Source organism: Bartonella sp. AP21QHHD (assembly GCF_042196205.1).
Taxonomy (GTDB): domain Bacteria; phylum Pseudomonadota; class Alphaproteobacteria; order Rhizobiales; family Rhizobiaceae; genus Bartonella.
The window spans coordinates 8,878-116,385 of the sequence record NZ_JBHIPT010000054.1; the positions used below are offsets into that span (position 1 = coordinate 8,878).

Sequence of the window (107,508 nt, forward strand, 5' to 3'; positions counted from 1 at the left end):
GCATCTCAAAGGGGAAAACGCATCTCAAAGGGGAACTAAAAAACTGTGAAACCGTTTAACAGTGAAGAAGCCCCTAGGCTGACAAATTGGAGTCCGCTCTGTCAACCTGTCATTTGGAAAATAATTGATGAATCCCCTTGTTTTTATCCTCTTATTAGTTTCATGTACAGATGATTTTAATAGTTGCTATTCGAACAATACAATGGTTAAAATCTATCCCACGGCTCAAGCTTGTGAACAGGCCATGGTCCCGTCCACAAAAAAGTTTGCACTTTATGGACAACAAATTTTTGCTCAATGTATAAACGTACAACCCAGTTTAGATCAACAAGAAGTAAACTTGATCTGGTCTGTAACAAACCATGGAAATTTCCTGCTTAAAAGCCAAAACGTAAAGGACAAGCTGTCTACAGTACACAAAGAAGATATTTTACCAACATCGCTTCCTCTTTTACATTCTTCTTCCACAAACCTCTTGCACAAAAAACTTTAAAAGCATAAACTCATCAGATCTCAAAAAAAATAATCAATGAAAGACATGATGGATAATAAGCGAATGCACCCTTCAAAAGACCATCACACAGAGCAAAATTCTCTGCCTCAAGATCTCCCTTTAGACCCTGCCGTAGAACGAGTGAGAAAAAAACTTATGGGTTTAATGATTATTTCCGTTTTAATAACGCTTTTCCTTATTCTAACCGTACTGTTTTTAATTGTTTATAAAGTGATAAAAACCGGATCAGCGCCAAAACAAACAGAGCTATCTTCCTCTCTCAGCAAAAACCCACACGTTATCCATCATACGCTCTCTCTACCGGAAAAAACACAGATTTTGTCGCAAAGCCTCTCAGAACACAATATTGTACTGAAAGTTTTAACCCCTGATGGACAAACAAAATTTATGATTTACAATTATCATACCGGTGCACTTGTCTCCATTCTTTCTGTTGAAACAACAAAAGAGAGAGCGAAGATAATGCCTCATTAAGAAAACTAACATCAATAAGCGCTGACATAGCATTCTGAAGGTTTAAACATTTTCTGCAAGCTGGCATTATCACACGCTTTACCAGCGCGTGGGTGTTGCCGACAATCCTTGGCGCTAGAGAGAGTTCATAAGAGCCATTTTATTCCTTTATTATAAAATTTATCCACACGGGCTCTCCCCGTTTGCAACGTGCAAGCGAATGGTTTTTGTTGATCCAACATGGAACAAATTTGGAAATGAGAGAATTCTAGGGGTTTAGGAGCTCTCACCTAACATTCAAAACAATGAATTATTATTATAAATTAATGTGATAAGTCTTAAATATCCACCACACGGGCGACGGCGCGTTTTTTACTGTATCCCCTCACTTAAATCTTGGAAAAGAAGAAACCTTTCTGTCAACGCATTCCCATTTTAAGAAAATGACATCACTTGGGAAAAGCTAATAAACGTGCAAGAAATACCTCTTCTTGAGTGCAAAAATTCAACATATTAATTTATAGTGATGATTTATTTTGCATGTCAAACGAGAATCTCAAATACTGTAAGATTCTCCCTTTCAAATCTGTTCGTAAGAAACTGAATCAAAATCATTTCTTTACATATCCCAGCAAGGAAATGGATGAATAAAAATACCTCTTATGAATGATCCGGTATCAAAAGAAGAACTGTTGCAACATTGAAAATTAAAGCAATAACGCCCAGTTTACCTCTTTTATTAAGCAAAGATAACCGATGGATTTCACATGATAGAATTCATGAACACCAGTGCGAAATGGGCATGAATACATTGAATAATATTAAATATAAGTGTGAATTAAATAAAACAACGACATTGCGTTCTTCATAAAAGAACTGCCTCTTAAAATACACGGATGCGGTTTTCTCTGTATTTCCTCACTTAAATCCCAGCAAAGAGGCAATCTTTTCTGTCAACACCCTTTGTTAAGTCTCAATACTGCCCGTGAAAATCCAAAGAAAGCGCAAGAGGCTTCTTGAGTATATACAATTTACTATCATGATACCAATAACATCACCACAAGCGCTTATACAGCACCTTTCAGGTTTAAACATTTCCCTCTGCTTCAAGATTGACCACTTGAGCGACGGCGTGGTTTTCTCTGTATCCGCTTACTTAAATCTCAGCAAAGAGGCAATCTTTTCTGTCAACAGCCTTCGTTAAGTCTCAATACAGCCCCGTGAAAACTCAAGGAAAGCGCAAGAAGCTTCTTGAGTATATTATAATTTATTATCATGATACCAATAACATCACCACACAAGCGCGCTTACACAGCACCCTTCAGGTTTAAACATTTTCCTCTGCCTCAAGATTGACCACTCGGCGACGGCGTGGTTTTCTCTGTATCCCCTCACCTAATCCAGGCAAAGAAGAATCCTCTTTTGTTGCTGTTTTTGTTGCTGTTGATGCATCTCCATTGCTAGAGCTTTCTGCTGTTGTAAGTGAAAGCTCAAGAGATGATTCATCTTGAGTCCGTACAGTACGTCGACGAGGAGAACGACGTATTTTTTTGACAGGTTCAACATTTTTCTCAGAGAGGCAGTGCTCTTGATCTGTTTTTTCATCCGATAGAGCCTCTAAAGCGTTTTCACGCGCATCCCCATTTTGCGCTTTATCATATTGGCCATTGCCATTTTTTTGCGACGACATTTGTAATACATCTGTATCACCCTCGACAGCATCCTTTTTTTCACCATCAAGATTTATTTCACCGCATTCTTGCCCATTGTTTTCATCACGATTTTCGTTTTCATCACCACGATTTTCATCACGCCGAACCGATTGAGACATTTGCCCAGCTGCTGCTAAAATAATACGCAAATAGTGCTCGGCATGTTGTAAATAATTTTCCGACATAACACGATCACCTGCACCTTGTGCATCACGCGCAAGGCTTATGTATTTATCGGCAATTTGCTGAGCATTCCCGCGAATTTTAACATCCGGACCGCTACTTTCATAATTGCGAGACAACGGATTAGGACCGCGACGATTATTATTGTTATTACCATTATTGTTATTATTGCGACCGCGTACCCGTCTATTTTGTTGTGGCCTCATCTTTATCCCTTTTTGGAGTGTTTGTCTTATGTGTGTCTTAATTGACGCTTCCTCATTACATTATCTTTTGATAATGCTGATCATGTTTAACATACGATTATCAAGCTATCCGCGTTTATTTCACTCAAACGAACCCTACTGATATTGATAAAAGCATATATTTTCTTGAAAATCACAAAACAGCAGGGAAATCGTAAATCAAAAATTCCCTTTTTCTCTGTCAAACAGCAGAAACCTAATGATGTTCACGTAAAATGCCAAGTGTTTTTTTTAAAATAAACCATATTTCACTAAAAAAAATAATTATCTTGTGGAAAACAAAAAGGAAAACACACATATAACACACCCGACAAAGAAAAAATTCCTGCCAGAGAATAGTAGAAGCTTCCTTTTTTGCTCTAAAACCACCGCTCCTAAAAACGCCGATATTCTCTACCCCCTCGTGCATTTAACTCACAAGCACTTCCATCCCAACGAGTCACTGCGCGAACCTCTTTATTTTATAAATATAGCCTCTCTTCATCGCTAAAGCAACCCCTTGCGAGCGATAATCCACGATCGCCTCACAAAACCTCTTAACTTTTATAGATAGATTAACACGAAGTATTATTCAAGCCCTATAATCACCAAGAGATCAATCTTCTTTCCCAAACAAGTCAATGATACTATCAATTTTTATTTTAACCCATAGAGTTTTTAAGTTAATCACAGTTTTTATTTATAACAAATTGAGCTTAAAAACAAAATATTTAAATACAAAAAAATATCAAATTATGAAAAAAACGACCAATATGTCACACTTTTTTAAAAATCAACTTCTTCTCAAAAAAATACCCTCCTCAAAGCCTATCAATAAGAATGGCCTAACGTATTTCCTTACTTATCTTTTCTGATAAAGAAAACTAGAATTATAAAACAAGCACATTTTTAAACCCAGCACAGCGCTTTACGCATGAAGAAGCCGTAAATGTTTATAAAAGGAATGTTTTTTTACTCATTTTTGTCATGTCTATTGACTTACACCCTCAAAGAATGAAGGTTCTCAAATCACACTGGTCTGTTAACAATGAAAATACTTATAAAATTCATACACTAAATTGATTTGTAATGATAATTCATATTTTTTGTGTTGAGTAAGAAAATTAATACCGTAGGATTTTTCATCCTCAATCTGTTTGCTGTTGAATCAATCTCTTTTTCTTGCATGTTACATGTGGGAAAACCTGCGTGGAGTAAAAACGATAAAAAGACTAAAAGTGCCTCTTATGAACCGTCTCTAAGGCTAAAGGGTTGTCGAGAGCACCATTGGGAGCGAGCAAAGTGTGAGATAGTACCGGCTTATTCTTTGTTTAAACCATAAAGATGAACTTGCTTTATAAATTTTATACATTTCATGATGGTTTTACCATTATACCATTCACCAAAACCATCACGAAATGGATTTCCCACACTCGTTATTTCCCTTAAAAAAGCGCAACAAATCCTCCTGAAACTCCACCACGCCCCCTTAAACATTTCAAGGAGGCCATCCATACCTTATGTCGCCACACCTTAAATAAGAAGTGCGATATAACAAGATAAATAAATCAAGCTGCTATTGGTCATGAGGCAGATAGTCATTTAAGAGGCTTTTATCTTTTTATCAAAATTCGCATCCTTTTAACTTTCCATATAAAAACTTAAAAGTAATTGCGCCTTTTGCCTGTTTTATTTTCTCTTTCATTCAGAAAACAGTCTCGTAAGAGAAAATAATTTCCATCCCCAGGACGGACCCTCGTCAAACATTGTTTTTTAGCACTATCAGAAAGCTTATCCCACATTTCACGAATAGCAAAATAGGCCTCACTTTCCAAATTAAGACAATGCTGATAAACCTCTCTTTTCATATCGGGCATAACGGAGGCAGAAATTTCCTTGCAATATACGCGTAGATCAAAAACAGGAATAACCAATTCAACGGGTGCTTGTTGTGTTACTTTTTTATGAGAAGAAAAATAACTAACCACCTTTGCAACAACAAAACACAAAAACACTATACAAAAAAGTATTATGCAAACAAAAGCAATCTTGCGATATAATCTTTTGAAATAAGCCTTTTGTCTTGCTCGGATTCTTTTTTCCATAAAGATTGTACCCTTTAATATCCCAAGAGAAGCTTTTACAGCAAAAAATGATAGAAGTATCTGTGTACACAATACAGGTTATAGCCGCAAACGATCAAGACTCTTATGTCAAAAGACTCTCTTTTTTACCGTATAATTCTTATCGTATATAATTCTTATGAAACACTTTTCTCATGCCCTTTATGAAAAAATAGGGCTGATGATTTTCTCTCACCACTTTTAAAGACGAAGATTCTTCATCCATGCGGATCTATAAACAATTCGTCTTTGTTAAAACACATCACATTGATTTACAAAGAGTATTTATTGTTTTGCACGTTGAATGAGAAACCCGAACACCATAGGATTCTCTCATTCCAAACCTGTTTATGTTAAATCAACCAAAACCATGTCGCTTACAAGTTACAAGCGGAACTGGCATGTGGATTAAAAACTGTACAAAAAAGGCATATGCCTCTTATGAATCGTCTCACGAACCAAGGCTTTCGTAACATTGGAAACTGGAAAAATATATGAGAGTACCAACCTGCACTTTTATGAAGCATAAAGATGAGGGAGATACCTTATAAGTTTTATACATTTCATAGGGGCTTTACCCCTATACCATTGACGAGTGTTCTTGTAAAAGGGACTTGGGAGTGGGATATCTCTTTAAAAACAAGTCCATGAATATGCAATAAATGTATATTCGGAGACAAATAATATTTTAATATTTGAGGCATTCTGTTTTTATGTGAGAGGCATGATCCCAAGAAGACACACGATACATAAAAGCATAAGGCATTATCTTCATTATTTAAATAATATTGCTATAGATAGTTTTGAAAATTATAAAGGAAAAAGATGATAGTCCGAAGAGTGATTGATATGCCTTTATATTTTTTCTCAATAAGGTTGTCTTCCTATTTCAGAAATCACTCAAATACAGCCCTCATCTGGCATATATAAAGTCTAGCTTACAAAAGCTGGAATCGCTCAGAGAGTTTTGCCCTTCTGAATCCGTAAGGCTATCATTCTTCTTTCTCTCAAACATGCTACAGCTTTGAAATTTGATGTTGATTGACAAGCAACAAAAAAAGCTCTGCACTCTCTTAAGAAAACAACGCCTTAAAGTTACACACATAATGGATTGGAAAGATGTCCTAGCTTTTTATCAAACGCGCTGTAAAACAACGAGTGTAACATATTAGCTTTGCTTATCCCAAAAATGTTCATCCCAATCTCTTGTATCCAAATCTCTTATATCTCAATCTCTTGCATCCAATTCCCTAGCCTTCAACTCCCTAGCCTTCAACTCCCTTGCATCCAATTCCCTTGTGTCCAATGCATAAAAATCAAGTTGAAGAAAATATATGGACACCCCTGAACTCGAAAATATGAAAGGAAGGCGTGACAGAGTTTCGCGTTCCTTTGTTATGCAAAAGCATTAGACATTCTGAAACAAGCACACTTACTGTCTCGTAATGATTCCTTTTTTCTGCTACCGGTCAAATCCCTTTATTTAGAGAATTGGCTATCACAAGTTATGCAACAAATAGCGCTATATGCAACAAACAGAACCTGATTTATATCCGCATGGAATTCGTTCCAGTTTACATGATTGGCTCGCAAAATCCACTTGACTTTCCCCTTTGTCTTTTCCCCTCATGGGATCTCTATCACCATAGAACAAAAAGCGATATTTTATGACGCTTTATGGACAAAATCCCCACCGCCCGAAGAGTTCATCACATGACGAAAAAAACACTCCCCATATTCACCACACACAAACACTTCAATATATAAAACTTACATGCCTTCTATCACCGCACTCTCAAAAAGCAGCACAACAACAAGATAAGAAATTATTGATGTAAAACTCCAAACAAAGAAAAAAACGGATTTTCTAATCGAGGTAAACAAATACTGTTAAATCAACGCTTCCATTTTTGATGATGTCACACCTATGCTTTATAGCACCCCTATCACACTTCATAATACCGAAAAATTTTCTCTGCCCTACGCACTATACGCATCAGAACCAATCAAATAAAACAGAAATGCACTATCTTCCTACTTTTTTGTTTTTGATTAAATAGCAAGATATAGCTGTAATTCTTTAAAGAGCTTCATACCATAGATTCATTTTATACATAATATCATCAACAGAATGTTTGTATGTGCTGCAGGAAGAATCCCCAGAACGCTCCATATGACCACTGGATGAAGAGCTGTTACAGGATTCTACAAGAAATGCCAGTGACATTGGAGATAACGCATCCTCGCTATCAGAATAATAAGCTGATAAAAAAGTGTAATCTTGTGAAGGAAGTGTCCCCGAATTTACTTGTGATGGAGCGGCAACAAAAAGAGAATTAAAGGTTCTAGGACCAATGACAATATCACCATTCGCTTGCCGCATAATACTTCTTGCAGAGTATATATGATTTGTATTGATTGCCCCCAGCGAAGCCCATTCATCCTGCCATAAATATGCATAATAAAGATCCATAACTTGTTCATGTTGAACAACGTTGTCAGCAGACATGGCTGTATCAAAGAGTGAGTTAGGAACATAATAAAAATTTATATCTGGAATAATTTCATATAGCCAGTACGTTTCATCAGGATTATTAGCAATCTGTTGCCGCGCCATTCTGTAAACTGCATCCATATTTGCAGTTGTAGACACAAATGCTGAAGTCTGTTGAGCAAGAGAGTGCCCAGTTACATGATGTATGATATCCTGATCATCCCCCCAAGGGGCAAAACCTCCTCCAAAGAATATAACAGATGGAGAGCGATCATCTATACGGAAAACCATATGGGGAGGATCAATAGCATATGACAGATTTACATCTGAAAAGAAAAAAAATAAAACTGTCACTAAAAATACTGAGAATGCTCTTTGAAACATTTTTATACCTTTGATATACACTCCATATTTTATACCTGTAACCTCTTGAAGCGTTACAGATATAAAAAGGGAGAAAAACCCCTATTGATCTTATTTTAAAGTGATGGCTAAAACCCTTTTTGCTGGCACATTACCCGCTTCAAAAATAACCATTACTTTTCTGTTCAAAATGACTGCGGTTTTTGCCAAATCCAAAATACTTTTTCCAACAATGTTATCACAGCCCCAAACACCTTTTTGAATGTCTGAAGTAGGGCTGATACCGTATCTGAGCTCTAGGAGACATTGTGCTCCTGCGCTAACGACTTGAACCGAATTAAGATAACCGTTTTGTTCATAAACTCCAGCATGAGAAACACCTGTTGTTAATGCTATTATCACCAAAACGATGGATATTTTTTTCAAAAAGCTTTTCATAATTTACCTCTTTTAAATTTATTGCAACGGACATGAAATGCATCCCCATGCAATCTAATGGATATTTTTAACCTCCTCGCCTCCTTAAAGACGAGAATTTTAACCAGCTTTAGCCCGTGATAAGACTGCCTCATCTCAGTCTATTCTTACCTCTATCCCCGCTGTTGCACGATTTATTTTACAGGCTCTACAGCAAAGCCTTCCCTTATTGATGCCGCGTGAATGATGACTCATGCACACAACAAAACACCGCATGCACAAGCTCTACCATTGGCGATATCTACCACTGACAATGTCTGCCATTGTTAATGTACGTGCATTCTACGGATTCAAAATGTGTCTATGATTTATTGCCTATCGCAAGCGGCATACTGTCAACAAAGACAATTAAGACACGTATTTACAGCCTCACTAAGCTTAAATCTGTCTAACACCAAACGCTAGAATGAAATTGCCATCTAAGCTCAAACGACGATTGATACAAAATCACTCAGTTTAAAATAGAATCAACTGTAGTTGAATATCTTAAGATAGATCCTCAATACCGATAACTCATGAATTCTGTAAAACATGAACGATTATACTCTGAGTAAAAACTGTAAATCAGAAAACTGCTAGGGTTAAAATAGCCTTAGTGTAGAAGATTGACCATTTTCCAAGCATCGCCTATTTAAGTCACAACGAATACAGATAATACGCTTAATTATCACGCACTCTCAGCCCTCGAATAACATTGATTGAATAGTTACTTCTGTAACAAATATCAACGAATTGCGATGTACTGTAAGCTCTATAGGCCAGCTCAACAATCTCAGGACTTTGAATATGAAATGTTCTTCCTACAATTTTTGACATTTCTGGCTCTTCTGTAGGCCTCGTTTCTAAAACAGAGAGAATATTTACCCCTTGCAAATTTTTATATGGAATGACAGAAATATTATTGATGATTTGTGAGCGAACCATTGTTCCGCCGATATCTGAACAATCATCTGAAATAGTCCACAAACGTGCAGAAGCTGGTCCAGTAAGACACAAAGCTAAAAATATTAAAATCAATTTTTTCATTATAGAATACCTCTTTTTCATTTTTGGTTGATCAAAAAAATAAATGCTCTATGGACAGGCAAATAACTATCCTGTTCACAACTATCTATCTCACTGCTTTAAAGGAGCTAAATCCCATAGAGACACAAATCGAGATGGTTAATCACCCATCGTTTTACTTTTATCCGCTTCTTCAGCGTCTTGTTTGTGTTTCACATCTTCAAGATCTTTGATAATCGTTTTCAATTGTTGTTCTAAAATATCCAAACGCTGTGTAAGTTGGAGAATATTTTGAGTCTGTATTTTATCAAAACATTGGAGATCTTGACGTGTTTGCTTCAACAGAGCATTCAAAGGAGCATGTCCCATTCTTCCGCTAGCATAAAGAACCACACGAATACATTCAGGATCATCAATATCAGCAATAGAAAATGGAAAAAGTGCCATTATATCCCCCTTTTTGATAAGCTAAACGCGTATTAAGCATTTGAATATCTTTTTCCGTTGTACGGCTCTTGCATTTCTCAGAAAACCTCTTGAAAAAATTTCCTCATCGAAAATTTTTACAAGACATTTTTTTAGATTATACCCTGTTTTCCACCTAAAATGTTGACTTTATCACCTGAAACCAAAGAAAAATGTTTGACCACCTTGCATGCTGTGTTAGCTTTCCCCAAAGGACAAAACTACACCGATCTTTAAATAATACCAATCAATAAACAATGGTTTGTCAACAATCTGGCTTCGTATCTAACAGATTTAACTTGGCTTACCTTCAAATGCATCCTTGTCATGCATCCCCTGTCCAGAGTTACTCTACAAACAACACTGCTTTAGGAATACGTACAGATGAAAAACACCCCATGCATAAAATTTTAACCGCATCTCAAACAATAGTATTTTACGACACAACAGGATAAACCATTGTCTTACAGATTTTCTCGTATCACTCTCATTCTGTTTCAAGAAGTTTCCTGACAAGTACAAAATGCATCTAAGAGAGTCAATTACTCACCATGTGTTAAACGCATCGCCAAAAGACTTCGCAAACCCAGCGCCCATTTTGAAAAAAAGAACGCTTTTTGCATACACGCTCTACCCAAAAGAGGGAGAGTACCATTTTGCCTTTTCTCGCTTTAAATAAACATATCCGTTGACCTCTTCCCGCCACCTCAAAAGACAAAGATTTTAGCCCCACATCGGTTTATAAAACAATCCAACTACTCTGAAGGGATTCCGTCTGCTGCTCACTTATATGATTCACTTGCATAAGGCTTAACCAAGCAAGCCCTCCACTGAATAGATGTCTCTTCAATACTTAAATGGATCAAGTATTGTATGTCTTATTTTCCTTATATCACCAGCTTCAATAATAGTGTTTTTATGACGGTGTTTGACGGCATAACATAATAGGATAAATTTTACCCATGGGCTTTTTGTCATCGCACAGCAGCGCTTTAAACCCAACGCTTTAATAATGTATCACGATACCACAAGAGAGAAGCATTTTGGATAAAGTCTTTATTCCTCAGCAAAAACTCTATGAATAAAGAAAGGGTTTTTGTTCTCCCCCTACCTTCAATAATCACTGTCTTGATCCTCTAACGAACAATAGGCAAACTTACCTTTAGACATCCAACAAAGGCAGCACAAAAAATAAAAAAATAAAGAGAGTTGAGTTTTTTTCTAAAGCGCCTCAAAACTTTCTACACAATATATTCTATAAGACTTTATATTCAATAAGACTTTTTTTCATAACAAATATTTTGTAAGTATTTTTATCTTTCTCTCAAAGCTTTCATTCTCAGGCTTTGACAGCATAAACCACCGCCATATTGACGGGGCGTGTTTCATCTCCCCCTGTTTTTTGCAACAAGACCTTATGTTCATGCTCTCCCGCAGCCTTCGTTAACCGATCTTTATTGTAGACTTGAGCCAGATGTCTATAATATTCACCGTGATTCATATCCCAAACTACCTCGTCAATCATTGGATAACTATGCTGGTGGTTACCTGTTGAATCTGTTTTTCCTTCATGGGTATGAGATTTAAAAGACTCTTCTTGTCGACTTCCCAAGCGACGTCCTTTATCAATTGCTTTTCCACTATCGAGCCCCCGTAAAAACATTCCACGCAAATCGGGAACATTGAATGTTGTTCTCCCATCTCCTTTTCCCCATGTTTCTCCCAAAACAGCAAAAAGATTGGCATAGTTCCTTCGCGAATATTCTTTACCATCACAGAGTAACCATCCAGAGGGTATTTTTTCTGTAGCAAAAGTCCCAATAAATCCAGAAGAAAAAGTTTCAGGCAAAGGAGGAAAGGGAGGGATTTCAGGAAGTTTTATAGTAGGATTGGTTAAAAACCAGCCATCAGCATTTTTTCCGGCAATATCACGCGTATAGACGACTTCATAAAGCCCCCCCTTTTGAATTTCTCCGCCCTTTAAAGGCATAATACCCTCTGGCGTTGCCATATAAGTTGGTCGTGGTAGCAATTGATTCAAAGAAATATTTGTTATTCCTCTGTTGACGCCTTGTGCTTTAAAGCGCACAACAATGCCATCCATATAAGTCTCAAAAAAAGACTTTGTTGCCAAACGAAGTGACGTTCTCTCGTTTTCCACATCGACAGTAAACTGTGTTTCAATCCCGCCCCCATTATCCAACAAATATTCTTTGATGCGTTGCATCATAGCGCGAGCACTATCATTGACTGTGCTTGGCGGTTGCCCTTCTGCCCAGTTTATATTCTCGTCGACATAAGCATTTTCTGATGCAATAATTGACCAATCATAAATCGAACTCATAAAAGATACTCTTTATTCAAAAAGGGAAAGCGAGCAAAAAATGAAGAAAAGAAAGCCGCAATTTTATTTTTAGATGCCGGTATTTTCTCCCCTTTCATTTTTTCCATTTTCAGTCCTATTTTGTCATAATCAACATGCAATAACTTTGTTTTCGCATTGACATAAACAGCTTCAGGGTTCACACGCAACACGTCTTGCGCCATAACGCCCTGATAACGTTGTGGATTTCCCTTATAATTAAAGGTATAAAGTGGATATCCCTTTTTCTGCCCCACAGGGATAATATTTTCTTTTGCTCTCACGTCACAAAGCCCTAAAATTCCTCCGACCAATCCAAGTACTTGCTGCGCATCACGCAATGGATCTTTTGTCACAGAAGGCATTGTCGTGGATTTTCCTGAAGTCGTTCCGTAATTTCCAGCAGCCTGTGTTCCTACCTGTAACAAACTTTGCAATCGGTTCCAATCTTGATTATCTTTTTCTGACCATTTTTGGCGTTCAGCATCTAAGACATTTTGGCGGTTTATATCTTGAATCATACCCCCTTTCAAAGCATTGCTTTGCACGTTACTCTGTCCTTGATAATAGCTATTTGCCGCATTAACTTGATCATTCTGAGAGCGATCAATCATCTGGTTTGCATTCATCATATTGTTAATATCTTGATTATATTGCTGTGCTGCAGCATTTGTTGCCAAGGCGCCTAACTCATCGGCCAGCACACCAGTATGAGCCCCAGAGCCATAACGTCCTGCTCCCGACATCGATTGATTAATTGCATCGGACGTTTTATTCAGAGCATTTTGCAATGCAGTATTAAATTTACTATTGCTTCCAATCCAGCTTCCCTTAGCCATACCGGAAAGATTTGTAGCGCTGTTGGTTGGTGCACTCAACCATTGCGTTACCGTTGGATTGTTATAGAGCCCTGCTGCTTGTTGTAAACCGGTCAGCGCATTTTTTGTCATATTGCTAAGACCAGCGACTCTGTCTCCCTGATAAACGTTTCCGCCAATTCCCTTATTATAAAGTCCAAGTGCATCAGCACTAGCTTGTTTAAGAATATCAGCCGCCCAAGCAGGTGGAGCATTTGTTTGTGTTGTTGTTTGCACTTGAGGTGTGGTTTTTCTACTCATGGGTTCAGAACCTTTCTATATTGAATAAGATTACGAGAATATCCGTGATGAGCGAGCTTTTTCGCCCATCCAGTTCTTCCAAACATGTGCATTTCTTCAGCATTAATTGTTCGCGCCCATTTTTCGACTTCATCAATCAACTTGACCAATTTCAGCCCTCCCTCTCCAGCAAGATCAGAGAGAACGACGCATTTTTTCCCCGTATGGGTTATTTCAACTTTGGTTATTGCAAAAGCACTAAATTGGATTTTATTTTTTAAGACAAGCCACAATTGTACTTGTCCTGTAGCGATTTCTTCAGCAATTTTTTCCAGACAAACATCATCCGGAAAGCGCTGAACATATTTTTTCAATGCAGTATTGAGAGCCTCTTGATAGGGAGCTATTTTTTCCCATGGCCACCGCTCTGTCAGATGAGCAGAATATAAATCTTGACTCTCTTGCATCATAATTTTAGCTCTTTTAGCTGTGTCACTCATCTCCCCTCAAATAACATCCCCCTACGAATTTCACGCATTCCATGCCCCCCGCACAATAAAAGAAAAAAGTCTCCATCATCCCTTTGTCACAACAAAGGAGGAACTTTCTTCTTTATAAAAATAAACCATGGTGCAGCCTATTTTTCCTTTATCGCAGAAAAGCATGAAACATAACGCACCACCTTGTTCCTTTGTTTATAAAGGTTTGGGAAGCCTATGGGGCATTTGTTCTTTAATAATAGAGGCTTGAGCCTATCGCATGGTATTACAAAAGGGCATGCCTATCGCATGCCGGCCCGCGTCAATTCCACATCAAATCCAGTGACATGAGTCCAATTCACCCCTTCAGGAATACGCAATTTAAAGCGATAAAACCGTGCCCTTGCGCGACAATGAATTTGTCCAGTATTATAAGAAGGCTGTTTTTCTGGTAACCAAACAGTTTCCTCTTCAAGAGATTGTCGAAAGCGCATTCCCACAGACAAATAAAACTTTCCACTATTGACTTGAGGCATAATATTTTTCACCCGTGTTATCATGCCATTTGTCTGCCCCATTTCTTGTGATGTCACAACACAAGCCATAGGACACCCAGAAAACGAACCCAGTCTTCCCTGTTGATCAAATGCCCCCAGAATAGGCGATTCATTTTTCCAAGCTTTACTATCAAGAGAAAAGGATAAATCGTCAATATTCTTAGTCACAAAATCAAGACCTTCCAGGGTTGTTCCGGCTAAGAAAATAGGCAATACCATTTTGATATCGACGAGAGCTTTTGTCCATTTTTGCAACCCCCAATCATAAATGAGCAAGATACGTTTATGAAGATTCTCATCAGAATCAACCATCCAATAAACACGATTATACACCCCATCGATAGCAGCAGATAGAGTGTACAGATTATCCTTCCTTGATTTTGCGGTCATCGTTCGATCGACTTTTTCGAACCCAATGGGTATAATCTGTCCCTCATTTGTTATTTGATAAAACCCGCCCTCATCGGCAAAGAATGCTAAATCGCCTCTACAAACAATTGATTCAGCATTTTTTGCGCCTCGTTTATCGTGGATTTTTTGGAAACTAAAAATAATCTTAGAGCCAGGGATAAAAGAACCGGCATAGATTGCAGAACGCATAAAGATAATTGGATTTGTTGTCTCCGTTGCCCCTTGGACGAATCCGCCATCAGGAAAATCTTGATAATCACAACTTTTTTTCCCCACGGTCCAAAATTCAGCATCATTTAATCCAGACCAATGAACCCTTCTTGGATGCTCGGTTAATTTCATCAAACAAACGAAATCTCCCCAGATTCGAACAACCCCTGCCTGTGGTGGATTTCCTCCTAAATTTCTAAATGTTTTATCATGGTTAATATCAATCACTTGTGGTTTATCATTGGCATTCACCGCAATGATAAAATCACCAAACAAAGCAAAAGACCACGGAGCATCAACATTAGCCAGATAAGATTTTCCTTTTTGGCTAATATCTTTCCAGTTCATTGTTGTATTATCAAGTAAGTAGATTTTATCTCTTGTCCCGACAATAATAGAAACCCCATTTTTTGTTTTAACCGCAAGAGTGCCTAAGATTGGCTCCGGACAAGGCTCTGATAAAGGTTCAAAACTTGGCATAGGGATATAGGAGCCATCCGCCGGGAGCACATTAACAAGTTCATCGGTAAAAATTCCATTGATATCCGCCACATCGGGTCGATAATCAGCGATTGGGAAAAAAGCCATCAAGACCCCCATAAAATCTTTGAAGAGCCCAGTGCCATTCAAAACACCAAGGCTTATTGATAATAAAAACCACAAAAGCCCTTAAAACTCTAAAGGCATAAAATTCAACAAAACAAACAACCTAAAGTTGTTTAACACACCGAAAAAACGATACCATAAATAATAGCCACCCCAGCGCCATCCACCAGCGCCAAACCAAAATCAACTGCCCGCAATCACATCCCCATACCCCACAATGACGGGGGAAAAAGCCATTAAGCCCCCCATAAAACCTTTGAAAAGCCCAGTGCCATTCAAAACACCAAGGCTTATGGATAAAAAACCACAAAAGCCCTTAGAACAAAACTCTAAAGGCATAAAATGCAACAAAACAAACAACCTCAAGTTGTTTAATTCATCGAAAAAACGATACCATCAATAATAGCCACCCCAACGCCATCCACCAGCCCTTCACCATCAACACCCAACGCGCATCCAACCATAAGCGACAAACCAGCCACCAGTGCCAAACCAACCTTCAACGCCAGCCATAAACGATTTGGAAAAAAGTCTTTTAAAAACGCATTGGGCGAATCTTTGAAAAACCTTTTCGGCGCGATGTTTCAATGCGCAAAGCTTGAAGCTGTTCTTGAAAATCTCTGAAAGAAACGGCGGCATATTCAGGATCTTTAAGAATATTTTTATAAAGTTCATATTTTGCCCGTGCTTTAATAAGATCAAAAGCATAAATCAACCAAGGATTATCGTCTTCTCTCAACTGTTCATCAGCAAAATGAACAGGAGCATAAGAAAGCTGTACAGTTTCCACATGTTCTGGTGTTGGAAAGAGTCCTATTTTTTGATCAAGGTACGTATAAAAGAATGGCGTTCCTAGCGCAGGATGCATACCATATTGTTGATGCAACACTTCCAAGGGCTTAAAGAACAACTTTGTTGGTGTTGCATCCTTTGTTACTAAAAAGACGCCCTCCAAACTCTTTTCTGATTCAATAAAAACCCCCTCTTCTTGCCCATACCATGTTTTACCACTTTGTGTTTTAAACGTCCTTTCTCTTTTTTCATTAAAGAAAAAGGGTTCGCGTTCACACAAACGCAAAGCCGTAAAAATTGAATCTTGAATTTGCAGGGAATATTCCGCTGTTGTATCGTCAATTTCATCTTGAATAAGCGCGACCATATAAGCAAAAGTTTTAGAATGATCTGAATGTGTAAGGTTTAGATTTTGGGGATCAGTGGATAAAGTGGTCATAAGCCTGTCCTTGTTTCTGGAAGCATTTTAAATTTTTCCCCCAACAGATCCCTCTTGTTGGGGGAAGAGAGCAAAAATTCGCTTTAAGCGGGTGCTCCATAAGTTGGGATGACAATAGTGCCAAAATCCTGAGCCCCTTGCGTACTTCCTGGCAAGGTAAAGCAAGTTTTTTTCATACCAATAATGGTTTTTGCTGCGACCCCGAATTCTCTTTCATAGTCGAAGAGTTCTTCCACCAATTTATAGCGTGTTGCTCCTCGATCTTTACCAAAAGCAATCACAGCACTCTGCGCACCAAGCAGAACAGCACGACGCACATTTGGCACAGCTTTATTTGCCGTCCCAGATTCAACCCCTTCGGTAATATGTTCAGCTTCGCGCAAAACCACACCATTATACATGCCCAACGATCCATCATAGAGCGGATTTTTGATACGACTTCCACTATAGATTGCCTTGGTAATGTCGAGCCATTGCCCCGCATCTGTATTGGTTCGCAATTGTGTCACTTGGGTTGGATGTAGATAAAGCACATAGACATTTTCCCCATCGAGCCGCACAGGTCTAATTTTAGGATTTGCCAATTTAGCCCGTTCAACTGCTTTATCAATCAAGCTGAGATCAAAAACATCGTCTTCTTTTAAGTCCTCATCTTTTGCTTTATCATTAGGACGTACCACGCGTTTATTGGTTGGTGCCGTTGGCGCATTAAACCCATAATGGACAGGTTTAAGAGTAATCGTACGTCCCTCAAAGTTAATTGTTTTTGCGGTATACCCGCAAACTTGAATGAAGAACATCATACTCAGACGATCTGCATACCAATCAACCAAACCATTTTTTGCCTCGGTGCGCAAATCATGAAGAATTCGTTGTTGATCAATCGTTCCCTCATTTTTGACACGCACAGCATGAACGAGTTCATTAATTGCCAAGCGATCATTGAGAAACTGTAAAGCTTCTTCATTGCCTTCCAATGTCTGCCCTTCGCTCACCCCATCGCCTAGCAACTGCACACGCAAATTAAAGCTAATAGCATCCCCACTTGCTTTCGTAGTTTCATCTTTTAATTGTACGATACTGTTTGAATCATTTCCAATCAACGGTGCAATTGGAAGTGCTTTTGAGACTTCTTGGTTTAGTAATTTAGACCATGTGCGCACTGCCATTGGGTCATTAAGTCCGATATAAGTTACAGTCATTTTGTCCTCTAAAAGTTTTATTGACATAAAAAACTCGGCAAAGCGCCGGTTGTTAAAACACCACATTTCATTTCAAATGGTGAATATGTTGTTCGTGAGTTTTATCTAATTTCTGTTAGCGTCTGCCTCCCCCTTATAAGAGCTCTCCTCTCCACATCCGTGTTTGAGAAATCCCCCCGCATTCTCCTGCGCCAAAAGCCTCTTAACATTCCCGCAAAAAACACTCCCGCATTCTCCTGCGCTAAAAGCCTCTTAACGTTCCCGCAAAAAACACCCCCCGCATTCTCCTGCACCAAAAGCCTCTTAACATTCCCGCAAAAAACACCCCCCGCATTCTCCTGCACCAAAAGCCTCTTAACATTCCCGCAAAAAACACCCCCCGCATTCTCCTGCACCAAAAGCCTCTTAACATTCCCCGCAAAAAACACCTGCCACATTCTTGTTTTTAAAATTCTCTTCCCCCCATTAAACGATTAAAAGCGGCTTTATTTTTAGGATCAGCAACCCAAGCGCTAAACTCTGCTTCTGACATTTTATCAAGCATATCCAAAGAAATCGGCCCATTTGGCGTCAAGCCGTTATAAGCAGCAAGAGTACGTGCAGAATTGTGTCTTTCCTGTAAATTTTCACCCATGTTATTGGGAACATTTGTGTAGCCAATTTTTTGTGCAATAGAGTAAATCACTTCAGCCGGATTTTGATTTTTTTGCGCACAATCGCGCAAGATCTGCTTCAACTCATCACCAATTATCGCATCAATATTTTGGGGATCTGCCATCTCAGGATAGAGCGAAGCACAAGCTGCCAACTGTTTAGCCCGCGTTTCATAAATAAAATCAGCTGCTTGATCAAAATCATGATGCTTTTGTTTAACACTGGCAACAGACTGCTGAAAAAATGCATGCAACTGTTCTGCTTCGCGAGCAAGAGAAGGCTGTTGTTTTTCATGTACAAGCCCTTGTTTTTGGAGTGTTTTTCCCAACCATTGCATATAGCCCATAAAGTCTTTTTGCGGATCTGGTGGAACATCTTCTCCCCCTTGAACCTCTTTTCCAGCCTTTTGCGAAGAGTACTGTTGTTGATGCACTTGCCCTTGAAAATTATCTTCAAGAGTTTTTTCTTCTCTTGCAATTTCACCATCTTCTCCCTCTTGTGTTGAGACCAGAAAATCTTGTTTCAATTGGTTTTGTTCTGCCGGCGTTAAGTGTTCTTGATCCATGACATTAGCCTTCTCTTTTTTTAAACAATAAAATAAAATTTTTCAGATAAAACAGCCCCATAAGCATTTATCCCCTCAATGCTCTCATCATTTAGCTCCAGCATTCTCCTCACATAGCTCCCCCACCATGACAGCAAAACACCTCCCACCATATCCCCGCCGTGACAGCAAGACTCTATTAAAGATGTTTCCCAACACCAACACTACGACTCAACACAACAGCTCTTCTGAGATAAAGAGAGGCGACATTGCACGACATAAGCAACATGGGTAACTATGGACATTGTTTAGATAAGCAACTTCTGATAGATGAAATTCATCCAAGAGAGCGCATCATAAAGCATCCTATTGTTGAGCCTTTACTGTCTGCAACATCTGCATTATCTGGTCTGCCCCCACATTATTCCCCATCTGCGCTGAGGCATTTTGCTCTTCTTGAAGAGAATTTTGCGCCTTTATCGCAATTTTATGAATGAGTGAGGCTGGTAAAGGTGAATAGCGTAAGAGATCAAGCATAATCTCAGGCGTTGCAAAATTTTGCATCAAAGGAAGCAGTTGCATGATCAGTGCAAAAGTACGCTCTTTTTCATTAAGACTTGTTGGTGCATCATCCACGACAATATCATATTCCAAACTTGTCACCATTTCGCGTGTCAGCGGCACATACTGGGCATTTTCATCACCAGCAATACGAACCAGCCGCCCATCGGACAGATAATTTTGAATAAGATAGAGAATAATTTTTCCCTGTCGTTGCCGATATCGACGCAACCCATCAAAAAAGGAAGCCAAAAGATTAAGTGACGATTGTCGCCGTTGTTGCTCAAGAATGCCAGGCTGATTGACAGCTCGCGTCCCAATAAATTCAGAAGACAACCCCGTCACCTGTTCAAGTGCGCTCTTTGCTTCATTAAACAATTGGAAAAACCCTTGCGGAAATTGTGCCACGGGTTTAGGCTGAATTCTTCCCCCAGACACAGCACCACTTTTCAACCAAGTAATACTATCAGCTCTAGCCCAACTCTCGACGGCTTGTCGATCATCATCAAAAGCATCGCGCTCTGCCATAATGCCGCCTTTTGATTGGCTATTGAGCAAATGCATCACTTGACTAAAATATTTGTTTGCCCACCGTTGAGGATCTTTTGTAGGGCGCACAATTCCATAAAATTGCCGGCTTAACTTATCAAAAGTACCGGTAATACACTCCCATCCCAATTGATTGGGTGGAACCAAGGGCTTATCAGGCGCTTCAAGCAGCTTTCTACCTAAAAATGCCCGTTTGACAATTTTTCTGTTCAACCTTGTTGCTTGAACATGAGGAAAGGTTTTGCTTAAATTTTGGAAATCCTGCTCTGAATAATCGACAAACTTTCCACTTAGAGGCTCAAGAACTTTATAAACCACCTCGCGTTCAAACCAGCGACATTCTACCAATGTCACCATTTTAGGACGTTGATAGCCGCTCCCCTCTTCTCCTTGATACCCCCTCTCGGACTGATAATTTTGTGTCATCCCATCGCTGGTTGAATGTAAAAAACTCTGATGTTTAACCCAATCAGCATTAAGGTCACTCCAATGAACATTGGGAAACATTTCCTGCGCCACAGCAAGGGGTTTTTCATCAATATACCATAAGCGTTGAGCATCAATAAGATTAGACTTAACAGCACTTGCATCCCACACCATTTTCATAGGATCCAGCCGCGCAATGATTGGTTTTCCTTGGGGATCTTGTTCATAATCAAGGCGTGTATCTGTCCAGCCCATACCGCAAATAATTGCATCTTGAAAGGCATCGGAATCTTCGTATTCGCCGTCGGCTTCATCGCGAAACCATTCGGCTGCTCCTGTCAAAATCTGGTTTGCAAAGGCAGCTCCTTCTTGTCGTGGAATAAATTGCACTTGCCTTTTATTATTGCGCTCAGCCCCAATCACGGCATTAATTAAAGGCGCAATACGGTTAAAAGTCATGACCGGTCTGTTTTGTTCGTGCAAGACAGCCAAGTCTTGCTCATTCCATTGCCGTCCATTATAAAAATCGTAATCTTCCTGGGCATTTTTTCGCCATTTTTCGACATGATCAATATCATCCTGATACCAACCCACGAGTTTTTTAAATAGTGCTTGATTTTCAAGCGTTTCGATTTGATTAAAAGAAGAATCTGTAGACATATTCATTAAAAAGCCATCCATGAAGTTTGAGAATGGTGAAACGAGCGATAAGGTTTTTTTCGCGCTTTAGCATTTGGCTGTTCATAAGCCACACACATCAGTCCAAAGGCATCGGCCCCATGGCTTGCCCAATCATGTTCAGCGCCTAGTCCGATATTGCGCTGTTCGTCGCGCTTTTCATGATACCAAGCAAGCGCTTTTCTGCCCGCACATGTCGTTTCACGATTAAACCATAGTGCAGGAAACAACCGCCTTACGGCTTCGATACGCATTTTCACAGCGCCTGTTCCTTGATTAGGAATTATTTTGGTTTGAAAACCGGCTTGTTGAAGGGCACTTTCAAAACTCACATTATAGACACGATCTTTTGTTGCGCCATCATGAGGCAAGACCATAAGAGCCTTTTCATATCCCCTTTGAAAGACCCAGCCCACATGCTCTGAGAGAGGTTGTCCTTGGGCTTCATAATAATCGAGCACTCGGATTTCCCGTCCAACAAATTGCGCCACCCACAATGCGGTAGCATCGGCCTTTGCTCCTGTTCCCCCGATATCCCAAAAGATTCTCACCTGCATCAAAGGATCACGTGGAACAGTTGTAATCCGCCCTTCCATTTCGGCTTCGAGAAGACATTTCTGATAATAAGCCCCTTGGACAGCTTGGAGATATTCGCCTTCCCAAATATGGTTATACTGCTCTGGTCTTTGCTGCAAATCGTCCATTCGATCACGATTGAGTTTTTCAGGAAATTGCGGATTATCACGCCAATTGATTTCCACCCCTTTGATATGAGGATTATCGACATTTCGGAAACGTTTTTCCACGGCTGCATTTTCATGGCATGGGTTCCATGTCACCCATAATTCTGCATTCCAATCTTTTCCTTCTTCGCGCAAAGTTGGAATAAGTGTTTGCCAAGCAGTTTCTGTAACGGGCTCGGCTTCATCGACCCAACAAAGGAAAACGCGCCCCATTGATTTAATACTTGCGATATTGCGATCAAGCCCAGCAAACACATAGACGATCCGTCCATCTTTTGACTTAATATATTTATCGCCGATTTCATAATAGTCTTGTAAAAAAGGATAAGATTCGATAGCGCGTTTAATTTCCTCCAAAGAACTTTCATTAAGAGAATTTTGAAATTGCCGTGCACAAAGAATAATCCCGCGTTCTCCAGCCATTCCATGGCGATATCCCACCACAGCCGACATCAAAGCAAAAGAACGTGTTTTTCCAGAGCCCCGTCCTCCCCAAGCGGCTCGCACATCGGCATTTCCAGTAAAGACAGGAATAAGCTTTGGAATAAGAGCCACTTGAGCCGTTTTCTGCTCAATTTTTTGAGAAATTTTCTGAACAGTTGTCATTATAAATTTTCATACTTTAGCAATAATTGCGCTGCACCCTTTTGCTTATCCCAAGTTTAATGATCCCAGAGCAATTGAACGAAAAGAGCAATTGAACGAAAAACGCCCTTCTCAAAAGCAGCGCTTTATCTTTTCTTCATCCTAATATTCAATAAATTTCACTTTTTTGCATGAGATCCCCTTGACCCCACCTATGCGCCCCAAGTCCCCAAGGCACAAAAGCCCCACCCCCTCAAACACCGCGCCTGTCATCCCCCAACCACAAGCAAGGTATCCCCCCAACCAAATCATAGCCTCAGCACATGGCTCTCAGGCATATCCAAAGCCCAACATCCTCCAATATCATGCCTCTCAAGCATCACCAATCCTCACACTTTATCCCCCAAGATACCCCCACCAAAACACATGCATCCCGCAAGCATAACACTTCTCTCAAGTTTCATGCCCCTCCCCCATCAAAACACTGTTCCATATCCACCACACAAATACCCTGCACCAAATTCCCTCCAGCACACGGGGGCCCTTACGGCATCATTCACCAAAGCCCCTTCCCAATATCACGAGCGCCTACAAGCACGATAGCCTCCGCTTCAATCCCCTCAAGATAGGCAATCACCAAAGCAGCCCCCTTGCAAGACATCACCCCACATCACCCACCCAAGCCTAACATTTTTCAATATCACAAGCCTCATTTATCGAGGTATCATGCTTCTCCAGTTCACTATTTTTTGCATTCACTGGTACAATCTCAATATGCGAAACTGTTTTTGATATCTCCACACCTTCAATAACGAGAAAAGCCCAAACCTTCACAAAAATCCAAAACAGTAGATAACATCACGCCCCCTAAGCATTGTACCTCTCGAGTATCACCTCTTCAGCACACGCCCCTCTGTCATCGCCCATAAAATCCGGCGTCTCCACGTAGGAAGCCCAAATATCTCCCACCGAAATATTCTGCTCTCCAGTAAACGCCCAAACATCACCGCTCCTTCTTCAAGCCTCAGTTATCGAGGTATTATGCTTCTCCGGTTCGCTATTTTTTGCATTCACTGGTACAATCTCGATACGCGAAACTGTTTTAACCTGCCCTTCTCCAGCCCCCTGAAGAGGCAACACTTTTGCAAGAAGCGAAAAAAACGGTACGGGATTATTGAGAGCATGATACTGAAGATAAGACACCAGCCCATCTTCACCATAGTGATATCCAGCCTGCTCCGCCGCTGTCAAAAGAGCTTCATTAAATCGCTTTGTTGTTTTATTTAAAGCCCCTTTTTTCCGCCCTCTTCGACGTAAGGGAAGACAATGTTCATCTACCATCATCATGTTCCTTCCAACTAAAGAGAAACCAAAACCTCAAACACAAAAAATGACATAAAAATCAGCAACAAAATTTGACAAGCATTCAACAATTAAAAAAAATGGGACACACCCAAAAAGATAAGAGCCCACATAAAGCCCAAATCCTCCGCATAATTTTACAGATTCACATTTTTACGCTTTTACATCATTACAGAACGCAGCCAAACGAAACTCAAAAACCGCCATCCCCACGCCCCTCTGTAAACACGGGTCTGCAACAAGCTGATTTCTCGTCTATCAAATTTCCCTGCTGATTATTTCATATGGCTATCCCACACTTCAAAGAATGGTGTTTCATCAAACACGCCAGATAAGCTCTGATCTACAATTCGACTTCAAAAAGCAAATTTTCCTCTGCTGAATAAAGCTTCCACCCCGCACCGATTTTAAACTATCATCCAACCTTTTACCCAATAAATTCCCCTACTAACATCAGATTACCGCCCCCAAACATCCCTATTTTACAATATAACAGACTAGAAAATCTTTTAATTTTCTTGCCAATCCCTTGAAATTACTTTATCATTCAAAGGATATTTTGATCGTCCACGCAACGATCAATAAGGGATAGTAAAGCCCTAAGCTCTAGCGTAAAAATGAACCCACTTTGTGGGTGTCTCGGGATTCCGGGAGTTTTTGCTATGTCCAGGTGTGATAAGCACTAAAAGCAAAAATGCTGACTAGAGCTCAGTACTTTACTACTCCCGGAATACCAATGCGAGGGCGCTCGCAACCGGAGGGGAGCTTGAAGTGCAAACTAAAAATTCACATTTCAATGATATTTCAATAGGTAAAAGAATCCGTCACAGACGCATTTCAATGGGACTTTCTCAAAAGGAATTAGGAAGCCATTTAGGTGTCAGTTTCCAACAAATCCAGAAATATGAAAAAGGTTTAAATCGTGTAAGCGCGGGGTGTTTGCTCGAAATTGCTAAAAAACTAGCAGTTCCTATGAACTTTTTTTATGCGGACCTTTTAACAGCAGATATTCCCACAAAAGAACATGCCTTACACCACGATCAAGATACCACCAGCGAAAAAGAATACGCCCTTTTAAAAAACTTTAGAGAGCTCCAGCCGAAAAAACAAAAAGCAATTTTGTGGTTAATTTCTGATTAGACAAAAGCACACCCATCAACATCCCTCGCCAATATATCCAACACCCTTAAAATATAAGCTTCAGATCACGACACCTCAAAGAAGGCAATTTTATCAGACACGACAGATAAGCGCTGCCCTAAAATATTCCCTCACACACTTTTCTCCAGTCAACGCGATTTATACCCCTCTTCATCCCAGCTTTCCCCGCTCCATTCACAAATGCGTCCCCTAGTTCTCCGACCACATTCTATGTCAAGACAAAAACATACAACGCATAAATTCTTCACTTCACTTTTACAGATTCACGTTTTTACGCTTTTACATCTTTACAGAAAGCAACCAAATGAAACTTTTCCACCAGCGTCTTTCACTGCTCTGTCAAGAATCCGACATCTTGTAGCAGTTTCCTCCTACCAACCACTCAGACAGATTAGCACACCATACCCCTCAAGCAACGGTATTTCACCACATTCAACAAGCAAGGCTTTTCTGAATATTCTTACACCCATCCCTCTTCAACACAAAGAGCGAAAGCTCCTACAAATACCGATCAATTCCGCTTCGAAGCAAAGACCCCACCCAAAAGACAAAACTTCACACACACCAAAAAGCTTCTCCCACAGCGCCAATTTTCACATTCTGCATCCTAGCTTTCGACTTCATTTGCAGACTCGTTCCCCAGTCCTTTCCCCCCATTCCATGCCAAGACAAAAGCATACAACGCATAAATTCTTCACTTCACTTTTACGTATTCACGTTTTTACGCTCTTCTATCTTTACAAAAGGCAGCCAAACAAAATTTCCAAACTAACCCACCACTCAATAAACAAGAGTCTGTTAACAATCCCACTTTTTATCGAGCACATTGCATTTGGGCAACCACCTCTCACCCCCCCTCAAAGAATACTGTTTCACCAGACACGGACAGATAACCCCTACCCTCCAATATCCAGACACTCTCACAAAAAGCACCGTATAAATTGATATGCTTGAAGGTCCCTCGACGGCATATCATTGCCTCTAATGCCTCCATCTCACCCTACCTCAAATGACAATATTTTACTGCATAAGGCATAAGAATATAATGAGATAATTTTTAAGATACAAAAAAATGCTCTCATTTTCCAAATCTTTTAATTGTTCTTGCCAATCCCTTGAAATTACTTTATCACTCAAAAGGTGCCTTGATCGTCTACGCAGCGATCAATAGGGAGTTGAAGCCCGAAAACTCAAACGTTAATTTACCCCACTTTGTGGGTATCCCGGAGTTCTGGGAGTTTTTGCTATGTCCAAGTGCTTGTCAGCACTAAAAGCAAAAAGCTGATTTGAGTTCAGTGCTTTCAACCTCCCGGAATACTCATGCGAGGGCGCTTGCAACTGGAGGGGAGCTTGAAGTGCAAACTAAAAATCCAGATTTCGCACTTTTTTAAAAAGTACCCAATCTTATAGTCTTTGAAATTATTTTGATTTTTCTTGCCAATCTTCTGAAATTGCCTTATGAATTGATCTGTGTTTTTGATCGTCCACGCAACGGTCAAATAGGGATTTGAAAGCCCGAACGCTCAGTACATAAATTTATCCCGCTTTGCGGGTATCCCGGAATTCCGGGAGCTTTTGCTATGTCCAAGTGCTTGTCAGCACTAAAAGCAAAAGGCTGGCTGAGCTCAGTGCTTTCAAACTCCCGGAATACTCATGCGAGGGCGCTCGCAACCGGAGGGGAGCTTGAAGTGCAAACAAAAAATCCACATTTTAATGACATTTCAATAGGTAAAAGAATCCGTCACAGACGCATTTCAATGGGGCTTTCTCAAAAGGAATTAGGAAGCTATTTAGGTGTCAGTTTTCAACAAATCCAGAAATACGAAAAAGGATCTAATCGTGTAAGCGCGGGGTGTTTGCTCGAAATTGCTAAAAAACTAGAGGTTCCTATGAACTTTTTTTATGCGGACCTTTTAACAGCAGATATTCCCACAAAAGAACATGCCTTACACCACGATCAAGACACATACAGCGAAAAAGAACACGCACTTTTGAAAAACTTTAGAGAGCTCGAAGCGAAAAAACAAAAAGCAATCTTGTGGTTAATTTCTGATTAGGCAAAAGCGCATCAATCGACATCCTTTGCCAATATTCCCCTCTGCCTAAAGCCTTGCCCGCCTGATATCACCACATCTCAAAAAACGGTTTACGACATCATAGGATAACAAACTTCAAAATAGGATAAAAACACCAAAACCTTGGAAAAACATCCCCACCCCTCTCACAGAATCTTATCAAAAGACTCTTCTGATTTAAACGCACAATTCCGATTGTATCATTATGATACCTTTTTACATTTACCTTGTCAAGTTTTTATATTTTTCTTTTGATATTTTTGTGTTTTTCTTTAAGGAAGCCACATCCCTCAAAACACCCTTCCCTGCAAAATTCCCCTCATACAAAACACAATGTCTAAAACAACAAGAGCTAAAATAGGATTTTTCCTAAATAGCCTTCCCCCTCTAAATGGGCTTCCCCCTAAATAGGCTTTCATTGTATTGCTCATTCACCCACTTATTAAAAAAAACACTTCTCAATGCTTCTCACACCCATTTCACGGATATCCCCATACAAATATAGATGCAACTATAATTGTTAAGCTCCGCATAGAATATAAACGCCAACCACAATTTTTCTCTCTTCACATCTCTTTACACATCAACTCTGCAATCTGTTCACAGCCATTCCCCACACACTCTTCTCCAGAAAACGCACTTCAACAGCACTCTTCATCCCAACTTTCTCCTCCATTCACGAAGACACTTCCCCCAATCCTCGCACCACATTCCATGCCATGATAAAAGCCCACACAAAGCACAAATCCTCCGCTTCATTTTACAGATTCACATTTCTACGCTTTTACATCATTACAGAACGCAGCCAAAGGAAACTCCCAAACCACCACGCGATAATTTGATAAAAACAAAACACCTTTACAACAATCTCAAACAACAGATTTCTGTAAAGAGCTCATATGAATTTAATTGATCAGATCTGACTATTAGATTGGCATATAGAGCCGTAGAACAGAAAGTAATTTTCTATAAGACAGAAACGATAAAAGCGCTATATAACTGAGACAGAACATGAAGAAATGCAAACAGATAAAACGACATCTTTCTTCGTTACAACACTGAAATTGTAAACGAGACGATGAATAACTATCGTCTGAATATGCAATTTTCACATCTGCAAATTTTTATTGATTAATTCAATCCCAACACTTCCCCTGAAACACATTTCTTCATTATCTACTTTTTTGAGACAAACCGGTAAAGGGGTTTCATCGATTATAAGTGCGGATATAATAACGCGTTACTCCAACCTCATCATAAGAAACCATAGACATGATACCTGTCTTTATTGGCGTTATTTGATAAGTCAAGATTACACCATTTTGCTGTTTGTTTGGTTGATCTGTATAGATCACGTTATATCCATTCCGTCGCAAAAGATCAATAAATACAGGAGTAAAGTTGTCTTCTGTTTTATTTTTTTTCACAATAAGTGTTGTTGTAGCGGGCAGTAAAGGTTTTTTAAGATTACGAACAAAATCGTTAGCAATTAATTTTACATCATCTTTCGTAATATTTGGACCGACATAACTTGATGAATAATTACTGATAGATGCACAACCAGCCACCAATACAAGCGGTAACGGAAATAAATATTTTGACATCTTAACTCCCCTATTAATTGCATTCTCTCCTGAAAAGCTCCTACACCAGAAATAAGAGCCTCCTTTCAAAGAATAGCCTTAACAACATATTTCTTTACTATCAAGCATTAGTTAATCACTTTCTCGCTTGTTTAAAAAAACGACCACCATCTCTCATAGTACTCAAAGCTTATGTTTAAGACACAAAATATATATGTTAAAAGTACGAAAAAACACATGTAAAGCATATAGTATATGTATACTTACTTTCATGGTGTGTTGCATTACATAAACCAACGCACAGCACCCTTCATTTCCCCTCCATTCACAAAAACACTTCCCCCCAATCCTTCTCACCACATTCCGCGCCCCCAAAAGCCCAAAGTGACCAAAAACACGCACAATATATAAACCACAAATCCCCCACTTCACTTTTACAGATTCACATTTTTACGCTTTTACATCATTACAGAACGAAGCCAAGGAAAGGTTCACCGCCCCGTACCACTCTATAAACAACGGTCTGTAAAGAATTCAAATGCTTGCCTAGCAAGTTTCTACCACTGACCACTCATTCGTTTCAGATCACCCCCTTCAAAGAGCGGTGTTTTTACCTCATGAATAAGATAATGAGCGAACCGTCTTTAGAAAAAAGAAACGGCATGGAGATATCAAATATATCAATGGTCGTCATCGACTGTCGTGTTAAGAGGTGTTAACTCTTTATTTTTCTTAATTTTTACAACGCCAATAATTCCGGTGGAAATAATTAATGCGGACATAGCTAAAAAAGAGCTTAACAATCCTACGAGTACCAAAAGTCCCGCAATAAAGCCAGACATTGCTTCGGCAGAGTTCGCTAAAGTTGAAAAGGTTCCAAAACTCTTACCAAAATCTTCACGACGAGAATATAATTGAATAGCTGAGACTAAACCAATATCCACAAAGGCACCAATAAATCCCAGAACAAATGCTAACACGAGAAGGAATTTTAAATAAATTTCTGCAGCTAAGGGCATAACAAACAGGATAACCCCATAAAGAAGCCAAAATATCATGAGCTTCAACGATGTAATATTTAATATAATTTTACTATAGAACAAACCACCAACAATAGTTCCAACAGCCATGAGAGAAAAAATATAACTCACAAGGCTCTCCTCTCCCCCCACAAAAAGAACAAAAGCTGGAATTAAAAATCTTAAAATAGCACCCGTAAAGAGAATAGCAAACGACGATCCAACGAGCGTAATAAATAAATTATTATTTTCTGTAGAAATATATTTAAGATATGAAGCTGTTTCTCGATAAATTTTTATAAAATTGAATGATTTACTCTCGCTTGAATTTAAATTCATGAGATTAAATAACATGATAATAGATATAAAATAGGTAAAAAAATCAAAAATGAGTACTGCCGATTTATTTGCTAAAAAAAGCAGTATGGAACAAACCAAAGGGCCAATGACGGCTGCCGTTTCCATGATAATTTGAGCAATGCTATTGGCCTTTGTAAGATCTTTTATTGAAAACATTCTGGGAATAGCAGCTTGAAAACTTGGTTGGAAAATACTTCTTCCTATCGTTGTACATATTGCTGCAAAAATAAGAACAATGATATGTGCCGTACCTGTTATATAAGTTATAAAAACAAACAATGAAGCTAATAATCTAACAACTTCACTTAAGATCATATTTTTCTTCAAAGAAAAATTATCCGCTAACCAACCTCCTATAGGGCCAAAAAAGAGAAAAGGGATAAATCGAAAAAAATACACAAGACCTGTAAAAAAGGTGTTATCTGTTAATTCTAAGACCAGTAAAATAAAAACAACTTCATAAGCATAATCTCCAACTTTAGAAATAAAGAGAGAGCAAAAAAGAGCTAATGGACTCTTTTTTAAAAACAAATTCATACCAACCATCCGATATTAAACTTTTCTACACTTAAAGTTACACTTCCTTCGATACAATTGGTGATATGAACTTCAGAAGAGTCTTTTATTCTAATAAATCGCTTAATAAGTTAAGTGAAAACTTTTAAAGAAATACTCCTCTTGATATAAGCATTTACTCTAATATCAAGTAATATCTTAAAAAAAAGAAAGAATGTAAAAATTATGAGATCACAATCTTCCATATTATTACATTGACCTCCGCCCCACGTTTCAAAGAATGAAAATTCCCAACCAGCACTAGTCTACAATCCCACAATAAAAAGCAACTTTCCCCACAAAATAAAGCTTACACCCAACCACTTCTCAAACGACAGCACGTCATCAGGCTCAACACAAATCAAGCCCTATCTCCAAAACCGCCATCCTTCACGCATCTCTTTGCACCACCGCCTTACCCACACTCTCCTCCTATCCATGCGCACTCTCTTCATCCTCCATTCCCCTTTTTCTCTCCCGTCACACACTTAACAACTTAACAGCACTCTTCCTCTAAACTTCCATTCACGAAGACACTTCCCCCCAATTCTCGCACCACATTCCACGCCCCCAAAAGCCCAAAGTGACCAAAAACACGCACAATATATAATCCACAAATCCCCCCACTTCACTTTTACAGATTCACATTTTTACGTTTTTACATCTTTACAGAACAAAGCCAACGAAAAGTTCACCACCCCGCACAGCTCTATAAACAATAGTCTATAAACGAATCCAGCTTTTTGCCTAGTACCCTTACAGTCTTCAGACCCGCCCCTCAAAAGAAAATGTTTCATCAGACCAGACAAGATAAGCCCAGCCAAAAATATTCACCACACACTCTAAAAAACACCTAAATGTGGAAATTGATATACTTGATATCATCCCCCCTCCAAATAACGCCGTTTTATAGCACATTGATTTTTCTTGCCAATCTTCTGAAATTACTTTATTACTTAAAGTGTGATTTTGATCGTCCACGCAACGATCAATAGGGAACTGAAAGCCCGAAACCTCGATACATAAGAATGAACCCACTTTTGTGGGTGTCCCGGAATTCCGGGAGTTTTTGCTATGTCCAGGTGCGATGAGCACTAAAAGCAAAAAGCTGATTTAGGTTCAGTATTTTTGACTCCCGGAATACCAATGCGAGGGCGCTCGCAACCGGAGGGGGGCTTGAAGTGCCAACTAGAAATCCACATTTTATCGACATTTTGATAGGCAAAAGAATCCGTCATAGACGCATTTCAATAGGGCTTTCCCAAAAAGAATTAGGAAGCCATTTAGGTGTCAGTTTCCAACAAATCCAAAAATACGAAAAAGGCTTCAATCGTGTAAGCGCAAAATGTTTACTGGAAATCGCTCAAAAACTAGAAGTTCCTATGAACTTTTTTTATGCAGACATTGCCACAAAAGAAGATCTCTCAACAAAAGAAACTCTCTTACACCATAATCAAGAAACCTATAGCGAAAAAGAACACACCCTTTTGAAAAATTTTAGAGAACTCCAGCCGAAAAAACAAAAAGCAATCTTGTGGCTAATTTCTGATTAAGCAACAGCACAACGATCAACATTATTCCATTCATATCCCCCCTTAAGTCAAATTCAAACCAGCTTCCCCTCAAACAACAGCACTTCATCAGGCTCAATAACTCAAACCCTGCCCTCAAATATTCTAGCACACCACACCCCTTCAAAGAGCAATGTTTTACGGCAGACTAGGATAATCAGCTGCATTTTTGTTGTCACTTATAATTTTCCAATGACTTTTGAATGCCTCAATTAGTCTTTTTATAGCACTTTCACTCTTTTTAAAGCTTCTTTCTCTGCTTCTTCTTTTAACTTCATGTCATTGGTGCCTTCATACCTTTTTATTGTTTTTTCAATCTGATCATCAGTCCCTGCTTTAAAAACAATCATTGTTTCAAACGGACGAAATAATGACGATTGCGAAATATGAAAAAAGATATTCGTGCGCAAATTGTTTGGATCAAACTCGCTATACCTTTTTATTTTTAAGTCATCGATAGATATCGCTTTTTTTGACATAGCAAGACCAATAACATCGCTATTTTTCTCACCAAAATCTTTTACTTTTAAAAGGTTATTTTTAGCGTCACAAACTGTCGATATATTCATGACTTCGTTAAGAACTAGAGCATTTATATCAAATTGAGCACCTATGCCAAAAATGAATACAAGATCACGCAAAGAAAAAGCTTTTTGAAAATAACAAGCATTGTACAAACGTGAGGGAACCCCAAGACATCTGACTGCTCGTCGAATGATTTTTATAGCGAGCTCATATGATTTTTCATCTAAACGATGATCACGAATGTCTGGAATGTAGATTTCTTGTGTTTCTTGTAACGGTGCAACTTCACTGTTTACTGCACGATCAATAAGCTTTTCTAACCAATTGTAACTCTCAACATTATCCTGCTCTCGGACAGACGATCTAATCTCTTCTAAAAGATTGTCCAGCCCACACTCTTCTCTAAAAGCACGCTCTCTTCGATCACACGTCATCGTAAATGTATGGGTATTTTCTCGTTTGTCCGGTATAGATGATGCGTCAATTTTTGGATCATTCACTTTAAATGGATCAACGCTTTCTCCACTTTTAACAGATATCGAATGCTCACCTCTAATAGTATCAAAAACTCTCGCCCCTTGCTCCTCCCTAAAAGAAATGCCTTGTTCAAGAAACATCTTTAATGGATTGGAATCATCCGGTGTTAACGATATACGCTGTATTAAAGAGTCCAAAATTTCCTGTTGAAGCTTATCATCACTTATTAACGAATCTTTCCTATCCTCGTAGAAATCCTTTAAGCCTTCTGGAATACGCCGATTGTAACTCTTAACCTCCTTTGCAAACCAGCTGTTAATTAATTCCTTGTTTGTGGCTAAGTTTGTAGCTAATTTCATGAGATTATACCCCCCATTTAAATTTCAAATGACCCTTTTTATCAATAAACTCCAATACAGTTCTTATTAAAGTTCTTGAAAAAAGTTCATTATCTGTTTATTTTACTTAATATTTACCATATTATAGTTTATTGGTAAATAAGTAAAGTAAACTAAATTAAGATATAGATGATATTTTTAATATACACCTCCACTTAAACTTGTCTTTGTAACACGAATAGCGAAAATTTTAACCAAAACAGGTTAGGGAGCTTTTTTTAAGTCTTTATCTTGATTAAAAAACTGCAAAGGAGCAAACTTGATTGTGCAGATAATCATGCTTCATTATCTACGAGCCACTAACAAGAGTGCAATCAATCAAACAGTTAAAAAAAACTTTTAGCAAAATTTTAAAGCAAAAAAACGCACATCACCGAAAAAATGAGAGAGCAGTGCATTTTACGCATCCTCCACCTTTTTCTTAAACAGCAAAACTCCAATCCATCATCAAAATATCTTCGTCTAAAATCCCCCACACCCCCTCAAAGAGCAATGTTTTACGGCGGATAAACGGCATTTCTCTCTAACGTTTTTACGCACAAAGCAATAAAGCAATCCCGCTTGTGACTTCACTTATAACATTGCAAGAAAATAGTTTTCACGACAAACAGAAGTAAAAGAATCCTACGATATTCGAAAACGCTGATTTAACATGCAAAAACACCAGCCACTCCCTTTACTTTGCAATAAAATACCGCTTGTCTCATCGTGATCTTTCTAAATCAGCACGCTTCAAAGAGCGGTGTTTTATCGCATAATAGGATTATCACCGCCCTTTATAGCGTGAATTTTTCCACACTTAATCTTCAGGCAAAAATTCCAACCGATCTCCTTGTTTTGTAATTTTCACCGTTGTCTCATCGTGAATTTTTCCAAATAAGATATTTTCCGCCAATGGATCTTGAATTTCCTTTTGGATAATCCGTTTAAGCGGTCGTGCACCATAAAGGGGATCATAGCCTTTATCGGCAAGAAATTTTCTCACCTCTGGCTCGATTTGCAAAGTTATTTTGCGTTCATTGAGCAAATTTTGCAAATGTTCTATCTGAATATCGACGATAGCTTCCATATCGTGACGTTGCAGCCTTTGAAAGAGAATAATCTCATCAATACGGTTTAAAAATTCAGGACGGAAAGCCGCTTTAACGACATTCATAACATCATTTTTTGCCTGATCGGTTGTTTGCCCTTCAGGCAAAGCAGTTAAAAACTCAGCACCAAGATTAGAAGTCATAATCAACAAAGTGTTACGAAAGTCGACAGTTCTGCCCTGGCTATCCGTCAAGCGTCCCTCATCCAACACTTGCAACAAGAGATTAAAAATATCAGGGTGTGCTTTTTCAATTTCATCGAATAAAATGACTTGGTAAGGTCTTCTACGTACAGCTTCGGTCAGCACTCCCCCTTCTTCATATCCGACATATCCGGGTGGAGCCCCAATCAGCCGCGCCCCAGCATGTTTTTCCATATATTCTGACATATCAATACGCAACATGGCATTGGGGTCTTGGAAAAGAAAAGCGGCCAGTGCTTTGGTTAATTCGGTTTTCCCCACACCAGTAGGACCCAAAAACATGAAAGAGCCAAGGGGACGATTGGGATCTTGCAACCCTGCACGCGCACGACGTACAGCACGAGAAACAGCTTGCACAGCCTCTCCCTGCCCCACGACACGGGTTGTAATTTCATCTTCCATCCGCAACAGCGCCTCCCGTTCTGCCTCCAGCATTCGATCAACAGGAATACCGGTCCAGCGCGAAACAATCCGCGCCACATGTTCAGCAGTAACCGTCTCTTCAACGAGATGATTTTGTTGGTCATCATTTTCAGCTAAAGTCAATTGTTTTTCGAGTTCAGGAATGACACTATAAGCGAGCTCTCCAGCGCGTTGGAATTGTCCATCACGTTGTGCAATAGCCAAAGCATTACGGGCTTCTTCGAGTTGTTTTTTCAAATCAGCAGCATGCCCTAATTTTTGTTTCTCAGCCTGCCAAGCACTTGTCATCTCAGCGGACTGTTGTTCCAATGTTTTGAGTTCCTCCTGCACATTTTCCAAACGTTCTTTTGCTGTTGGCTCGACATCTGTTTTCAAAGCTTCCCGTTCGATCTTCAACTGTAAAATACGCCGATCAACAGCATCGAGTTCTTCCGGCTTTGAATCGACCTGCATACGCAACCGCGCAGCCGCTTCATCGATCAGATCAATAGCTTTATCCGGCAAGAAACGATCTGTAATATAGCGGTTAGACAAACGCGCCGCCGCAATTAAAGCACTATCAGCCAAACGAACTTTGTGATGTTGTTCATATTTTTCCTTAATACCGCGCAAAATAGAAATAGTATCTTCCAAAGAGGGTTCAGGTACAAAGACAGGTTGGAAGCGGCGTGCAAGAGCAGCGTCTTTTTCGACATATTTTCGATATTCATCGAGCGTAGTAGCGCCCACACAATGGAGTTCTCCGCGTGCAAGAGCAGGTTTTAACAAGTTAGAAGCATCCATAGGACCGTCAGATTTTCCAGCGCCAACAAGATTGTGCAATTCATCAATAAAGAGGATAATTTGTCCATTTTCGGCTTGCACCTCTGCCAGCACCGCTTTAAGGCGCTCTTCGAATTCCCCACGATACTTTGCACCAGCGATAAGCGCTCCCATATCCAGCGCATGAAGCTGTTTATCCCGCAAAGTTTCAGGTACATCGCCATTAACAATGCGCAGAGCTAACCCTTCCACAATAGCTGTTTTCCCCACCCCAGGCTCACCAATCAACACGGGATTATTTTTGGTACGCCGTGAAAGCACCTGAATAGTGCGGCGGATTTCCTCTTCCCGCCCAATCACAGGGTCGAGTTTTCCTTCACGGGCATCTTTTGTGAGATCCCGGGCATATTTTTGCAAGGCATCATATTGTCCTTCAGCATGGGGGCTTGTTGCTGTTTTTCCTTTCCGCAGCGCATTAATTGCCCGATTAAGCGCTTGCGGGGTCAATCCTCCACTTGTTAAAATATCGGCTGTTTTTGCGGTCTTTTCCATGATCAGCGCTTGCAACATGCGCTCCACGGTCACAAACTGATCACCGGCTTTTTTCGCAATATCCTCAGCCAGCGCGAAAACTTTTGCCAATGGCTGAGAAAGATAGAGCTGTCCATTTCCCCCTTGCACTTTAGGCAAAGCATCAAGTGCTTCTTTTAGCGCCTTTTGAATAAGAGTAAGATCACCACCAGCGTTTTGGATAAGCGATGCAGCCAATCCTTGAGAATCGTCTAACAACACTTTCAGGAAATGCTCCGGCAAAAACTGCTGATGATCAGAAGCAAGAGCGCTATTTTGTGCTGATTGTAAAAAACCCTGCACGCGTTCGCTATATTTTTCCAAGTTCATTTTTTTTCCTTAAATCTCAAGCCATCACCACACTTTAACCTCTCCAATATTCCACAAAAGAAACATCCAGAAAGGATTATCCAGCCTCTAAAAAACACCGCGAAAAAAGCAGCAAGAAGAAGAACCATAGTGCTAAAAAGAATATGGGTTTCTACAAGCCTCATAGCAAGAGGGAGAAAAAAAATACGCTATCATTTTAAATAAAAACCGCAACTTTTCTTATACCCCCCATCATCACTCCCCTTTTTAAACCATCACCCCTAAATTCCACCATTAAAACTTAAATTTGAACAGCAGAAAAGGAGCATGCAAAAACACTTTAAACAAAGTAGTCTTTACAGCATATAGTTTAGAGTAAACATTAAAGTATTTTCTCTAATTTTACTTAACAAATCATTGAATATATGATTTAATACTTATAAAGTTACACTATTTTTATTAAGATAGAGGATTTGAGTATGTACCATACTGTAAAAAAGGTTATTTTAATACTTTTATTCCTTCTGATAAGTAAACCAAGCTATGCCGTTTTTGCCGGCAAAGTTATTACAATAGAGCATGAATGGCTTAAAAATGCATCATTTGATCTATTTGTTTTCACCCAGCAAGTAAATTACGATGGTGGGTCTAACTCCATCTATTTCTGGGGAAATAAATTTGAATTCCAAAATGGAAAAAGTGGACAAATTGGTTTTTTCAACAGGAGCGGCCGTACCATTCATTTTTCTATCTGGAATGCAACGGGATGGAAGGGTAATACATGTAAGCATTTTACTCAAGAAGGTTCAGGAGTACGATGTGAAATTAACTTTCCATGGGAGATGGGACGCAGATATCGATTATATGTTGAAAAAAATGGAAATCTAGTTACAGCGACAGTAGTCGATTTTATAACGGGTAAAAAAGTGAATATTGGGACCATAGAAGTACCAAATACATTTGGACAACTCCGTAAATCTTCAAGTTTTGTTGAAGACCATTCTCGTTGGAAGAGACATCTCTCCTCCTGTTATGATTTAAGTCCGCAAAGTTCGATTTTTTTTGAGCCTCAAGGCATAAAACAAAACAAGCTACACGAAGGGAGTCTGAAAGCTTCTAATCAAGGAAAGTGTCGAGATTCTGACCTCATCCAAACATCATGTACATCCAACTTTTGCATGACAAGTATAAGCGACTTTGGAGGTTTAGCCTCGCCTACTACTAAACCAGAAATACAAATTTCCAATGAGAAAGATCTGTCTGCAGAAACAATTTCTAACGTTTTGAAACAAAAAGAGCTTGTCGTTATTCGTTCAAAAAATCGTTCTTGGGCACCCAATATCTTTTTGCCATCTCCTGATTCATTTAAGTGGAAATCAATCTTTATAGATCATCTAGCGGCTTTCAGTTCTACGCTTCACACCACTCACGGCACACAAAAGATAACCACAGGTCAAAAGATTATGTATATGTCTGATGGAAAAACTTGGAAAATTATGAAAAGAAACTAACTTTTTTCTTCTTGATAAGCCCCTCACTCCCCTTTGAAAACAACTGGGGGTGAGAAAGTTTTTTTTCATTTCCCCACCACGGCTCCCTTTCCCAGTTATTTTTTCGAGCCCTGCTCTCATCCCTTTAGCTCACCTCATCATCATACTTTCCAGCGCATTTTCTCCATTCTCATCCTCTTTCAAAACCACAACACCCTTTAATAAAATCCTCACCTCCCTCTTCTATCACCCTCACACCATCCCTTCACGCATCCCTTTGCACTACCCCCGCCTCTTATCCACACCCTCCCCTTGTCCATAGGCACTCTCTCCATTCCACGCCCCCCTTTTCTCTCCCATCACACATTTACGACTTACAGCACTCTTCATTCCAGCTTCCCTCCTCGATTAACAAGCTCTCGTTCTCCCCCCATTTATCTCACCCCATCCATGCAAAAACCCAACGTGCCCCCAAAATTAGCTCACCTCATCATCATACTTTCCAGCGTATTTTCTCCATTCTCACCCCCTTTCAAAACCACAGCACCCTTTAATAAAAGCCTCACCCTCCCTCTTCTATCACCCTCACACCATCCCTTCACGCATCCCTTTAAACTACCCCCACCTCTTATCCACACCCTCCCCCTTGTCCATAGGCACTCTCCCATTCCACGCACTCCTTTTTCTCTCCCATCAAACATTTACGACTTACAGCACTCTTCATTCCAGCTTCCCTCCTCGATTCACAAGCTCGTTCTCTCCCCATTTATCTCACCCCATCCATGCAAAAACCCAACGTGCCACCAAAACACGCACAATGCATAAATCCATAAATCCTCCTCTTCACTTTAACAGATTCACATTTTTACGCTTTTACACATTCACAGAAAACAGCCAACGAAAGATTCACCCCACGCACTGCTCTGTAAACACTGCTCTGCAAAAATCTGATTTCTTGTCTATTAGATTCCCCTGCTGATTATTTCATATGGCTATCCCACATATCAAAAAATGCTGTTTCATCAGACAAGACAAATAAGCCCTTCCTCCAAATATTCTCCACATACTCTTCTCCAGAAAACGCACTTAACACCCCTTTTCATCCCAGCTTTCCCCTCTCCACTCACAAATGCATTCCCCCATTTATCTCACCACATTCCACGCCAAATAAAAGTATACACAAAGCACAAATCCCCCGCATCATTTTACGGATATACGTTTTAACGCTTTTACGTTATTACAGAAGTCAGCCAAATAAAATTTCCACATCACCACCCCGCACCGCACTGTAAACACTGTTCTGAAAACGAACCCAGCTTTTTGCCTAGTACCTTACAGTCTCCCCCCCAAAAAAGACAGCACTTCACCAGGCTCAACAAATCAAGCCCTACCCTGAATATTCAAGCTCTTCACTCCTCCTTCAAATAGCGCCGTTTTACGGTATAACAGAATAGAAAATTTTTCATTTTTCTTGCCAATTTTCTGAAATTACTTTATCACTTAAAGTGTAATTTTGATCGTCCACGCAGCGATCAACAGGGAACTAAAAGCCCTAAACCCTAACGTACAATTGAGCCCACTTTTTCGAATATCCTTAGAATTCTGGGAGATTTTGCTATGTCCAGGTGCGTTTCCGCACTAAAAGCAAAAAGCTGACTAGGGTTCAGTACTTGTTACTCCCGGAATACCAATGCGAGGGCGCTCGCAACCGGAGGGGGGCTTGAAGTGCAAACCAAAAATCCACATTTTATCGACATTTTGATAGGTAAAAGCGCGATTTATAATCCATATTTCGCACTTTTTAAAAAGTACCCAATCTTATAGTCTTTGAGATTATTTTGATTTTTCTTGCCAATCTTCTGAAATTACTTTATCACTTAAAGTGTAATTTTGATCGTCCACGCAACGATCAACAGGGAACTAAAAGCCCTAAACCCTAGCGTACAATTGAACCCACTCTTGTGGGTATCCCGGGATTCCGGGAGTTTTTGCTATGTCCAGGTGCGTTTCCGCACTAAAAGCAAAAAAGCTGACTAGGGTTCAGTACTTTTAGACTCCCGGAATACCAATGCGAGGGCGCTCGCAACCGGAGGGGGGGCTTGAAGTGCAAACCAAAAATCCACATTTTATCGACATTTTGATAGGCAAAAGAATTCGTCAAAGAAGAATTGCCATGAGCCTTTCTCAAAAAGAATTAGGAAGCCATTTAGGTGTCAGTTTCCAACAAATCCAAAAATACGAAAAAGGCTTCAATCGTGTAAGCGTAGGGTATTTACTCAAAATCGCTCAAAAACTAGAAGTTCCCGTAAACTTTTTTTATGCAGATATTGCTACAAAAGAAGATCTTCCCACAAAAGAAACTCTCTTACACCACGACCAATACACCTATAGCGAAAAAGAACACACCCTTTTAAAAAATTTTAGAGACCTCCAGCCGAAAAAACAAAAAGCAATCTTGTGGTTGATTTCTGATTAAGCAAAAGCACAACAATCAACATTATTCGTTAATCCCTCTAAAATATAAGCTTCAGATCACGCCCCCTCAAAGGAGAGTGCTTCAAAAGGCGCTACAAACAAGCCCACCCCTAAAATATTCAACACACACGCGCCCATACCTAGATACGGAAATTGATATGCCTGATATCAACCTCAAAAAGCATTTTTTCACAGCATAAGAGGATAATTCTTGAGATCCAAAAATATTTTCATTTCTCTTGCCAATCTCCTGAAATTGCCTTATGAATAAATACTGTAAGTTTGGTCATATACGCGACGACCAATAGGGAACTGAAAACCCGAAGACTTGACACATGAATTTATCCCGCTTTGCGGGTATCCCGGAATTCCGGGAGATTTTGCTATGTCCAGGTGCGATGAGCACTAAAAGCAAAAAGCTGAGTCAAGTCAGTGTTTTCAGACTCCCGGAATACCAATGCGAGGGCGCTCGCAACCGGAGGGGGGCTTGAAGTGCCAACTAAAAATCCATATTTTATCGACATTCTGATAGGCAAAAGAATCCGCCACAGACGCATTTCAATGAGCCTTTCGCAAAAAGAATTAGGAAGCCATTTAGGTGTCAGTTTCCAACAAATCCAAAAATACGAAAAAGGCTTCAATCGTGTAAGCGCAGGATGTTTACTCAAAATCGCTCAAAAACTGGAAGTTCCTATAAGCTTTTTTTATGCAGACATTGCCACAAAAGAAGATCTTCCCACAAAAGAAACTCTCTTACACCACGACCAATACACCTATAGCGAAAAAGAAAACACTCTTTTGAAAAATTTTAGAGACCTCCAGCCGAAAAAACAAAAAGCAATCTTGTGGTTGATTTCTGATTAGGAAAAAGAGCAACAATTAACATACCCCCCTGCCTAAAGTTTCCCATACCTGATATCACCATACCTCCAAGAATGATATTTTACGGCATATAAGATAATTCACACTATAGCTCCTCGTTTTCTGTTTCCATTATTGCTTCAAGTCAAGCTGATTAAGGATTGGCAGCTGAGTTTTTAAGTTTGACTATTAGTAGCAAAGCGGAGTTAAACAAAAATGACATTGTCGCTCAAAACCATGCCCCCAATTGCATTTACGAAACGGTGGAACAGTGTCAAGAAGGCAAAGCCCCGAAAAAAACATATGAGCGTTTAAGTAAAAATCAAAAATTGAATCTATAACGTTGAAAAAGCTGCTCTATGTTGGATTATCTCCACGTCCTCTAAATCTCAGAAAAATGATTTAAAACATTTGTTTTATTGATGAGCCAATCATTGAGATCGAACAATTAACAAAGAACGGTTCAGCAATATCCTGATAGCCAATAAACAGAATAATCCACTCAATCCAGAAAGAAGGAACAATTTTCCAGCCGAAGTGTGACCTAAAACAAACGCTCCAACAAACGGCGCCACCAACATAGCTAAATTTTGTATAGACTGCACCCATCCGGAAGCCAATCCAATCTGTTCATTGAAATTGCTTACCAGATAAACATTAGAAGATATGGAAAAGTAAGCGCTAACCATTCCAATAAGGAAAAAACAGAGCAACAAAGTCTCAATACGGAGTAAATCAAAGTAAAAAAAGCACACTGAGATCATGACAAAACCAATCATTGTTGACATTGCCGGCATTAACAACTCTGATATTTTGCCTGTAAGGGGTTTATACTTTGATTGTTTCACACTCCAAAATCCATAGAGAAAATTACCGATTGCCGAAGCCGATACCAGCATCCCAAGAGCCTGTTTATTCATTTTCATTGCACTAAGAATAACCGGCAACTGATTATTCACCATAAAGATCATGGCAAAATACACAAACATCACCGCCACATAGGCATACCAAGTTGTCCCATAAAGCCTCTGCTTTGATTTTATGGTATTCGCTGTTTTTATCATGAGCGACGAGACAGGTTGTGCACCAAGACAACAAAACACCATAAAGCCTAGCAATGTCAAAAATCCCGAAAACAATAAAGTATAGGTATCTGATAAAAGTATGGACAGAGCACTCCCCAAAGCAGGTCCTATCATCTTTGCTGCGCTATTGATCATGTTAAGCACAGAATAGTAACGAGTCCGTCCGTTTTCAGACACCGAATTTGCACTAAGAACGGAAATTGCAGGCATGGCTAAACTGTTGAATGTCGCTCGAATAACTGCCAGTATAATAAATCCTTGCAGACTCGTCGCCATCAATAAACCGACAGTACAGAGTGCCCGTAACAGCAGTGACGCCCGCAACCAATGGATCATAGAACGGTGACTTACCAACATTCCAATTGGCTTAGACAGAACGATACCAGGTAATAATGTTGCCGCTCCAATAAAAGCGACATCATATTGATCAGCTTTCCACGTGAACACAGATACGGTCAAAATCACGATATAATCAATCCAACCGCCAAATGACACCACGCCATTACCCAGCAAAAGCACCAACAAGCGATTTTTTACTGCCCCGTCTCTTTGCACCAAAACACGCACCCCTTCTTTTTCGTTAGCAATACTGCTTAGATGATCAATTCTTCCTCATACCCTAAAGGCACCAACAGCTTTCACGCAACAAAGCACCAACAAGCGATTTTTTACTGCCCCGTCTCTTTGCACCAAAACACGCACCCCTTCTTTTTCGTTAGCAATACTGATTAGATGACCAATTTTTCCTCATACCCTAAAGGCACCAACAGCTTTCACGCAACAAAGCACCAACAAGCAACTTTTTATTACCACGTCTCTTTGCACCAAAACACGCACCCCTCTTTTTTCGTTAGCAATACTGATTGGACTATCAATTTTTCCTCACACCCTAAAGGCACCAACAACTTTCACGCAACAAAGCTCCATCGACCTTCATGCAACAAAGCAATTTATAATTATCCATGGTAAACAAAACCTCTGGAGATAAGTCTTAGATATGTATTAAAACTTCCATCGTTGATTGAACTTAATCTGCGTCTTTGCGAATGACGATAATAAGCAAGCCGTTAATCCAGCTCTTAAATACATTTACGATAATCCCGCGCGCCTCCCCTTCAGTTTCCACACAAAAAAAACGCTTTAGCGTTCTTTTCTCAAGAGAACTCTTTATTCTTCTTCATCACTTACTTGTGGTGGGGGTGGTAAAATATAAGAGCCTGAAAGCCAACGATTAAGATCAATAGCTCGGCACCGTGTGGAACAAAAAGGATAAGAAGATTTTTGTGACATCTGACCACAAATAGGACAAGGATGCGGAGGACGGGTCTCTTTTTGCAAATTTAGCTCTTTTTGTTCTTGGCACACCTTTGTCATTGGCTTCTTCATTAACTTTTCTTCTGTTGCTTTTTTTTCATTTTTGCTTTTCTCTTTTTGTTGCTTTTCACCTTGCATTGATCTTACCTTAAAGTTTTTCTAATGCGTTTGTTCAGCCCAGTGAGTGAAAAGTGGATAGTGATAAGCGGTCAAGAGATCGGCTGTTTCAGCCAAAGGCAATCCCACAACATTAGAATAAGAACCCGTGATATGGACAACAAAAGCCCCTGCTTTTCCTTGGATAGCGTAGCCACCTGCTTTCCCTTGCCATTCTCCTGAAGCAAGGTAAGCCTTCATCATGGCAGAGGTTAAGCGTCTAAAGCGAACACGACTTTCAACCAATTTTACGGTTATTTTTCCACGTTCATTGAGCGCACAAATGGCACCATAGACCTTATGCGAACGCCCAGAAAGGTATCGTAAACATTCATAAGCCTCATCCTCGCTTTCTGGTTTGGGGAAAATGGTCCGCCCAACAGCCACCACCGTATCAGCCGCCAAGATAATCATTTTCTGTCCAGGTAATTTTTCTTGACCATTCTGCAACTCGTCTTGACCATTCTGACTGTACCAGCGCAAAATTTTTTGGGCTTTCAGTGCTTTTTCTTTTGCCAAACGTTTGGCAAGGTTTGCAGGATGTTCTTTTAATTTTGGCGTTTCATCAATATCGCTTGCATAAACCTGCTGGGGATCAATCCCTATTTGTGCCAAGAGCGCTAAACGCCTTGGCGAAGCGGAGGCAAGCACCAAATGAATTTCTTCTGTAAGAGTATCTGCCAAACGTTTTTCCCCCCACTCTCTTATATTTCTCATTTCCACCCCTTCACAATTGACTTCCCTCTCACCCCCTTTTAAGCGCGCCCCTTTAGCCTCCCTTTTAAGCGCTATTGATCTCCTTATCCTTTTTCCGCATCGATTTTACAGTTTTTCAAGGCTCTTCAAACACTCCCCTTTTTTCACTCATGAAAAGCAAACTAAAAAACTGTTAAAAAATAATAGAAATAATATGATAGCTTTTAGAAAAAAGTGCAAGCCACCCACGAGGCTACTTATAGCGATATGTAATACGCCCTTTTGTCAAATCATAAGGTGTCATTTCCACCATGATTTTATCACCGGCCAACACCCGTATACGATTTTTCCGCATTCTACCAGCGGTATGAGCAATAATTTCATGATCATTTTCCAGTTTCACACGAAACATCGCGTTAGGTAAGAGTTCAGTAACGATACCAGAAAATTCTAAAACTTCTTCTTTTGACATAAACAAACATTTCCTTTACAGTGCACATATTTTGTTAAGCTGCGCGTTATTTCCAGCGTTCATATCCTATTTTCTTAAGTTTGTGAATAAAAATTCCACAAAAAGGGAAAGGTTTTTCAAGTTTACTCTCTCATGTTCTCAAAAAACGTCATCCCACACCTTAAGAATAAAAACTTTTTTTTCACCAATTTTACCCGCTAATTTCCTTCAATTTTTATGATGATTTTGGTTTCAGTGTGACAAGAAATTACGCTAATTTTTTCCCCTAAAGCATTTTCCCAACACCTCTGACTAATTCCTCCACAACTTACGAACAATCATCCTCTCTCCAACTTTTCCTCACCTTCCACACCTTAAACATGCGCCCTTCAGATAAACACCACTCTCCCCCCACGCCAGAAGCCCTTCCTTTTCTCAAAAACCTTCTCCATTCTTCACACACCATTCACAACATGCTTCACCGCCCCACACTTCATACTCTACGCATTTCCTATAAAGCCTTCCCCATTTTCTCTCTCTTCACACGCTTCCTCTAAGCCACTCCTTCCATTTATGTTGTTCTTCCTACCTTCGAAAACACGATCCCTATACATTGCGTATCATTAACCACAACGCCCCTAACAACATAAAGCCTTTCCTTTTTCACGAATATACGTTTTCACGCTTTTACAGATTCACAGAATAAAGCCAAATGAAACTTCCACACCGCACCACTCTATAAACAATAGTATTACCCCAGCTTCTTGCCTAGCCAATCTCCCCCAAGCACTTCAGATCACCCACCCTCAAACGAGATTATTTCATCAAACGCGACAAAAAAATCCAGCCTAAAATACTCATCATACACTCTAAAAAACACCTTGATAAATTGATATGCCTGATATCACCCCCCCTATAAGCTTCCCTTCTAATCATGATTTCGGAGCCGCGTGAGAGGGACAAAACAAGCCGTTAAGTTCTGGGGGTCAAGGACGCCGTTAGGCGCCATGTAATGGTCTCCTTGACCTTAAGAACCTAGGATTGTTAGTCCCCTCATTAAAAGCGGGTCTGATCTCATGATTTTGGTGAGCGTTCCGGAGAGTTTGAGAGGCGGAAAGCCTCTCATTAAAAAATAAAGTTTATAAATAAAAACTATTTTCATTTGCCAATCTCCTGAAATTACTTTATCACTTAAAAGGTATTTTGATCGTCTACGCAGCGATCAAGAGGGATTCAAAAACCCTAAGCTCTAGCGTAAAATGAGCCCACTCTTGTGGGTGTCCCGGAATTCCGGGAGTTTTTGCCATGTCCAGGTGCTTTAAGCACTAAAAGCAAAAAAGCTGACTAGAGCTCAGTATTTTGACTCCCGGAATACCAATGCGAGGGCGCTCGCAACCGGAGGGGGGCTTGAAATGCAAACCAAAAATCCACATTTTATCGACATTCTGATAGGCAAAAGAATTCGTCAAAGAAGAATTGCCATGGGGCTTTCCCAAAAAGAATTAGGAAGCTATTTAGGTGTCAGTTTCCAACAAATCCAAAAATATGAAAAAGGCTTCAATCGTGTAAGCGCAGGGTGTTTACTCAAAATCGCCCAAAAACTGGAAGTTCCCATAAGCTTTTTTTAGGCAGATATTGCCACAAACGAAAATCTTTCAACACATGCAGCTCACTATGATAAAGAAACATACAGCGAAAAAGAACATTCCCTTTTGAAAAATTTTAGAGAGCTCCAGCCGAAAAAACAAAAAGCAATCTTGTGGCTGATTTCTGATTAAGCAAAAGAGTAACAATTAATATTATTCCATTCATATACCCCCTTAAGTCAAATTCAAACCAGCACTCCACACCCCTCCAAATCACGCCATTTTATGGGATATTGATTTTTCTTGCCAATTTTCTGAAATTGCCTTATAAATGAATACTGTAATTTTGGTCGTATACGCAACGATCAATAGGGGATCAAAAACCCGAAACCTAAAACATGAATTTATCCCACTTTTGTGGGTATCCCGGAATTCCGGGAGTTTTTGCTATGTCCAGGTGCTTTAAGCACTAAAAGCAAAAAGCTGATTTAGGTTCAGTATTTTTGACTCCCGGAATACCAATGCGAGGGCGCTCGCAACCGGAGGGGGGCTTGAAGTGCAAACCAAAAATCCAAATTTTATCGATATTCTGATAGGCAAAAGAATTCGTCATAGAAGAATTGCCATGGGACTTTCCCAAAAAGAATTAGGAAGCTATTTAGGTGTCAGTTTTCAACAAATCCAAAAATATGAAAAAGGCTTCAATCGTGTAAGCGCAGGGTGTTTACTCAAAATCGCCCAAAAACTGGAAGTTCCCATAAGCTTTTTTTATGCAGATATTGTGACAAAAGAAGATGTCTCAGTAGAAAAAATTGCCTCACACCATGATCAAGAAACATACAGCGAAAAAGAACATTCCCTTTTGAAAAATTTTAGAGAGCTCCAGCCGAAAAAACAAAAAGCAATCTTGTGGCTGATTTCTGATTAAGCAAAAGAGTAACAATTAATATTATTCCATTCATATACCCCTTAAGTCAAATTCAAACCAGCACTCCACACCCCTCCAAATCACGCCATTTTATGGGATATTGATTTTTCTTGCCAATCTCCTGAAATTACTTTATGAATTAGCCTGTGTTTTTTGGTCGTCTACGCAGCGGTCAATAAGGAGTTGTATTCCTTAAAACTTAACACATAAACAATTATGGCTATCCCGGAAATTCCGGGGGCTTTTGTTATGTACAAGTGCTTTAAGCACTAAAAACAAGAGACTGTTTAAGTTCAGTGAATCCAACCTCCCGGAATACCAATGCGAGGGCGCTCGCAACCGGAGGGGGGCTTGAAATGCAAACCAAAAATCCACATTTTATCGACATTTCTGATTAAGCAAAAGACGCGATTTATAATCCATATTTCGCACTTTTTTAAAAAGTACCCAATCTTATAGTCTTTGAGATTATTTTGATTTTTCTTGCCAATCTCCTGAAATTACTTTATTGATAAGCACGTGTTTTTGATCGTCCACGCAACGATCAAATAGGGAGCTAAAAGCCCGAAAGCTTAATACATAAATTTATCCCGCATTGCGGGTATCCCGGAATTCCGGGAGATTTTGCTATGTCCAGGTGCTTTAAGCACTAAAAGCAAAAAGCTGATTAAGCTCAGTACTTTTAGACTCCCGGAATACCAATGCGAGGGCGCTCGCAACCGGAGGGGGGGCTTGAAGTGCAAACCAAAAATCCAAATTTTATCGATATTCTGATAGGCAAAAGAATTCGTCATAGAAGAATTGCCATGGGACTTTCCCAAAAAGAATTAGGAAGCTATTTAGGTGTCAGTTTTCAACAAATCCAAAAATATGAAAAAGGCTTCAATCGTGTAAGCGCAGGGTGTTTACTCAAAATCGCCCAAAAACTGGAAGTTCCCATAAGCTTTTTTTATGCAGATATTGCCACAAAAGAAAATCTTTCAACACATGCCGCACACTATGATCAAGAAACATACAGCGAAAAAGAACATTCCCTTTTGAAAAATTTTAGAGAGCTCCAGCCGAAAAAACAAAAAGCAATCTTATGGTTGATTTCTGATTAAGCAAAAGTGCACACAAAGCATAAATTCTCCGCATCATTTTACGGACATACGTTTTTATTTTACGGATCAACGTTTTGATGCTTCTCCACATTTACAGAAAGCAGCCAAACGAAACTTTCAAATTCCCCCCGCATCACTTTGTAAACATAGGTTTGTCAACAATACAGCTTCTTACTCTAGCCAATTCCCCTGCTGATTTCAGATCACGACACCACAAAGGATAATGTTGCATCAAACGCGACAGATACGTCCTATTTTAAAATATTCTTGCCCCTTCACCACCCTAAAGTAAGAACACGCAAAGCACCGGTCAATCCCACTTCAAAAACAACTTTCCCCACACCCTCTCTCCTCTCTCGTCAACACACCCGCCTCTTCATCCAAGCTTCCCCCCTTCATAAAACTCTTCATCCCCACACCCCAATCTTCTCTCCACATTCCATGCCATGATAAAATCATACACCACGCATAAAGTCCCAGCTTCCTTTTTTACACATTTCCGTTTTTCCGCTTTTGCATATTTACAGAAAGCAGAAAATCTGTAAAAAATGCATTATACAATAACGTTTTCAACAACTGTCATCAAAATCTCGCCTCCCTTTTCATCTAAATCCCCCTATTTTCACTTAAATCATAGATATAAACCGCCTTATTATTGTATTGAGCAGCATAAAATTTTTCGAAAAATTCTAACGATCAAAAGGGTGCATAAGAAGCATTTTACGACTTTTAAAAGAATTTTTATTTACACCCAGTGCTTTTTTGTAACGTAGAAGAGCACATTTAATTAATTGACTATAAGAAAGTTTGAAATAAGAGAAGCTTTTCGTTTTTCTCGTTCAACATCCACAACGATAACTCCTTCTTATAAATCAATTTTTTTCGTAATACAAAACGCACCAAAAGGAATAGACTTGTGTTGCATATTCACGCGCTTGTTTTAAAGAAAGATCTCTCAACGCTCATCACACCCATTTTGCAAAACGCCGCCCGTAAAGAAATGGTTAAAGCCCCCATGAAGTGTATAAAATCCTTTCAGCCCTCCCCTATCTTTACGCTTATGGAAAAACACGTTTACGCTTATGGAAGAACAAGGCCGGCATCATCACAAAAACTCTGCCAGCTCCCAATGTTGCAGACAGCCTTCGGTTCAAGAGATAATTCATTAAAGGCATGCCTTTCTTGTACAGTTTTGACCCACATGCACGCCCCACCACTTATGATGTATAAGCCAAGTAATTTTAATTGATTTAATATGAGAGAACTGGTGATGAAAAATTTTATTATATTCAGCAACGCGCTTCACGGTAAAAAAATGGTTATTTATTATTATAAATCAATATATTAATAAAGAAGAGAGTCATCATCAAGACGCTTACCTTTTTCTAAAAAAGGCTTCACACTGAAAGAAAACATCTAAAACTTAGATAAAAAAAAAGGTTTGCCTCTAATAAACAAACCTCTGCAGAAAATTATTCACATAACTTTCAAAATTTTAAATTAATCCCTCTAGAAGCAATAAAAACGCTTTAGAAGCACCAAAATGAATACAAAGATCAATTTAACACAATGTTAAGAAAAATCAAGAACAAAAAATTTTTATCGTTAATGCACCTTTAAAAAACGAGGCTTTTTAACCTACGCGGCTCAAAAGTCCGGGGCTTCTCTACAAACGCCTCCAAGCCAATCAATCCCTTCATCTCTCTCAAAAGACAGCATAAAAGGTTCACAATACAAGTCTTCGCTAAAAAAATATCAATCGCCAGCGCTCATAAAAGCCAGCGTTGGTATAAAAGATCAGATTATCGAACAATCTTGCTAAAATGTCTTCCCAATAAATAAAAAAGAAGCGGATTCTTAAATATTTCCGCCTCTTTAACAATAAAAATTATGATGAGGGATTATTAAAAAATTTCAAGACTGTGAAGGGAACCAATTTGATAACAATTCATACCTTACAGGATCATCGGCACACTGTCCACCACCACATTCCAGTATGGTAGAAATCAAATTTGCCGCAATCAAAAACACAAATAAAAAACTTGCCGCTTTACTCAAGACTGGAAAAGGAGAAAATTCTTTGAACTTGTGTGCCAATTCGCCTAAAATCATGACAAATGAGACAGCAAAGATACAAAGGACAGAAATAATGAAAGCCCAAGTATAAAAATGCAATCCAAAGAACGTTGAACCATATCCTAAATCATCGGGTGTGATATGCAAAAACACTTGCCGTGCTGCCACAGCACTGGTTACCATACAACCAAGAATAACCATACCATAATGGGTATTTTTCACCTTATGGTGAATATTGAGCAAGAACCCACAACCTGCCAGCATCAATCCAACGCGCTGCAGCAAACAAAGGGGACAAGGTAACTCAAACTTTACCAATTGATAATAAAAAGCCACCACCAAGACAATAGATAACCCAAAGAGTCCTAGCGTATTCATAAAGATGACGAAGTGAGGATTTTTTTGTTCAACATGTTCCATGGCTATTCTCTCAAAAAGATAAATTTAAAGTGGAAGTTGCGTGATGATTGAAAGTGAGAAGAATGACAACGAATAAAATTGCCCACAAAGCATAACTTATATTTTTTTTACCACACATAGTCGTTACTGCAGTACCTAAAGCGATTAAAAATGGAAGAAACATAGCTTTTAAATCTCCTTTACATCCGTTGTTTAACTCTTATTTATTTCAGCGTTCACCATATTACAAAATTGGGCAAAAAAGAGACCATGGATTTATTATTCACAATTCGTCACTCGCGATTGATATTGCCATTATATTTAAGTGAAAAAACGATATAATCGCTCAGAAGCACATCTCAACAAAAGCGTTAAAAGCACAAAAGCGTTGATTATTCGCTTCCCCTTATATCAGCCATTGTTAAAGATATATCGACAATTATAAAGATTATATCCCCTATAAAGATTATATCCCCCCACTCACAAAAGAATCACTTGAACAACAAAATAAATAGGCTTTGAAATCGAGAGCTATACATCTCTTTTTTTCTCAAAAGAATATCCTCATTTTGCAACACATTTTTGACATAAAAATCTCTTTTTCTCATAAGCAATGTTTCAAATTGCAACAGATTTTATATCATATGGTGATCTTGTTTATTTTAGCAAATAAAAAATAAGACATTTTTTTAAAAAAAACTTATAATCAATGGCTTTTCCCCAATACATTTTTCCCTCTTATCTTAAATAAAAGACAATACCGCAAGCTCAACAGCCTCATGGGTCCCACGCCACCCCGTGACATTGCCCTCCCCCCTCACAAGAAGTGCTTCATTCCTTCAATACTTTAGTTTTTCATCTCTCGAGATCCCCTTTAAATTTTTAGCTTTCCACCTTATTTGAAAAATAACTGTTTCTCTGTCATCAATTGGCTTTGCAAAAAGAATATAAAACTTTAAAAAAAATAATGATAAAGAATCGCATTGAACCTTTGAAAAGGATAGAGAATGATGAAAAAATCATGTGATGTGGCGATTTTAATGGGGAGCCAATCGGATTGGCAAACGATGTGCCATAGTGCAGATATTTTGACGAATCTTGGTATTTCTCATAGTTCGCATATTGTCTCAGCACACCGAACTCCTGAACGCCTTTATCAATTTGCAAAAGAAGCAAAAGAAGCAGGGTTTAAAGTTTTAATTGCCGGTGCGGGGGGTGCAGCGCATCTTCCAGGTATGTTAGCAGCCCTTACTCCTCTTCCTGTTTTTGGCGTTCCAGTGCATTCTCACTCTCTTTCTGGTCAAGATTCTTTGCTTTCAATCGTGCAAATGCCAGCAGGGATACCCGTCGGCACATTAGCAATTGGCAAAGCAGGTGCAATTAATGCAGCACTTTTAGCCGCAGCCGTTATGGCCGTTTATGACCATGATCTCGCCCAACGATTAGAAGATTGGCGTCAACAACAAACAGCCAATGTCGCCCAAACGCCTGTAACGGAGGTTTAAAATGGCACCGTTTTTCAACACCTCCTCAGCCAACACCACCTCGTCCAACACCACTCCCTCCAACACCACCTCGTCCAACACCACCTTAGCCAACACCACCTCGTCCAACACCACTCCCTTCACCATGTTACCTCCAGGCAGCGTCATTGGTTTAATCGGGGGGGGACAATTAGCGCGGATGCTCGCCATAGCGGCCGCAGAATTAGGATTTCGAACCGTTATTTTTTGCCCTGAAGCCGATTGCCCAGCCGCTCAAACAGCAAACAACCATATTGTTTCCTCCTATGACGATATATCAGCTTTAGATCATTTTATTTCTCAGTGTGATGTTGTCAGCTATGAATTTGAAAATCTTTCGCTTCAAACGGTTCAATATGTAGAAAAGAGTAAGCCTGTTTATCCTTCTTCCAAAGCATTAGAGATCACGCAAGATCGACTTTTTGAGAAGCAATTTTTGCGTGATCAAGGGATTGGCACTGCGTTATGGCACGCTGTTGACAATTCTTCTTCTCTTCTTTCCGCTCTTGATACCTTAGGCGGACGTGGTCTTTTAAAGACGCGTCGTTTTGGTTATGACGGAAAAAACCAGATCAAGCTTGATCACCCAGATGAACAAACCCTTGACGAAGCCTTAAGGACTTTTCAGGAACAGCCTTGTATTTTAGAAGAAATAGTCCCTTTTTTATCGGAAATTTCGGTTCTTTCGGCACGTACAAAACAAGGAGAACATATTTTTTATGACTGCCCTGAAAATCAACACAAAAATGGTATTCTTCATAAGTCCTTTGTTCCATCACATATTCCACTTGACGTGCAAAAAGCAGCTCAAGAAATCAGTGTAACAGTCATGGATGCCCTCGATTATGTTGGTGTTCTTTGTATTGAACTTTTTGTCTTAACGAATGGTCATCTTTTAGTGAATGAATTAGCACCGCGTGTCCATAATTCTGGTCATTGGACACAAAAGGCATGCATAACTTCACAATTTGAACAGCATATCCGTGCTATTTGCGGACTTCCCTTAGGCAGTCCCTATCGCCATAGCGATTGCCAAATGACCAATCTTCTTGGTAACAATTTTAGCACGTTAAAATATTTTCTGAAGCAAGAGCGCACCTCGATCCATTTATATGGCAAAAGCACTGTTCACCCCAACCGCAAAATGGGGCATATCATCCAATTACTGGGACCAGCCAACAAATCTTAAGCCCACATATATACAAATACTTTTTCACACTTTTCCCCTAAATGAACTGAAAAAACAACCTCTCCCCCCACACCGATATCCATCGGCTTCAAAAGCGCCCCTAACCTTTTAATTCTCCCCTGAAAGGGCGTGAAGCCCTCCTACAAGCTCCTTCTCTTCCATGCCCCCACCCTCAAAGATACAAAACCACACCAATCAACAATCCAACAGCTCCTCCTCCTTTTCTCAAAAACATCCCCCCACGACTAAAAGCAATTCACCAGCCCCCAAGTTCATCACCCCTCCACCTTCCACCGCATAAATATTCCCCCATAACATACGCAGCCCCTTCATTTTTCTTTTAATGCCAATCTTTAGGCCTTTTAATTCCAACCTTTAGAGGATAAACTTACCTCTTGCGGCCTATAGAGAGCATTCTAACAATGCGTTCTCATTGCCTCTAGTCTCCCTTTTTATGTTCATTTTTTCACAAAATTGCCAAGCGCTCCGCACCACCCCTTGAGTTTCATGTCAAAGATATCATTACAGTACTAAGCTTATCCATCATAGCAATATCCTCTCTCCCCTCATAAGGCGATATTACCTGTGTCGTATTTTCTAGGGCTTGAAGCGTCTCTCCTTATTTCATTTCGCGATAAAGCTTAAAATAACAGATGTACATACACTACACACCGAAAGAAAACCGTAAATTTAGCTTACACTCTAAAACAACAACCGTTTAAAATATCACTCACTTTAATATCTGTAATATTTGTCACCTTCGTTATGTCTATCGCCTTCGTTCTTTCCCCTATAAAGTTACATTATTCAAATTTGAGTGCCTAACAGCACTCAAGGACGAAGATTTCTGTGCCAATCTGTCAACAATCAAGCTTTTCTTAAGTAAATTCAACCGGCTAAACACTTCAATATTAAATGCCTCTTCGCCTATAGTTTAGTGATAAAATATAATTGTACTCACAAAACGAATCTTTTATATAGCGGCACGAAAAATTGTACATGCCTCATAATAATAAAGGGAAGATGCGCTACAGACGTAGCAAGTCATTCGTATTATAATTATAACAAGTACAGAAATCTTTTTTCATTTCATAAAAATAGTCTGAGAAACTGAGTTATTCGCTTTATCAAAAGACAAAACCTTCAAGAAACAAACGAATATCAACATGACAAAACCAAACCTATCAAATGCATCACCAAAAGAACAAAATGATACATCTTCTCAATGGGACTTAGTCCTCGATATCCAAAAAGAAGTTAAGGAAACATTAAAGGCTGGTGTTGTTTCACTGGGAGAATTTATATTCATAATCTTTATAAGCGTCTGTTTATACATTTTTCTCTCAATATTAGGCCATGCGGATAAACCTCAGATGAATGTAACAACTGCAATCGGGCTGATATGCGGATTAATTCTGTACGGTTCGATACCAATCTCTTTGGTGCTACGGATCATAGTAAAGAAGAAACTGAAAAAAGTAATGAAACAACTAGACGAAGCGGTTGCTAATCAAAATATAATAAGGAGAGAAAATGACTGAAGCTATAATATTAGGGCGCATTCTAGGGATCATTGTCGGTTGTGCAATAATAACATTATCCGTTTGGCTTGTTTATTCTACCATTAAATATCGAAAACTGTACCGTAAAGCGCTTACAGGACTAAACTTAGCAATTCAAAAATGGAATAAAGAAATTAATAAATAAAAAAATTCGTGAAAAACGTGGTATTAAAATACCATAATCCTTATTTTCATATTTCTAGACGTATTTAATGTGATTACCAGTTATTGATGACCCATATTGAGGGTATGAGATTTTTCATAAGGGGACGTTTGAAACTATAGGCATGATATTATGTGCGTATAGCCAATACAAGAAACAATTCCAACGGCTCCCCCTCTTCCCCCACTTCAAGCATTTCAGCCGGCGCACGCACCTGACAGGGCTTCACAAGCCCGCAACAAACAAGCCCCTTACGTTTTAAGAAGTCCCCCTTTGCCCTTAACGACAAAAAACCACACCACTTCAACAATCCAACGGCGTCCCCTCTTCCCCCCACTTCAAGCATTTCAGCCGGCGCATGCACCTGATAGGGCTTCACGAGCCCCCACAAACAAGCCCCTTGCGTTTTAGAAGCCACACCTTGCCCTTAACGACAAAAACCCACACCACTTCAACAATCCAACGGCTCCCCCTCTTCCCCCCACTTCAAGCATTTCAGCCGGCGCATGCACCTGATAGGGCTTCACGAGCCCCCACAAACAAGCCCCTTGCGTTTTAGAAGCCACACCTTGCCCTTAACGACAAAAACCCACACCACTTCAACAATCCAACGGCTCCCCCTCTTCCCCCCACTTCAAGCATTTCAGCCGGCGCACGCACCTGACAGGGCTTCACGAGCCCGCAACAAACAAGCCCCTTACGTTTTAAGAAGCCACCTTGCCCTTAACGACAAAAACCACACCAAATCAACAATCCAACGGCTCAACAGCGCTCCTGATCTTTCAACACTCCCTAACAGAGCTTATTTGTTTAAAGCTGACAAGGCTTTTACTTTTTTCCACTCTTTGTGCTTTTTTGTGTCCTTTTTTTACGAGAAAATTTTTACCTTCAAGGCCAACCCTTAACACACCCTAAGGAATTTGTAAGGGATATACCCTTGACAAGAATAAGACTTCTTGTTAAATCTCTCCTACTTTTTTGCAATTTTCACTTATCGTTGTGCTAATGAAGTGGTTAATGCGTACCTTAAGAGTGCGCTTTTCTTTTTGTGATCACAGTGAAAAAGTGTATCGTGTGATGTTATCATGCAAGTACGATATCGCAATGCAATGCTCATAGAGTAAGCAGTCTATTGGGGTTGTAATATTGTATTTTCGTGTTTTAATATTGTATTATAGTATTGTGTTACGTAAACTATTTAAACGGTGAATATGATGAAAATTAAAAATTCGCTTAAAGCACTAAAAGAGCGCCACCGTAACAATCGTTTGGTGCGTCGTAAGGGTCGTGTTTATATTCTTAATAAAACGAACCCACGTTTTAGAGCACGTCAGGGCTAATTCTTTTAGGACTAATTTCTTTAGGATCAATGTTTTTATGCCTACTTTAATTGTAGGCTTAAAAAATTTTTTTGCGTTTTTTTGGTTATAAGTCCGTTGATTACAAGTCTAGTATTTGATAATATTTGGTGATTTATCTTTTGGGGGCTTGTTTTTATGGATTCTTTTATTTTTTTAAAAGCCTTTCGATTTTTTCAGCTGCGTTTTTTCTGTATTTTTCAGCGTGCGTTTTTTCTTTTTTTTGTTGGTGTTTTTTGTTTTGTTCCCTCGAGCTATGGGCAAAATCCTCCTTCTCTTCCTGAAGATCGGCCTTCTCCACAATCGCTTTTACCATTAGATGATCTTATTCCCAATTCTCCTCCCCCTTCCTCAACGCCCTCCGATTCTGATTCCTCGGCGGTTATTCTTGAAGATCTTGACAAAGAGCAGCTTTCCCATGTTGACAGAGTTAAGCAACGCAAAGAAGCAGAAATTTCACGTTTACTCAAAGAATTGAAATATTGTGCTGATGTTGCTAAAGCGAAAAAGATCAGTCAACAACTTCAACATTTATGGTCCCAATCGGGGAGTGAGACGATTGATCTTTTAATGTCATGGGCTGAAAATGCACTCAACAGCGACGATTATGGACTTGCGCTTGATTATATTGACAATGCTCTTGCACTTTTACCTACTCATTCTGAAGCTTGGGTAAGGCGTGCTTGGATTCACATTCAACTGAATGATTTCAAGCTTGCCCTGCTTGATCTCAACCATGCTCTTGAGCTTGAGCCGCGCAATTATAGTGCTTTTTTTGAACTTGGTGTTGTCATGGAAGCAACGGAGCGTCCAAAACTTGCTCTTAAAGCTTATGAAACAGCATTGGATTACTATCCACAAATGCGCAGGATTCAAAAGCGCGTGCAAGCTCTATTAGACGAACAATCACCCCAAGCTCTTTAAAACCATTCAAGAACAAGACACTTTACGGCATGCTTTCAAACCTAGATAAGACGCAAGCCGGCTTCACATTCCACTCAATAAACTGCCCCTGCTTATAACCCCCCCAATTGACAGTGTCTTTTTTTGAAACTTAGCCATTACCATGGAAGCAACAGAGCGTTCAAAACTTGGCTCTTAAGATTGATGAAACAGCATTGGATTACACTCCACAAATGCGCAGGATTCAAAAGCGCGTGCAAGCTCTATTAGACGAACAATCACCCCAAGCTCTTTAAAACCATTCAAGAACAAGACACTTTACGGCATCCTTTCAAACCTAGATAAGACGCAAGCCGGCTTCACATTCCACTCAATAAATTAAAAGCCCCCTGCTTATAACCACACCCCCCACACACAATTGACAGTGCCTTTTTTGAATTTGAACTTTTTTTGTATTACAGGCAGCGTCCAAACACTTCCAATATACTTCCTTCAGAATTTCTTCTCATAGCAAGCATACGGGCTTCACGCCTAAGTCCTCTTCACGCCGTTTCTTCTTTTCACACCTTCCATCATGGATAAAAAAATTTGTAAACACGATCCTCAAAAAATACTTTTTGAAAAAAGCTTAAAACATCGCTTAGCGCCTCTGATAAACTGTCATCGTCTGTTTTTTATTTTTGAGCTTCAACCATAGCAGCACATACCGTATCGGCTCTCCTCCACCCCTCAAAGTTGATAAAACAGCCCTGAAATATGGCTTCACAAAGCAAAAACTTCAAAGGTGCAACACCAATTCAACCAACATCCTTGAAATAAGAAATATTCCTTTCAAAACTCCTCCAAGCATTACCCCCGAAACATAAAAATCAAGCATTGTCGCAAAAGAGCTAATCAAGCCATTGCCAATAAACCGTTCTACGTCACTCAATCACCCACCCCCACTCATATTTTTTGCTTTTTTACTTTGAATAAGCCATCCATCATACAGCCATTTCGAGCAACCACCAGCAAGGTTATAAAAACTCTCCTGAAATACTTTATGAAAAAGAAGAGAGCGAGGTTATTTTATCCCTAGCAGAAACTCTGAAATTGTTTTATATTAAGGAGGGTGTTCTGCGCTTCTCGACAGGAAATAACGTATTCCTGAGACCTTAATGATCTCCAAGGGAGCTGTCCCTGATCAAGCCCGTGGGCTTTTTCATATGGCGCCCACCTATTTGTATAGGTTCCCGGGATCAGCTTTTTCCATCGGCTGTTGTGGATCACCCTTTATTTATATAACTTTTTTACATCAAATTTTTCCAGCTAAAATTGAGAGCGTCCTTTTACATAAGACCAATGACGATACTCTCTTTTCAAGAAATAAAAATTACGATAAGCTTTATTTTATAAAACAGACAGCACTTACAAAATAATCCCCTCTGTGAATCTGCTTCGCCCCTTCGCACGCAAGCAACGCAAAAGCGGCTTGTCGCACCAAAATACCCCCTAAAGAGCACACACTTTTTTTCATGCTTTTTTTTCATGAGCACAGCTCTTGTCCATACAGAGATTTACAAAACGCCAACAATGGATAAAATACCAGCATCTTATAAAACAATTGACGAGACAATGACAAATAATCCCCTCTGTGAATCTGCTTCATCCCTTCGCACGCAAGCAGCGCAAAAGCGGCTTGTTGCACCAAGATACCCCCTAAAGAACACACACTTTTTTCATGCTTTTTTTTCATGAGCACAGCTCTTGTCCATACAGAGATTTACAAAACGCCAACAATGGATAAAATACCAGCATCTTATAAAATAATTGACGAGACAATGACAAATAATCCCCTCTATGAATCTGCTTCATCCCTTCGCACACAGCAACGCAAAAGCGGTTTATCGCGTCGTGATGCTCTTTTAACAGAAGAGCGTGCACTCTTTTCGCAGCGTGCTTGTTGCCACTTTATTGAATACCTTGAAAAGAAGGGAACCGATTTTTCACGCCTCATTTTAGCAGGCTATTGGCCCATTAAATCGGAAATTGACCCGCGTCCTTTACTGGATGCTGTAGCGTTACGCGGTGGGCATTTAGCCTTACCAGCAGTTCTTGATTCCACCACCATGATTTTCCGTGCATTTTCGCCCAGCACGATTTTAGAGCCCATGCGTTTTGGCACCTTTGGTCCGGGTGCAGACAATGACGTTGTTGCCCCCAATAATATTATTGTTCCACTTTCTGCGTTTGATCGTCAATGTCACCGTCTTGGCTATGGAGGAGGATACTATGACCGTGCTGTTGCAGCTCTTGAAAAACAAGGGCATCAAATGACATTATGGGGCATAGGATTTTCATGTCAGGAGGTTTCCTCTATTCCCGCAGCAGAACATGATCTACAGGTACAAGGAATTTTTACAGAAAAAGGTTTCTTAAAATGTTAAAATGTGATTAAAGCGCCTATGCGTTTTTTATTTTTAGGTGACATTGTTGGTAGCACAGGCTGTAAAGCTGTTTTTGAACACCTTCCTCAACTGATTGAGAAATGGCAGCTTGATTTTGTTGTGGTAAATGGTGAAAATGCCTCTGGTGGTTTTGGTCTCACACAAGAAACGTATCAAGATCTTTTGATAACCGGTGTTGATGTTGTCACCACAGGTAATCATGCTTTTTCTCACAAAGAAGCATTGCAGTATGCCCATGAGAGTGATCGTTTTTTACGCCCTGCCAATTTTTCGAAAGAAACTCCTGGAAAAGGTTCTGGTGTTTTTACGGCAAAAAATGGCGCCCGTGTTCTTGTCGCCAATCTGTTGGGCAACGTTTTTATGCCGTGTAAAGTAGAAGATCCATTTGAAACAGCGGAAAATATTCTGCTTGCCTGTTCGTTGATGGAGCAAGCCGATACGATTATTTTTGACTTTCACGCAGAAACGACAAGCGAGAAGCAATGTTTTGGCCATTTTCTTGATGGTCGTGTAAGTGTTATCGTTGGCACACATACGCATATTCCCACGGCTGACGCGCAGATCTTAGAAGGTGGGAGCGCCTATTTAACAGATGCAGGCATGTGTGGAGATTATAATTCATCTCTTGGAATGGATAAAGAAGAACCCTTACACCGTTTTCTTTATAAGACGAAGCAAGATCGTTTTGAACCGGCATGTGGTCCTGCCACCCTTTGTGGTTTAGCGGTTGAGATTTCAGATCGCACCGGTTTAGCAGAAAAGGTCTCGGCGGTACGGATTGGTCCTCATTTAAAGCCTGAAGTTCCGGATTTTTGGTAGCTTCTTTTAAGCCACCCCTTTGATAGTTTCTTTCCAAGATTTTCTTTTGAGAACTCTATTTGGCAAGACGACTTTTCCAGCCCTTCCCAAATCCCTACTAAAAACACCCCGCCCTCCAATTTACCTAATACAGCAACTTTTCTAGCACAAATAAGTCACTCTTTAAAAAAAATAAAGGATAAAGGATAAAATTTTTCGTGATTTTTAAAACGATGAGAAGGAGGTTTTATTTGGAAATTTCTGCGGGGGGGGGGAGGAGAAATGTTAACCCCCTTCTCTAGAAAAAGCTTTATATAATAATTTATTATTTAGCAAGAGCCTCTTTAATCTTTTTTTAATTCTAACGAAAATTTAATCTTAAAATTGCTTTCTGCTTTTTAGGTTTGAGCTCTCTAAAACTTTTCAAAAGAATGTGCTCTTCTTTACTTGCGATCCCTTCATCACAGCAATACAAGACGTCTTCTTTTGTTGAGAGACCAGAATAAAAAAGGAAATGGGAACATTAAGAATGTCGGCAATCTCCTGTAAACGCCCTGCGCCTATACGATTAGAGCCTTTTTCATATTTTTGGATTTGTTGAAAAGTCACCCCTAACTGACTGCCTAATTGCTTTTGCGACATTCCCAGCATTGTTCTTTTAAAGCGAATTTTTCTGCCTATCGAAATGTCGTTAAAGTGTGGATTTTTAGTTTGCACTTCAAGCTCCCCTACCGGTTGCGAGCGCCCTCGCATTGGTATTCCGGGAGTCTGAAAGTACTGAGTTCGAATCAGCTTTTTTGCTTTTAGTGCTCATCGCACCTGGACATAACAAAAGCTCCCGGAATCTCGCGATACTTATAAAGCAGGCTAATGTCTCATCTTGGATTTTCAGGCTTTGGGTTCCACCATTCAACCACACTGTACGACGAGAACCTTGGTGCTTGTTCATAAAATAATTTCTGGAGACCAGCAATAAAAATTAAAACAGTGTTTTTATCTCATGAGACAATCAAACACAAAATTGCTTTCTGTTTTTGAGGTTTGAGCTCTCTAAAACTTTTCAAAAGGATGTGCTCTTCTTTACTTGCGATCCCTTCATCACAGCAATACAAGGCATTTTCTTTTGTCGAGAGATCCATATAGAAAAAAGAAATGGGAACATTGAGAATATCAGCAATTTCTTGTAAACGCCCCGCCCCTATACGATTAGAGCCTTTTTCATATTTTTGGATTTGTTGAAAAGTCACACCTAACTGACTGCCTAATTGCTTTTGCGACATTCCCAGCATTGTTCTTTTAAAGCGAATTTTTCTGCCTATCGAAATATCATTAAAGTGTGGATTTTTAGCTTTCACTTCAAGCTCCCCTGCCGGTTGCGAGCGCCCTCGCATTGGTATTCCGGGAGTCAAAAACACTGAATCCGAGTCAGCTTTTTTGCTTTTAGTGCTAGAGCGCACCTGGACATAGCAAAAACTCCCGGAATCCCGGGACACCCACAAGAGTAGGTTCATTTTTACGCTCGGATTTTAGGGGTTTTTGAATCCCTCTTGGTCGTTGCGTAGACGACCAAAGTTACCCTTTAAGGTATAAAGTAATTTCATGAAATTAGCAATAAAATTTAAAAACAGTCTTTATTTGTATTTTTATAAGAGGCAGATAACCTCTCATTTTTGATTAAATTATATACGAACGAAGTGAGCGCTATTTATTGAAATAAGTATAAGATCATAATCAAGAGATGCTAGACGTATTAGCTCGTAGTAAAAGCCTTTCATAGACATCATTAGCAAACAAGCAAAGAAATATCATGATAACAAAACCAATGACCATTGCTGTTTGGTGTTCATAGGGTGCAACTCTCGCTGTGTATCCCCAAAAAAGAAAAATAGGAATAAAACCAAGCCACCAACAAAGAAGTTTAAGAAGGCAAAAACTGGTTTACGAATGAATAATAAAATAAGGAAGATTGCGTAAAGCAACCTTTTAACTATTACAGCCAATATTCTACGTATTATCTTGAACACCCCACGCATTATAATTGATAAGATACTCTTTTTATGTCTTGATTTTTTTGGTGTTTGTCTTCTTAGCAGAAAGATCGCTCATGACTCCCCCATTTTCAAGCCACTATATTATAAAAATGTAATATAAAAATGATTTATCTCTAATTATATCATCCAAAAATACAACAATACTTTATTCATTTTAACTAAAAACAAGTGCTTTATTAAGAAGAAAAGCTATTTTCATTAGTAAGAGCTGTTAAATCCTTACGTCTAAAATAGATAGAGCGTCCACAACGAACAGGTGGTTGCCCTTGCATAAGAATAATCTGTTCGTCTTTTCGCATTTCTTGTGTTATTTCATGTGGATATATTAAAGGTCTATGCTGGGTGTTTATATTTTCTGTCCCTCTTGTATGGAATCCTCCTAGAGGTTTGCTTGAATCTTTCACTTCAATGGTCATTTGACCACATGCCTTAGATATATTTTCAGCAGTTTTAATATCTTTTATTGCGGCATAGCTTACAAAAGCACAATTTTCAAACCATGTCATAACGCCTGACGAACCGAAATAGTGTTCTATTTGATCTACAGACTTGTAAAAAAGCATGAGAGATATACCATATTTGCGTCCATGATCACGTGCTTCTTCTAAAATGTTCATATATCCTAAAAGATCAGCATTATCTAAAATAAAGAGCGCTCTTTTTGCATAATTACCATTAGCGGCTTCCATAGCTCTGAGAAAAGAGCCAACAAGGACACGCCCAACACCTGGATAAGATTTTAAAATTTTTGAGGGGATATTTAGAAAAATATCAATATTTCCCTTTGTTATATCGGTAGTTTTAAAATCATGACCACTGATAAGGTTTGCATAGTTAGAGAGTGAAAGCCATTGTATATCTTTTGCAGCAGTAGAATAGACATCTGAGAAAGTTTGTTCAGCCATATTTGTAAACACCCCAAGGGTTTCACGAATAAATTGGGATGGAGAATTTGATCGTATAGATTGCAATTTTCCAATCACGGATGGTTCTGGCATTGACATGATCGTATGAAGGGTTTTTAAGTTTTTTTCCTTTAATGTGTATTCATCAGAAAAGACAATATGCGCAAGTAGTCCTGTTAACAAATTATGTGCCTGTAATACAAAAAATTGATCAGTCGAAGTTGATTTGTCGTTTTCAGAAAGAAGGAGTCTAGCAACTTCAACCAACCCCGCTTCTCTTTCATAAAGGGGTAGATTTTCATCTAACAGCCAATCTAAAGGATTAAAAGTTTCCGTTGAAGAACCATGAGGATCAAGAACGTATACTTTTCTGTTTGACAGCTGCCTTGTTTTTTTTACCATTGGAGCGACTTCAGTTGAAGGGTCAAAAACGATCAGTGGACCGGAATATTTGAGACAAGTTGGAATAACATTACTGGTTGTTTTATAACTACCAGAACCAGCAAAAAATAACATATGGGTTGAATCAAAATTGAGTTTATATGTCAACAATGGCTGGCGACCACCTTTTCCCCATGTTGTTTTGTCTTTAGGATTAAAAGGGACATCTTTAACAATATCTTTGTCGACTCTATAGCGCTCTCCTATGACGACTTCGCCATCACGAGGAAAAATCTTTTCAAGGCGTTTCATACTCATCCATTGAACACCACCAAAGATCGTATTTTTTGAAATTTTCAAAGGTGAAGCTTTAGGTAATGATAGTTTTATCGTGTAACCAAGGATAATAACGCCAATAACAACACCCCATAAAACCATCCTATCAAAGAAAGGAAGAACATCCGCCCATGTCATATTATCTTGACCTACATATGGACTAAGTCTGATATATTCATTTGCACTATAATAAGTTGCAAACAAACCAAAGATGATCATGGACGAAATAGTGATATTTTTTCTGATATGCCTTTTTTGTAATAAGATGAATGAAGAACATGAAAATGCAATAAGGATTAAAATATCCAGTGGCTTTGATCTTACAAACCAATAAGCATCAGGCGTCGTTCCATTTTCTGTAATGTTATTGATGGTTATATTGACCAAAAAAGCTACAATGATTGAAAAGATGAGTGGCAATGCTAAAAATATAATCTGTTTTTTGTCTAATTTATTGACCATTTTCCCCCCTGCATACCAGAAAAAGCTTCTCTTCCTATTTTTTTCGAAGTTTTTATATTTTTTGAATTTTTATCAAGTTTTGAAACGTAAAGCAAACCATCTTAAGATGAAAGACTTATCTGCCTCTCTAAGACGGGCTTTTATAAAAAGCTCTCCTAAACTAATTTTTTCAAAAATTTTTTCAAAGTTTCTTTGATGCTTCACGCGCTATTTAAATTTCTTACTTAACTCTTTTACGACACTGCATATGCTTCTTAACAGAAAAAAAACCCAATAACAATACGCATTAGTGTTCACTGAAAAAAAGCGCGGTTTATCATGTTGTGCCGTAAAACCTTGTTGTTTAGAGCCGTGATATAAGGCATGTAAAACTTTCCATATTAAGTGTTTTTAGAGTGTGTAATAAATGGGCATGGCTTGCCCTGTAACGCCCTTTTTAAAGTGAACCACATGAATGGTCAGGAGTAGGTCAAACCGCGCCAACAGAAGCCGGACTGTTTACAGAGCAGCCCTTAAGTCAGGAATATGCATCCTTTAGAGCGTAGAGCGGGAGGAAATCAAACACAAAAATGCTTTCTGTTTTTGAGGTTTGAGCTCTCTAAAACTTTTCAAAAGAATGTGCTCTTCTTTACTTGCGATCCCTTCATCACAGCAATACAAGGCATTTTCTTTTGTTGAGAGATCGGAGTAGAAAAAAGAAATGGGAACATTAAGAATATCAGCAATTTCTTGTAAACGCCCCGCCCCCTATACGATTAGAGCCTTTTTCATATTTTTGGATTTGTTGAAAAGTCACCCCTAACTGACTGCCTAATTTCTTTTGCGACATTCCCAGCATTGTTCTTTTAAAGCGAATTTTTCTGCCTATCGAAATATCGTTAAAGTGTGGATTTTTAGCTTTCACATCAAGCTCCCCTGCCGGTTGCGAGCGCCCTCGCATTGGTATTCCGGGAGTCTGAAAGTACTGAGTTCGAATCAGCTTTTTTGCTTTTAGTGCTCATCGCACTTGGACATAGCAAAAACTCCCAGAATCTCGCGATACTTATAAAGCAGGCCAATGTTTCATCTTGGATTTTCAGGCTTTGGGTTTCACCATTCAACCACACTGTACGACGAGAACCCTAGTGCTTGTTCATAAAATAATTTCTGGAGACCAGCAATAAAATTTAAAACAGTGTTTTTATCTCATGAGACAATCAAACACAAAATTGCTTTCTGTTTTTGAGGTTTGAGCTCTCTAAAACTTTTCAAAAGGATGTGCTCTTCTTTACTTGCGATCCCTTCATCACAGCAATACAAGGCATTTTCTTTTGTCGAGAGATCCGTATAGAAAAAAGAAATGGGAACATTAAGAATATCGGCAATTTCCTGTAAACGCCCCGCCCCTATACGATTAGAGCCTTTTTCATATTTTTGGATTTGTTGAAAAGTCACCCCTAACTGACTGCCTAATTTCTTTTGCGACATTCCCAGCATTGTTCTTTTAAAGCGAATTTTTCTGCCTATCGAAATGTCGTTAAAGTGTGGATTTTTAGCTTTCACTTCAAGCTCCCCTGCCGGTTGCGAGCGCCCTCGCATTGGTATTCCGGGAGTTGAAAGAGCTGAAACTTGACTCAGCCTTTTGCTTTTAGTGCTAGAGCGCACCTGGACATAACAAAAGCTCCCAGAAATCCGGGATATCCATAAAGCTGGATAAATACGTGTCTCAAGTTTAGGGTCTTTCATTCCCTGTTGATCGCTGCGTAGACGACCAAAACATTCTCTTACCAATAAAGTAATTTCATGAAATTAGCAATAAAATTTAAAAACAGTCTTTATTTTATGAGCTCCACCCCCGCCTCTCAAACTTTTATGCCCGCTCGTAAAAACTCCAAAACCATGAAATAAAACCCACGTTTATTGAGAGGACTAATAACCCTTTATTTTTGAGATCACACCTCCCAAAAGCACACCTAACAACATATCACCCCCTCCCAAAGCCATTTTTGAGAGACATCTTACAGATTTACACTGTGATACGTTGGATTTTTGCGCCACAACGAGCCGATTTTTCTTCTAATCTCTCAAATCCACGATCAAGATGATAAACACGATTGACGATTGTTTCTCCCTTTGCTACCAATGTAACAAGAGTAAGAGGGCTGCAATCACAAGAGAAACAACAAGCACGCAAATCCGTCGCCATGACAGGAGCCCCCCTTGCAAATTCTCTGTTCCATGAGATAGTTGCCCTCTCGCCCATCAAGCTTTATTTGCGCCCTCAAGCGATTGAGTTCTTGAACATGCATAAAACGATCTTCGAAAACCGTCTCTGTAATATGCGCGATTCCTTCAGCCCGTGTCATGCACCCCGCGTCATGAGCGCCATGAACGAAACTTAGACAATAATCACGAGCCTCCTCAAGAGTGAGAGAAGCAAAACTTTACACGAAAGAAAAACCATTCCGAAAAGAAAACAGCAGCCACAAAAGCCATACCCTTGAAAGATGGAGATTTGAAAGAACTATTGAGAAAATCATCAAGAATATACGGCTCCAAAATTCCACAAGCAAGAGAGTAAACCATTAAAAATGCACCAGCCAAGCCCAGCCCCTCCCAACAAGCAAACATTGTGTTAAAACGCCCCCAAGCAATCGCCCCCCTCAACCACAGCGCAAAGCATTCAGCATATCTTTAACAGGTTTACACTGTGATACGTTGGATTTTTGCACCACAACGGACTAATTTTTCTTCTAATCTCTCAAATCCACGATCAAGATGATAAACACGATTGACGATTGTTTCCCCCTTTGCTGCCAATGCTGCAATCACAAGAGAAACAGAAGCACGCAAATCCGTCGCCATGACAGGAGCCCCTTGCAAATTCTCTGTTCCATAGACAGTTGCCGTCTGCCCATCAAGCTTTATCTGTGCTCCTAAGCGATTGAGTTCTTGAACATGCATAAAACGATTTTCGAAAACCGTCTCTGTAATATGCGCGATTCCTTCAGCCCGTGTCATGAGCGCCATGAATTGCGCTTGGAGATCAGTTGGAAAAGCAGGATAAGGTCCTGTTTTAATATCAACGGGCATAATTTTGGTGTTCTTTGGATTTCGCTTAATATGAATTCCTTGAGGTTCTATTTGAATCTCGAGTCCTGTTTTTTGGAGCACCTTAAGCACCTTTGTGAGATGATTAGGATTTGCATTTTTAAGAAAGACATCTCCTCCCGTCATAGCAACAGCCATTGCATATGTTCCCGCTTCGATTCGATCAGCAATAACGCGTACTCTAGCACCGTTGAGTTTTTTAACCCCTTCAATTGTAAGCGTTGTTGTTCCTTCACCGGTTATTTGAGCCCCCATAGCATTCAGAGTTCGAATAAGGTTTGTCACTTCTGGCTCACAAGCTGCATTCTCAAGAGTGGTTGTTCCCTTTGCCATTGTCGCCGCCATCAGCAGCACATGGGTTCCACCAACAGTGACTTTAGGGAAACGATAGTGAGCACCTTTTAACCCCTTTAGCGCTTTTGCATGAACATATCCATTTTCGATAGTAATCTGTGCGCCTAAAGTTTTAAGTCCCTCAAGGATAAAATCGACAGGTCTTGTTCCAATAGCGCATCCTCCAGGAAGCGAAACATAAGCCTCTGCGCATCGTGCAAGCAGAGGTCCGATAACCCAAAAGCTTGCACGCATTTTTTTCACCAGTTCGTATGGTGCCCGTGTTGTAGCTATTTTTTGCGCCGTAAAATGAATTGTTCTTGAATTCACGCATTCATCTTTAAACTCTTGTCCATCAACGGCATATCCAACACCATGATTATTGAGAATACGAATAAGCAATTCAACATCGGCCAGATGCGGAATATTTTCTAAAGTGAGCGTTTCTTCTGTAAGCAGCGCCGCAATCATAAGAGGCAATGCAGCATTTTTTGCCCCAGAAATAGGAATTGTTCCTTGAAGTTTTTCTCCCCCAACAATTTGAATAGAATCCATCGTGTTTTCCCTCTTTTCCTTTGTGCCTGCCCTTCCAAAGGATTGTCCCCCTTCGGGAAGTTATGCTTTATTAATCGTTTTAGAACGCATTCTAACTATGAGAACAAATTATTGAGAAGTTTGGTTGCAAAAATTTACTAAAAAACATTTTTTTGCATTTTAGAGCTTTTTGCATTTTAGAGCTCTGGTTGTGCTCTTTTTCGGCTTTGCTCTTTTCGACGTTTCAGGTTTTGACGCAATTGTTGTGCCAATCTTTCTTGACGTCGTTTTGCTTTTTCATCTTGATGATTAATTTCATTTTGTTTTTGTTTTTGATGCATTTGTGTCATTGCGCAACCTTTTAAACAGTGTTGAGCTTCTATCCAAGCAACTCATTTAGATATTTAAGCATATAAGAAACATATGTCATGACATAAGATACGTTTTCTTGCAAGAATATACAAATGTTCTCTTGCCTATTTTCTGACAATATGGCACAAGACAGCGCAAAGATTGAAAAGGGCTGCGGTAGCTCAGTGGTAGAGCACTCCCTTGGTAAGGGAGAGGTCGAGAGTTCAATCCTCTCTCGCAGCACCATTTTATTCTTCTTTTGCCTCTCTCTTCTTGCCCTTATAAGTCTTCCCTATAAGCCTAAATCTTTTCCCCCAACCTCCATCAGCTTCATCAAATCCTCCATCCTTTAAACCATGCGTTTCAATAGCCTCAAAATCAGTAGCTTCAAAATCAATGGACTCAATGACACACTTAATCTCTAAAATGCTTTGCGAATGGCTTTTGAAATTGACCGCCCCCCAAAGAATATCCCCCCACCCCTTGCCTCCCCTTTCCTTGCCTCCCCCCTCTTTCCTTTCTGTAAGATTTGCCCTATCCTTCTCTTTACCAAGCCTCACTGTTGCAACAGCTCTTAGCACTTGAGACGGTATAGACATTTTTATTTTTTCAATATTTTATTTCTTGAATATTTTTCCCCACAAGCTCACCCTGTTTGTAATATGCAAACAAACGATTTTACTTGATTCAATATAAGAGCGTCTGAATAAGAAGGGTTGAAATAAGAACATCTCACACTATTTCGGGCTCTCATTGAAATTCAAATTGAATCTCAATAATGAATTATTATAAACTCATTGTTTGAACATATCCCATTGATACCTTTAGCCGCCTCCAAACCCATAATCTTATCTTTCCAGCCTCTCTATCCACCTCAAGCAACACAAGCATTCCCTCTAAAAATTAGAATAAGCTTCATCGATCTTATTCGTCATTTACAACTGATCTAACAGAGCCATTTCCAGAACCTCCTCTCAACTCAATTCCTTCCCCATTCTCCCCACCCCTTACCAAAAGCAAAAACCAAACAGTGATAAAGTCCCCCTCAATAAAGCTTTCACTAAGCCACCCCACTCTCCCATATGGCAAACATCTCATATGACAGACATCCCCATATACTAGGCACCCCATATACCAGAAAATTGATAGCCTGCCTTTTCAAAGAAGATCCCTCATTACCAATTTTATACACTATGGTTTTCCACGTGCTCTAAGCCTCCCTCTTTCAACACGCATCTTTTTTATACGAATACTTTGATTGATACGGATAGCGTTATTCGTCTTGCATAAGAGCCCCAAGAGTGAAAAGCTCTCTCCCTCTGTTCTATTGAAATTAATCACCCCTCTTCGCTTACACTTCACAAGCAGAAAGATCCGTATGGCGAGAAACTTTCCAAGAAAAGCATATCTCTTCGTAAAAAGCCTCCCAGTAAACGAGATTATGAATCGTCTCAAGAGCTACAGCCCATGCCGCAATTTTGGCAACGGCCCCCCAATAGTACCAACTTACTTTTTCATAAAGTAAAAATAGGGTGCGCAATGTTTATAATCTCTGGGGGGTATAATCTACGGACTTTATAATCTACGGGGCTTGACCGTTATACCCCTCACGATATTATTCACAGGCGCCAGTATGAAATTTACGAACGCCGGCATAAAATGGCTGTGAAATGAGCTTAGAGCGAGATATCTTTATTAAAACAAGTGCGTAAATGTACAACAACAAGTATATTTCATTTGGAGTATTTTGGATATTGCCTACTCTCCCCACCCTAGGACAACCATTTTGGCTACAGATCCCCTTATATTTTCTGCTGTCATACCTCCTCCAATAAGCTAAAACCCCACATATGCGGGGTTTTAGCCAGTACCACACCTTTATTTAGACACATTATGATCATTATAACCATTTTTATTAAATACGTTTTTACGTATATTTTCAACACAAAAATAACACATATTGATTTATTTAACAGAAATGACTTATAAAAGCTTGTTAGAAACAAAAGCCAATAAATACCCTCTGTTTAAACACTTTATTTGCTATAGCAATAAGCACTGTTTTATTTACGCATCATACAACGAGTGGATGTACAACAGATGGTCTTTTTGTTGGAAGTACTTCTCCGATCAATTGTATTTCAAAAGAATATATAAGACAGAAAATAAAAAAGAAGCTATTAGAAAAAGAACGCGAAAGAGAATGGTTAGAGCTTGAACAATTTTCTGTTAGCGCTTGTCCAAGTGGAAAATTTCCTGTTTATTATGGCGTTTCTATTATCGATTGTGTTTCAGAGGAAGAACTAAAACAAAATCGTTTTAATAATGAAATTAATATAATGAACTTATTCCTGCAATGGTTTATCGTAGCACTCGTAATAACAACGATAATGTCTGTTCCCATAAGTTTACTTTGGCGTTTTAGATTTAAGGTTCCTGCCTGTTTATTTACAATAATGACAACCTTGGCTATTATTGCCGTCCCTTTTACATTTGATTTATCGTCTCTCTTTTAATCTATTTTTGTAAAAAAATATTTCTAAAATATTAAAAACACCCTGCATTTTTAAGCGTTTTGAACTGTATCTCCTCTCATTTAGAGACAATAGCCCCAAGTACAGCCATGCCATTCAATACGATTTTAACCATATTTCTAACATAAAAATAACACATGTTGATACATTCAAAAGAGATCAATTAAACGATCTTATAAAATAAGAGCAATACACAAAGTGGCTGTATTTAATGATAGTCAATGAAGACGATTATTATGGAATTCTTGGTGTAAGCTACGAATGCAACGATAAACAGATAAAATCTGCTTTTCGTAAATTAGCTCTGCAATACCACCCTGATCATAATTCTAGTACCGAAGCAGAACAAAAATTCAGAAAAATTTGTGAAGCCTATGAAGTTCTTAAAGATCCTCAAAAGAGAGCTGCTTACAATCAGTTCTATCATAAAACTTTTAAAGATAATCACAAGGCTTCTGAAATTAGTAGAAACCAAGAGAACAGACGACAAGATAATACCAAGCGTGTAATTGATAGTATCGCGTATGTAATTTTCATTATTTGTGGAATAATACCTGTAATGTATTTTATAATTTTATTTTACATGGAAGATATTCTGAATAAATAAGTATAGGGTTATTAATTCTCATAAGCATAAAAGGATATTTGGTAAAGATTGGTGCATTTATCTTCGGGCTCATACTAATATCATTTATCAAATTTATATGGAGAAGTATCTATTGATCAGTGCTTTTGAAGAGCTTTAAGATCAGCCCCACAGTGAATTCACAAAATGTGGTCATTTTTGATTTTCTATAACAAGGTAGTGTAGAAAAACATAAAGATTATAATATCTCTATCCGTTCTTTCCCTATTCTCCCGTTTTCCCTACCCTTCTATTTTCTTCCACAACCTGCCCCCCAACCTTTCCCCAACGAGCCTACTTGACTCCACACAGGCTTTTTCTCATGTCCCTACATCCTTTTCCCATATTGGCTAAAAAACGCCCCTCAAACGACTCTTTCCCAAAAAACAAAAGCACCACAAGAACCATTTCCTCTCCAATGAAAAAGCACTTGTCCGGCAACTTAGCCATCATGGGGCCTTTCATCGCGCCCCCAAACACGGCACAACACAAAAGCGGCCAGAAGCTCCCCGTTGTCCCAATACGTCTAAACAAGCTTTAATGACCTCCCCCGCCAAACACCTCCTTCCATTTTCCAGCATGCTTTACGTATCATTCCAAGCTCCCTACTTGCGTGCCGCAAAAACATAAAAACCGGCTCTTTTCCTCCTTGAACGTGCCTTTTTATAGGTTGGAACCTGTCTGTACTGCTGCTTCCCTTCCCCCTAAACCTCATTTTTGTTCTCCAGCATGCTTTCGTGTCACTCCAAATCACAGGATAACGACCTGCCCCCTTCATCCCCACCATTTCCTCCTCATCCCGCTCCAACATTTCTCTTCCCAAAGCCGCGTATCTCCCCCTTTTCCATATCGGCTAAGAAAATCCCCCAAGCCCCCGCAAAGCTCTCTCCCCCCAAGAACGAAAGCATAACGTACACCATTGTCACCACAATGAAAAAGCAACTCAGCCCTTTCATTGCGGCTCCCCCCCAACACTCACCACAAAAGCACCCAAAATCACACAGCCTCCATACCTCTGAACACTTAGCCTTACTCCCCATTCTCGTTTTCCCCTCCAGCATACCGCGCCGCCTTGCATGCGCTCCAAGCACCCTTTCTTCCCACATTTTCCCACCATGGCTTTCACATTCCTGTCCCCTAAAGTTCGCTATGCTCCCTGCTTCCCTGCGCCCCCTTATTTGGCACCCTCCTCCAACACAAAAACCAGCTCTTTTCCCTCTGCTCTTTCCTTTTTATAGAACTTTGCCTCTCCTCAACGCTACACAAGATCCCTTCCCACCCCGTCTCATTCTCGTTTTCCCCTCCAGCATACGCTTTGTCTTCATTCCAAGCACCCTTTCTTCCCCCTCCTTCAAAGCAATTTCTGTTCTTATATGAAAACCTGTCCCAACACTCTTAATTTGCTGTACCATCTTCTCCAAAGCCTCATTAAAACGGCTAATTTCATTTTCAAGCTTGCAAATATACGCTTCATCACGATAAGCCCGTTTAATCAAAGGGGGCATATCCGGCCAATAGAGCATTAAATCCACCCATTCGCGTTGAGAAATCCATAATCCCCCTTGACATTGTGCTTTATGTTCTGCTGGAAAGCCCTTTTGCATGAAATGAGGAATTAAAATTTCAGGTTTTTTTGTTTTAATTTCCAACAATCCATTTTTTCCAACAAAAGCATCGGGGGAAAATCCTTGTTCGCGATCATCAGCCAAAACAAAGCCAATACATTCAGGTTCTGTATGTGTCAGTTTCCCATAAAGCTGTCGCGCGCTTGGTTCTAATTCAGTCCCACGTCGCATAGAAAGTGTTGCCCCTTCATCAACGGTTTTTCCGGTAATTCTTTCTCCCGCCAATTTCATCATCACACTCTGATAGCGTGACGTTTTTTGCCCTTGTTTTGTTCGTGCCATAACCATCTCAAACAACGAAGCCGTAATCAAACCATTACGCGCTTGCTGCCATTCCTCTGTTCCTTGAATACAATCGATAATGATTGGCATAGTATTTCTCCCCTTCATCTTTAAGGTGTTTTTTTTGCAACATATTCTCTTTGAAACATTCATATCTTTTAAGATGCATTCCCCACTAAGAATGACAGCATCCTTAAATATTGTGCTGCTGAAATCACAAAAGCTGTTGGAAACGCCCCCCTCAACATCCCCCTCCCCACAAGTTTCTCATCCCCTCCTTTTCCATATCGGTTAAGCCCCCAAGCGGCGCCCTCCCTAGACGAAAGCATAACGCGTGATATTTTCTCCCCGATAAAAAAAAACCTCTTGCCCATCATTGCCCCCCTAAGACTCAATACAAAAACGGTCAGAACCGCGCTCCCATAGCGCCTTCCTCTTCTTCCCTCTCAAACACCTTCCCTCATTTCCCAACATGCTTTCACATTCATATCCAAGCTCTTTGCACTCCCTGCGCTCCAAGCCCTCTACTTTCCCCCCTCCTCCAACACTCTACTCCTTCCCCCTACACGGAACTTTTTTTAAAGATTGACATCTCCTCAACGCTATACGGCTGCCCCTTTTCCACACCTCATATCTCCCCTCCAGCATATGCCTTACATACGCTTCAAGCTCTCCTCCCCCCACTCGTCCTCCCTCTTAACCAGCCAACCACCAACATTTTCCCCAACAAGCTTCCCCCCAACATCCCTCCTCCCCACAAGTTTCTCATCCCCTCCTTTTCCATATCAGCTAAGCCCCCCAAGTCGTCCCCCCCCCCAAGAACGAAAGCATAACGCACACCATTGTCACCGCAATGAAAAAGCACATGGGCCCATCATTGCGGCGCTCTCCCCCAGCACTCAACACAAAAGCACCCCAAAGCCCCCCACGTGTCCCAATACGTCTAAACAAGCTTTAACGACCTCCCCCGTCAAACACCTCCTTCCATTTTCCAGCATGCTTTACGTATCATTCCAAGCTCCCTACTTGCGTGCCGCAAAAACACAAAAACCGGCTCTTTCCCCTTGAACGTGCCTTTTTATAGGTTGGAACCTGTCTGTACTGCTGCTTCTCTTCCCCCTAAGCCTTCATTTTTGTTCTCCAGCATGCTTTCCGTGTCACTCCAAGTCACTGAATGACGACCTGCCCCACCATTGCCTTACCCCCCCCCAATGAACCAGCCGGCAACTGCCCCCCACACACAAGCGTCCGCAATTCCCCATATATAGGGCTCTTTTCTTCATGCCCTCCTTTCCATATCGGCTAAGAAAATCCCCGCAAAGCTCTCCCCCAAGCGGCTCCCCTAAGTCGTCCCCCCCCCCCAAGAACGAAAGCATAACGTACACCATTGTCACCGCAATGAAAAAGCACTTGGGCCCATCATTGCGGCTTCTTTTTTCAACCCTGCTACTGCACGACGGAAAAATCATGGCGGCAATATTCTTCCTCCAATTTTTTTGCCATAGACTGAGCCACCTCTTGCGAGATGAAAAGTATAGCGTTGTGTCTTTGTGGTTCGAGTCTGATTAAATTCCGCATATTTCCAGCATAATAAAGTGGAATCCCTTGATACGAAGTCTTGAGATAACTTGGCATGTTTACCACCAATAATCTGTCAAGACATCACATGGGCGTAAACGATGCTGTTTTTCATAAGAGCCATAGAGATTATCTTCATAATCGCAAGCCGCTCTTTCATTTAAACAAGCATGATAAGCTTCACTATTCAAAATGAAGGGCTGCAATTGTGTATTTTCTTCATTCATTTCATGATTTTCGACATAAAAATCAGCGATTTGTTCCGTAATATCTTCAGCATGAGAAGTTGTCAGATCGAGTCGTAAAACTCTATAAACAGTTTCACATTCTTCAATCAGTTCGAGCACTTCTTCGATTTCGTCGATTGTTCCTTCATAAGTACAAGGATTTTCCTCTTCGCATAAAACGATAATGATTTCATCCTCTTTAACGAATGGAATATTTTTCATGATTTCCCCCTTTAGATAGTTGATAAAGCATAGCCTTGTCTTGACAAGACTAAATATAGCGTTAGTCTTATATCCTCTATAGGAGAGATGTCAACCATTTTATCCTTCATAAAAGATATATTTTAAATATCTACGGGGTTCAAATGACATATGTAAAGAAAAATCTATTATTCTTTGTTCCTCTCATGCCCCTTTGTTGTTCTCTATTTGTTCTTACAAAATTGCAATTATAAACACACAGGAGAGATAAAATGAGTGACATAATATTAATAAAACACTGGAGTCGCCTTGATTCAAAAGCACAGAAGGAAGTTATTTTGAAGCTTCGTCAATTGGTCGCCGCAAAAGAGTCAAAATCGCCTGTCTCTCTTGCGGAGAGAGTTTCGAAATAAGCTCTATAAATTCTTTATCTTCAGGGCTAGCCCCTTTACCGTAAAGAATATAATTCATACTGATATTAATTTCGTGACAAATTCGCGAGAGAGATTCGATTGTTGGTTCTTTTCCTTCAGAAAGAATAGAATGAAGGTACCCCGCACCTTTACCGGCAGCGAGGGAGATAGATCTTTTTGACCGCCCACTTTTTTCCAAAGCGATTCTTAATCTTTGACGCCAACCATCGATATTCATAATTTCACCATATAGCGCGTCTTTTTAAAAAAACACGTCCTTTTTATAAAACGGGCTTGCATTATCCTCTAAAAAGGATAAAATTAAGGAAACAAATTTTACTTTTTAGGGGGAATTTTTTTTATTTTTAGATCATAAAAACACTTTAACCACCCTACCGGATATAAAAGACCACCTCCAAAGCTTCTGCCCAAAAGCAAGTACGTTGAGAATGTGTGGTATTCTTTATTCTTTCCATCACCGCAATCTTAAATCGTAAGTTTGCATGCGCTTCAAGCACAGCCAATCATTTATAAGCATCGTAAAGAAGCCTCTAGTCATCATCGAACAGAGCCAAAAACAACACAAGTTAAATCCTTATTTGAGCTTTTATCATCAATAAAAATGTATAAAAAAGAAGAAAGTAGATTGCAGTATGAAACACGCTAATCAACAAGAAACTCCTCATTATGAATCGTCTAGGCTTCCATATGTTTGTTGGTATCAAAATGACTTTCTAGGAGGTGTACGTGGGATGCGCGCACACGAAATTGGAATCTATACGATTCTTCTCAATGAAATGTATGCCCGTGGCCGACCTTTAGAAATATCGAAAGAACGTTTAGCGCGTCTTTGTGGTTGTGACAAGCGAACTTTTGTTAATGTTTTAGAGATGCTCATCCAAGAGGGTAAGATTTTAAATTTAGCCAATGGATTATGGAACAAGCGTTGCGAAAATGTTTTTCAAGAGCGTGAAAAATTGCTTGAACAAAAATCCTTTGCGGGTCGTTCTTCGGCAAAAAAACGCAAGAAAATCAATGCAGAGATGCAACAACTGCTTAACGAAAGTCCAAAAGATGTTGCACAAAACTCAAAAGCTCAAAAGGCAGAAGAAAAGGAAACACCTTACGGTGTTTTAGAAAAGAAAATTTTGTTTGATGAGACAGAACCTTGTTTTTCCTTCGAAGAGAACTTTGAACAAAGCGATCATCCATCCCCCTCACCGGCTCTTGATTCACCTCTCCCTTTGCCTGCCCAAGCAGAAGCGGAGCAAAAAAACGCCTCCCCTTTAAATGCTCCCCAAGCCGAGTTCACTCCCGCCCCTATCGCGCAAATTGTCACGGGGGAAAAAACAAAATCTGCCACCACTCTTCCCCCCAGCAATCTTCCTGCCTCCATCCCGCTTTGCACCAACAAAAAAACCACAACCTCAGTTGCCAAAGGGCATCGTCTTCCTGAGCATTGGCAAGCAGACATCAAGGCGGCAGTTTCAGAAGGTTTGAGTGAAAGCCAAGCCCATTGGCAAGAAAAGAAGTTTCGCGACTATTGGCAAGCCAAGGGCGGCAAAGAAGCACTCAAAGTAGACTGGCAAGCCACATGGCGCAACTGGTTTCGCCGTGAGATCGAACGGCAAGAACAGCAAAAACAGGGAGGCTCCTCATCTTTTACCTCTGAGAACAACGACACGCTTTACCGCAGTTTGATCAACTATAACGACAATTTTTGACATCACACAAACAACGTATTTTTCAAGCAAGCGCGGGGACAAAAATGCTTCAAAACCACAACAGCATCGGACAAAACAAAAGGCGGCAAAACAACATTTGGATAGGCGATTCACACAGCAAAACGCGTCAACATCGACCATTTTGCTCTCATCACAAAAGCGTTTTCCCCACGCAAAAGACCCCCACAGGCACCCCAACATACACACCCCAATACACTAGGACTCCAGCATGCACCACCCCCTCAGGCATATCCACCCCGCCCTTCTTTCACCCCCTTCCTCCTTTCCACCTTCCTCCTTTTCCCAAGGCGCCACTTCCCATGCTCTTGGCAAACAGACATCAACAGAGCAGCTTCAAAAAACTTCAATGAAAAGCAAACTCTTTGGTAACAAAACACCCCTCCACACAGGCACCCCAACTCATGCCCCACCCCCCCAACAGGACACTCCAACATGCACCACACCCTCACAGACATATCCACCCCGCCCTTCTTTCACCCCCTTCCTCCTTTCCGCTTTCCTCCTTTTTCTCAAGGCGCCACTTCCCATGCTCTTGGCAAGCAGACATCAACAGAGCAGCTTCAAAAACCTTCAATGAAAAGCAAACTCTTTGGCACTCCCCCTCCCACACAGGCACCCCAACACATGCCCCAACAAGGTATCCCAAAACAGGACTCCAACATGCACCACACCCTCACAGATATATCCACCCACCTTCTTGCATCATCCACCCTACCTGCTTCCAACGCGCCCCTCTCAAAGGGCTCCACCTTCCTAAACCCTTGGCAAACAGATACCAACACAGCCATTTCAAAAACTTTCAGGATAGAGCAAGTCCCGCGCAAAAAAGGACCGTATAGCATAAGACCTTTCACCATGTGATCGAACAACGAGAACAGCAAAAACAGAATCCTCACCTCCCACATCTTGAGAAAAACGACAATAATATCACGAATGACCATGAGCACAATTTTTGAAATCAAACAAAAACTTATCTCACAAGCCGATAGAATAGCAGAAATGCTTCTTCCCCAAGGGCACAAACGAGGCAACAATTGGATTGTAGGCAACACACGTGGTGAAGCTGGTCAAAGTTTATCGATTTGCTTGAGTGGTAGTAAAGCAGGACTTTGGTATGATTTTGCAGAAGGCACTGGAGGAGATCTTTTAGACCTTTGGTGTGAAGTCAAAGGCATTAGCCTTTCTCAAGCCTTAGAAGAAGCACGCGCGACTCTCAATCTGACACGCCCCAAACCCTTTATGGCGCCCCATCGTTCCTATCGCCGTCCACCGGTTCCTACAGGGCAGAGCCCGCAGAATCTTGTAAAAAACTATCTCCACGAAAAACGCCACATTCCTTTAGAGATTATAAAGCGTTACCGCATAGGAGAAGATGGTGAAAAAATCATTTTTCCCTTTTATAAACCCGACGGCACCCTTGCTTTAGTCAAAGAACGGCTCGCACAAGCAGGAGCAAAAACCAAACCAACAGCCTCCCAATGTGAACCGATTTTATTTGGTTGGCAAGCCCTTTACCCCACAAACCACCCCGCCACGCACACGCCCCAACAAGCAACCCAGCACGCACCTCAGCAAGCATTCCAACACACACCCCAGCAGGTACCCTCAACCAACCCCGCCTCTACACACACACACCAACAGGCACCCACGCATGCGCTCCAACAGGCGCCATTCCCCATTTTTTCTTCAACAAACCGTATCATTGTTATCACTGAAGGAGAAATTGATGCACTTTCCTTAGCCGCCTATGGATATCCGGCGGTCTCTGTTCCCTTTGGAGGAGGTAGTGGAGGCAAACACAACTGGATTGAAAATGAATTTGATCATTTAGAATCTTTTGAAACGATTTTTTTAGCCACCGATATGGACAAGCCCGGAGAAGAAGCAGCCCGTGAGATTGCCAGCAGGCTTGGACGCCACCGTTGCTACCGTGTCCGTTTACCCCTTAAAGATGCCAATGACTGTTTAACCGCAGGGATTGATAAAGCCACCATAAAAGCCGCCTTTTCCTCAGCACAAAGCTTTGCACCAGAAGGTTTACGGCGCGCCTCAGACTATAAAGATCAAGTGATTGGGCTTTTTTGGCCAGAGCCTGAAAAACATCTTGGTTATACGGTTCCCTATCCTAAACTGAAGGACAAATTGCATTTCCGCCCAGCAGAATTAACGCTCTGGAGTGGTGCGAGTGGTGCAGGTAAAAGCCAATTATTATCAGACTGTATTCCCCATTGGATTGCACAAAAGAGTCGCCTTTGCTTAGCGTCTCTAGAAATGAAAGGAGAACAATCACTTCGCCGTTTAACCAAACAAACGGGCGGCTTAGAACAGCCTACAAAAGAGACAATTGAACGGATTCTTCATTTTTTAGACGAAGGGCTTATTCTTTATGAGCATGTTGGCAAATCGAGCGTAGATACCTTGCTTGAAGTCTTTGACTATTGCCGTGCGCGCTATGGCTGCGATCAATTTATCATCGACAGTTTGATGCGGCTTGGCATTGCCTCTGATGATTATGCAAGACAAGAACAAGCCGTTTATAAAATGGTTGATTGGGCTGTTTTAAACAATGTACATATTCACCTTGTAGCCCATGCCCGAAAAGGCGGTCTGGATAAAGATATCCCCAGCACAGAAGACATTAAAGGCGCCTCAGAAATTGGTGCCAATGCCTTTAACATTATCACCATTTGGCGCAATCGACCGTTAGAAGACAAAATCTTTGCCGCTTCTCTCGCACAAGAAAAAGCAGATTTAGCCAAACGCCCTGGCGTCATTATGAATATTGCCAAACAACGTTCTGGTGATTTTGAAGGCAAAATAGGGCTTTGGTTTGATCCCCAAACCTACCGCTATCGCTGTTCTTTTGAACAATCATTCCCTCGACGTTATCTGTAATACCCCATAAACCCCACTCTCTTTAAAAATGCCTCCGCCTTCAAACGCGCACGCCTTGCTCCCACAGAAACAACAGGAAGGATAAATCCACAAATGATGAAAAACACCCAATCCTTCGCAAACCAAAGCCAGCCTAACCCCATATTCTCTGCTCCCAAAGACAAACAAAAAAAGGTCGCTCCAGCAATGGCGTAAAACACCAACCCCTTCAATAACCACAAACAACGCGTCACCACCCATCTCGCCGCCCCCTCATATGCAAAATCAAAAACCACTCCAACAGTGCAGCAAACACGATCCCCATCAAGGACAGGAGTCCCCATGGTATGTCCATACTCTCCATCCCCTCAAGAGCTAAAAAAAGAACGACTCCTAAAATGCAATAAAACAGCACTTCCTTCAAAAAGAGGGAAACACCAAAAATACAATAAAACGCCGCCCGCCACCACGGAATATCGAAGCGCTTGGAAACCTTATAAGTACCAATAACGACAACAATAAAAAGGTAGGAAAACACCAACAACAGCAAAAAAAACAAATCGTTCGACATCACATACCCCTCACAGCAAGCCCATTAAAGATCACACCCATGAAAAAGAAAAACACACCCTACTTTAAGAACCAAGCCCATAGAACACGCGCACGCCTTATACCCTGATAAATCAAAGGAGAAAAAAATCCAACAATAAAGGGCAACACCCTCTCATTCGAGAACCAAAGCCAGCTCAACCCTAGATTCTCTGCTCCCAGACGGGTAAAACAAAGAATTGGTGCCAAAATGCAGAAAAACAGCACAAAATTCAAAGCACGCAACGACCTCTGTAGCACCGTATCACTTTGCTCGCGTATAAAGAACCCCAAGAGCACTTTCAACAATACAGACAAGAGCAAAACCTTTAAGAATACCGCCCTTATGCTATCCATATCTCTGACACCCACAGCAGCAAACCACAGGATAAAGCCCATCATGCAACAAAACATAACTGCTTTTAAGAACACTTGCCAAGCAACAGGCATACTCTTGACGCCCAGATGCACCAAACCAAGGACAGTTGCAAAAATGCAAGAAAACACCGCCCCCTTCAAGAGCAGCTCCCCGTCAACAGCGCGCCTGCCCACGCCCACATAAATAAAACCAAGGTAGGTGGCAAGGGCGCCATAAAGCACCACCCATCTCCAAAACATCCACCCTGTAACAGAGCGACGCTTGGCAATCTTATCAAGAAAAACCAAAGCTAGAGCAAAAAAGCAGAAAAACCCCAACAACAGCCAAAACATCACATCGTTCGACATCAAATACCCCTCACAGAAAGAACATCAAAGACCATGCCCGTGGAAAAGAAAAATGCTCATTTTTTTAAGCACCATCCCAACAGTACACGCACTCACCGTACCCCCTCCAAAACAAAAAAGGAACAAGTCCAATAGTGCCCAGAAACACCCCATTGTTCAAGAACCAATGCGTGCTCCAGCCCATATGCTTTACTCCCACATGTGCCAACCCAACAACAGCTCCAACAACGCCACCAAACACCAGCCCCTTAAAAAACATGTCCCATGCAACCACCATACACCCCGCACCCTCATAAGCAAAACCAAAGACCATGCCCAAAATGCAGCAAAAGATCAATCCTTTACAAAGAATGAAAGCCTAAACCCAAGACGCTTTGCCCCTAGACAAATAAGCCCAAGGATAAGACCAAAGACAACGCCAAAAAGAATGTTAAAAACCCACTTGTTTGAAAACCACACCTGAGCCAAACCAAAATGCTCAGCTTTCGCATAAACAAAATCAGAGGTCACGCCAACAAAGAATGCAAGCACCCCACCCTTAAAAAAGTCCTTCCTTGTAAACCCGAAAAACCTTATTCCCACATAAATAGAAACAAAGGCGAGCGCCAAAGGGCAGAAAAACCCCAACCACTGCCAAAACATCAAATCGTTCGACATCAAATACCCCTCACAGAAAGAACATCAAAGACCACGCCCGTGGGAAAGAAAAATGCTCATTTTTTTAAGCACCCCAACAGTACACGCATACACCGTACCCCCTCCAGAGCAAAAAAAGGAACAAGTCCAATAGTGCCCGCAAACACCCCATTGTTCAAGAACCAATGCGTGCTCCAGCCCATATGCTTTACTCCCACATGTGCCAACCCAACGACAGTGCCAATAATGCAAGCAAACACCACCCACTTGAAGCACCACACCCCACGCGATATCCATTTACCCCGCACCCTCATAAGCAAAACCAAGGACAGCGCCAGCAATGCAACAAACACCGCTCCTATCACTAAAAATTCCCATGATATATCAAAACGCTTCGCTCCCTTATAAGCAAAGCCAAGAACCACTACAGCAATGGTGCAAAACACCACAGCCTTCAAAAACACGCCCCACGATACAGTCCTACGGTCTGCTCCCACAACAATAAAACAAAGGGTCGCTCCAGCAATGCAAGAAATCTCCACCCCCTGCCAAAACACCTCCCACGTCATAACCGGTCGCCCCGCATCTTCATAAGCAAAACCAAGGACCATGCCAACAACGCAGAAAAATGCCAGCCCCTTCAAAAACATGTCCCGCGCAACCACCATACGCCCCGCTCCTTCATCAATAAAAATCAGAGACCATGCCAAAAATGCAGCAAAAGATCAATCCTTTTCAAAGAATGAAATCCTAAACCCAAGACGCCTTGCCCCTCTATAAATAAGAGCAAGGACAAAGCCCAAAAGGACATAAAACACCCACTTGTTTGAAAACCACACCTGAGCCAAACCAAAATGCTCAGCTTGCTTATAAACAAAATCAGAGACAGCAGCCAAAATGAAGCTCAACAACACCATCTTGAGGAACAAACCCTTCGTTACACCACGCCGCTGCATTACTTCATAACCCAACATAAGGAAAATACTGGGAATGCCATAAAACGCCACAGCTCGTAAAAATACGCCCCACGTCATCCCCAACGCCTTCATTTCCACATAAACAGCCACAGAGACATAGGCCACAATACAGCTAAACACCAATCCCTTCAGAGACAAAAGCCCGCGCGCCATCACTCACCTCCCCCATCAAGTCATTCAAGGAAAATCCACCATGCGACAAAACACCTCTCTTTTCAAGAGCCAAATCCATGGGGCTCCCACACACAAGCGCAACAGTCCAAGTCACCCCCAAGAGCGCATACCCACACGGCACACTCCAACACATGTCTTCCTCTCATCCCTCTCTTTTGCCTAGAGCAAGCAACATTTTTTAAAAACGAGAAGCAAAATTAAAATTTTTAAGGAGATGCTATGACCCATAAGCAGAAAAAAAATACGCAAACCTGCCCGCTTGAACATCAAGATCAAGGAAAGCACATTGGTCATTTAAAGACGCAAGAAATCCCTGTTGAAACAAGTAATCCTTATTTTAAACCCAATCATCGAGAAAGTTCCAGCAATCCGCGCACCATCAATGCCATTGCCAATGCACAAAGCCATCCCATTGCCCTTTTATATGCGAAAGGACATCTCAGCAAAGCCCAATATAAAGCAGCAGAACGTTTTTATTTTTACTGGCGTCAAAGCCAAGCCGATCTCCACATGAGCCTTGACTACACCCGTGAAAAGGTTTCCTGTAGCCAAGGGTACACACACCCTATTGAACGTCAAATAGAAGCATCCAATCATTTAAGAACAATCAAAGTTCAACTGGGTATTCTTGGCTATTCACTGCTTGAACGCGTTATCGGCTATGGACAAGCGATAAAAGAATTAAGTTCTTCAAAACGCAAACAAAACTCTCTTGCCGATCATTTACGAGATTGTTTAGACTTGCTCGCATTTCATTGGGGATATGCAAACCATAAACATTTTGAATAATCCCCTCCTCGCCATTTTAAGCGGCCTCCCATGTTGCCCCGCCCCCTCTAAAGCCCTTCCCACACACACGGGCTCAAGCATTGAGCAGCTCTCGCCCCCATTTCCATTACCTTGCCCCCCCACCCAAAAGGACAATACTTCACCCCCCTCACATACTTAAGATACACCCTACACTCTTAAAAACAAAAAGCCTTCCCCCATATCAATCCTATAATCATGAGGGGCTCTTAATTCGTTTTTGATTGAAGAATATTATCAAGATGCATGCATGCATCATAATATTTTTAAATATAGTTTAATTAATATCGAGTCTTAAAATAAATATTCAATTGAAAAAAGTATTAAGTTTTAATGCAAAATGACAAAATTTTTTTGTAAAAAGTATTTTTTATATTGCTATTTTTTCAATTCTCTGCTAATTATAATGTGGTAGGTTATTTAAGTATGATTTTTTTGTATTAGTACGGCCTTTTGAATTTATTCTTTTTTGACACGTCCTGCGAGTCAATGTTAAAATTCTCCTGCTTTTTGGTCCTCTGATTGCGACGGAGGACTTTTTTTTATGACTGTACTTTTTTATAACTGTATTGTCTTAAATCACTTCCTTATGAGCTTTGTGATATTCCTCCATAAGGTTTACCCGCAAAATAGATCATTCTTTTGTCAAATTGACTTGCGTTCCATTCTTAAAGAACAAAGATTCTTAACTCAATCTGATTTACAAACAGCTTGGATACACTTCCCTCTTGGTTTGCCATTCCCTCTTGGCTTCTATTCAGGGTTTTCCGCTAAACTCAAGGCGCAACAGAAGCTTGCTCTGTCTCAAAAATTCACCACGCCCTTAAAAAAACACTTAAAACATATCCAAGGAAGCTTGCTTCATATCACCAAACCTCAAATGACCGTGTTTTACGGCATAACAGAATGACTTAACTATTGGATAACTTTCTTTATCGCCCCCCAACAGGTTGATGTATCACGACAACATATTGATTTATAATCATATCCCGTTATCCATATAAAATTAAGAGACGCAGATATCATAGGGATTCTCTCATTTTAAATTTATTTCATGTTGCATCAATCAACACCTTGTCTTTTCCACATTACAAACATGAGAAACATATGAAATAACGCACTTCAAAGATTTCAAAGATAAAGAATCAAAATGCCTCTTATGAACACGCTCAAGAGCCAAAGGCTGTCATCATATGAGACGCGAATAGTATAATAGTATACTGGCTTTTCCTTATGAGAATTTAAAGAAGGACTTATCCACTTCGCAAGAGATTTCTCCATTATCAGATTTACCAATATCCCCAATCACCAATATAATTGTGATGATAAGATAACATAATGTTTTTAAACAAGTAGGTAAGTGTGCAACACAAATATATTCTATTTAGAACATTCTGTTTTACGTGAGTCGCGTAACCTCCCATTAAAAAACAAAATCCCCCATTAAAAACAAAATCCCTATAAGAAAAAATCTAAAGCGTGAGAATAAAAACATGAGACAAGTGTGATTCCATTCAGATATTGCTCTTTAACCGTCAAACCGAATAAAAATAGATCCGGAAAATATGTTAATCTTCCTACCTTAAGAGATAAACTAAGAATATAGACAACATCTCTCCTAACATTCCCCTTTTTCTAGCATCGCGTAAGAATCAAAAGTTATACAGCTTATTTTGTCATATTATAAAGCACTGTTTTTTTAAGGCGGTGTTGAAGCAGTTAAAACGATTGAAGTGTTTAGCCAACGCCATCGCCATTAGCAAAGCTAAAAAAACAAACTGTTGAAAAGCCGTGCATATCTTGTGTAAACACAAAAAAAACAAGAAAAAGGCACAAAAATATCTCAATTTTTATAAAAATACTCAGCGTCTTTTACGATTGTATTGACGAACAACCCTTATCACATAATCATCTTAAATATTGAGAATAAAGAATGAATAGCCCTCGCAAATACAGCAACCTATCAATATAAAATATAAAAACAAATCTTTTGGTTATCTCTGTTTTTATGGAATATGCCTTTCCCTATGGATGCACTTTAGCCTCCAAAGAGTGCATCCTTCCCCTCAACGGAGACCGCCTCAACCCTCATGAGGCAGTATCCAATCTATAAGAGGATGCACTCCGCGCCTTAAAAAGAGTGCATCCTTCCCCTCAACGGAAACTGCCAAACCCTCATAAGGCAGTATCCAATCCATAAGAGGATGCACTCTAGCCCTCAAAAGAGTGCATCCTTCCCCTCAACGGAGACCGCCAAACCCTCATAAAGGCAGTATCCAATCTATAAGAGGATGCACTCAACCCCTCAAAAGAGTGCATCCTTCCCCTCAACGGATACCGCCAAACCCTCATAAAGGCAGTATCCAATCCATGAGAGGATGCACTCCGCGCCTTAAAAAGAGTGCATCCTTCCCCTCAACGGAAACTGCCAAACCCTCATAAGGCAGTATCCAATCCATAAGAGGATGCACTCCGCCCTCAAAAAGAGTGCATCCTTCCCCTCAACGGAAACTGCCAAACCCTCATAAGGCAGTATCCAATCCATAAGAGGATGCACTCCGCCTTCAAAAAGAGTGCATCCTTCCCCTCAACGGAAACTGCCAAACCCTCATAAGGCAGTATCCAATCCATGAGAGGATGCACTCTAGCCCTCAAAAAGAGTGCATCCTTCCCCTCAACGGAAACTGCCAAACCCTCATAAAGGCAGTATCCAATCCATAAGAGGATGCACTCCGCGCCTTAAAAAGAGTGCATCCTTCCCCTCAACGGAAACTGCCAAACCCTCATAAGGCAGTATCCAATCCATAAGAGGATGCACTCTAGCCCTCAAAAGAGTGCATCCTTCCCCTCAACGGAGACCGCCAAACCCTCATAAAGGCAGTATCCAATCTATAAGAGGATGCACTCAACCCCTCAAAAGAGTGCATCCTTCCCCTCAACGGAAACTGCCAAACCCTCATAAGGCAGTATCCAATCCATAAGAGGATGCACCCTAGCCCTCAAAAGAGTGCATCCTTCCCCTCAACGGATACCGCCAAACCCTCATGAAGCAGTATCCAATCTATAAGAGGATGCACTCTAGCCCTCAAAAGAGTGCATCCTTCCCCTCAACGGATACCGCCAAACCCTCATAAAGGCAGTATCCAATCTATAAGAGGATGCACTCTAGCCCTCAAAAGAGTGCATCCTTCCCCTCAACGGATACCGCCAAACCCTCATAAAGGCAGTATCCAATCCATGGAAAAGATGCACTTCGCCTTCAATAGAGTGAATCCTTCCCTTCAAGGGTTTTACTCAAATTTCATCGCATCTCATTTTTATGAACCCTCATTTTTATGAATCCTTGGTCAAAGGCACAAAAAGAAGTTTGCTAGCAACTATTGTATCACCCACCTTATGGGATTCCACTTGCCTACAGAGCTTTCAAACTTTTTTACGCCTTCATAAAATCAAATCTGAAAGAATTCATTAAGGCAATTAAGGGTAAATTTTGTCAATTTGTAGGCAAAGTTTATTCTTTTTTGTGATTGTTGTATTTTTACTATAGTTATTTAAATCGAATTTATATATGATACGTATCGATATTTATTTATCGAAATAAATATAGGAGAAAAACTATGAATATCAGATATTTTTTCATAGCTGGGGCTATTACAAGTGGTTTAGCTCTCGCGATTCAAAAATCTGATCGTATAGTCAATAAACAACCCTCTCCTATTGTTGCTCCTTATACTATTGAGAAAACAAATTTACATTTTGTTAAACAAGTAAGGGACACATCGGATACATTGAATATACTGAGAGTCAGTAATAGAAGCGCATCAGAACAAGCATCAATCGACGATATATACGATAAAGCAGAAAATTTATTGAATGCACTAGCTGGTTTTTTAGGATCACTTATTATATATTTCGTACAACTTGTTGCTACTAGAATATAAGATACAAAAAGTTCTTAAAGTAAGGTTATATACATTTTGTATATATTGTAAAATTTAAATAAAAAGGCCCTTTATAAAATGGGGCCTTTTTTAGTTTAATTTTTCCTTTGTTTTAGTTTAGTTTTTATTGTGTTTTTATTTTTATTGGCCAAATATCATCGCCTTCAAAAGTGCCATTTTTACTTGTCTCACATCTCAAATGACAAAGGCTCTAACTCCCTAGCTTCGCTCCCATAGCGCTTTCGTTAATAAGGGTCCGCAATCTTCTTGTTCTTCCCAAAAATTCTTCTGTTTTCAAGAAAATGACCATGCATCTCCTCTGTCATCGGATTGGCTTACAGATCTCCATGAAGCAGACTGAAAAACACAAAAACACCATAACTTTTTATATCAATATCACCATACTGAAACACTGTTGAAGCTTAACAAGCGCTGTTTCATTGGCAAGGACTTCTTAAAAAGACAAAAAATACCTCAAAGGCAAAAGAGCTTAACACTGCTCAAAAATGCCATTTTTTGCCTTCCTCTCACCTCAAATGACAAAGGCTCTACCCCCGGCTCTACCCCCTAGCTTCCCTCCCATAGCATTTTAGTCAATAGAGCTTCCCCATAGCGCCTTTAGTCAATGGACCTTCCCCTCATACCGCTTAAATAAGGCGCTTGAATAAGCAATGATTTATGAGAATTTTCTAACAAAACAACAAAACCATCTTAAAGAAGAGAGTAGAATTTATAATTGATTTTTCTCCTCTATTCTTGAGGATCAAGCCATTTCCAGTCTATTTTTTAAAATCTTGGCTATTATTCTTGATTTTTCGAGCCCTTTATTTTGCTCTGGTAAGAAAGGTGTGAAAGCGTCTCAATCATGGCGCTTTCACATCTTTTAAATAAAAGTGCTTTTCTTCAACAGGAGAATAAACTAATCAATTTTTATATCCATAAATGCGATTTTACCATCTTTAATATAAGTAATATCAGGAGAATGTTTTACCCCTTCTGCTGCAAAGACGCATGGTTCATCACTCACAATATATCCTTGTTCCCTTAATTCTTGTTTTTTCTCCTCGACTATTTTTTTATGAAAATCTCGTTTTTGATTACACGTATCAGGGGGTCTCACTCTGAAAAACTGATAGTCCATGGCTATAGACCACTTCTCAGCAACCCGTTCCAGTAGATCGTAACTGAACTTTCCTTCCTTTTTCACTTCTTGAGCGATCACCATCGCGCGTTCCAAATGGACTTTTTCAATGGTTTCATCAAAGCCAAGCTTCTCCCCTGCCGTAAAACTTTCGTCATAAGAAGCTAAAGTCTCAACATCGCCCAGCAAGGCAAGAGCAGCAAGATGCAGCAAAGCATAAGGTGCAAACTCTACGTCAGCATCCGGTGCCCAAGATAAAGAGTCTTTTTCCCAAGGGGGAATACTATATTGAGAGCGAAACATTTCAAGCAAAGAATCATCTTCCATTGTCCATTTTAAAGTTTTATCGAGAGCTTTCTTTAAAAGCTGGACGCTCACTTTTTCTTCAAAAATTTCCAATCCATTGGACACAAAATTTATAAATACTGTTGGCAAAACCCCAGAATTATACGGATTAATCGTCTGACAAGCCGCCGCAAAAATACCGCTCATAATTAAAAGTCCGCGATCAAAAGGCGAAAACTCTTCCTCTCGTTTCTCGTTATAAAGAAACTGCACTTCGCGATCTGGTAAAAAGAGGGTTGCCAAATAATCTCCCTTTCCCTCGATTTCCACCGACCATCCCAAGCTTTTTAAAAGCCCTGTTGCACTTTCTATCGTGAGAATTTCATCATCATCATAACCGACAAAGGGTTCTTTTTCCTTTTCCTTTAGTTGCAAACGCCTCTTCTGCACCACGGCTTCATCTTTCCAAAACTGCTGCGTTGCAAGATCATTTTCTTTAAGCACTCTTTCCAGCGCGCCTTTCACTTGGAAATTCATTTTCATCCGTTTGAAGACAGAGGTATAAAGAGCTAAAACAAGCATGATAATGATCATGCAAATAACAATAAATACCCAAAACAGGGGATCTAATAGAAATACGGCTATAGGATCACTGTTCATTTTTCCCCTCTCAGTCTTTACAAAGCCCGTGCGACAGAGAGCTTATGTGCTCTCCTACAGAGATTGCTTCTTCTAGTTTCTGAATATTTTTGTACAACTCACCCGTCACTTTGGTGCGAAGCCGTAACATAACCGGAATAAAAATAATGACACAGACCGTTATGGCGACCGTCGTTTTAAAGAGAACGGCATGCACAACATATTGCCACCCTGTCAGCTGCCAATTTAATACACCTGGTATTTCTAGAACCATTCTCCAGATGATAATGAGAACCGCAATAGCAAAGATAATTTTATAATCCTTTGCTGAGAGCAACACTTTCTGGAGCGAAAAAGAATGCGCTCCTTTATGCGTTTCTTGCTCTGATGTCCAATTTTGCTCCTTCATGTATTCCCCTCTCACTCTTTGAAAAGACCCGTGTGACAGAGAGCTTATTTGCTATCACACAGAGATTCCCTCTTCTCGTTTCTGGATCTTTTTTTCCAATTTACGCATTATGATGATGCAAAACCCAAATATCACCGAAATCAAGAAAAGTACACAGACCATTATGGATTGCGTCATAATAAAAATAATAATATTCCTGCTACCTTGCTACCCTCTTACCTTCCTCACATTGCAAACAATAAAGATTTTCAAACCACGCCAATCTATAAACAATAGTCACAATTCAGCTTTTTCTTCCTAAAAATTCTCCTATTTTCAAGAAAATGACCCTGCATCCCCACCTTCAATAGGATTCATTTCAAAGCTTGAATGAACAAGGCTCCTAAAAATACGAAAACAACCCATATACCGCGCGCCCCTACGAGCAAAACCGTTCCTTCCTCACGCCTCAAACGATAAAGTAAGTCCCAAGCGTTCACTCTAGGCTCTAAACCCCACGGGCTCTTATTCCCTTTAATCAACACTGATCCATAATCGGCTTTTCTTCCACTCAATGCCACCCAACACTGCTCCTTTAAAGCAATGTTTACGGACACCCCATAAAGAGCACCAAAACATCTCAGAGGAAAAATGGTATAGAGAGCAATCCCTATAAAGGCTGAATCTCTCATAATTTCTTCATTATTTTTTCCCTCTCATGACTTCTCAAGCGCTGTATCCTGTTCTTGCAAGACGTTTTTCAGTTCTTTTCTTAAACAGCGATACGTTCTCACCTGCTTAAAGACACCATAATAAAGTTCCAAAATCATCATGGGAATAAAAGCACCCCACAGTGTCACGAACATAAGCACGAGAACAAATATCATGACAAGAATATCACCCCTTTTTTCTCTATCGCCTTTTTTATACCAATCCTTTTGATCGGTTATTTTACCCCGTTGCTTGTTTATTTCTTTCAATTTTTGAGTATTTTTTCTCAACAAAAGCCACAATGTTATGCAGAGTATCAACATAACTGGGAACAAGACCCAAACACACACTATAATAACTTTCCAAAAAGCATACAGAGAGAGAAAAAGAGGTGTATCCCACCACTCTGTCCGTTCCCCATTGCTACCCAAGGATGGGAGAAAGAAAATCCTGTTCCACAACTCAATAATGAGGGAGAGGAAACAAATGACAACACGCTCTTTCTCAGAAAAAATACTTTTTTCGAAAAAATGGCGCAGTTCATTACAAAATGCTGAATAAAATTCTGACTTTTTCCCCTTCATTGCTCTTCCTTTTTTTATGAAAAATGCATTTCTTTATCTCATGCCCGCTTTTTTAAGAACCACGAAAAGTGCGATGCATGGCGCTTCCCTTGTTTTCAACAAAAACCCCCAACTTTCTAAAAGCGCGGTTACTCTTCCCAATGATTAAGAGCATCCTCCTCATTACAAAAGAAAATAGGCTCTCTTCTTTGTCTGATGATTTTCCAACCATTCATCCTCCCCTCTTCTTGTGTCACGAGAGCTTCTAAACATTGCCTCTTACCCCTCACGATAGCTACAAAAGCGCCTTGTCACTCTCTTTATCTTACGCGTTTTAGTAGCCGTCTCATTCTACGATACTTTCTCACCTGCTTAAAGACACCATAATAAAGTTGTAAAATCCCCACGGGAATAGCAGCAAACCACACTGTCACGAACACAAGCACGAAACTGAATATTGTAACAAGAATATCGTCCATTTTCCACTTCACACTTTCTTTATATCGATCCTTTTGATCGGTTATTTTACCCCGTTGCTGATCTATTCCTTTCAATTTCCGAATATTTTTTACCAACAAACGCCGCAATATGAAGCAGAGTATAAACATAACTGGGAACAAGACCCAAACACACACTGTAATAACTTTCCAAAACGCATACAGAGAGAGAAAAAGAGGTGTATCCTGCCACCCTGTCAAGTTCTCTTGGCTACCCAAAGATGAGAGAAAGAAAATCCTGTTCCATAGCTCAATAATGAGTGAGAGAAAACAAATGACAACATGCTCTTGCACAGAAAAATAATCTTTCTCGAAAAAATGGCGCAGTCCATTATAAAATGCTGAATTTTTCCCCTTCATTGCTCTTCCTTTTTTTATGAAAAATGCATTTCTTTATCTCATGCCCGCTTTTTTAAGAACCACGAAAAGTGCGATGCATGGCGCTTCCCTTGTTTTCAACAAAAAACCCCAACTTTCTAAAAGCGCTGTTGCTTTTCCAAATGATTAAGAGCATCCTCCTCATTACAAACCTGATAGGCTTCTTTATCCTCTTTGCCTGACGATTTTCCAACCATTCATCCCCTCTTCTTGTGTCACGAGCTTCCAAATATTACCTCTTACCCCTCACGATAGCTACACAAGCGCCTTGTCACTCTCTTTTCTTATGCGTTTTAATTCCCGTTTCACTCTACAATACGTTCTCACGCGCTTGAAAACAAAATAATAAAATTCTAAAATGAGCATGACAACACCCGCAGGAAAAAAGACGTTTAGCAGAAATATCAACCAAAAGTATACGATAAAAAAACTGCTTATTGTTTCTCTATTGTTTTTTACCGAATTATTTTGTTGATCGGTTGTGTGCCCCCGTTGCTGGATAGCCTCATCCAACTGCTGAATCTTTTTTTTCAACAAATACGTTAAGATGAGATAAAGCACCAATAAAACAGGTATCAAGGCAACAACACACACCATGATGACTTCACGTAGCACAAAAAGCGCCAAAAGAGTGCTATCCTGTGATACACTCAACGTCCACTTGGATTCTAATGGGATCAAAAGAGCTTTATAACCTATCCCAATAAGGATAGAAATAAGACAAATAATAATATGATCTTTATAAGAACGAAATGATTTTCCAAAAACAAGAGAGCACCGTTTGTTATAAAATGTGGAATTTTCCCCCTTCATTTGCTCTTCCCTTTTATGCAACTGTTTGTCCCTGACTTTATAAAGACACGAATAACCTCTCAAGAACAATTGCATCCATTATCGTCAAACAGAACACCCCAGAGAACACTCGTATCGCATATTTATGTTGCCAATACTTTTGCCAATTCACGTGCTTGTTTTAAAGAAACATCTCTCAACACTTGCAAACCAACACGCATCACCCCCATTTCATGAACAGCCCCCATGAAGGGGATAACAATAGTGCCCCCATGAATATATCCCCTTACTATAAACTCTATCACCACCATTATTTCAATAAAAAATGTAATCCGGCACCATTCATATACGCCCCCTGTGGCCTCTACAATAGCCTTACCCTCCCCTTGCGACAAGCCACGCCATAACTCGTTCCTCAACACGGACAACCCCCATTAGCCTAAGGCTCCTACAACAAACCCACCCCTGCCCCAAAAACAGGCATATCTAGCTTCTACGATAGTCTTTATCCCTTGAAAAGACAGAAGCATTTTTATTCTTTTCTCAATTGTTTTCCGCCCACTTAAGACATAAAAAAAGGAACTTCCATTGATTTGCAAATGATCGCGCAATAAGAACATTTGAAATGAGAAAATCTTACAACTTTCTTATTTCAATTAAAAAGGCTCAATGATCATTATAAATCAAAATATGACGATACATTCCATTTTTCATTAGAGTTCTTGCAAGCCAATAGCTCAGAATATATTCATAAAAGCGCTTCTAAGACACGAGACAGCCGCGATTCTTGAGATCAAGCATTTTAATATTAATGAAAGCACTAACATTCCCTTACAAGTTTGAGGTGTTGTTTTGTCAACAATCTTGTTAGCATGGACTGATTCTATGATGATGCGATATCATCACAATTGCTCTTTATGGACAGCATAATGATACGCGCCATTTTACTCACAATTCTTTATAAGCCTTGCGTTATAGGCTTGTGGGGAAAAGATAAAGGAGAATCCTGTTGAATATAGCAATTATTTTGGGGTCTGTGCGTCAACCTTCCTTAACAAGAACTTTAGCCAATTATTTAGCCGATTGCCTCATAAAGCGGGGTGCATCACTTCATTGGGTTGATTTGCGTGAACAGCCCTTGCCGATGACAGATCCAGATTATCATCAGCAGGTTGAGGCTAATCCAAGTGCTGCGGTTCGTAAGTTTGTAAAAACCATTGCAGCGGCTGATGGCGTTATTCTAGCAAGCCCCGTTTATCAAGGGTCTTATTCGGGTGTTTTAAAAAATGCTCTTGATAATTTGAGCTATAATGCCTTTTTAAATAAACCTGTTGGGCTTATCTCTCATGGAAGTACCGCCAAAAAATGCGCACAACCGTGTGAACATTTATTGCCGTTGGTGCGCACGCTTTATGGCTATGCACTCCAATGTCAAATCGCCTCTTCCAACGAAGATTTTTCCTCAGATGATGAAGGTCGTACTTGGAAAGTTATAAGTGAAGAGGTACAAACACGTTGTGAAAGACTTGCTGATGAAATGTACACATTTTTAAAGCAAAGAGGTGGGATTTAAAGCAATAAGGGAGGGGGCATGAAAAAAAAGGATGCGCACTATCGTTATTTAGTGGTAGGGGGCACAGGGATGCTTGCCCCTTTGTATCAATCACTAGAGCCGCAAGAAGTGATTATTGCTGCACGCTTTCTTTCCCATAAAGTCCAGCTTGAGGCATTGCAAAAACAGCATATGTGTGTGCCATTGGATTATGATTGTGCGGCATCAAAGGCGCAATTTTTAGAAGCTGTGAAGCAATGGCATGATCTAAAATATTGCATATTATGGATTCATTCGCCCGCCTATGCATTTTCTTGCGCATTAATTGAGCAGTTGGCTCTTTTGCCTAAACCGCCATGTATTCTTCATATTTTTGGTTCCAACACGCATGATCAAATGATCCTCGAGTGCGCGCGCAAAAACAAGGTTGATTTTATCCCCATTCAATTAGGACAAAAAACAACGTCAAAAGGTTTACGATGGCTAACACATCAGGAGATAAGCCAACAGGTACTGGATGCCATAAAAAACCATATGAATAAACAAAACTTATGATCAATACCTCTTGCCATGCAAAGAAGCCGAGCCCCCTCAATCTCTATCCATACCCGAACGCCCTCTTAAATAACTCATACTCTCTTACATCATAGGCTTTGAGAACGAACAATCCCCCTCCCTTACGCCTCTAAACAGCATGCCTATATCAACAGCTCCAAAACCAAACGTTTTTCTAACCCTTCTCACACGGGCTTATCCCCCTCTCACAACCATCACGGCTCTTGACCAACCACACGCCCTATTACAGTTCCACGTTTTTACGATTTTGCAAATTCACAGAAAACAACAAACTTCCGATCAACTGCCCCATTAAAGCCTATTACAAGCCTATACAAGCCTATTCATTGCCAACAGCCCTTTTCCCCCAACACCCTCCATTCCCCCATTCCAATTTTGACGCATTGCACAATCCAACCTTTACGCCTCCATTGGCACCTTTTCTCCCCAACCGCCCCACAACCATCACAGCCCTTGACCAACCACACACACCATTTTACAGTTACACGTTTTTACGATTTTGCAAATTCACAGAAAATAACAACACTTCCGATAAACAGCCCCATTAAAGCCTATCATCAGCCTATTCATTGCCAACAGCCCTTTTCCCCCAACGCCCTCCATTCCCCCATTCCAATTTTGACGCATTGCACAATCCAACCTTTACGCCTCCATTGGTACCTTTTCTCCCCAACCGCCCCACAACCGTCACGGCTCTTGACCAACCACACGCCCTATTACAGTTTCACGTTTTTACGATTTTGCAAATTCACAGAAAATAACAAAACTTCCGATCAACAGCCCCATTAAAGCCTATCACCAGCCTATTACAAACCTATCACCAGCCTATTCATTGCCATCAACCCTTTTCCCCCAGAGATCAGCGTAAAATGAGAAAAACAATCGATGCCCTCCTCCCACGTCATGAAGCAATGGCATGATCTAAAACTCACACCTCCCCCATGACACGAGCACTACATGCGCTTTTTCAGCGCTGCATTTAATTGCCGCGTAACCTTGTAATACGATATCAAACGCTTGATAAAAGAAATATACAGTGCCACAATGGGTATTGTTAAGAAAAAATCAAAAACACCCCCCAGCAGAATGATCAAAATCAGCGTGTAAGCTGCCGCCATTGCGTAATGCATTTTATTCCCTTCTCTTTATAAATTGATTGATTGGGTTGCTTCAGTCACTTCTTCCAATTGCTGAATCTTCTTTTTCAATCGATGAGTTAAAATTTCACGAAGGATCACAACAACAGGGATCGTTGCAAAAATACATACCGATAAAAAAAACCAGAAAAGCAAGAGAATGGCAAAATATTCAAATCTGCTCTCATCTATCTCATCTATCCCTTTAAAGAAAATCACATAGACATAAGCTTTGAAAAATATAATGATGAAAGAGAGGCATGCGTGGAGGATATAATCTTTGCGTGAAAAAGCGAGCCATTTTTTTAACGAATAGGAACTTATCTTTGTTTCTAGTGCTAAGTTTTGCGGCACTCTCTCTTTCCCTTTTCCGCTTTTTTCAAAGAAACAAAAACGCTGTGGATGTTCTTTCATCAAACGTCTTTGTTTTTTCACTCTGTAATAGAGCCTCAAACGCTTTATTAAAGAATAATAAGGCGCCACAATAATCATATTCACAAAAATGGCAAAAACTGTAACTGCATTTAGAAGAAAACATCCAATCGGCAGAAACAAAACAAAAACCGCGGCCTCACTCCTCATGCGTATAACCTCATTGATTAATCTCTTGCTGCTTTATTTTTTCTTTTAGTTTTTTCTTTATTTTTTCCAATTTACGCTCTTTAAAACGACAAATGCCCCACAAAATAGGAAGGGGTGTGAGAAGACAAAACCATATCAACACTGGTAAGAGAAAAATAAGAGAACCAATTCCTTCCCATCTTGTCCATTGCAACGGCTGTACCAGAGACTTTGCACCCGCAGGAACTTCTAAAGCCATCATGATAAGGCATGTACAAAACATGATGAAAAAGCGGTGCCCTATTATTTTACACCGTCCCACCCCTTTGCGCCTTTCCACTGAAGACACCATAAATTTTCTAAATGAAAAGAAAGACACTTCAAATGTTGCTTTTTTCTCCTGCATTGTTCCCCTCTGCTTTTACACTTCGCGCTTTTTACGCATTATTTTTAGGTTTAAGCTCTTTTTAATTTATCTAAACTCTTTATTTTTCTCAATAAATTTTTTCATCAATCCTAATTTCTACATCCATATATTCTAACTCCCCATCCTTTATGTAAAGAATATGAGGACGATAGTTTTTTCCATCAACCTCACAAATTGCGTCCTTTTCGTAAACAAAATATCCCTGTTGCCTTAATTCTTCTCTTTTTTCCTCGATCAAATTTTCATAAGAATCTCTTCTTCTATTGCACAAATTGGGATCTGTAGCTCTAAAACATTCATAGCTTTCTACCTCCATGGAAAAATCCTTTGCCGCCTGTTGAAGCAAATCGTAACTGGGTTGCTTTGTCTTTTCTACCGCCTGAGCAATCACCATTGCGCGTTCCAGATGCTCCTCTTCGATGCTTGTTTCAAAGCCCAGCTTCTCACCTTCCATAAAGCTTTTGTGATAAGAGTGTAAAGTTTCAACATCGCCCATCAAAGCCAGAGCTGCAAGATAACGCAGGGAATAAGAAGCCAACCGAGGGACCACCGTTTTGTTTTCCCAAGGCAGGATTCTATATTGAGAGTGAAGCATCTTGCCAAGATCAACCTCAGTCATTGCCTTTTCTAAAGTTTTCTCGAGTGCACGACGTAAACATCCAACGCTTACCTTTTCTTCAAAAATTTCCAACCCCTTCACATCAAAACTCAATTCAAGAGCAATCAAACCTCCAGAATTATAAGGGTCTATTGTTTGGCAAGCCGCCGCATGGATACCAGAAACCACCGCAATTGCACAATCAAATCGCGGATACCCCTTCTCAGCATTATAAAGAAACTGCACTTCACGATCTGGTAAATAATAGGTGGCCAAATGATCTCCTTTTCCCTCAATTTCCACCTTCCACCCCAAACTCTTTAAAAGCGCCGTTGCACTTTCCATCGTTAAGATTTCCTCATCAGAAAGAGAAAACTCTTTTTCCTCAGATAACAGCTTAATCATCGGCGTTGCTCCACTAGACGGCTCAAAAGCGACAGGTTGTTCAAGCACGCGGCTTAATTCTTTTGTCACTTGGCAATACAGTCTCACCCGCTTGAAAGTAGAGTAATACAATGCCCAAATAAACATCACGACCACGGCAGAAAGCAGCGTGAAAAGCGTCAAGCCCACACCCCACGAGAGTACAACAATAATATCCATCATTTTAATATCTATCATTTTCTCCGCCCCTTCATGCGCTGTTTTGTTGAGAAGCGGTTTTTCTCCGCTTCCAGATTGCTTGCTCCAACATATCGACCTTTTCTTTCAACAGAACCGTGAAAATGATACGAACCACAAAGGCAACAGGGATGAACAAAAAAATAAACCATGATATAAGCCACATGATTAACGAGAGAGCTGCCACGACATCCCCTTCCCACTCCGCCAACTTCCACCCAAGCAACATGGGTACGAAGCGAAGAGCCGTTCTTAAAGCTGCCACAATGAAAGCAATACAAAAGATGACTTTATAATTTTTGCGTGTCAGAAACGCTTCTTCAAGCGCAAAAGACCGTAATTCTTCATCCAATGGTGCATTTTTTCCATTGCCCCTCATTTTTTACCCCTCATTTGTCTCAATTTCTAAGCCATTTTCATGAACCGAAGCTTTCGTCCTCACAATGAATGAGGGTTCAATCAATATCAAGCGCTTGTATCCCTCATCTTTTATAAAGACAATATCAAGGGTGCATTTTTTCCATCACCTTCAAACATCGTACGAATAGAAACTCTCCTACAATGCATGAGAATATATAAAGACCAGTATTCATTTTCTGCCCGCCCTTCACACGCTGTTTTGTTGGTAAGCCGTTTTTCTTCGCTTCCAGAGTGCTTGATCCAACTGCTCGATCTTTTTTTTCAACAAACGTGTAAAAATGATACGAACCACAAAGGCAACAGGAATGAGTACAAAAAGAAGCGCTGATATAAAAACCAATATTAATGTTAAAATGAACAGGATATAATTCCACCACCCTGTCAAATCCCACTTAAAAAACATAAAGAATGCCATTATAAAAGCTGACACAATGAAAGCAATACAAAAGATGACTTTATAATTTTTGCTTGTCAGAAACGCTTCTTCCAGCGAAAAAGACCGTGGTTCTTCATCCAATGATGCATTTTTTCCATTGCCCCTCATTTTTTACCCCTCATTTGTTTCAATTTCTAAGCCATTTTCATGAACCGAAGCTTTCGTCCTCACAATGGATGAGGGTTCAATCAATATCAAGCGCTTGTATCCCTCATCTTTTATAAAGACAATATCAGCGGTGCATTTTTTCCATCACCTTCAAACATTGCACGAAGAGAAGTGCTCCTACAACACATGAGAATATATAAAGACCTGTATTCATTTTCTGCCCGCCCTTCACGCGCGGTTTTGTTGATAATTGTTTTTTCTTCGCTGCCAAATTACTTGATCCAATTTATCGAGCTTTTTTTTCAACAAACGCGTAAAGATGATACGGACCACAAAGGCAACAGGAATGAATACAAAAATTAAATCTAATATAACCTGCACGATGCAAAAGAGAACTGTTATGACATCCCCTTCCCACCCCGCCAACTTCCACTCAAGCCACATGAGTAAGAAGAGAAGAGCCGTTCTTAAAGCTGACACAATGAAAGCAATACAAAAGATGACTTTATAATTTTTGCTTGTCAGAAACGTTTCTTCCAGCGAAAAAGACCGTGGCTCTTCATCCAATGGTGCATTTTTTCCATTGCCCCTCATTTTTACCCCTCATTTGTTTCAATTTCTAAGCCATTTTCATGAACTGAAGCTTTCGTCCTCACAATGGATGAGGGTTCAATCAATATCACGCGCTTGTATCCCTCATTTTTTATAAAGACAATATCAGCGGTGCATTTTTTTCCATCACCTTCAAACATCATGTTTTCATCACTCACAGTGTACCCCCTATTGTCTTAAGGCTTCTCTTTTCTCCTCGATCAAATTTTCATAAAAATATCTTCTTCTATTGCACAAATTTGGGTCTATGGTTCTAAAATTCTAAGTGCTCTTTTTATTTTCAGGAAGATAAGCTGCTTTCCAAAGAAGAAGCAAACGAGTGCAAGAAAATCGTAACGAAGTTGCTTTGTCTTTATGACGATTTGAATCATCTAGCAAAACCGGCCCAAATAGATTTTTTCGATATTTTTTTTCAAAGCCCAAACTTTCATCTTCCATAAAGTTTTTATGAGAAAGCTGCCAAATGTTAACATCAGCCCTCAATACCAAAGCCCCAAGGTAGTGTAGCAAAGAAGAGTCCACTTGAGAGATAGAACAATTTCCTTTTCCCAAGGAAGGGTGTTCTATTGAAAGCCAAGCACGCGGACAAGATCAACCTCATTCATTGCCCTCATCGAAAACTTCCTCAAGTACACAGCATAAATGCCTTACGCTTACCTCTTCCTCAAAAAATTTCCAATCCCTTTGCCTTAAAATCTACCCCTTTGCCTCAATGCCTCGTTGTCAATCTGGCCCCCCCCAAAATGATAAAGCCCTAAAATGATAAGGATTAATTATTTGGCAAGCCGCCGCATGGATACCAGCGCCTCTCACAATTCCATAACCAAATTGCACAAAACCTTTTTCATCCAGAGAGAGAAACTGTCCTTCACGGTCTCGTAAATAAATAGATGTCCCTCTTTTCTTTCAATTTTCTCCCTCCACCCCAAGCTCTTTAAAAGCACTGTTACACTTTCTATGGAGCAAAACGTGTGCTTTTGGCTCACCTTCTCTATGCGTCTTGCCTCTCCACCTGCAAAAAATGGGCTTTTCTTCCCCAAACACCAGAATATCTTTTGCTTTAAGTATAGATTTTTCGCTCTCAATATCGCTTGGTAAGACACATTTTTATGCTTGATAAAAAGAAAATAAGTTACAAGATTTTCTCTCTTTAAGAGAACAGAAACAGCAAGTGAAACCCAAGAGCAGCCTCTCTTCACTTCCCCCTCAGCACTCAAGCAAGAATCCTACTCAAGCAAGAGCCTCAATTCTTTTCAAAACACGACACAAATATAAAAAGGCATAAAACGAGAAGTGTCCCCCATGCTCCTTAATGAACAAGTCAAAGGCAAGGCTCAATAAAAGCCCTCTTCACTTTCCTCTCAGCACTCAAGCAAGAGCACCAACTCAAGCAAGAGCCTCAATTCTTTAAAAAAACACGACACAAATATAAAAAGGCATAAAACGAGAAGTGCACCCCATGCTCCTTAATGAACAAGTCAAAAGCAAGGCTCAACAAAAGCCTCTCTTCACTTTTTCCCCTCGCTCACATCGTATAATATGACGGGAGCTCCTTTCTGCTCAACCTCTTCTTCTAATTGCCGTATCATTTTGTTCAACTGACGGGTCACGATAAAACGCATAATAAAAACAATCGGTAAGAATAAAAAAGTACAGGCAAGCAGCCATGCCAGTGGCTCGAATACGACAAGAGAAACAAAGTCCTGCCCTCTCCATATCTTAACGACAACAGTTATAACTATTGGAGCAGTCGCCATGACCGTAGAAAGATAGAATATTTTTTTATAGTCTTGCCAAACAAGAGAAAGCTGCTTTTTATCAAACATTCTGCTGCTTTTATTTTGGGGAGTTCTGTTTTAAGGCGATATCGCGTTCATTCAGCACGCATTTCAGTTCCTTTTTCACGCGACAATAAAGCCGCGCACGCTTGATAAACAGGTAATAAATGACAACGATTGGCGCCCATATTAAAACATTTAAGAGCGTAAAACACAGGAAAGAAATGGCTATTAATGTTATAAGACTACTCGTCATTTTGTCCCCCTTCCACATTCTGCATACGCATTGCCTGATCGCGTTGTTGTATCGCTTCTTCCAATTGTGGAAGTATTTTGTTCAATTTTCTCGTTAATTTTATGCACATGATCCCAATGATCGGAAAAAAGAGAAGAACCCCTAACCATATAAGGCTCAACAGCTGCATGATAAAGGCAACACTATCATTTTTCCACCATACCAAATTTGCAATAGAGAAAGCAGATTGCAAAACAGAAAAGAGAATAAGGATAAAAAAGATTATTTTACATTCTTTTGAATAAAAAGGCAGAGATTCTTTGAAGTTAAGAAAGCGCATTTTCGCATCAAGGGTCTTATGGGCGAGATTGTGTCTTTTCATTTCTCCCAGATCATTGCGCAATTGTTGTATGGCTTGCTTTTGTTGCGTCGTACTCTTTTTCAAGCCTTGAGAGAGTTTAAAAGATAACCTGATATATTTGATCAACAGGTAAGGAAACCTGACCATAACCATAACCATTAAAATGGCAATGATAATGAACCCTAAAAAAACCAAATGCTGCATCATAATGTTCCCTTTTTTTCCCTATCGCATTGATGTGAAATCATCATTTTTATTTTCTTCTCAAGCAAATGTTTCTAATTCCTTTACTGTTTCTTGCACGCCATACTGAAGGAGACTATGGAGAATTAAAATGACAGGTAAAGAAACAACAATACATGTCCAGACCCAAAACAGCAGTCGCATGACAAAATCAATAATGTGAAGCACCATCATAGGCACGTAATTGTGCAAAAAAACCGCAGATTTTGGAAGAAAAGCTGAAAAAACGACAACACCTGTGCTAAGTGCAACCATAACGAAGGCGATAGAAAAGATCATAAAATAATCTTTTTTTGAGAGAAGCAAAGATTCTTGAAAAGAAAAGGCACGCAACTGTGTTGCAAGAACTGTATTCTGTCCCCTACCCTCTGCCTGATTATGCCTCAAATTCTGCGCTGCACCCTTTTTTAATTTTCGCTGCGTCGCCAATAACAAGATTGTCCGTTTTATCAACGAATAATAAAGTGCAACGATTGTCACCACGGTAGAAAGGAATACCATAAAAATTGCAGAACAAATAAAAATTGCCGTCCCTACGGCAATCAACATTCCAATGATTAAAGAAGCGCTCACTTTTCCCCCTATTGTCTTCTGTTAAGAGGTTGGTTGTCTAGCTGTTTCTGCTCTGGTAAGTTTTCCCATTGTAGCATCATTTCCTTCACATCCCGTTTAAATACGGCGTTAAAGACAAAAAAGAGCGGAAACAACCCAAAAAGAACGCCAAAAATTATTTGCGGCAAGAGACATAAAAAAGCCCAAACACTATTCCACCCCGCGTCAAGAACGTGCTGAATTATAGGATTTTGGAATGGGTGTTTAAGACTTTCCTGAAGACTTTCTTGTTTCATTTTTCCCAGTGCTTGGAGCTGTTCCTTGGATATAACGTGAAAAAATTCCAAAGGGCTCATATAGGCAGACGCGGAAAAAAGCACCAACAAGAGGATAGCCAAACAACAAATGATGATATAATCGCCTGTTGAGAGAGCCGTCCATTTTTTGAAAGTTGCCGATTGATCCAACACTGGCTGCGATACAAAAACCTTATCTCCCTTATGGGCAGATTGGTGTTGTGATTTATCTTCGATCATACGGATACTCCCCCACTTCTAAAATTCCCACTCTTCAATATTTGATAGCACGCCACCAGCGCGGTAAATTCGCTTAGCACCCTTCTCAGAGTAATGCAAGTACTATAAATCCCCTCTACGTATTTTATTCATTTGCCCTATACGCGCTTATACATGCGCGCTTACAAGCCAAAACACCCCTTTTCCCAAGGAAGGGTGTTCTATTGAAAGCCAAGCACGCGGCCAAGATCAACCTCAGTCCCAGATCAACCTCATTCATTGCCTCATCGAAAACTTCCTCAAGTACACGACACGCCCTACGCTTACCTCTTCCTCAAGAAATTTCAATCTCTTTGCCTTAAAATCCACCCCTTTGCCTCAATGCCTCGTTGTCAATCTGGCCCCCCCAAAATGATAAAGCCCTAAAATGATAAGGATTAATCATTTGGCAAGCCGCCGCATGGATACCAGCGTCTCTCACAATTCCATAACCAAATTGCACAAAACCTTTTTCATCCAGAGAGAGAGAAACTGTCCTTCACGGTCTCGTAAATAAATAGATGTCCCTCTTTTCTTTCAATTTCCCCCCTCTACCCCAGGCTCTTTAAAAGCACTGTTACACTTGCTATGGAGCAAAACGTGTGCTTTTGGTTCACCTTCTCTATGCGTCTTACCTCTCCACCTGCAAGAAAATGGGCTCTTCTTCCCCAAACACCAGAATATCTTTTGCTTTAAGTATAGATTTTTCGCTCTCAATATCGCTTGGTAAGACACATTTTTATGTTTGATAAAAAGAAAATAAGTTACAAGATTTTCTCTCTTAAAGAGAACAGAAACAGCAAGTAAAGTCCAAGAGCAGCCCCTCTTCACTTTCCCCTCAGCACTCAAGCAAGAATCCCACTCAAGCAAAAGCCCCACTCAAACAAAAGCTTCAACTCAAGCAAGAGCCTCAATTCTTTTAAAAACACGACACAAATATAAAAAAGCATAAAACGAGAAGTGTCCCCCATGCTCCTTAATGAACAAGTCAAAAGCAAGGCTCAACAAAAGCCTCTCTTCACTTTTTCCCCTC

At 40.1% G+C, this 107,508-nt stretch carries 115 protein-coding genes, 1 tRNA gene, 1 other RNA gene and 6 pseudogenes; 33 read left to right on the plus strand and 90 right to left on the minus strand.

The features are described from left to right. Window positions 1-127: 127 nt before the first annotated feature. Window positions 128-493, plus strand: coding sequence for a hypothetical protein (locus tag ACFIMC_RS03765; RefSeq protein ID WP_375680842.1), 366 nt, complete (start codon window positions 128-130; stop codon window positions 491-493). Between the two features lie 45 nt (window positions 494-538). Beyond that, window positions 539-988, plus strand: coding sequence for a hypothetical protein (locus ACFIMC_RS03770; protein WP_375611689.1), 450 nt, complete (start codon window positions 539-541; stop codon window positions 986-988). Window positions 989-2,294: 1,306 nt separating this feature from the next. Here ACFIMC_RS03770 and ACFIMC_RS03775 read toward each other — a convergent pair. From ACFIMC_RS03775 to ACFIMC_RS03785, 3 genes are all read right to left on the minus strand, one after another. Continuing rightward, window positions 2,295-3,068 carry a DUF4167 domain-containing protein gene (locus ACFIMC_RS03775; RefSeq protein ID WP_375611688.1) on the minus strand — a complete coding sequence of 258 codons (774 nt, stop codon included), beginning with the start codon at window positions 3,066-3,068 and terminating at the stop codon, window positions 2,295-2,297. Between the two features lie 1,338 nt (window positions 3,069-4,406). Beyond that, window positions 4,407-4,601: a hypothetical protein gene (locus ACFIMC_RS03780; RefSeq protein ID WP_375636952.1), complete on the minus strand. Its 195-nt coding sequence runs from the start codon at window positions 4,599-4,601 to the stop codon at window positions 4,407-4,409. A gap of 146 nt (window positions 4,602-4,747) precedes the next feature. Beyond that, a complete protein-coding gene (locus ACFIMC_RS03785) occupies window positions 4,748-5,191 on the minus strand; it encodes a hypothetical protein (RefSeq protein WP_375610680.1) in 444 nt (147 codons plus the stop codon). A 1,685-nt stretch (window positions 5,192-6,876) separates the two neighbouring features. Here ACFIMC_RS03785 and ACFIMC_RS03790 point away from each other — a divergent pair. After that, a complete protein-coding gene (locus ACFIMC_RS03790) occupies window positions 6,877-7,047 on the plus strand; it encodes a hypothetical protein (RefSeq protein ID WP_375680843.1) in 171 nt (56 codons plus the stop codon). Window positions 7,048-7,289: 242 nt separating this feature from the next. Here the strand turns inward: ACFIMC_RS03790 and ACFIMC_RS03795 are convergent, their stop codons facing one another. The 17 genes from ACFIMC_RS03795 to ACFIMC_RS03875 form a co-directional block, all read right to left on the minus strand. Further along, on the minus strand, window positions 7,290-8,087 hold the full coding sequence (locus ACFIMC_RS03795) for a hypothetical protein (RefSeq protein ID WP_375617997.1): 798 nt from the start codon (window positions 8,085-8,087) through the stop codon (window positions 7,290-7,292). Between the two features lie 90 nt (window positions 8,088-8,177). After that, window positions 8,178-8,504: a hypothetical protein gene (locus tag ACFIMC_RS03800; protein ID WP_375633303.1), complete on the minus strand. Its 327-nt coding sequence runs from the start codon at window positions 8,502-8,504 to the stop codon at window positions 8,178-8,180. A 699-nt stretch (window positions 8,505-9,203) separates the two neighbouring features. Further along, window positions 9,204-9,569: a hypothetical protein gene (locus ACFIMC_RS03805; RefSeq protein WP_375617995.1), complete on the minus strand. Its 366-nt coding sequence runs from the start codon at window positions 9,567-9,569 to the stop codon at window positions 9,204-9,206. 138 nt (window positions 9,570-9,707) lie between these two features. Next, window positions 9,708-9,995, minus strand: a complete 288-nt coding sequence (locus ACFIMC_RS03810) for a hypothetical protein (protein ID WP_273791311.1) — start codon at window positions 9,993-9,995, stop codon at window positions 9,708-9,710. 1,357 nt (window positions 9,996-11,352) lie between these two features. Beyond that, window positions 11,353-12,357 (minus strand): phage tail protein, encoded by a 1,005-nt coding sequence (locus ACFIMC_RS03815; RefSeq protein WP_375680844.1) that lies wholly within the window; start codon window positions 12,355-12,357, stop codon window positions 11,353-11,355. Continuing rightward, entirely contained in the window at window positions 12,354-13,493 is a 1,140-nt protein-coding gene (locus tag ACFIMC_RS03820; protein ID WP_375634553.1) for a tail fiber domain-containing protein, read from the minus strand. Before ACFIMC_RS03820 ends, ACFIMC_RS03815 begins: the two co-directional genes overlap by 4 nt. Continuing rightward, entirely contained in the window at window positions 13,490-13,972 is a 483-nt protein-coding gene (locus ACFIMC_RS03825; protein WP_375683339.1) for a hypothetical protein, read from the minus strand. The genes ACFIMC_RS03820 and ACFIMC_RS03825 overlap by 4 nt, the downstream gene beginning before the upstream one ends. A 281-nt stretch (window positions 13,973-14,253) precedes the next feature. Further along, the gene (locus tag ACFIMC_RS03830) at window positions 14,254-15,717 is read right to left on the minus strand and encodes a hypothetical protein (RefSeq protein ID WP_375680846.1); all 1,464 of its coding nucleotides are present in this window, start codon (window positions 15,715-15,717) and stop codon (window positions 14,254-14,256) included. A gap of 201 nt (window positions 15,718-15,918) precedes the next feature. Then, the gene (locus ACFIMC_RS03835; protein ID WP_375636948.1) at window positions 15,919-16,086 is read right to left on the minus strand and encodes a hypothetical protein; all 168 of its coding nucleotides are present in this window, start codon (window positions 16,084-16,086) and stop codon (window positions 15,919-15,921) included. 20 nt (window positions 16,087-16,106) lie between these two features. Then, the gene (locus ACFIMC_RS03840; RefSeq protein WP_375636947.1) at window positions 16,107-16,238 is read right to left on the minus strand and encodes a hypothetical protein; all 132 of its coding nucleotides are present in this window, start codon (window positions 16,236-16,238) and stop codon (window positions 16,107-16,109) included. A gap of 32 nt (window positions 16,239-16,270) precedes the next feature. Then, on the minus strand, window positions 16,271-16,966 hold the full coding sequence (locus tag ACFIMC_RS03845) for a hypothetical protein (RefSeq protein ID WP_375633311.1): 696 nt from the start codon (window positions 16,964-16,966) through the stop codon (window positions 16,271-16,273). Between the two features lie 83 nt (window positions 16,967-17,049). Then, window positions 17,050-18,168, minus strand: a complete 1,119-nt coding sequence (locus tag ACFIMC_RS03850; protein ID WP_375643242.1) for a N4-gp56 family major capsid protein — start codon at window positions 18,166-18,168, stop codon at window positions 17,050-17,052. A 445-nt stretch (window positions 18,169-18,613) separates the two neighbouring features. Next, entirely contained in the window at window positions 18,614-19,387 is a 774-nt protein-coding gene (locus ACFIMC_RS03855) for a hypothetical protein (RefSeq protein WP_375613656.1), read from the minus strand. A gap of 345 nt (window positions 19,388-19,732) precedes the next feature. Next, entirely contained in the window at window positions 19,733-21,583 is a 1,851-nt protein-coding gene (locus ACFIMC_RS03860) for a portal protein (RefSeq protein WP_375671974.1), read from the minus strand. Further along, complete coding sequence (locus tag ACFIMC_RS03865; protein ID WP_375631846.1) at window positions 21,568-22,929, minus strand: PBSX family phage terminase large subunit; 1,362 nt, start codon at window positions 22,927-22,929, stop codon at window positions 21,568-21,570. Before ACFIMC_RS03865 ends, ACFIMC_RS03860 begins: the two co-directional genes overlap by 16 nt. A gap of 663 nt (window positions 22,930-23,592) precedes the next feature. Then, window positions 23,593-23,742, minus strand: a complete 150-nt coding sequence (locus ACFIMC_RS03870) for a hypothetical protein (RefSeq protein ID WP_375680848.1) — start codon at window positions 23,740-23,742, stop codon at window positions 23,593-23,595. Between the two features lie 183 nt (window positions 23,743-23,925). Continuing rightward, window positions 23,926-24,252 (minus strand): hypothetical protein, encoded by a 327-nt coding sequence (locus tag ACFIMC_RS03875; protein ID WP_375671982.1) that lies wholly within the window; start codon window positions 24,250-24,252, stop codon window positions 23,926-23,928. A gap of 789 nt (window positions 24,253-25,041) precedes the next feature. Here ACFIMC_RS03875 and ACFIMC_RS03880 point away from each other — a divergent pair. Then, window positions 25,042-25,410, plus strand: a complete 369-nt coding sequence (locus ACFIMC_RS03880; protein WP_375671972.1) for a helix-turn-helix domain-containing protein — start codon at window positions 25,042-25,044, stop codon at window positions 25,408-25,410. 576 nt (window positions 25,411-25,986) lie between these two features. Here the strand turns inward: ACFIMC_RS03880 and ACFIMC_RS03885 are convergent. Continuing rightward, window positions 25,987-26,118, minus strand: a complete 132-nt coding sequence (locus ACFIMC_RS03885; protein ID WP_375615953.1) for a hypothetical protein — start codon at window positions 26,116-26,118, stop codon at window positions 25,987-25,989. 1,001 nt (window positions 26,119-27,119) lie between these two features. Here ACFIMC_RS03885 and ACFIMC_RS03890 point away from each other — a divergent pair. Next, a complete protein-coding gene (locus tag ACFIMC_RS03890; protein WP_375671981.1) occupies window positions 27,120-27,488 on the plus strand; it encodes a helix-turn-helix domain-containing protein in 369 nt (122 codons plus the stop codon). 1,226 nt (window positions 27,489-28,714) lie between these two features. Here ACFIMC_RS03890 and ACFIMC_RS03895 read toward each other — a convergent pair. Together ACFIMC_RS03895 and ACFIMC_RS03900 are read right to left on the minus strand one after the other, a co-directional pair. After that, window positions 28,715-29,110: a hypothetical protein gene (locus tag ACFIMC_RS03895; RefSeq protein WP_375636940.1), complete on the minus strand. Its 396-nt coding sequence runs from the start codon at window positions 29,108-29,110 to the stop codon at window positions 28,715-28,717. Window positions 29,111-29,769: 659 nt separating this feature from the next. Further along, entirely contained in the window at window positions 29,770-31,005 is a 1,236-nt protein-coding gene (locus ACFIMC_RS03900; protein ID WP_375634543.1) for an MFS transporter, read from the minus strand. Window positions 31,006-32,204: 1,199 nt separating this feature from the next. On the opposite strand from ACFIMC_RS03900, the gene ACFIMC_RS03905 reads away from it, so the two are divergent. After that, a complete protein-coding gene (locus ACFIMC_RS03905; RefSeq protein WP_375630209.1) occupies window positions 32,205-32,576 on the plus strand; it encodes a helix-turn-helix domain-containing protein in 372 nt (123 codons plus the stop codon). 239 nt (window positions 32,577-32,815) lie between these two features. Here ACFIMC_RS03905 and ACFIMC_RS03910 read toward each other — a convergent pair whose 3' ends face one another. Continuing rightward, a complete protein-coding gene (locus tag ACFIMC_RS03910) occupies window positions 32,816-33,955 on the minus strand; it encodes a hypothetical protein (RefSeq protein WP_375680849.1) in 1,140 nt (379 codons plus the stop codon). An 838-nt stretch (window positions 33,956-34,793) separates the two neighbouring features. Then, window positions 34,794-37,373: an ATP-dependent chaperone ClpB gene (clpB, locus tag ACFIMC_RS03915; protein ID WP_375680850.1), complete on the minus strand. Its 2,580-nt coding sequence runs from the start codon at window positions 37,371-37,373 to the stop codon at window positions 34,794-34,796. Window positions 37,374-37,831: 458 nt separating this feature from the next. On the opposite strand from clpB, the gene ACFIMC_RS03920 reads away from it, so the two are divergent. Further along, the gene (locus ACFIMC_RS03920; RefSeq protein ID WP_375680851.1) at window positions 37,832-38,863 is read left to right on the plus strand and encodes a DUF3472 domain-containing protein; all 1,032 of its coding nucleotides are present in this window, start codon (window positions 37,832-37,834) and stop codon (window positions 38,861-38,863) included. Between the two features lie 607 nt (window positions 38,864-39,470). Here ACFIMC_RS03920 and ACFIMC_RS03925 read toward each other — a convergent pair. Beyond that, window positions 39,471-39,608, minus strand: a complete 138-nt coding sequence (locus ACFIMC_RS03925) for a hypothetical protein (protein ID WP_375638510.1) — start codon at window positions 39,606-39,608, stop codon at window positions 39,471-39,473. A gap of 1,338 nt (window positions 39,609-40,946) precedes the next feature. Between ACFIMC_RS03925 and ACFIMC_RS03930 the strand changes: the two genes are divergently transcribed. The 3 genes from ACFIMC_RS03930 to ACFIMC_RS03940 all read left to right on the plus strand — a co-directional run bounded on the left by ACFIMC_RS03930 (window position 40,947) and on the right by ACFIMC_RS03940 (window position 42,519). After that, window positions 40,947-41,318, plus strand: a complete 372-nt coding sequence (locus tag ACFIMC_RS03930) for a helix-turn-helix domain-containing protein (RefSeq protein ID WP_375680875.1) — start codon at window positions 40,947-40,949, stop codon at window positions 41,316-41,318. A 491-nt stretch (window positions 41,319-41,809) separates the two neighbouring features. Next, window positions 41,810-42,181, plus strand: a complete 372-nt coding sequence (locus ACFIMC_RS03935; protein WP_375680852.1) for a helix-turn-helix domain-containing protein — start codon at window positions 41,810-41,812, stop codon at window positions 42,179-42,181. Window positions 42,182-42,339: 158 nt separating this feature from the next. Further along, window positions 42,340-42,519, plus strand: a complete 180-nt coding sequence (locus ACFIMC_RS03940) for a hypothetical protein (RefSeq protein WP_375680853.1) — start codon at window positions 42,340-42,342, stop codon at window positions 42,517-42,519. 90 nt (window positions 42,520-42,609) lie between these two features. Here the strand turns inward: ACFIMC_RS03940 and ACFIMC_RS03945 are convergent, their stop codons facing one another. From ACFIMC_RS03945 to infA, 4 genes are all read right to left on the minus strand, one after another. Beyond that, window positions 42,610-43,818, minus strand: a complete 1,209-nt coding sequence (locus ACFIMC_RS03945) for an MFS transporter (protein WP_375680876.1) — start codon at window positions 43,816-43,818, stop codon at window positions 42,610-42,612. A gap of 612 nt (window positions 43,819-44,430) precedes the next feature. Continuing rightward, a complete protein-coding gene (gene yacG / locus ACFIMC_RS03950; RefSeq protein WP_375611670.1) occupies window positions 44,431-44,715 on the minus strand; it encodes a DNA gyrase inhibitor YacG in 285 nt (94 codons plus the stop codon). Window positions 44,716-44,736: 21 nt separating this feature from the next. After that, complete coding sequence (locus ACFIMC_RS03955) at window positions 44,737-45,450, minus strand: Maf family nucleotide pyrophosphatase (RefSeq protein ID WP_375611669.1); 714 nt, start codon at window positions 45,448-45,450, stop codon at window positions 44,737-44,739. Window positions 45,451-45,682: 232 nt separating this feature from the next. Further along, complete coding sequence (gene infA / locus ACFIMC_RS03960; protein ID WP_004857577.1) at window positions 45,683-45,901, minus strand: translation initiation factor IF-1; 219 nt, start codon at window positions 45,899-45,901, stop codon at window positions 45,683-45,685. Window positions 45,902-47,292: 1,391 nt separating this feature from the next. On the opposite strand from infA, the pseudogene ACFIMC_RS03965 reads away from it, so the two are divergent. The 3 genes and pseudogenes from ACFIMC_RS03965 (at window position 47,293) to ACFIMC_RS03975 (ending at window position 49,497) form a co-directional block, all read left to right on the plus strand. After that, a pseudogene (locus ACFIMC_RS03965) lies at window positions 47,293-47,658 on the plus strand (helix-turn-helix domain-containing protein). Between the two features lie 364 nt (window positions 47,659-48,022). Further along, on the plus strand, window positions 48,023-48,394 hold the full coding sequence (locus tag ACFIMC_RS03970; RefSeq protein ID WP_375634921.1) for a helix-turn-helix domain-containing protein: 372 nt from the start codon (window positions 48,023-48,025) through the stop codon (window positions 48,392-48,394). Between the two features lie 737 nt (window positions 48,395-49,131). Next, window positions 49,132-49,497 (plus strand): helix-turn-helix domain-containing protein, encoded by a 366-nt coding sequence (locus tag ACFIMC_RS03975; protein ID WP_375634536.1) that lies wholly within the window; start codon window positions 49,132-49,134, stop codon window positions 49,495-49,497. A 1,080-nt stretch (window positions 49,498-50,577) separates the two neighbouring features. On the opposite strand, the gene ACFIMC_RS03980 is transcribed toward ACFIMC_RS03975, so the two are convergent. The 3 genes from ACFIMC_RS03980 to ACFIMC_RS03990 all read right to left on the minus strand — a co-directional run bounded on the left by ACFIMC_RS03980 (window position 50,578) and on the right by ACFIMC_RS03990 (window position 52,156). Beyond that, a complete protein-coding gene (locus ACFIMC_RS03980; RefSeq protein ID WP_375630052.1) occupies window positions 50,578-50,700 on the minus strand; it encodes a hypothetical protein in 123 nt (40 codons plus the stop codon). A 711-nt stretch (window positions 50,701-51,411) separates the two neighbouring features. Then, window positions 51,412-51,993, minus strand: a complete 582-nt coding sequence (locus ACFIMC_RS03985; protein ID WP_375613594.1) for a disulfide bond formation protein B — start codon at window positions 51,991-51,993, stop codon at window positions 51,412-51,414. A 10-nt stretch (window positions 51,994-52,003) separates the two neighbouring features. Next, window positions 52,004-52,156, minus strand: coding sequence for a DUF5993 family protein (locus ACFIMC_RS03990; protein WP_273790835.1), 153 nt, complete (start codon window positions 52,154-52,156; stop codon window positions 52,004-52,006). Window positions 52,157-52,979: 823 nt separating this feature from the next. Between ACFIMC_RS03990 and purE the strand changes: the two genes are divergently transcribed. From purE to ACFIMC_RS04010, 4 genes are all read left to right on the plus strand, one after another. Further along, window positions 52,980-53,477 (plus strand): 5-(carboxyamino)imidazole ribonucleotide mutase, encoded by a 498-nt coding sequence (gene purE / locus ACFIMC_RS03995; protein ID WP_375610656.1) that lies wholly within the window; start codon window positions 52,980-52,982, stop codon window positions 53,475-53,477. Window position 53,478: 1 nt separating this feature from the next. Then, a complete protein-coding gene (locus tag ACFIMC_RS04000; protein WP_375680855.1) occupies window positions 53,479-54,684 on the plus strand; it encodes a 5-(carboxyamino)imidazole ribonucleotide synthase in 1,206 nt (401 codons plus the stop codon). Between the two features lie 1,166 nt (window positions 54,685-55,850). Further along, window positions 55,851-56,225: a hypothetical protein gene (locus ACFIMC_RS04005; RefSeq protein WP_375680856.1), complete on the plus strand. Its 375-nt coding sequence runs from the start codon at window positions 55,851-55,853 to the stop codon at window positions 56,223-56,225. Then, window positions 56,218-56,391, plus strand: coding sequence for a hypothetical protein (locus ACFIMC_RS04010; RefSeq protein ID WP_273790839.1), 174 nt, complete (start codon window positions 56,218-56,220; stop codon window positions 56,389-56,391). The genes ACFIMC_RS04005 and ACFIMC_RS04010 overlap by 8 nt, the downstream gene beginning before the upstream one ends. 148 nt (window positions 56,392-56,539) lie before the next feature. On the opposite strand, the gene ACFIMC_RS04015 is transcribed toward ACFIMC_RS04010, so the two are convergent. Then, window positions 56,540-56,827: a hypothetical protein gene (locus ACFIMC_RS04015; protein ID WP_375685659.1), complete on the minus strand. Its 288-nt coding sequence runs from the start codon at window positions 56,825-56,827 to the stop codon at window positions 56,540-56,542. Beyond that, entirely contained in the window at window positions 56,817-56,975 is a 159-nt protein-coding gene (locus ACFIMC_RS04020) for a hypothetical protein (protein WP_375685661.1), read from the minus strand. The genes ACFIMC_RS04015 and ACFIMC_RS04020 overlap by 11 nt, the downstream gene beginning before the upstream one ends. A gap of 648 nt (window positions 56,976-57,623) precedes the next feature. Between ACFIMC_RS04020 and ykgO the strand changes: the two genes are divergently transcribed. Beyond that, entirely contained in the window at window positions 57,624-57,749 is a 126-nt protein-coding gene (gene ykgO, locus ACFIMC_RS04025; protein ID WP_004863016.1) for a type B 50S ribosomal protein L36, read from the plus strand. Between the two features lie 156 nt (window positions 57,750-57,905). Further along, window positions 57,906-58,691, plus strand: a complete 786-nt coding sequence (locus ACFIMC_RS04030; RefSeq protein WP_375631458.1) for a tetratricopeptide repeat protein — start codon at window positions 57,906-57,908, stop codon at window positions 58,689-58,691. Between the two features lie 757 nt (window positions 58,692-59,448). On the opposite strand, the gene ACFIMC_RS04035 is transcribed toward ACFIMC_RS04030, so the two are convergent. Continuing rightward, window positions 59,449-59,601 carry a hypothetical protein gene (locus ACFIMC_RS04035; RefSeq protein ID WP_375613598.1) on the minus strand — a complete coding sequence of 51 codons (153 nt, stop codon included), beginning with the start codon at window positions 59,599-59,601 and terminating at the stop codon, window positions 59,449-59,451. A 179-nt stretch (window positions 59,602-59,780) separates the two neighbouring features. Here ACFIMC_RS04035 and ssrS point away from each other — a divergent pair. The 4 genes from ssrS to ACFIMC_RS04055 all read left to right on the plus strand — a co-directional run bounded on the left by ssrS (window position 59,781) and on the right by ACFIMC_RS04055 (window position 61,936). Then, window positions 59,781-59,941: non-coding RNA, 6S RNA (gene ssrS / locus ACFIMC_RS04040), on the plus strand. 256 nt (window positions 59,942-60,197) lie between these two features. Beyond that, on the plus strand, window positions 60,198-60,407 hold the full coding sequence (locus ACFIMC_RS04045) for a hypothetical protein (RefSeq protein WP_375636923.1): 210 nt from the start codon (window positions 60,198-60,200) through the stop codon (window positions 60,405-60,407). A gap of 83 nt (window positions 60,408-60,490) precedes the next feature. After that, window positions 60,491-61,096: a 5-formyltetrahydrofolate cyclo-ligase gene (locus ACFIMC_RS04050; protein ID WP_375613632.1), complete on the plus strand. Its 606-nt coding sequence runs from the start codon at window positions 60,491-60,493 to the stop codon at window positions 61,094-61,096. Window positions 61,097-61,114: 18 nt separating this feature from the next. Next, entirely contained in the window at window positions 61,115-61,936 is an 822-nt protein-coding gene (locus tag ACFIMC_RS04055; RefSeq protein WP_375613599.1) for a TIGR00282 family metallophosphoesterase, read from the plus strand. 340 nt (window positions 61,937-62,276) lie between these two features. Here the strand turns inward: ACFIMC_RS04055 and ACFIMC_RS04060 are convergent. From ACFIMC_RS04060 to ACFIMC_RS04100, 9 genes and pseudogenes are all read right to left on the minus strand, one after another. Next, a pseudogene (locus tag ACFIMC_RS04060) lies at window positions 62,277-62,632 on the minus strand (helix-turn-helix domain-containing protein). A 281-nt stretch (window positions 62,633-62,913) separates the two neighbouring features. Next, window positions 62,914-63,306 (minus strand): helix-turn-helix domain-containing protein, encoded by a 393-nt coding sequence (locus tag ACFIMC_RS04065; protein ID WP_375680859.1) that lies wholly within the window; start codon window positions 63,304-63,306, stop codon window positions 62,914-62,916. A gap of 836 nt (window positions 63,307-64,142) precedes the next feature. After that, window positions 64,143-66,050 (minus strand): Ti-type conjugative transfer system protein TraG, encoded by a 1,908-nt coding sequence (gene traG, locus ACFIMC_RS04070; RefSeq protein ID WP_375613600.1) that lies wholly within the window; start codon window positions 66,048-66,050, stop codon window positions 64,143-64,145. A 534-nt stretch (window positions 66,051-66,584) separates the two neighbouring features. Continuing rightward, window positions 66,585-66,990, minus strand: a pseudogene (locus tag ACFIMC_RS04075) (helix-turn-helix domain-containing protein). Between the two features lie 245 nt (window positions 66,991-67,235). Further along, window positions 67,236-67,820: a helix-turn-helix domain-containing protein gene (locus tag ACFIMC_RS04080; protein ID WP_375683827.1), complete on the minus strand. Its 585-nt coding sequence runs from the start codon at window positions 67,818-67,820 to the stop codon at window positions 67,236-67,238. A gap of 235 nt (window positions 67,821-68,055) precedes the next feature. Then, window positions 68,056-68,395, minus strand: a pseudogene (locus tag ACFIMC_RS04085) (UDP-N-acetylglucosamine 1-carboxyvinyltransferase); the annotation flags it as partial. 55 nt (window positions 68,396-68,450) lie between these two features. After that, on the minus strand, window positions 68,451-68,633 hold the full coding sequence (locus ACFIMC_RS04090) for a hypothetical protein (RefSeq protein ID WP_375680861.1): 183 nt from the start codon (window positions 68,631-68,633) through the stop codon (window positions 68,451-68,453). 99 nt (window positions 68,634-68,732) lie between these two features. Further along, a complete protein-coding gene (murA, locus tag ACFIMC_RS04095; RefSeq protein WP_375671812.1) occupies window positions 68,733-70,028 on the minus strand; it encodes a UDP-N-acetylglucosamine 1-carboxyvinyltransferase in 1,296 nt (431 codons plus the stop codon). Window positions 70,029-70,204: 176 nt separating this feature from the next. Further along, on the minus strand, window positions 70,205-70,357 hold the full coding sequence (locus ACFIMC_RS04100; RefSeq protein ID WP_375607050.1) for a hypothetical protein: 153 nt from the start codon (window positions 70,355-70,357) through the stop codon (window positions 70,205-70,207). A 172-nt stretch (window positions 70,358-70,529) separates the two neighbouring features. Between ACFIMC_RS04100 and ACFIMC_RS04105 the strand changes: the two genes are divergently transcribed. Beyond that, a tRNA-Thr gene (locus ACFIMC_RS04105) sits at window positions 70,530-70,604 on the plus strand. 2 nt (window positions 70,605-70,606) lie between these two features. Here ACFIMC_RS04105 and ACFIMC_RS04110 read toward each other — a convergent pair. The 3 genes from ACFIMC_RS04110 to ACFIMC_RS04120 form a co-directional block, all read right to left on the minus strand. Further along, window positions 70,607-70,957: a hypothetical protein gene (locus tag ACFIMC_RS04110; RefSeq protein WP_375634529.1), complete on the minus strand. Its 351-nt coding sequence runs from the start codon at window positions 70,955-70,957 to the stop codon at window positions 70,607-70,609. A gap of 325 nt (window positions 70,958-71,282) precedes the next feature. Next, window positions 71,283-71,456, minus strand: a complete 174-nt coding sequence (locus ACFIMC_RS04115; protein WP_375633333.1) for a hypothetical protein — start codon at window positions 71,454-71,456, stop codon at window positions 71,283-71,285. Between the two features lie 253 nt (window positions 71,457-71,709). Continuing rightward, a complete protein-coding gene (locus tag ACFIMC_RS04120; protein ID WP_375636919.1) occupies window positions 71,710-71,898 on the minus strand; it encodes a hypothetical protein in 189 nt (62 codons plus the stop codon). Window positions 71,899-72,697: 799 nt separating this feature from the next. Between ACFIMC_RS04120 and ACFIMC_RS04125 the strand changes: the two genes are divergently transcribed. Then, complete coding sequence (locus ACFIMC_RS04125) at window positions 72,698-72,874, plus strand: hypothetical protein (protein WP_375633334.1); 177 nt, start codon at window positions 72,698-72,700, stop codon at window positions 72,872-72,874. Window positions 72,875-73,103: 229 nt separating this feature from the next. Continuing rightward, window positions 73,104-73,337, plus strand: a pseudogene (locus ACFIMC_RS04130) (DnaJ domain-containing protein); the annotation flags it as partial. A gap of 706 nt (window positions 73,338-74,043) precedes the next feature. Here the strand turns inward: ACFIMC_RS04130 and ACFIMC_RS04135 are convergent. From ACFIMC_RS04135 to ACFIMC_RS04175, 9 genes are all read right to left on the minus strand, one after another. Beyond that, window positions 74,044-74,328: a hypothetical protein gene (locus ACFIMC_RS04135; RefSeq protein ID WP_375631880.1), complete on the minus strand. Its 285-nt coding sequence runs from the start codon at window positions 74,326-74,328 to the stop codon at window positions 74,044-74,046. Then, the gene (locus tag ACFIMC_RS04140; RefSeq protein ID WP_375671811.1) at window positions 74,312-74,623 is read right to left on the minus strand and encodes a hypothetical protein; all 312 of its coding nucleotides are present in this window, start codon (window positions 74,621-74,623) and stop codon (window positions 74,312-74,314) included. Before ACFIMC_RS04140 ends, ACFIMC_RS04135 begins: the two co-directional genes overlap by 17 nt. Before the next feature lie 126 nt (window positions 74,624-74,749). After that, window positions 74,750-75,514: a lambda exonuclease family protein gene (locus ACFIMC_RS04145; protein ID WP_375640868.1), complete on the minus strand. Its 765-nt coding sequence runs from the start codon at window positions 75,512-75,514 to the stop codon at window positions 74,750-74,752. Window positions 75,515-75,582: 68 nt separating this feature from the next. Then, window positions 75,583-75,798, minus strand: coding sequence for a hypothetical protein (locus tag ACFIMC_RS04150; RefSeq protein ID WP_375680862.1), 216 nt, complete (start codon window positions 75,796-75,798; stop codon window positions 75,583-75,585). A gap of 290 nt (window positions 75,799-76,088) precedes the next feature. Beyond that, window positions 76,089-76,226 (minus strand): hypothetical protein, encoded by a 138-nt coding sequence (locus tag ACFIMC_RS04155; RefSeq protein ID WP_375685663.1) that lies wholly within the window; start codon window positions 76,224-76,226, stop codon window positions 76,089-76,091. After that, the gene (locus ACFIMC_RS04160) at window positions 76,214-76,375 is read right to left on the minus strand and encodes a hypothetical protein (protein WP_375671809.1); all 162 of its coding nucleotides are present in this window, start codon (window positions 76,373-76,375) and stop codon (window positions 76,214-76,216) included. The genes ACFIMC_RS04155 and ACFIMC_RS04160 overlap by 13 nt, the downstream gene beginning before the upstream one ends. Before the next feature lie 495 nt (window positions 76,376-76,870). Beyond that, entirely contained in the window at window positions 76,871-77,059 is a 189-nt protein-coding gene (locus ACFIMC_RS04165) for a hypothetical protein (RefSeq protein ID WP_375680863.1), read from the minus strand. 2 nt (window positions 77,060-77,061) lie between these two features. Next, a complete protein-coding gene (locus ACFIMC_RS04170; protein ID WP_375633340.1) occupies window positions 77,062-77,451 on the minus strand; it encodes a hypothetical protein in 390 nt (129 codons plus the stop codon). A 312-nt stretch (window positions 77,452-77,763) separates the two neighbouring features. Then, complete coding sequence (locus ACFIMC_RS04175; protein WP_273790852.1) at window positions 77,764-78,081, minus strand: XRE family transcriptional regulator; 318 nt, start codon at window positions 78,079-78,081, stop codon at window positions 77,764-77,766. Window positions 78,082-78,496: 415 nt separating this feature from the next. Here ACFIMC_RS04175 and ACFIMC_RS04180 point away from each other — a divergent pair, with 415 nt between their 5' ends. Continuing rightward, on the plus strand, window positions 78,497-79,567 hold the full coding sequence (locus ACFIMC_RS04180; protein WP_375671808.1) for a YdaU family protein: 1,071 nt from the start codon (window positions 78,497-78,499) through the stop codon (window positions 79,565-79,567). Window positions 79,568-79,809: 242 nt separating this feature from the next. On the opposite strand, the gene ACFIMC_RS04185 is transcribed toward ACFIMC_RS04180, so the two are convergent. After that, entirely contained in the window at window positions 79,810-80,022 is a 213-nt protein-coding gene (locus ACFIMC_RS04185) for a hypothetical protein (protein ID WP_375621500.1), read from the minus strand. A gap of 11 nt (window positions 80,023-80,033) precedes the next feature. Beyond that, window positions 80,034-80,162, minus strand: coding sequence for a hypothetical protein (locus tag ACFIMC_RS04190; RefSeq protein WP_375680864.1), 129 nt, complete (start codon window positions 80,160-80,162; stop codon window positions 80,034-80,036). 365 nt (window positions 80,163-80,527) lie between these two features. On the opposite strand from ACFIMC_RS04190, the pseudogene ACFIMC_RS04195 reads away from it, so the two are divergent. Beyond that, window positions 80,528-82,480, plus strand: a pseudogene (locus ACFIMC_RS04195) (toprim domain-containing protein); the annotation flags it as partial. Here ACFIMC_RS04195 and ACFIMC_RS04200 read toward each other — a convergent pair. The 8 genes from ACFIMC_RS04200 to ACFIMC_RS04235 form a co-directional block, all read right to left on the minus strand. Further along, window positions 82,474-82,719 carry a hypothetical protein gene (locus ACFIMC_RS04200; protein ID WP_375685665.1) on the minus strand — a complete coding sequence of 82 codons (246 nt, stop codon included), beginning with the start codon at window positions 82,717-82,719 and terminating at the stop codon, window positions 82,474-82,476. The pseudogene ACFIMC_RS04195 and the gene ACFIMC_RS04200 sit on opposite strands and share 7 nt — an antisense overlap. Continuing rightward, window positions 82,713-83,033, minus strand: a complete 321-nt coding sequence (locus tag ACFIMC_RS04205) for a hypothetical protein (protein WP_375680866.1) — start codon at window positions 83,031-83,033, stop codon at window positions 82,713-82,715. The genes ACFIMC_RS04200 and ACFIMC_RS04205 overlap by 7 nt, the downstream gene beginning before the upstream one ends. Before the next feature lie 59 nt (window positions 83,034-83,092). Beyond that, the gene (locus tag ACFIMC_RS04210) at window positions 83,093-83,776 is read right to left on the minus strand and encodes a hypothetical protein (RefSeq protein WP_375655254.1); all 684 of its coding nucleotides are present in this window, start codon (window positions 83,774-83,776) and stop codon (window positions 83,093-83,095) included. A gap of 64 nt (window positions 83,777-83,840) precedes the next feature. Continuing rightward, on the minus strand, window positions 83,841-84,089 hold the full coding sequence (locus ACFIMC_RS04215; RefSeq protein ID WP_375685667.1) for a hypothetical protein: 249 nt from the start codon (window positions 84,087-84,089) through the stop codon (window positions 83,841-83,843). A 20-nt stretch (window positions 84,090-84,109) separates the two neighbouring features. Further along, a complete protein-coding gene (locus ACFIMC_RS04220; RefSeq protein WP_375613616.1) occupies window positions 84,110-84,433 on the minus strand; it encodes a hypothetical protein in 324 nt (107 codons plus the stop codon). A 56-nt stretch (window positions 84,434-84,489) separates the two neighbouring features. Further along, window positions 84,490-85,122: a hypothetical protein gene (locus ACFIMC_RS04225; RefSeq protein WP_375671805.1), complete on the minus strand. Its 633-nt coding sequence runs from the start codon at window positions 85,120-85,122 to the stop codon at window positions 84,490-84,492. A gap of 15 nt (window positions 85,123-85,137) precedes the next feature. Beyond that, entirely contained in the window at window positions 85,138-85,542 is a 405-nt protein-coding gene (locus tag ACFIMC_RS04230; RefSeq protein ID WP_375680877.1) for a hypothetical protein, read from the minus strand. Next, window positions 85,502-85,696 carry a hypothetical protein gene (locus ACFIMC_RS04235; protein ID WP_375671803.1) on the minus strand — a complete coding sequence of 65 codons (195 nt, stop codon included), beginning with the start codon at window positions 85,694-85,696 and terminating at the stop codon, window positions 85,502-85,504. The genes ACFIMC_RS04230 and ACFIMC_RS04235 overlap by 41 nt, the downstream gene beginning before the upstream one ends. Window positions 85,697-85,782: 86 nt before the next feature. On the opposite strand from ACFIMC_RS04235, the gene ACFIMC_RS04240 reads away from it, so the two are divergent. Next, entirely contained in the window at window positions 85,783-86,352 is a 570-nt protein-coding gene (locus ACFIMC_RS04240) for a hypothetical protein (protein ID WP_375633347.1), read from the plus strand. A gap of 562 nt (window positions 86,353-86,914) precedes the next feature. Further along, window positions 86,915-87,280, plus strand: coding sequence for a hypothetical protein (locus ACFIMC_RS04245; protein WP_375636910.1), 366 nt, complete (start codon window positions 86,915-86,917; stop codon window positions 87,278-87,280). A 1,171-nt stretch (window positions 87,281-88,451) separates the two neighbouring features. Here ACFIMC_RS04245 and ACFIMC_RS04250 read toward each other — a convergent pair. Together ACFIMC_RS04250 and ACFIMC_RS04255 are read right to left on the minus strand one after the other, a co-directional pair. Continuing rightward, window positions 88,452-88,592 (minus strand): hypothetical protein, encoded by a 141-nt coding sequence (locus ACFIMC_RS04250; protein ID WP_375680868.1) that lies wholly within the window; start codon window positions 88,590-88,592, stop codon window positions 88,452-88,454. Window positions 88,593-89,065: 473 nt separating this feature from the next. Continuing rightward, complete coding sequence (locus tag ACFIMC_RS04255; RefSeq protein ID WP_375685669.1) at window positions 89,066-89,200, minus strand: hypothetical protein; 135 nt, start codon at window positions 89,198-89,200, stop codon at window positions 89,066-89,068. A gap of 787 nt (window positions 89,201-89,987) precedes the next feature. Here ACFIMC_RS04255 and ACFIMC_RS04260 point away from each other — a divergent pair. Beyond that, on the plus strand, window positions 89,988-90,311 hold the full coding sequence (locus ACFIMC_RS04260) for a hypothetical protein (protein WP_375630071.1): 324 nt from the start codon (window positions 89,988-89,990) through the stop codon (window positions 90,309-90,311). A gap of 919 nt (window positions 90,312-91,230) precedes the next feature. Here the strand turns inward: ACFIMC_RS04260 and ACFIMC_RS04265 are convergent. The 7 genes from ACFIMC_RS04265 to ACFIMC_RS04295 form a co-directional block, all read right to left on the minus strand. Then, window positions 91,231-92,397: a DUF6990 domain-containing protein gene (locus ACFIMC_RS04265; protein ID WP_375680871.1), complete on the minus strand. Its 1,167-nt coding sequence runs from the start codon at window positions 92,395-92,397 to the stop codon at window positions 91,231-91,233. 10 nt (window positions 92,398-92,407) lie between these two features. Then, the gene (locus ACFIMC_RS04270) at window positions 92,408-92,785 is read right to left on the minus strand and encodes a hypothetical protein (RefSeq protein ID WP_375633350.1); all 378 of its coding nucleotides are present in this window, start codon (window positions 92,783-92,785) and stop codon (window positions 92,408-92,410) included. Between the two features lie 353 nt (window positions 92,786-93,138). Beyond that, on the minus strand, window positions 93,139-93,456 hold the full coding sequence (locus tag ACFIMC_RS04275) for a hypothetical protein (protein WP_375642854.1): 318 nt from the start codon (window positions 93,454-93,456) through the stop codon (window positions 93,139-93,141). Window positions 93,457-93,480: 24 nt separating this feature from the next. Further along, complete coding sequence (locus tag ACFIMC_RS04280) at window positions 93,481-94,059, minus strand: hypothetical protein (RefSeq protein ID WP_375633352.1); 579 nt, start codon at window positions 94,057-94,059, stop codon at window positions 93,481-93,483. A gap of 299 nt (window positions 94,060-94,358) precedes the next feature. Next, complete coding sequence (locus ACFIMC_RS04285) at window positions 94,359-94,895, minus strand: hypothetical protein (protein ID WP_375627738.1); 537 nt, start codon at window positions 94,893-94,895, stop codon at window positions 94,359-94,361. A gap of 273 nt (window positions 94,896-95,168) precedes the next feature. Then, window positions 95,169-95,726, minus strand: a complete 558-nt coding sequence (locus tag ACFIMC_RS04290; RefSeq protein WP_375680872.1) for a hypothetical protein — start codon at window positions 95,724-95,726, stop codon at window positions 95,169-95,171. Window positions 95,727-95,848: 122 nt separating this feature from the next. Then, window positions 95,849-96,127: a hypothetical protein gene (locus tag ACFIMC_RS04295; RefSeq protein WP_375633354.1), complete on the minus strand. Its 279-nt coding sequence runs from the start codon at window positions 96,125-96,127 to the stop codon at window positions 95,849-95,851. 587 nt (window positions 96,128-96,714) lie between these two features. Here ACFIMC_RS04295 and ACFIMC_RS04300 point away from each other — a divergent pair. Both ACFIMC_RS04300 and ACFIMC_RS04305 read left to right on the plus strand, forming a co-directional pair. Beyond that, a complete protein-coding gene (locus ACFIMC_RS04300; RefSeq protein WP_375634512.1) occupies window positions 96,715-97,278 on the plus strand; it encodes an NADPH-dependent FMN reductase in 564 nt (187 codons plus the stop codon). Between the two features lie 18 nt (window positions 97,279-97,296). Further along, window positions 97,297-97,812: a short-chain dehydrogenase gene (locus tag ACFIMC_RS04305; RefSeq protein WP_375634511.1), complete on the plus strand. Its 516-nt coding sequence runs from the start codon at window positions 97,297-97,299 to the stop codon at window positions 97,810-97,812. Between the two features lie 340 nt (window positions 97,813-98,152). On the opposite strand, the gene ACFIMC_RS04310 is transcribed toward ACFIMC_RS04305, so the two are convergent. The 14 genes from ACFIMC_RS04310 to ACFIMC_RS04375 all read right to left on the minus strand — a co-directional run bounded on the left by ACFIMC_RS04310 (window position 98,153) and on the right by ACFIMC_RS04375 (window position 106,457). Further along, window positions 98,153-98,302 carry a hypothetical protein gene (locus ACFIMC_RS04310; protein ID WP_375680873.1) on the minus strand — a complete coding sequence of 50 codons (150 nt, stop codon included), beginning with the start codon at window positions 98,300-98,302 and terminating at the stop codon, window positions 98,153-98,155. A gap of 676 nt (window positions 98,303-98,978) precedes the next feature. Further along, entirely contained in the window at window positions 98,979-99,551 is a 573-nt protein-coding gene (locus tag ACFIMC_RS04315; RefSeq protein WP_375633360.1) for a hypothetical protein, read from the minus strand. 10 nt (window positions 99,552-99,561) lie between these two features. Continuing rightward, complete coding sequence (locus ACFIMC_RS04320; protein WP_375680874.1) at window positions 99,562-99,936, minus strand: hypothetical protein; 375 nt, start codon at window positions 99,934-99,936, stop codon at window positions 99,562-99,564. Between the two features lie 88 nt (window positions 99,937-100,024). Beyond that, complete coding sequence (locus ACFIMC_RS04325) at window positions 100,025-101,161, minus strand: DUF6990 domain-containing protein (protein WP_375680878.1); 1,137 nt, start codon at window positions 101,159-101,161, stop codon at window positions 100,025-100,027. 28 nt (window positions 101,162-101,189) lie between these two features. Then, entirely contained in the window at window positions 101,190-101,555 is a 366-nt protein-coding gene (locus ACFIMC_RS04330; RefSeq protein WP_375671796.1) for a hypothetical protein, read from the minus strand. 228 nt (window positions 101,556-101,783) lie between these two features. Continuing rightward, window positions 101,784-102,140 (minus strand): hypothetical protein, encoded by a 357-nt coding sequence (locus ACFIMC_RS04335; protein WP_375633362.1) that lies wholly within the window; start codon window positions 102,138-102,140, stop codon window positions 101,784-101,786. A gap of 228 nt (window positions 102,141-102,368) precedes the next feature. Then, window positions 102,369-102,734, minus strand: a complete 366-nt coding sequence (locus ACFIMC_RS04340; RefSeq protein ID WP_375636897.1) for a hypothetical protein — start codon at window positions 102,732-102,734, stop codon at window positions 102,369-102,371. 2 nt (window positions 102,735-102,736) lie between these two features. Continuing rightward, window positions 102,737-102,910: a hypothetical protein gene (locus ACFIMC_RS04345; RefSeq protein ID WP_375636896.1), complete on the minus strand. Its 174-nt coding sequence runs from the start codon at window positions 102,908-102,910 to the stop codon at window positions 102,737-102,739. A gap of 103 nt (window positions 102,911-103,013) precedes the next feature. Then, a complete protein-coding gene (locus tag ACFIMC_RS04350; protein WP_375634503.1) occupies window positions 103,014-103,262 on the minus strand; it encodes a hypothetical protein in 249 nt (82 codons plus the stop codon). A 998-nt stretch (window positions 103,263-104,260) separates the two neighbouring features. Beyond that, the gene (locus tag ACFIMC_RS04355) at window positions 104,261-104,578 is read right to left on the minus strand and encodes a hypothetical protein (protein WP_375633366.1); all 318 of its coding nucleotides are present in this window, start codon (window positions 104,576-104,578) and stop codon (window positions 104,261-104,263) included. 10 nt (window positions 104,579-104,588) lie between these two features. Continuing rightward, window positions 104,589-104,786 carry a hypothetical protein gene (locus ACFIMC_RS04360; RefSeq protein ID WP_375634502.1) on the minus strand — a complete coding sequence of 66 codons (198 nt, stop codon included), beginning with the start codon at window positions 104,784-104,786 and terminating at the stop codon, window positions 104,589-104,591. Beyond that, entirely contained in the window at window positions 104,776-105,333 is a 558-nt protein-coding gene (locus tag ACFIMC_RS04365) for a hypothetical protein (protein WP_375634501.1), read from the minus strand. The genes ACFIMC_RS04360 and ACFIMC_RS04365 overlap by 11 nt, the downstream gene beginning before the upstream one ends. Before the next feature lie 57 nt (window positions 105,334-105,390). After that, window positions 105,391-105,942 (minus strand): hypothetical protein, encoded by a 552-nt coding sequence (locus tag ACFIMC_RS04370; RefSeq protein WP_375655262.1) that lies wholly within the window; start codon window positions 105,940-105,942, stop codon window positions 105,391-105,393. Between the two features lie 8 nt (window positions 105,943-105,950). Beyond that, complete coding sequence (locus ACFIMC_RS04375; protein ID WP_375671791.1) at window positions 105,951-106,457, minus strand: hypothetical protein; 507 nt, start codon at window positions 106,455-106,457, stop codon at window positions 105,951-105,953. Window positions 106,458-107,508: the final 1,051 nt, after the last annotated feature.

Excerpts from the sequence above, each read along its gene's own strand:
- ACFIMC_RS03815 (WP_375680844.1), bottom strand. The coding sequence starts at position 12,357 with ATGAGTTCGATTTATGATTGGTCAATTATTGCATCAGAAAATGCTTAT.
- ACFIMC_RS04240 (WP_375633347.1), top strand. The coding sequence starts at position 85,783 with ATGACCCATAAGCAGAAAAAAAATACGCAAACCTGCCCGCTTGAACAT.
- ACFIMC_RS03810 (WP_273791311.1), bottom strand. The coding sequence starts at position 9,995 with ATGGCACTTTTTCCATTTTCTATTGCTGATATTGATGATCCTGAATGT.
- ACFIMC_RS04005 (WP_375680856.1), top strand. The coding sequence starts at position 55,851 with ATGACAAAACCAAACCTATCAAATGCATCACCAAAAGAACAAAATGAT.
- ACFIMC_RS04305 (WP_375634511.1), top strand. The coding sequence starts at position 97,297 with ATGAAAAAAAAGGATGCGCACTATCGTTATTTAGTGGTAGGGGGCACA.
- ACFIMC_RS03790 (WP_375680843.1), top strand. The coding sequence starts at position 6,877 with ATGACGCTTTATGGACAAAATCCCCACCGCCCGAAGAGTTCATCACAT.
- ACFIMC_RS04135 (WP_375631880.1), bottom strand. The coding sequence starts at position 74,328 with ATGTTGGAGCGGGATGAGGAGGAAATGGTGGGGATGAAGGGGGCAGGT.
- ACFIMC_RS04185 (WP_375621500.1), bottom strand. The coding sequence starts at position 80,022 with ATGTTGGAGTGTCCTGTTGGGGGGGTGGGGCATGAGTTGGGGTGCCTG.
- ACFIMC_RS04320 (WP_375680874.1), bottom strand. The coding sequence starts at position 99,936 with ATGCAGGAGAAAAAAGCAACATTTGAAGTGTCTTTCTTTTCATTTAGA.
- ACFIMC_RS03920 (WP_375680851.1), top strand. The coding sequence starts at position 37,832 with ATGTACCATACTGTAAAAAAGGTTATTTTAATACTTTTATTCCTTCTG.
- ACFIMC_RS04145 (WP_375640868.1), bottom strand. The coding sequence starts at position 75,514 with ATGCCAATCATTATCGATTGTATTCAAGGAACAGAGGAATGGCAGCAA.
- ACFIMC_RS04365 (WP_375634501.1), bottom strand. The coding sequence starts at position 105,333 with ATGATGCAGCATTTGGTTTTTTTAGGGTTCATTATCATTGCCATTTTA.
- ACFIMC_RS04265 (WP_375680871.1), bottom strand. The coding sequence starts at position 92,397 with ATGAACAGTGATCCTATAGCCGTATTTCTATTAGATCCCCTGTTTTGG.
- ACFIMC_RS03800 (WP_375633303.1), bottom strand. The coding sequence starts at position 8,504 with ATGAAAAGCTTTTTGAAAAAAATATCCATCGTTTTGGTGATAATAGCA.
- ACFIMC_RS04100 (WP_375607050.1), bottom strand. The coding sequence starts at position 70,357 with ATGACACAAATGCATCAAAAACAAAAACAAAATGAAATTAATCATCAA.
- ACFIMC_RS04315 (WP_375633360.1), bottom strand. The coding sequence starts at position 99,551 with ATGAGGAGTGAGGCCGCGGTTTTTGTTTTGTTTCTGCCGATTGGATGT.
- ACFIMC_RS04290 (WP_375680872.1), bottom strand. The coding sequence starts at position 95,726 with ATGAAGGGGGAAAATTCCACATTTTATAACAAACGGTGCTCTCTTGTT.
- ACFIMC_RS03845 (WP_375633311.1), bottom strand. The coding sequence starts at position 16,966 with ATGACCACTTTATCCACTGATCCCCAAAATCTAAACCTTACACATTCA.
- ACFIMC_RS04115 (WP_375633333.1), bottom strand. The coding sequence starts at position 71,456 with ATGAGATGTTTGCCATATGGGAGAGTGGGGTGGCTTAGTGAAAGCTTT.
- ACFIMC_RS04245 (WP_375636910.1), top strand. The coding sequence starts at position 86,915 with ATGACTGTACTTTTTTATAACTGTATTGTCTTAAATCACTTCCTTATG.
- ACFIMC_RS04165 (WP_375680863.1), bottom strand. The coding sequence starts at position 77,059 with ATGCCAAGTTATCTCAAGACTTCGTATCAAGGGATTCCACTTTATTAT.
- ACFIMC_RS04335 (WP_375633362.1), bottom strand. The coding sequence starts at position 102,140 with ATGAGGGGCAATGGAAAAAATGCATCATTGGATGAAGAACCACGGTCT.
- ACFIMC_RS03795 (WP_375617997.1), bottom strand. The coding sequence starts at position 8,087 with ATGTTTCAAAGAGCATTCTCAGTATTTTTAGTGACAGTTTTATTTTTT.
- ACFIMC_RS03875 (WP_375671982.1), bottom strand. The coding sequence starts at position 24,252 with ATGATGGTAGATGAACATTGTCTTCCCTTACGTCGAAGAGGGCGGAAA.
- ACFIMC_RS04010 (WP_273790839.1), top strand. The coding sequence starts at position 56,218 with ATGACTGAAGCTATAATATTAGGGCGCATTCTAGGGATCATTGTCGGT.
- murA (WP_375671812.1), bottom strand. The coding sequence starts at position 70,028 with ATGGATTCTATTCAAATTGTTGGGGGAGAAAAACTTCAAGGAACAATT.
- ACFIMC_RS03895 (WP_375636940.1), bottom strand. The coding sequence starts at position 29,110 with ATGTCAAAATATTTATTTCCGTTACCGCTTGTATTGGTGGCTGGTTGT.
- ACFIMC_RS03830 (WP_375680846.1), bottom strand. The coding sequence starts at position 15,717 with ATGGCTTTTTTCCCAATCGCTGATTATCGACCCGATGTGGCGGATATC.
- ACFIMC_RS04355 (WP_375633366.1), bottom strand. The coding sequence starts at position 104,578 with ATGTTTGATAAAAAGCAGCTTTCTCTTGTTTGGCAAGACTATAAAAAA.
- ACFIMC_RS04280 (WP_375633352.1), bottom strand. The coding sequence starts at position 94,059 with ATGAAGGGGAAAAAGTCAGAATTTTATTCAGCATTTTGTAATGAACTG.
- yacG (WP_375611670.1), bottom strand. The coding sequence starts at position 44,715 with ATGCAAGGTGAAAAGCAACAAAAAGAGAAAAGCAAAAATGAAAAAAAA.
- ACFIMC_RS04235 (WP_375671803.1), bottom strand. The coding sequence starts at position 85,696 with ATGTGTTGGAGTGTGCCGTGTGGGTATGCGCTCTTGGGGGTGACTTGG.
- ACFIMC_RS04150 (WP_375680862.1), bottom strand. The coding sequence starts at position 75,798 with ATGGGCAAGAGGTTTTTTTTTATCGGGGAGAAAATATCACGCGTTATG.
- ACFIMC_RS04140 (WP_375671811.1), bottom strand. The coding sequence starts at position 74,623 with ATGTGGGAAGAAAGGGTGCTTGGAGCGCATGCAAGGCGGCGCGGTATG.
- ACFIMC_RS04045 (WP_375636923.1), top strand. The coding sequence starts at position 60,198 with ATGAGCACAGCTCTTGTCCATACAGAGATTTACAAAACGCCAACAATG.
- ACFIMC_RS03850 (WP_375643242.1), bottom strand. The coding sequence starts at position 18,168 with ATGACTGTAACTTATATCGGACTTAATGACCCAATGGCAGTGCGCACA.
- ACFIMC_RS04275 (WP_375642854.1), bottom strand. The coding sequence starts at position 93,456 with ATGAGAGATTCAGCCTTTATAGGGATTGCTCTCTATACCATTTTTCCT.
- ACFIMC_RS03860 (WP_375671974.1), bottom strand. The coding sequence starts at position 21,583 with ATGGATGGCTTTTTAATGAATATGTCTACAGATTCTTCTTTTAATCAA.
- ACFIMC_RS04175 (WP_273790852.1), bottom strand. The coding sequence starts at position 78,081 with ATGAATATCGATGGTTGGCGTCAAAGATTAAGAATCGCTTTGGAAAAA.
- ACFIMC_RS04375 (WP_375671791.1), bottom strand. The coding sequence starts at position 106,457 with ATGATCGAAGATAAATCACAACACCAATCTGCCCATAAGGGAGATAAG.
- ACFIMC_RS03980 (WP_375630052.1), bottom strand. The coding sequence starts at position 50,700 with ATGTGGGTCAAAACTGTACAAGAAAGGCATGCCTTTAATGAATTATCT.
- infA (WP_004857577.1), bottom strand. The coding sequence starts at position 45,901 with ATGTCAAAAGAAGAAGTTTTAGAATTTTCTGGTATCGTTACTGAACTC.
- ACFIMC_RS04065 (WP_375680859.1), bottom strand. The coding sequence starts at position 63,306 with ATGCGAGGGCGCTCGCAACCGGCAGGGGAGCTTGAAGTGAAAGCTAAA.
- traG (WP_375613600.1), bottom strand. The coding sequence starts at position 66,050 with ATGGTCAATAAATTAGACAAAAAACAGATTATATTTTTAGCATTGCCA.
- ACFIMC_RS03805 (WP_375617995.1), bottom strand. The coding sequence starts at position 9,569 with ATGAAAAAATTGATTTTAATATTTTTAGCTTTGTGTCTTACTGGACCA.
- ACFIMC_RS03885 (WP_375615953.1), bottom strand. The coding sequence starts at position 26,118 with ATGCGTTGTATGCTTTTGTCTTGGCATGGAATGGGGGGAAAGGACTGG.
- ACFIMC_RS03770 (WP_375611689.1), top strand. The coding sequence starts at position 539 with ATGATGGATAATAAGCGAATGCACCCTTCAAAAGACCATCACACAGAG.
- ACFIMC_RS03900 (WP_375634543.1), bottom strand. The coding sequence starts at position 31,005 with ATGAATTTGTTTTTAAAAAAGAGTCCATTAGCTCTTTTTTGCTCTCTC.
- purE (WP_375610656.1), top strand. The coding sequence starts at position 52,980 with ATGATGAAAAAATCATGTGATGTGGCGATTTTAATGGGGAGCCAATCG.
- ACFIMC_RS04340 (WP_375636897.1), bottom strand. The coding sequence starts at position 102,734 with ATGAGGGGCAATGGAAAAAATGCACCATTGGATGAAGAGCCACGGTCT.
- ACFIMC_RS04270 (WP_375633350.1), bottom strand. The coding sequence starts at position 92,785 with ATGAAGGAGCAAAATTGGACATCAGAGCAAGAAACGCATAAAGGAGCG.
- ACFIMC_RS04030 (WP_375631458.1), top strand. The coding sequence starts at position 57,906 with ATGGATTCTTTTATTTTTTTAAAAGCCTTTCGATTTTTTCAGCTGCGT.
- ACFIMC_RS03955 (WP_375611669.1), bottom strand. The coding sequence starts at position 45,450 with ATGAGAAATATAAGAGAGTGGGGGGAAAAACGTTTGGCAGATACTCTT.
- ACFIMC_RS03785 (WP_375610680.1), bottom strand. The coding sequence starts at position 5,191 with ATGGAAAAAAGAATCCGAGCAAGACAAAAGGCTTATTTCAAAAGATTA.
- ACFIMC_RS04110 (WP_375634529.1), bottom strand. The coding sequence starts at position 70,957 with ATGTCTATACCGTCTCAAGTGCTAAGAGCTGTTGCAACAGTGAGGCTT.
- ACFIMC_RS03985 (WP_375613594.1), bottom strand. The coding sequence starts at position 51,993 with ATGGAACATGTTGAACAAAAAAATCCTCACTTCGTCATCTTTATGAAT.
- clpB (WP_375680850.1), bottom strand. The coding sequence starts at position 37,373 with ATGAACTTGGAAAAATATAGCGAACGCGTGCAGGGTTTTTTACAATCA.
- ACFIMC_RS03990 (WP_273790835.1), bottom strand. The coding sequence starts at position 52,156 with ATGTTTCTTCCATTTTTAATCGCTTTAGGTACTGCAGTAACGACTATG.
- ACFIMC_RS04180 (WP_375671808.1), top strand. The coding sequence starts at position 78,497 with ATGAAACACGCTAATCAACAAGAAACTCCTCATTATGAATCGTCTAGG.
- ACFIMC_RS03865 (WP_375631846.1), bottom strand. The coding sequence starts at position 22,929 with ATGACAACTGTTCAGAAAATTTCTCAAAAAATTGAGCAGAAAACGGCT.
- ACFIMC_RS04285 (WP_375627738.1), bottom strand. The coding sequence starts at position 94,895 with ATGAAGGGGAAAAATTCAGCATTTTATAATGGACTGCGCCATTTTTTC.
- ACFIMC_RS04220 (WP_375613616.1), bottom strand. The coding sequence starts at position 84,433 with ATGTCGAACGATTTGATGTTTTGGCAGTGGTTGGGGTTTTTCTGCCCT.
- ykgO (WP_004863016.1), top strand. The coding sequence starts at position 57,624 with ATGAAAATTAAAAATTCGCTTAAAGCACTAAAAGAGCGCCACCGTAAC.
- ACFIMC_RS04215 (WP_375685667.1), bottom strand. The coding sequence starts at position 84,089 with ATGGTCTTTGGTTTTGCTTATGAGGGTGCGGGGTGTATGGTGGTTGCA.
- ACFIMC_RS04210 (WP_375655254.1), bottom strand. The coding sequence starts at position 83,776 with ATGTCGAACGATGTGATGTTTTGGCTGTTGTTGGGGTTTTTCTGCTTT.
- ACFIMC_RS04170 (WP_375633340.1), bottom strand. The coding sequence starts at position 77,451 with ATGAAAAATATTCCATTCGTTAAAGAGGATGAAATCATTATCGTTTTA.
- ACFIMC_RS04230 (WP_375680877.1), bottom strand. The coding sequence starts at position 85,542 with ATGGCGCGCGGGCTTTTGTCTCTGAAGGGATTGGTGTTTAGCTGTATT.
- ACFIMC_RS04205 (WP_375680866.1), bottom strand. The coding sequence starts at position 83,033 with ATGTCGAACGATTTGTTTTTTTTGCTGTTGTTGGTGTTTTCCTACCTT.
- ACFIMC_RS04260 (WP_375630071.1), top strand. The coding sequence starts at position 89,988 with ATGAATATCAGATATTTTTTCATAGCTGGGGCTATTACAAGTGGTTTA.
- ACFIMC_RS03775 (WP_375611688.1), bottom strand. The coding sequence starts at position 3,068 with ATGAGGCCACAACAAAATAGACGGGTACGCGGTCGCAATAATAACAAT.
- ACFIMC_RS03825 (WP_375683339.1), bottom strand. The coding sequence starts at position 13,972 with ATGAGTGACACAGCTAAAAGAGCTAAAATTATGATGCAAGAGAGTCAA.
- ACFIMC_RS03820 (WP_375634553.1), bottom strand. The coding sequence starts at position 13,493 with ATGAGTAGAAAAACCACACCTCAAGTGCAAACAACAACACAAACAAAT.
- ACFIMC_RS04325 (WP_375680878.1), bottom strand. The coding sequence starts at position 101,161 with ATGATGGATATTATTGTTGTACTCTCGTGGGGTGTGGGCTTGACGCTT.
- ACFIMC_RS04360 (WP_375634502.1), bottom strand. The coding sequence starts at position 104,786 with ATGACGAGTAGTCTTATAACATTAATAGCCATTTCTTTCCTGTGTTTT.
- ACFIMC_RS03780 (WP_375636952.1), bottom strand. The coding sequence starts at position 4,601 with ATGGATGGCCTCCTTGAAATGTTTAAGGGGGCGTGGTGGAGTTTCAGG.
- ACFIMC_RS04050 (WP_375613632.1), top strand. The coding sequence starts at position 60,491 with ATGACAAATAATCCCCTCTATGAATCTGCTTCATCCCTTCGCACACAG.
- ACFIMC_RS04000 (WP_375680855.1), top strand. The coding sequence starts at position 53,479 with ATGGCACCGTTTTTCAACACCTCCTCAGCCAACACCACCTCGTCCAAC.
- ACFIMC_RS03910 (WP_375680849.1), bottom strand. The coding sequence starts at position 33,955 with ATGAAATTAGCTACAAACTTAGCCACAAACAAGGAATTAATTAACAGC.
- ACFIMC_RS03855 (WP_375613656.1), bottom strand. The coding sequence starts at position 19,387 with ATGGATCAAGAACACTTAACGCCGGCAGAACAAAACCAATTGAAACAA.
- ACFIMC_RS03925 (WP_375638510.1), bottom strand. The coding sequence starts at position 39,608 with ATGGGGAGAGAACGAGCTTGTGAATCGAGGAGGGAAGCTGGAATGAAG.
- ACFIMC_RS04330 (WP_375671796.1), bottom strand. The coding sequence starts at position 101,555 with ATGAGGGGCAATGGAAAAAATGCACCATTGGATGAAGAATTACGGTCT.
- ACFIMC_RS03765 (WP_375680842.1), top strand. The coding sequence starts at position 128 with ATGAATCCCCTTGTTTTTATCCTCTTATTAGTTTCATGTACAGATGAT.
- ACFIMC_RS04125 (WP_375633334.1), top strand. The coding sequence starts at position 72,698 with ATGAACTTATTCCTGCAATGGTTTATCGTAGCACTCGTAATAACAACG.
- ACFIMC_RS04055 (WP_375613599.1), top strand. The coding sequence starts at position 61,115 with ATGCGTTTTTTATTTTTAGGTGACATTGTTGGTAGCACAGGCTGTAAA.